The sequence below is a fragment of the Streptomyces polygonati genome (assembly GCF_042650325.1).
GTDB lineage: Bacteria > Actinomycetota > Actinomycetes > Streptomycetales > Streptomycetaceae > Actinacidiphila > Actinacidiphila polygonati.
In genome coordinates, this window is record NZ_JBHSBB010000005.1 from 227,956 (window position 1) to 343,298 (window position 115,343).

Sequence of the window (115,343 nt, forward strand, 5' to 3'; positions counted from 1 at the left end):
CCACACCCGAACATCGACCATCTCTCCCCCTCCAGGCCGCCCTCGGCCAGACCCAGTGATTCCACCACCTGCCTCTGACACACTGACCTCATGAGCCAGCGGCTACCGAGTCAAGGGACTGCAAAGCCCCTCCAAACCCGCAGGTCGTGAAGGGTTCTTCCCGCGCAGGCGGGGGTGGTCCGCAGTTCGCGGAGGCGGCCCGGTTCGGGTTCCGGTTCTTCCCGCGCAGGCGGGGGTGGTCCGCCACTTTGGCCGATTGATGTCCCAGGTCTGTAGTTCTTCCCGCGCAGGCGGGGGTGGTCCGGAGCGCACGTGATCGCCCGTATGACCTGGCAGGTTCTTCCCGCGCAGGCGGGGGTGGTCCCGCTCCCCGGCCAGTTCCTCGGCCGGCACCTGCGTTCTTCCCGCGCAGGCGGGGGTGGTCCGGCGTGCGATCGACGCCTCTTCCGGCGGTTTTGGTTCTTCCCGCGCAGGCGGGGGTGGTCCGCCGGCCAAACCGGCGCCGATGCCCCCGTCCGCGTTCTTCCCGCGCAGGCGGGGGTGGTCCGGCGGTCGGTGAAGCCGACCCGCAGCGGGTTGAGTTCTTCCCGCGCAGGCGGGGGTGATCCGCTGATCTCGGGGCGCATCACCTGGGTGGTACCGTTCTTCCCGCGCAGGCGGGGGTGATCCGGTCCCCTGGCTGCTGCACCACCACCACGGCATGTTATTCCCGCGCAGGCAGGGGTGGTCCGGGGAGTTCAGGCAGCGGCTGCGCCAGCTCGGTACCGACTACCAGCGGGGCGGGTCGTGCACCGACTCGCACGGCCCGGACCCGATGGGCCGCTGCGACTACTCGTCGCATTCGGCGTCGGTCAGGATGCGGTCGCCCGGGTCAGTGCGCACCGAGCAGTGCCACACATGCTGGGCCGGAGCTGCCGTGCCGGCCTGCGTGACGCGCAGGTCCAGCGCGGCGGCCAGCCGGGCGAGGGTGGCCTTCGGGTCGGGGTCGGGGCTGGTGTCGCGGCCGGGGTCGGGAGCGAAGCCGTCCCACGAGCCGACGAGGTGGGGGTCGGTGTGCTCGTCGCGCTTGCCGGGGCCAAAGAGGTAGACGAGCACGCCGTGGGTGCGCGAGCCGCGCCGGATCTTGGGGACCATCAGAGCCTCCTGCGCGCCAGGGTGTCGGCCGTGTCATCGACCCGGACGAAGATCCGGGTCAGCACGCCGAGTGCGTGGTCGAGTTCGCCGGGGCGGGACTGGCCGCCGGAGTTGTAGACGTACGCGATCTGGTTGATGTTATTGCCGACACGGGAGACGGCGGTGCGCAGGGCGGCCAGCTCGTCGATCGCCGCGTCGAGCTGCTCGTTGCTCTGCACGGGCAGCGAACCGCGGGCGGCCGTGAGGGCGGCGGCGGCGAGGAAGCGTGCGACGGTGACGGCGCGCAGCTGGGCGGTGGCGCCGATCTCGGTCTTCTCGGCGAAGGACAGGCGCGTGATCAGCTTGTGGGTGCGCTGGCTCGGGTCGCGGGCACGGCGGCGCGGAGCGCGGTCGGGAAACGCGGGCACTGGCGGGATGGGCTGCTCGCGCGGCGCGCGGTCGGCTGCTTGTCCCCCTGCGACCGGCGCCCCCTGGTGCCGGGAGTCCAGCTGGTCCCCGTGCGCCCTCGCGCGGGGACCAGCCGGGCCTCCCCCGCCCCCCTGGGCGGGGGCAAGTGCGATCGACGGGCCGTAGGACCGTCGACCGCGACAACTTGCTCCGCCAGGAGCCGAGTTGCCCTGTCGCTGCTGATCAGGGGCGGTGGCCACCGGGTCGTTGGCGGTCACCGATCCGACTCCGCGTCCTGCTGGTGGACCTCGTGCAGGAAGTCCTGTGTCCGGTCCATGGCCAGGACGGGGTGGTGCAGCGTCCAGGTGCGGTCGGGCCCGGGTTCGGCGTGGTAGAGGTGACCGCTGTGATACAGGACGGCTAGCCAGGTGTCCACTTCAGCCGGGGTGGGCGGACTGCTGCGCATGGCGGTGCTCTCAGGTCGGTTGGGAGGGAGGAGTCGGAAGGTGACGGTAGGGGGTGGTGGCCGGGTGGTTGTTCTGTTTGCGGATCTGGGCCATCAGGGCGGTCAGCGTGTCGCTGGACAGCGGAATCTTTTGACCGCGTATGGCCTGGGCGACGACCTGCCTGGTCAGCTTGTCCTCGGCTCTGACCGCCGACCGGGCAATCTCCAGCAGTTCCTCGGTGTCCGAGTAGACCGCCGGTCACCGGCCCGGCGGGGTTCGCGGTCACTGACCGGGTCGGCGGCGGCCGGTCGGTCACTGCCCGCCGGGTCACTGACCGGCTGACCTGGGCCTGCGGGTCCCCGGCCACCCGAGGCGGGCCGAGCGGCACGATGACCGGCTGACCGGCGCCGACCTGAACGGCCCGGGGTGACCGCTGACCGAACTGGTCAGCCCGAGTGACCGGATTCCCTCGGAGCGGTCGGACTGACCGTGACCGTGGCGGTCAGGTCGGTCAGGTCGGTTGTCGGGGCCTCGGGCGATCAGGATGTAGAGGTGGACGGCGCCGGCCAAGGCGAGCTGGGCGACGGTGGACAGGTAGGCGACCACGGTGTCGCCGAGCTGCAGGCGGCCAGTCGGGGCGGTCTGATCGAGGCGGAACGCGTGCAGCGCGTTCGCGTACACGCTGACCCCGGTGGCGGTGCCGACCAGCGTCCAAACGTAGAGGCGCGCCCGCAGTGGGACGGTGCGTAGGACCACCAGGGCGCGGATGCCGTAGGCGATGAACCCGTCCATGACCAGGGGCAGCAAAGGGGCGGGGCGCATCCGGCGCCGCCCAGGCCGATGACAGCCACGCGGTCCAAGCCGATGACCAACGCCGCCTCCGGCGCGCCGGGGGTGTTCACGCTGCCGTCCCGCAGCCCTCTGGGTCCAGGGGGCTGCCAGCCGTGACCGGGTGGTGGAGTGGAGTCTGTCGGGTGGTGTTCGGTGGGCTGGCAGACGACCTGGTTCTGCCAGGTCTGGTCCTCCAGCGGCCGGTGGTGGGCGGGGGTGGGCGTCGTGCTGGGCACGCGGGGTGTGCTCCGATCGCTCTCTTCGTGCGTAAGCGGCGTCGACGTAGGTGCCCGGTCGGGAAGTTCATTTGGGCGGCGTTGGGGGCGGACCCGGCGGGTGCGGCTTGACCTGGGGTCAGGCGGCGGTGCGGGTGCGTCTGCGGTCGACCGGTGCGAACTCGACCCTCTTGGTCATCTGCGCCAGGCGGGAGGCGACGCGGTCGCCGACGTGCGCCCGCAGGTCGCTGATCGCCAGGTTGGAGGTGATCAGGGTCGGCAGGCAGTGGTTGTAGCGGCGGTTGACCAGCCGGTACGTGATCTCCTCGACCCACTCGCTGGCCTTGGCCGCGCCGAGGTCGTCCAGGATCAGCAGCGGCACCCGGCTGATGGCCGCCAGCTCCCGCTCGCTGTCCGCCCCGGCCCTGGGGCGCAGTTCGGCGTACAGGTCGGCCGCCGTCGTCGCCCGCCACCGCACCCCGACACCCGCCCCGACCAGGGCTCGCACCGCCCCGTACGCCTGGTGTGTCTTGCCTGCCCCGACCACCCCGGCCATCAGCAGCGAAGGCCCCGTCGCGACCTGCCGCCGCGCGCCGGTGCCCGGCGCGACCGCCTGCGCGGCGACCTCTGCGACCCAGCCGAGAACCTGGGGGTGGTCGGCCACCGCGCTCCGGTAACGCGGCGGCATCCCGGCAGCGAGGGCGTCCAGCGGCGAGTACGCCCCGGACTCCTCCGCCACGGCGGTTGTCGGATCGATGTTCCGGGCGGCCAGGATCCGGGCGAGGCGGTCGAGGGTTCCGGCTCCGCCGAGGGTCTGCGGTTCGCGGGTTCGGGTGCGCATCACAGCTCCTCGGCATAGGCGGTGGCAGGGTCGGCGGGGTTGGTCCATGCCCTGTGAGCGGGCACGGTAGACCCGAATCCCGGACGGGCCAAACCAGCCCCCGATCCGCCGGGGGCGTTCATGGCGTCGTTGACCAGGCTCGGCAGCCGCGTCGGGTGGCCCTGGATCCCGGCGTACCGCCGCAGCCCGGCACGGACGTGCTCCGGGGTGATGCCCTCGTCCAGCAGCTTCCTGGTGATCCGCCCCAGGTGCCCGATCACGTCCTCGGGGGGCCGCCGGTCGCACGAGGCGACGTACTCGCCGATCAGCTCCTTCGCCGAGACGCCGCCCGCGCCGGGCGCATCGCGCCCCGTAGGAAAGAAAGATCCAGGATCCAAGATCCTAGATCCAGGCGCCGAGCCCTCGGAGAGTATTCGGGGAGTCTTCGGCGAGGGTTCGGAGAATGCCTTCTGACCTGGGGTTTTGCCAACGCCCTCGTGGGGTGTGGTCGCGGCGGCGCCGCAGGTGTCCAGGGCCGGGCCCGAGGTGGCCCGGGAGGGTGCGGGAGGGGTCGGAGCGGGCGGCGCGGGCCGATCGAGGGCTCGGGGAGGGTTCGGCGAGTCCTCCCCGAACCCTCCGGGAGCCTTCAGCGAGGGATCGGGGTGCTGGGTGCAGGGGCCCTTGCAGGGGCCGCACCGGTGGTCGGGGTGGTGACCGGTGCAGACCGGCATCCGGGACTGGCTCGGCTTGTCGATCTTCTGGTGCTCGAACCACCCGACGATGTGCAGGTACCGCTTGCCGTCGCACCCGGTGTACCGGCAGATCAGTCCGGCAATCGACAGCTGGATGAGGTCGTCTTCGACGTGTACGGCGGTGTGCTCTGCGCGCTGCGGCCAGATCACGCCGCCGATGATCGCCGCGTTGTCACGGTGCCGACCCCAGTCGTCGGCCTGCGGGAGCAGACCGATGAAGGTCAGCAGCGCGGTCACCGAGACCTCGTTGCACCGGTCGTTGATGAACAGTTCGGGCTTGATCGTGCGGATCCTCGGCACCTCAGGGGCCCTGCCCTGCCGCGATCAAGCTGCTGCGGATGAGGGTGGTGGTAGCCAGGTCGACGGTGGGCAGGCACGTCGCACCGGGGATCATGTCGGCGAGGCGGCGTGGACGGTCGGCATCCGGGCAGGCTGGACTTCCGCTGGGCGTGGCGGGCATGTGCTACTCCGTTGCTTGTAGGAGCGCGGTGCGGCGGTTCTCGTGTAAAGAAGGCGCTGCCGCCCGCGAGAGGTGAATCGGTGCCCTTCGGGGTGCCGGCCCGGCGCCCAGGAGTTGGTATCTCCCGGGCGCCGGTCGCATTTCCGACGGCTGTCCCGCGCCCTGCCTCATTGGATCCACGGCGATTCCCCCTTCCCTGCCGTGCATTCGGACGAGCGTGGACCAGCAACGTAGGCGGGGAAGCCTCTATCCATCCAGCGGATAGAGTCCCTTCGCCTGCCTTGACGCCAAAACGACATCTCCCTTTGGCGGTGCGGCTTTCGCACGACGTGATTTCGTGTGGTGACTCGACTCAGGGGATTCCACGAACCGCGATGAGTCCTGCGGCGTCCGGCAGTCGTACCGTCGAACCGGTTCCCGAGGAGGACTTCTGATGCGCAGCGTGACCTGTTCGATGAGCGTTTCACTGGACGGCTACATCGTCGGGCCGGACGGCAGTTTCGACTGGGCGCCGCCCGACGAGGAGGTCTTTCGCTTCGCCACCGACGAGGTGCGGGAGGCCGGTGTCCATCTGCTGGGACGGCGGCTGTACGAGTCGATGCTGTACTGGGAGACCGCCGGCCAGGATCCTGCGCTCGGTTTCTCGACGGGCGAGTTCGCCACGGTCTGGAAAGCGCTGCCCAAGGTGGTGTTCTCCAGCACGCTCATGGCGGTACAGGGCCGTACCCGGCTGGCTTCGAGCAGCCTGGCGGAGGAGATCGGGCGATTGCGGGCCGAACCAGGGGACGGCACCATCGCGATCGGCGGCGCGACCCTCGCCGCCGAGGCAGCCGCGTCGGACCAAATCGACGAGTACCGGGTCAGGGTCTACCCGGTGCTGGTCGGCGGCGGCATCCCGCTCTTCCCCCGGCGCGAGCGCCGGGTGGACCTCGAACTCGTCGAGACCCGCACCTTCCGCTCGGGAGTCGTCTATCTCCGCCACCGTGTAGTGCGATAGCCGCCGCGTCCGCCGATCCCTGGGAATGATCTGCCAGAGGCGGTGCCAATTACGTTTCGCTGAGAGCGAGTCGGACGGGCCGTACCCGAAGACGCAGCCGATAGTCTCCGGGTCGATACCCTGCGCGCGGGCGAGGGTGAACAGGACGTGTTCGATCCTGCCGAGCCGCTCTTCGATCGTGTCGAGGCGGCCGGAGATGGTGCACTCCCCTGGCGCGCCGGTGGCATCGCCGAGGGAGCCGGTGCGGCCGAACGTGGTGCGCTGTTCCTCGCATGCGGTCGCCAGTTGCTCGCTGTGCTCGGCGAGGGTATGGCCGGTGCGAAATGCTGCTGTCTCCAGGTCCCGGCAGCCGTCTGCCGTACGCCGTGCTCTCGTCCGCCGTGCCGTTCTCGTGCCGACCGGCCATCAGCGCTTCCGCGTTCGCGGAACTACGCGCATGCGACAACGGACCACCATGGTTTGGTGCGGGGATCCGTTGGTCTTCCCGGTGGGTGATGTCCGCTCGCCCATCAGCTGCTCACTGATCCCGACCAGGTCGGCCGGCGTCGCTTGGTCAACCCGGACCACTCCCGCGCCCAGGTGAACGCCTCCGGCTCCTGGTAAAGCCTGCTCGGTCGGAATGATCGTGGTTGGCGGACATGGTGATGCGGAAAGGCATGGCAGGACGGAACCGGAGTCGGTTGCCCGCTCTGCCGACCGCGCAGAGCGGGCGAGCGGTCAGTCCGCCTGGTGGGCGGCCCAGTCCTCGCGGGCCGCGATGAGCGTCGGCAGGACTTCGTCGTGAAGCCGATCGGCCTGAGCGCGTAACTGCACCGCGATCTCAGCGAGTTCCTCCGGATCCAGGCCGACAATCCGACGGCCCGTGCAGACCTGGATGTTCACCACCGGCACGCGCAGGCGAGGGTCCGCGTCATACGGGTTGCAGTCGATGCTCCCCTCGAAGACCGCGTCATCCTCCGCCTCGTCCCTTCTGTCCGTGCTGGTGAGGGGCATCATCGCGCCCTCGAAGGAGTTCCGGTGGTTGATGTCGACCAGCCAGACCGGCAACAGGTCCAGCGACACGCCGACCTCCGTCGGATCGTCCTCGGCCCACTCGGGCAGATAGCCGGACGCGGCAAAACCGGCTGTAGTGGTGATCGTCCACGAACCCGGTGTGCTCCACGGCCTCGGCTGCTCCAGCGGGACCGCAGGCTGGGGGTCCTGGGGTATGTGCTGCTCGTTGATCTCGATCTCCTTCTCCACAAGAAAACAGGTGTACTGCTGGTGCCGCGGCCGACCACACCTGGGGCGCTATCCCTCCTGCTCGGAAAGGAGCCACACCGCAGGTGCGCTTGGCGGATTGCCATAACCCAGGCCAGATCCGAAAGAGGCCGTTCAGGCGGTCACGGAGTTCGCCAACTCCGAGGTCACCGAGTCGAGACGAATGAGCAGAACACGTCGCTCTCCGCAGAGGGGATAGCGCAGCTCCAAGAGCGGCCCGCGGTGTCTCTTCTCGAACCCTCATCAACTCGCCTGTCCTGCCTGGGGGATCTTGACGAGGCACCAGGTGCACGTTCCGTCGGGGCTGACTCCCCACTCGTCCGCTACGACGGAGACCAGGAGCATGCCGCGTCCGCTCTCCTCGTCCGGCCCGGCCGCCCGGACCTGCGGCCGACCGGGCGATCCGTCGTCCACCTCGATCACGAAGGCGTCAGCGGCGCGGGCGAGCCTGAAAGCGATCGCGTCGTCCGCTCCGTACCGCAGGGCATTGGTGACCAGCTCGCTGATCAGCAACTCGGCGCTCTCGACGAGCCCGGGATATCCCCAGCGCGCCACCATGGCGGCCCCGATGCGGCGAAGACGTCCGACCCACAGTCCATCGTCCTCCGACACCCTGTCGCCATCGCGATGGAGTTCACGCTCGATGCGGAGGGCCAATTCGTCGAGTACGGGCTCCGCGTGCGCCGGGCTCTGGGCGAGACGTTCCGGGGAGTGGGCAGTCATTGAGGACCCGCTCCCCACGTACGGCTGCCGGGTCGGTCGGTTGGAGTGGTCCGGCTGACCTGTCCGTCGCGAGGGCTACTGCCGGGTTGAGAAGAGACAGTCTCTTCTTCACGCTCATCTGATCCTCCTTCCGGCTTGCCGGGAGTGACGCGCATGCTCTTCCCTCCCGGGACCGTGGTGTTGGCGGGTACGTTGAGTGTTCCGCCGATCACAGAGCCACGGAATGAGGTCAAGGCCCGTGAGCTGGTGAAGGTGGTGAAAGATCGCTCCGGCGCGGGAGGACACGAAGATGGCGCGTAGCCGTAATGAGAAGTTGGCGCAGGTCATCGCCCAAGCAGGGTGGTCGCACGCGCAGCTGGCGGCGGCCGTCGTGCGCGTCGCCACGGAGAACGGCATCAGCGCGTGCACGGCCGTCGGACGGTCGCATGTGACCTACTGGGTGGGAGGGACGGTGCCCTCCGGCGAGGCGCCGTTAGTGTTGCGCGAAGCGCTGTCCCGTCGCCTCGGCCGTCATCTCACGCTGGACGAGATCGGTCTCGCGGACTCCTCCGCGACGGCGGTCGGCGCTCTGGACTGGCGTACTGATGCCTTGGTGAGCTTGGCGGAGTTGGGGAGGGTGGAAGTGGACGAGGAGCGGCGTCGCCTGCTCAGCCGGTCGGCGTATTCGCTGGCGGCCCTGGCACTTCCTTCGCCGTCGCGGCCGGAGCCCGCCGCGCGGCCGGTCGCACGTGCTGGCGGTGGTCGCACGCTCACCGTGGGAGCGGCGGACGTCGAGGCCGTACGCGACATGGTGCGGTTCTTCTCGCAGATAGACCAGAAGCGGGGCGGCGGTCATGGACGTACCGCCGTGGTGGCATACCTGCGGACCGAGGCGCTGGGCTACCTCAACGGATCGTTCGCCGACGACCACGTCCGTCGGGCGATGTTCTCTGCCGCCGGGGAACTGGCCTACCTTGCCGCGTGGATGGCATTCGACAACGACGAACACGCTGTGGCACAGCCGTACTTCACCACGGCCGTGAAGCTTGCCGTCGAGGCCGAGGACGCCCCGCTGGCCGGCCACATCCTGCGGGCGATGGCCCATCAGGCTCTCGAACTCGGCCACGGCCCGGAAGCCGCGCGTATCGCCTCAGCCTCCGTGGAGGGCGACCGCTACCGGCTCGCCTCCCCACGCGAGCGGGCGCTTCTCGGGGTCGTTCACGCCCGGGCCCTGGCTCACATCGGCGACCAACGCGGCTCCGCCGCTGCCCTGCTGCGCGCCGAGGACGACCTTGCCTCGGCCGGCCCCGGTCGCGAGGAGCCAGGGCGGACGTTCTTCTTCGGCGAGGCCAGCCTCGCCCACGAGACCGCCCGCACACTCCAGGCATCCGGCGATACCGGAGGCGCCCTGCGCGAGTTCCGCCGCAGCGTCCGCACCCGAAACGCCACGAGCTTCTCTCGCACCCATGCGGTGACCCTTGGCTATCTGGGCTCCATTCAGGCAACGACCGGCCGGGTGGAAGAGGCGTGTGCGACCTGGAATCGCGCGCTCGACACCATGGCGGGCGTCACCTCGGGCCGCACCCGCCAGACCGTGGTGGACATGCGACGTACGCTGTCGCCCTTCCGGCGGCGCGGTATCGACGCGGTGGCCGAACTCGACATGCGGGCGGCCCAGTTCCTGGGGCGCCCGGTAGCCTGACCACCTTGGCACGCTGCCCGGCCACAGCGCCGGGAAAGGGGAAACGGTGAGCGAATCCTACGAGGTCACAGCGCTGGCCCACGTCGTCGGCGGCCGCAAGGAGCCCACGGACGACTACTGGGGCGGCACTCGGTCCATCATCCGGATCGACCCTTCCTTCCCGGCGGACTCCACGGCCGGACTCGCCGACTTCAGCCACCTCGAGATCGTCTTCCGCTTCCACCTCACCGACCCCGCCGACCTCCACCCCGGCGCCCGCCGGCCCCGCGACAACCCCGACTGGCCTCCGGTCGGCATCTTCGGCCATCGCAACATGCGCCGCCGCAACTGGCTCGGAGTCTCCCGCTGCCGCCTCCTCCACGTCGACGGACTCGACCTCCACGTCGAAGACCTCGACGCGGTCGACGGCACCCCGGTCCTGGACATCAAGCCGTGGTTTGCCACCATGGGCCCACGCGGCGAGATCCATGAGCCCGAGTGGCCCGGCGTCATGCTCGCCGACTACTTCGCCCCGCACCACGACTAAATTGTTGGCGCGACGCTGTATGTGAGCTGCGGAGCCGATCTTCCGGGCCCGCTGCCCGACAACGGCACCCGCACCGGCCTTCTGATCCGTGAACTGCACAGCGCCTGGCGCGGCCCGGGGGACGCGCGGTAAGGACAAGGCGTGGGTGGCCTTCTCGGTAAGGCGGGTGGCCACAGAAGCGATGAGATCTTGCTGGCCGCGCAGGACGACGTTCACGGCCTGCCGGGTGACGAAGGTACCTCGGGCCACTTGGGCGTTGGTGCTTGCAACCAGTGCTATTGACCCAACTGCACCGAGAAGCGACGTAGATGCCAGAGCCAGTTGTACTCTCTGTGAACGAAGGTTCCGCAGCGCAAGCAGGATGTGGGGGCATCTGACGGCTCGATGCGGTTGTGACCCGGGGGACGGGAGTAGCGCGCGTGGCCGCATTCGGCGGGCGTATGAAGATTGTGGCCTACCTCAACCACGAGAAGACGCTGTTCTATCGCTTGGTCCTGGGTGTGTTGCTGGACGAGGAGGCCCGTCTCGGCGTCCACCTCAGCACGGCGCAGATCAAGCAGCGGGTCCAGGAAGACCTTGCAAACGAACCGGACCTTTTGGAGGCCCTTCCGGCGGTCGAGGGCCTGCTCGAAGACCTGAACGGCTGGCGGAATGTGGACCGGATTCACAACACCCGGCACACCACCACGCCCGAGGAGTACCTACAACGGGACTACCTGTACCAGCTGACCTCGGCCGGCGCCCGGGTCCATCGCGAGATGACTCGAATCGACGAGGACATGTCAGATGCTGGATCACTGCAGGCATCGATGCTTCCGGAAATCCTCTCATCCCTTGCGGCACTGTTGCGTGCCATTCGCGAGGAGGACGGCGACCTCAGCGGCGACCTCGGCGCTTTCCGGCGCACGACGGAGGGATTCGTGCGGCTGTCGGAGGACGCGAAGCTCTTCGTCCAGGGCCTCAACGGCTCGCTGGCTTCGGAGGAGATCAGGGATCCGGAGGCGTTCATCGCTTACAAGAATGTCGTGGTGGGGTATCTGCAGACCTTCACGGTCGTCCTGCACCAGAGCGCTCCTCCGATTGCGAAGCTGATCACTCAGTTGGAACAGGCGGGGCTCCTGGCCCGGCTCACCGAGATGGCGGCGCTCGAGGCCGCGCCCGTCCTGGGTGTCAGCCACGAGGAGGTCGTCGTCCGTGAGGCGCAGCGGATGCGAGAGCTGTGGGAAGGACTGCGTCGCTGGTTCGTAGCCGCCGGAGATCGTCCGCCGGTCGCCGAGCTGCTGCTCGACCGGGCCTCCGATGCGATCGCCTTCATCATCATGACCGTCGGGCACATCAACGACCAGCGGTTCCGGCGGGCGAGTCGGACGGCTGACCTGGTGGCCCTGGCCGGCTGGTTCGACGGCTTCGACAGAACCGGCGGCGGGCGGGAGACCACCTCCTTGTGGCGTACGGCTTTCGGCTCCTACTCGTCCCGGCATCTGGGGAATCCCGGTGCATTCGAGGACGACTGCGATGTGCGACCCGAGGTCGGCTGGTGGCAGAGTGAGCCGGCTCCGGTGTCTGCAGAGTTGCGCTCGCGTGGGCCTCGGGCGCACGCGGGACCTCCGCCGAGGGTCCGCGACCCGCGGCGCGCCAAGAGCCTGTTGGCCGCCCGGCAGAAGCAGGAACATGCGACAACGGAAGGTGCGGAGTTGTCGCTGGCAGCCAGAGGCCCGGTGCGGCTGTCGGAACTCGGTCGGCTGAATTCTGCCGAGGCGGAGGTCTTCCTGAACTGTCTGGGGCTCGTCCTGTCGACGCGGCAGCGAAGCGGGGGCATCCGGCGTACGCGGACGCCCGACGGCCGCCTGTTGATCACGCTGAGACCCGCGGCGGAACGGGCGGCCGCCGCCGTGGAGCTGCGGGGCGGAGCGCTGAGCACGCAGGATTTCGAGTTGACGCTGTCGGTGGAGGAGCGTGGGCGCCGGTGAAAGGCTGGACCGGGCAGGAGGGACACGAACGCCGCGAGGTTGTTCGCACTCTGCTGCACACCCCCGTGCTTCGGCGCGAGGGCCGGCACAGGCGACTGGTCGATCAGGCCCGTCGGCACGAGAAGGAACTGCGTGCTTGGTTCGACCGCCAGTTGGGCTGGCCGCTGCTGGTCGAGCGCGACCTGATTCGGCTGCTCAAGATCCCCGAGGATCCCGGGCGCTATCCCGATCCGACCGTCCCCACCCCGAGGCAGTGCGCACTGTACTGCATGCTGTTGGCGGTCCTGGTCGACTGCGCTGGGCAGACCGTGATCAGTGAGCTTGCCGACCGCGTGACCGCTCTCACCACCGCGCACCGCGGTTTGCGCAGGTTTGACGCCACCTCGACACGGGAGCGCCGTGATCTGGTCGCAGCGCTCCGGCTCCTCGCGGAGGGCGGCATTCTGCGGTCTCCCCGGGAGGCAGGCGTCACGGTCGACTCGGAACAGGCATACGTCGCCGGCCACGGCAATGCCGTGTACGACGTCGACCACCGCTTGGCCGCCTCCGCCGTGGTCTGCCCGGTCCCTCCCAGTCAGGCCGCCGGCCCGGAAACGCTACTGCGCGTCACCGAAGGGGACCCCGGGCGGGGGGCCAGGACCGATACCGAGCTTCGGCAGGCGCTCATGCGCCGTCTGGTCGACGACCCGGTCGTCTACATGGAAGACCTGCCGTCGGACCAGCGGGAGTACCTGTCGGTTCACCGGGAGGAGTTGGCGGCGGAACTCGTCCTCGGGCTCGACACTCGGGTGGAGGTGCGGGCCGAGGGTCTCGCGATCGTCGACTCCCGCTTCTCTGACACGGAGTTCCCTGCGGCCAGCGCTGTCTCGGTGGCGGCGCTGGCACTCGCGGACCTGCTGGCCGCAGAGGCCGCCCCGGGGCAGACAGGCAGCTTCATAGTCGGGAACGACCGACTCTTCGAACTGGTGGGCCTGGTCGCGGAGCAGATCCGCCGCGTCGTTCCGAACATCGAGCGCAAGCCCGTGACCGGCTCCGTCGTGCTGAGGTATTCCGTGCCCGTGCTGATGCAGTTCGGGCTCGTCGACCCTCATGAGGACGCTGTACTCGTCCGTCCTGCCCTCGCCCGCTACCGCGACCCTTCGGGACGCGGCGCCCGTGTCACCGGGGAGAACTTGTTGCTCTTCGGCCAGGACCCCGACGTGCTCCGCCGGAGCAGGCCGCAGCCCTCTCGCCCCTCGCCCCCGGAAGGTCCGCCCGATGGCATCGCCGACTGACCGAACACCGTCGCCCGCGCTGCAGCGCATCCTCGACGGGGAGCTGCCGGTACCGGAACGGGAGCGGTTCCAGCAGCTGCGTCTGGGCCTCATCGGTATGTGGGAGTACGAGGAGCAGGAGTTCGTCTCCTACCGCAACGGGCTGATCCTGCGCGGGCGGAACGGGGCCGGGAAGACCAAGGTGATGGAGGTCACCAGCCCGCTGCTGCTGGACGCACTGCTCAGCGCTCGGCGGCTGGACCCGTTCGGCTCGACCGCACGCCCGATGCGGGACAACCTCCTGCATCGAGGGCGCGGCCATCGCGTCGGGTACAGCTGGTGCGAGTACGGGCGCGTCACCGAGGACGGCAGCTTTGAGTTCGTCACCATCGGTATCGGGATGAGGGGCAGCACGTCCGTCAAGGGAGGAGTCCACAAGCCCTGGTTCTTCGTCACCGCCAAGCGTATCGGCCAGGACTTCAGTCTGCTGAACGAGCAGAGACAGCCATACCTGCGCAAGCAGCTGGAGGTCCGGCTGGAGCCCGACGACGTCTTCGAGGAGCGGCGCGCGTACCGAACAGCCGTCGCCAAGCGCCTGTTCGGCTTCGGTGTCGGAAAGCTGGCTGCCCTGGTGGAACTCCTGCTGGTCCTGCGTAAGCCGAAGTTGAGCGAGAACTTCAACGGCGAGCGGCTCAGCCGGATGCTGAGCAACGGACTGCCACCGGTCAGTACGGCCTTGCTGGACGACCTAGCCGTCCGCTTCGATCAGTTGGCTCGAGACCGCGACGACCTGGAACAGCAGGAGCGGCATCAACTGGGCATGTCTTCCTTCCTGTCGGTGTATTCCCGCTACGCGCGCCGGTGGACCAGGAGCATCGCTGAACGGTTGGCCGAGGCGGATTCCCAGCTCACCGAGGCGCGACAGAGCAGTAAGAACGCTGCCGACAAGGTCGACCGGACCGGGAAAGCACTGAAGGATAGGCAGGAAGAGCGGCAGCGTTTCCTGGACGAGCGCGAGACGTTCCGGATCGCCGTCGAGGAACTGCGCACCGACCCGCTGATGGATCAGCACGAACTCCTCAGCCGGCTTCAGGAGCAGGCCGAGGAAGCGGAAGCCAAGCTCCCCGACCTCCGGCAGCGTCTGGAGGCGGCAGCGTCCGCCACGACTGCGGCGGAACGCGCAGCAGCCGAGCAGTCTCGGCTTCTCGAAGCAGTTGCCGCCGTGCTGCTGGACGCCGAGGGGCAGGCTCTGACACGGGCGGGCAGAACTCGCATCGGGGATGCCCACATCGAACTCGCCGCCGTTGTCCGCAAGGACCCCGCCCAGGCGGAGGCCGCGCTCCTGGGCCACGTCGAAGCCCGCGCGAACGTTCTTCGGCGTGCCGTCGCTCTGGCCCAGGCCACGCAGAACGCCAAGGCCGCACGCGATCAAGCAGACGAAGCCCTCCAGAAGACCTTGGCGATGCGCGGAACGGCCAAACGGACCGCGGACGAAGGCGAGAAGCACCTCGCCGAACGGATCGATGAGCTGCGGGTCAAGCTCGTCGACTGGAGTGAGCGGTGCCAGGAACTGCTCCTGAGCGACGTCGAACTGGGTGAGCTCCAGTCACTGGCGGCGACCTTCGGCCTTCCGGGCGCCACCATCCTCTCCCAGGAGGTCGCCCGCCTCGCCCGCCCCCGAGGGGATCTGCTCGCTCAACAGGCATCAGACCTGGTCGCCGAAATCCGTATCCTGCAGGAGGAGAGGGACCAGACTGCCGCCCGGCGGCTGCGCGTCGCCCAGGAGACGGATCCCTTGCCGACGGCCCCGACGCACGAGCGGCGGGATCGTAGCGTCGCCGCCGACGGCGCTCCGTTGTGGCGGCTGCTCGACTTCGCATCGGACGTCGACGACCGGGCCCGGGCGGGCCTGGAGGCCGCTCTGCTCGGTTCGGGGGTACTGGATGCATGGGTCACACCTGCGGGAGGGCTGCTGGACGGCAGCACTCTTGACAGTCTCCTGCCCACTGACCGGCAGCCTGTCCTCGGCCGTTCCCTCGCTGACGTCCTGCACGCCGTCGACCACGAGATCGTTCCGTCACGGGTGACCACGAGCGTTCTCGCCGCTATCGCGCTCGCCCCCGCAAACGCGGAGCACCCGCCGGGTGATTGGGTGTCGACCGACGGCTCCTGGCGGATCGGCCCGATCCACGGCCGTACCACGGCGACGCAGGCGGCTTACATCGGCGCCGCCGCCCGCCAGGCCGAGCGCCGCCGTCGGCTGCGGGCGCTGGACGATCAACTCTTCGAACTGGACGGCCAAATCGTACAGATCAACAAACGGCAGCAGCGCCTCAGCGAGCGGATGGACGACCTACGGGCCGAGTGCGACGAAGTCGCCGACTTCGACCTGCCGCTGCGAGACTGCCAGGTCGCCTTGTCGGCGGCAAGGCTCGTACTTGAAACGCACAGCGCACAAAGCCAAGTCGACAAGGCGGCGCTGGACGAGAACGAGACCACCTGGAAGGAGGCATGCGCGGAGCTTGAGTGCTACGCCAGGCAACGCTCAACCGACACGCGGCTGGAAGCACTGGCCACGGAGCAGCAGGCGCTCGCTGAATACAGGTCCAGCCTTGGCGACCTCTTTCGCCAACTGGCCGCCTGGTTTGCCCGGGCTGAGCAGTGCGCCAGCGCTGGCAAACTGCTGACCACCTGTCGAGCCCATCAGAAACTGGCGGGGACCGACCTGGGCGACGCCGAGCGCGATGCCAAGAGGAAGCGCCGACGGCATGATGTACGGCGCAGTGTTGTCGGGGCGGATGTCGACGATGTGCTGAAGAAACTCGCCATTGCCGAGGCGGGCCTCGCGAAGAACCTCGCCATGGAAAACGGGAGCCTGGCTGCTCTGGAGGCTGCAATCAAGCAGGACACGCTCGCCCAGGCGGCGCACGCCCAGGCCCACAGCATCGTCGAGCAGCGCGAGCAGGCTTTGGACGAGCGGGGTGGACACTACCGGGAGCTCGGCCGGCTCGGGCTCCTCGCGCTGGCCTCCGCAGAGGAGCCGAACGTGGACGCACTCGACGCTGTCGCAGCTGCACACGCTCTGATCCGGCAGCTCGTCGACGATCCCTCGGATCTGCGGGCCCTCGACCAGGCCCGCGACGATGTGGACCACGCCCGCCAAGATCTCGAGGTCGTGCTGGCGGGTCCGGACTGGAAGGTACGGGCTAGCAACGAGGACCGGCTCGTCTCCGTTCGCCTGTTCCACAACGGCCAGAACCTCACTGTCGCGGAAGGGCTCGCGATCGTCCAGCGGGAAGTCCGCGAGCGAAACCGCCTGCTCGACGCGACTGAACACGACCTATTCGCGGAGGTCCTGCTCGGGCAGGTGGGCGACCATCTGCGCCGTCGCCGTGCACGGGCCAAGGCGCTCATCGATGAGATGAACAGGCTTCTCGGATTGCGCCGCACGGCCTCGGGGCATGTCATGCGCTTGGTATGGGAGCCGGATCCCGACAGGGGCGACGAGACCCGTGAGGCACTGGCGACGCTGGACCTGCAGGCCAGCCGGTTCCTTCCCGACGAAGCCCGCGAACACTTGATCACTTTCCTCGGCCGACAGATTGCCGTGGCCAGGGAGGCAGAAGGCGGAGTGGACTGGAAGAGTCACCTGCGCATCGCCCTCGACTACCGCACCTGGAGCCGGATCCGCGTCCAGTACAAAACCGGCCTGCAACAGAGATGGACCGACATCGACGCCGGTATGCACGGCAAAGGATCGGGCGGGGAGAAGGCCGTCATGCTGCAGCTTCCCCTCTTCGCCGCCGCCGCGGCCCACTACGCCGGAGCTGCGCGGACCGCTCCGCGCCCGGTGTACCTGGACGAGGCGTTCGCCGGCATCGATGTCGAGATGCGGAGCGAGTGCATGGGACTGCTCATCCAACTCGACCTCGACTTCGTCATGGCGAGCCATGACGAATGGGGTTTCTACGAGGAAGTCCCAGGTGTGGCGACCTACCAGTTGTTTCGCGATCCGCAGACGGAGGGAGTCCTCACCACCCCCATCATTTGGGACGGGGCCCAGCGGCACCTCATGCTCGATCCGGCGCTGCTCGGCGGCAGCAGCCTCGACTTTGACGCTGACGACCAACTCGGCGACGACGAACAGGCTGACGACGACACCGACGAGGACGAAGATCTGGACGACGAGCCTGAGAGCGAGGAGGAGTTCGAGGACACGGACGAGGACGCCACCACCTACCGCCGGACCGGGGGGCTGCTGGATGACATGGACCTCGACTGACGTGGGAACCCGGGTCGCCCTCCACCCCGATCTCGCGCAGTGGGCGGCCAGCCCGGGCGGGGCCCTGTTCTGTGCCCGCGTGCGCCAGCACATCGCCAACGGTGGAAAGATGGACCGCCGCCTTAGCCTGCGGATGACAGACCGTGAACGCGCCGATCTCATCGACCTGTTCGGTAACGCCGTCAATGCGACAGGCGTTCAGCTTGCACGCGCCGACACAGTGCTGCGTGGCAGTCGGCACACCCTGCCGCTCCGGATGCTGATCATCGGTGCCGGCGGGCCGATCCGCACGAAGCGCGGCCAGGCCCGGTACCGAGCCATCATCAAACGTGATCGCCTGATGCGGGAACGTGCCGAGACTCTGGCAGCCATCGCCGACGTAGCGGAACTGGCCACAGAACATGAACTGCTCGCGTCACTGTTGGACGACAACAGACGTGTGCCCCCTGATGGCTCACGCGCCGCAACTCCTCACTGGGTGACGTACTGCGCCGCGTTGCGGGCAGCAGCCGAGTGGTTCCGCACCGAGAGTCGCGGCTGGAAGTGCAGCGAGCGTGAACTGGCATTGCTGGCACTCGGTGGAACTAAGACATGGACCAAAGCCTCCAAGGCTGCCTTCGCCAACCTGGTCGGCCTCCCGTTCACGGAGGCCGTCCACACCAGCGACACGGGCCTGAGGATGACCGGCCCGGCCGAATGGCACCGGCAGGGCCTTGTAGCGGACCTCACCCTCGCTGAGCCCTTCATCGAGCTCCCCGGCTGGGCGGTTACGAGAGACGGCCGGTTCGACCTCCAGGCTTGTGGCATCTTCCTCATCGAGAACCAGGAGACTTTCGAAGCGGTCGCCTCGCGCACCAGCGTCCCCAGAAACTGGCTCTGCATCTGGACCGAAGGATTCGCCTCCAGAGCACTGGTGCACTTCCTAAGTAGCTGCGTGCCCGAGTCGTTGCCGATCACGGCCTGGGGGGATCTCGACCCGCCGGGCATCGACATCATCCTCGACCTCGCGGACAGGAGCGGTCGCAGCATCCAGCCGATCGCGATGGACGCGGAGCTGTACCGTCGCGGGTGCAAACTCGTGGAGGAACCGTCTGAGCTCGAAAAGTGGCTGAACAGGGCAAAGCAGCAGGCCGACACCGTCCCGAGTCACTTCAAGGGTCTGGTGGCCGCCATGATCGAGCACGGAGGGCTCCGCTGCGAACAAGAGGGCCTGCACGAACAGGTTCTCCCGTATCTGTACAGTCGGCTGGCCGAGCTGAAACCGTTCTGAATCCGTTCGGGATCGCGGACAGCTCCGCCGGCGAAGTCGAGCATCGCCCTATCACCTCAATTTTTTAGAACCAAACACCCAGCAGCAGCCCCCATACGTAAATCTGCTTCCTGGCAGGTCGCGCTCACATGTGCCTGCAGTGAAGCGAAGCTGTGCTTCGTCAGCCCTTCGGGGCGCACGGGATCGTGTGCATTACGCAATGACGCCGCAGCCCGGATGGTTCCTCTTTGATCGGGCGCAAGCAAAGAGGAACGGTCCGCAACTGAAGGTCCGCCAGGCCGAATGCAGAACGGCGAGCAATTCTCACTCTGAGGTTACTCGAGCTGCGCCAGATGGACGTCGACCCGCTCCACTATCTGGCTCACTATCACGGATGCGCGGAACGTCCAAGCCCGGACGCTTCCCGCACTCTTGCGACGAGCTGATTCCCGCCCGCAGGAGGACCCCGTCATGGACAGCAGCAGCACGCACCGGCCCGAACCCGCGTTCCTCACCCTGCCGCGCGCTGCGGCCTACCTCGGCATCTCCGCCAACACCCTCTACGTGTGGCGGCATCGCCGCCAGGGGCCGCCCAGTTTCCGCATGGGCCGACGCGTCATGTACAGGGTCGCCGCACTCAACGAATGGGTTGATCAGCAGGAGAAGGCCGACTCTCGGTCCAATCCCGCCTTGAATCCGCTGAACCGGAAACCGCAGCGACGCACACCGTGAGGCCTTCGACTCCTCAGAGCAACGACACCCAAACGACACCGTATTCGCGTCCCACAGCGGGATCCGACCTGCCTCGAAGAAGCGTTCCCAACACCGTCGTGATCGGAAGGGCATATTCAAGCAGGCAGGGGAGCAATGATGGCAGGTTACATAGAAGACCGATGGCTCAAGAAGCGGCCGGACAAGGAAACCGGCAAACGCGAGCGCACCTCTTTGTGGGGGAAGGGAAAACGCTATCGGGTCAAAGGCATACCCGGAGTCCAGGACCGGTCCTTCGATTCCAGCGAGGACGCGAAGAAGTGGCTCGCCGTGGCCCAGGCGGACAGTTCGCGGCAGGAGTTCGTCGACCCGAGGAACGGCGACATCCTCCTCGCCGCCTACATCGAGGACTGCTGGTGGCCCAGCCGGACCGACGAACCCTCGACCGCCGCGCCCATGCGCAGCCGTGTCCGGAACCACATCATTCCGCTCCTCGGCGCGTATCCCCTGCGGGGGATCGACGCCTCAGCTCTCCGCACGTTCAAGGCGGGTCTGCTCGCACGTGTCGAGGAGTCGACCGCCGAGGTCATCTGGATCCACTTGACCACCATTCTCAACGCCGCAGTCGACGACAAGCGCCTGGCCAAGAGCCCGGTGGCAGCCAACCGCAGCGTGAAGCGGCCGAAGCCCGTCAAGAAGAAGGCGCAGGCATGGCCCCGGACGACCGCTGATTCCGTGCGGGCCGGTCTGCAGGAGCGTTATCAGCTCGCCGTGGACCTCGGGCTCGGCCTCGGACTTCGTCAGGGCGAGGCGTTCGGTCTCGGTGAAGAGGACTTCGACTTCCGGGCCATGGTCGTACGCGTCCGGCGGCAGCTCCGTTGGGACGCGAAGGGCCGACCGTATTTCTGCCTTCCCAAGGGCCGTAAGACCCGCGAGGTGCCCCTCTCCCCCAACCTCGCTCGAAGGGCGCGCCTCCACTTCCGGCGCTTCCCTCCGGTCGCGTGCACCCTGCCGTGGCGGAACCCCGAGGAGCCGACGACCGACCTCGAAGAGCGCCAGCGCAAGCCGATCACGGTGCGGCTCGTGCTCAGTTCCTCGCACGGACTGCGGATCAACTACAAGACCTGGAACGAACGGAGTTGGAAGCCGGCGCTCGCGCGCGCCGGTGTGCTCGACGAGGTCGGCCGGAAGGTGGAGCAGCACGGTGCGCGCACCCGTCGTCATCCCGTCTTCGAACGCTCGCGGCGCGACATGTTCCACGTTCTGCGGCACACCTACGCCAGCGTGCAGTTGGAGGCAGGCGAGTCCATCGTCAGCGTGTCGGCCTGGCTCGGGCACTCCTCGCCGAACATCACGCTTGCCCACTACGCCCACTTCATGCCCGGGGCTGGCCAGCGGGGTCTGGCCGTGATGGACACCTGGCTGGCGAGCGACCACCAGCGGAAAGTCCCTGAGAAGTCCCTGGTGCCGTCCTGGCTCAGCCCGGAGTCACTGAAACCGCAGGTCACGGCCATCGCATGGGGCACCGCTGACATGAAGGTCAAGTACAAGGAGACGGCCCGGGGCGGGCTCGCGGTGAACGTCATCGAGTGCTGACCGTATAGCGGCTGACCTGCGAGCCAGCGGTCAGGCGAAGTCCGCCTCAGCGAGGTCGACCACGACCGAGTTGCCGAGGTTGTTGGTGAACGTGGCCAGGGAACCGTCGACCGCCACCTTCATGAAGGGATTGGAGTCCCTCAACGACACCAGCCACACCAGGTTCCTGTCCCGATCCAAACGGGCGAAGAACCCCTCTGAGCCATGCGCGCCATCGCCGCAGCACACGTACCCGGAGCAGTCGGGAAGCTCCGCCTCCGCGCTCACGTCGATTTCGGTCACCTCGTCAGGAACTTCGGCGAGCAGCGCGTTCAGATCAAGCGGAATGCCCAGGTCGAACCAGGACAGCTTCGCACCATCGATCTCGACCACGCGGGCGGAGCCGTCCGCCCGGTACAGCCCGTCGCGGCCGGGTGCCTCACCTGCGAACCACAATTCGGAAATCCGGCTCACCACTACTTCCCCTCGACTTCGGGCCGCTCGCTGAGCCCTTGCCACGGAACACGGCACCCGTTCTCGTCCTGGTTACGCTTGGATCTCATCCTCTTCTCGAAACTCTGGTCCCAGGACATGCCGGACGACTTCTCCGGGTTCGCGCTCTCGGGGTCGACTCTTTCCACCTTGACTCTATAGTCGGGGTTCCGCGATCGGACATCCCGGGAAGCGTCCAGCCGTCGGTTGTCGTAGCTGACCAGCTGCCCGTCGCGTTCGATCACTCGCAGAGCAGTACCCGGCCGGTTCCAGTCCCAACCGCCATCGAGCATGGACTCCACGTAGTCATTGGGTGACACCGTGCGCTGGGAGAAGTTGATCAGGTTCGGGTCGACCCACTCTCCGTCGTCCGGCCCCGGGGTGCAACCGCCAGCAGCTGGCGGGCCGGTGGGACCTCCGCCGCCGCCTGTGCCGCCGCCGGTGGCGGTGTCGGGGGCGGCGTCGACCGGGACACGGGAGCCGATGCCGGTGAGGCATGTCGCGGCCGAGCCGCCGGCGCCGCACTGGCCATCCGGGTCGGCGATGCCGCCGGGACCCGGTGGGACGGGCTTGTTGACCCTGGGGGTGGGCGCCCGGAACGCATCCTCAGTCGGGATCAGTTCCTGGGCCACCGTCCGCCAGCTGTGCTCCAGCTGGGTGGACGAGCCGCTCCGGACCCCGTCGACATAGAAGGTGGTGACGGTCTGCACGTACGTGTCGGTGCGGGTGTAGAGGTACGTGTCGTCGTACCAGGAGGTGGTCACCGACCAGCTCGTGGTGTTGGTAGCCGACGTCAGGACGGGTTTCGGCGGTGTGACCGGGCCTGGCGGCGCGGGCTCCGGGTTGGGAGTCGCGGTCGTGGTGCCGACGCTGGTCGGGGTAGTCACCGGGGCCGTGGTCGGACCCTCGGTGTACAGCGTGCCGTCCACTCCGACGCTGAGCGTATAGCTGATCCCGGCGATCATCACCACGACGACTGCGCCGGCCACGAGCGCCTCGGCGCAGCCGATGACGCAGGTCGCACCCGCGGCGATGTCGATGCCGGCGTCCACCAGGGCGGTGCCGACCGCGTCGGCGATCTCCGGGGCCGCGTCGGCTATGGCGGCGCCGGCCCCCCTGATGATCGCATCGCCGGCTGCCTCCACGTCGCCCAGCCCGGCCGTGATGCCGTCGAACGTGTCGCTCGCGGCACCCTCCAGCACGCTGAGGAAAGAGTGTCCGGAGGGATCGTAGGCGCTGGCAGGGTTGCCTGCTCCATAGCCATAGAGGTTCGCCGAAGCGGCTCCCGAGATCGGCCCCGGTGCGCTGTCCTGGGAGAGGAATGTTCCTGATGACGGGTCGTACCAGCGCGCCCCGGCGTCGACCTTGCCGGAGCCGGCGGTCCAGTCGCCCTGGAAGCCGAGGGGACTGAGTGCACTTGAGTGCGCGGCCTGTTCCCCGAACGGCCCGAAGCTCTGTGCGGCCCGCAGACCGCCGCTAGCCGGGTCGGCGGCGCCGATCACATCGTGGTGGGTGTTGGTCAGCAGCGAGGAGGTCTGCCCCGCCGGGGATTTCGCACTGACCGCGTTGCCGGCGGCGTCTCGTGCGTAGAGCCACGCCCCGTCGGAGGAGGGATCGCTGTCCAGTCCGTCGTACTGGAAGGTCTGCCCGCCGCTGACCGCCAGCCGGCCGAGCGCGTCGTAGGAGTTGCGCGTACCGCCGTCGCTGACCTCCTGGTTGAACGCGTCCGAGAGGCTGGTGGTGGTGACGGGGCTGCCCCCGGTCGGGGTGGTGGTGGTCGAGTCCAGGGTGCCGCGTTTTCGCCACTGGTACGTGGTGACCGCCTGGGGACTGTCGGTACGGATCAGCCGGTCGCGCTCGTCGTACTGCGCCGTGGTGGTGACCGGGTTGAGTTTGGCGCCGCCGCTCAGCGTCGAGACGGTGGAGGAGAGCCGGTTGCCGGCCCCGTCCCAGCTGTAGTCGGTCTCGGTGCCCTGCTCGATGCTGCTGATCAGGCGGTTGTCGGCGTCGTAGCGGTTGGTCCGGTTCGATTCTCCGCCCAGGGTCCCGGTCCCGGTGGAGGCGGTGAGGTCGTCGTCGCCGTCCCAGGTGTAGGAGATCTGCCCGGTGCTGTTCTGCGCCGAGTCGTACGCCACTTCGGTGCTCGGCCGGCCGAGTCCGTCGTAGTCGAAGCTGTAGCTGTCGGCCACCGCTCCGCCACTCGTCTTGTCGGTCTGTCGGGTCAGCTGGCCGACCTCGTTGTAGCTGTACGTCCGGGTGTTGCCGGTGAGGGCGTCGACGGACCGTGACAGCTGTCCCGAGGCGTTCCACGAGAACAACGAGGTGCCCTCCGGCCCGCTGCGCTTGGACAGTTGGCCGCCGGGGCCGTAGTTGTAGGCGTAGGTGACGTTCCCGGTGCCGTCCGTCGCCGGGCGACTGTAGGAGTAGAGCTTGTCCTGGTCGTCCCAGACGAAGGTCTCGGCCCCGGCGGGTGCGCTGATGGAGGTCAGACGGCCTCCGAGGTCGTAGCCGAACTGCCTGCTCTGGGTGGCCCCCTCGGCTCCGCTGCCGCTCTGACTGGTCAGCCGGCCGAGCAGGTCGTAACCGGACGTGGTGGTCACGCCGCCGGGCTGGCTGCCGGCCACCGGCTCGCCCAGGGCGTTGTAGCTGGTCTGCCAGGTCCGGTCGGCGACCGCCGGCTGGGCGGCCGTGGCGGGAGCGGTCTGCACCGAGGGAAGGTTCCAGGCGTCGTACGTAGTGTAGGTGGCGTGATTGTCGCCGTCGGTGACACGGGTCTGGTTGCCGGCCGCGTCGTACCCGAAGGAGGTGGTCGGAGCGGGGAGCACTGTCCCGTTGGCGTCGGTGGGCGTCGGGTCGGTGAGTTGATCGAGCCGGTTGAGCGCGTCGTACGCGGACTGCCACGTCTGCTGGTCGGGGTCGGTGACAGCGGTGACGTTGCCCGCGGCGTCGTTGGTGAACGAGGTGGTGGAAAGGGTCTTCCCGCTCGCGTCCACCGTTGACTGCCGGACCGCTCGCCCGGCCAGGTCGTAGCTGACGTCGGTATGCCGCTTGAGGGAGTCGGTGGTGCGGACGAGGCGCCCGGAGACGTCGTAGTCGTAGGCCAGCGTGAGGTTGACCGTCCCCCCGATGATGTCGGCGGTCACCTCTCCGATCGCGTCGTAGGTGCGGTAGGCGGCGGGAGCGCCGGCGCCCGTCTTCCGCACCGGGTCGCCGTACTCGTCGTAGCCGTACTGGGTGACGTACGTGCTCGCCTCACCTGTGCCGTCGTCCACGAACCGCTCGGTGAGCTCGCTGAACGTCAGACGGCCCATCGCGTCGTAGTGGTACCAGTGGAGGGTGCCCGCCGGACTGGCCTCGTAGCCCAGATTGCCGTCGTCGTCCCACGTGAGCGTGGTGGTGCCGCGACTGCCACCGGCCGTGGCGGCCGGAGCGGTCACCTGGAGCGGCCGGTTGCGGTTGTCGTACGTGGTGTTGGTGGTCTGGCCGAGCCGGTCGACGTGTGTCAGCACGTTGCCGTTGCCGTCGTACGTCCACTTCTCCACGGGCGACACGACCGTCCCGTTCGGTTCGGTGGACGTCGGGTAGTCGACCTCCACCTTCCTGCTACGGGAGTCGTAGGCCGTGTGCGTGACCTTTCCGCGGGCATCGCGCACATCGCTGAGTTCACCGAAGGTGTTGTAGCCGCGTCCGACGCCCGGCGTAGCGGCGACGGCCGCGGCGCCGGTACCGTCCTCCACCTGAACCATGGGCGCCGTGGTGGTACTCAACCGTCCCAGGGCGTCGTAGGCGTTGGTCGTGGTGTACGCCGGGTCGGGGGTCGATGTCGGGGTCGGCACACCGCGCGGGTCGGTGGTGGTGAGCACCTGGCCGTTGCCGTCCCGGGTGTAGGCGGTGACCAGGTCCGGCGTTGCGTCGTTGTCCACGATGCTCCGGGTCACCCGGCCGGCCGGCTCGTACATGGAAGTGGTCTGTTCGGTGCGGGAACCGTCCGTCAGCGCGGTGGAGAGCACCAGACCCGCGTGGTCGTAGGTGTAGGTGGTCGTCCGGTTGAGGCCACCCGGGTCGACCGTGGACGACTTCACCAGGCCGGTCGGGTCATAGGTGGTCATGGTCCGGCGGGGGACGTTGTTCAGGTCGTCACCCGAGATGTCGTTGGTTACGTTCCCGTTGAGGTCGTAGGTGTAGCTGTGCAGCGGCAGCCTGCGCGGCTTCGACCCGCTCTCGGTGTAGTTCTCGAAGGACTCGGTCAGCCTCAGGTCGTCCGGAGTGTACGTGTACGTGACCACCCCGCTCCCCATGGAGTCGACGGTGGACGACAGCCGGCCGGCGTTGTCGTAGTAGTAGGTGGAGATCGGGACGGTGCGGGGGGTCGCTCCGGGGTAGTTGTCCGTCCAGTTGGGCAGGACTATCGCGGACAGCAGACCACGGGGGTCCTCGTAGCGGTAGTCGTAGACGACGCCGTCGCCGTCGGTACTGGTGACGACGTTCCCGTCGCCGTCGTAGGTCTTCGCCGATGTCTGGACCCCGTCGACCTTGACCGTGGACTGCCGACCCTGCACGTCGTAGCCGTACTGGGTGGTGCGGGCCTTGTCACCGCCACTCGCGGCCGGCGTGGTGTCCGAGACCGTGCTGGTCAGCAGGTTGCCGTCTTTGTCGTAGGTGTCGACGGTCTTCTTCTGGTGCACGACTCCGGTCACCGGGTTGGCCACGGCCGGATCGGTCTGGGTCGTGAGGTGGCCGGCGCCGTCGTAGACGTAATCCGTCGCGGCGGTCTGGCCGGCCGGTGTGGTCTCGACCTTGTGGGTCACGTGGCCGAGGCCGTCGTAGTACTGGTCGGTGGTCGCACCGGTCGGCGTGACGATCCTGGTCTGCTCGCCGTAGGCGTCGTAGCCGTAGCTGGTGGTCCGGTTGTCGGGGTCGGTGACCGAGGAGAGCAGTCCGCACGGCTGACGGGCGATACCCGTGTTGGCCGGGTCGTCGACCACCGGAGGACCGGAGCTCGGCGACCAATCGGCGGACTCGCAGGTGTAGTGGTAGTGCGTGACCCCGGCGGTGTGCTGGGCGTCACGGGGCGGATCCGTCCTCGTCGACAGCATGCCGCGGTTGTTGTAGGCCATGAATGTCGCATGGTGCTCCGCGTCGTGGGCTTCGGTGATCTTGCCCGCTCGCGGGTCCTGCGGATCGTAGGGCTGGCCGGCGTCCCCGGCGAAGAACTCGTAGTGGGTGTTGACCACCGTCGAGGCGTCCCGCATCCGGTTGGTGTCCTCGAGGTGGCCCCAGCCGTCGTAGTGGTATTCGACGGTGTTCTGGTTCTCGTCGATCGTCCCCGACAGACGCCCGGACAGATCGTAGGTCCAGATCTTGTTGTTGGAAGGCTGCGGTTTCTCGGTGCTGTACCAGCGGTTGAGGAGATCACCCAAGCTGTCGAACTGGTAGTACGTCACCTGCCCGGTGGGCTGCAGGACCGACAGCACGAAGGAGGCGTTGGCGTCGACGGCGGACAACCTGGTGTACGCCCAGTGGTCCCCGCCGTTACCGGGGTTGGGCAGCGTCACGTAACTGACGCGGCCGGAGGACGCGTAGTCGACCGCGACGGCTTCCCCGCTGCCGTTCGGCGGGGTGATCGCGCTCAGCCGTGAATTCGGGCCGTTGTACGCGTAGCCGGTGCACGCGGACACGTCCCAGCGCTGATTGCAGGTGAAGGTCAGCCGGTTGCTCGTGTAGGCGTACGTCCGGGTCTCGATACCCGGCCCTCGCTGGACGGGGACGGCGCCGTTGGTCGAGATCGCGCTGATCTGCCCGGTGCTGTTCCACTGGACGTAGAGCTGCCGGTAGGTCCCGAGGTCGATCCGGCTAAGCCGGCCGCCGGCCGCGCCGTAGGTGAAGTACGTCTGTACCTTGCCCGGCGAGGCGACGCTCTGCACCGTCCCGTCGGCATTGAAGTAGTAGTCGGTCCCGTCCGGCATCGAGACCAGTCCCGGTCCGACCGATGCGGCCTCGTCCGACTGACCGTAGGCCGGCACCCAGCTGTCGTCCGGATTCTGGCCGTAGTGGAGTTGGCGCCCGTCCGGGTAGGTCACCACCATGGTGCCGTCAGCGGACATGGTCTGATGGAAGTCCAGGACAGAGGACCAGCCGGGCCCGAAGGCACCGCTCGCCGGGTTCGAGCTGTTGTAGACCCGCGCGATGCTGAAGTTGCCGCCGTTGGCGGGCAGCGAGAAGTCCGTCTCCGTACGGCTGAAGTTGCCCTGGAACAGGTCGACGCCGGCCGGATCGGCCTGGCCGGGGCCGAAGTGCGCACCGGCCGCGGGGGTGACCACCGTGGTGAACGCAGAGAGGTCGGACCACGGGGTGGTGAAGCTGGCGTCCTTGACCCGGGCCCGCCAGTGGTACGTGTGGTTCCAGGAAAGGAATCCGGTCGGCGGGGGAAGATAGCTGGACGCGAAGAAATCGCTCATCGGAACGCTCCGCCAGCCGGAGTCCCAGCACGACGACGAGCTGGTGTCGCTTTCCGGGCAGAGCTGGAATTCCGAAGAGGTCGCCTGTGTGAAGTCCGCGTAGACGTACAGGTCGAGCAGCGGGCTCAGCGTGGCGACTGAGGCGTTCTGCAGCGGCCCGGCGAGCTCGGCGGTCGGCGCATAGTGCGGCACGACGATGGGAACCGCCGCAGAGGCCGGTATGCCCAGCGCTGTGTAGAACGTGTTGTCGGAGAGCCGGCGCAGATCCCAGTTGAGCTGGTAGGTGCCTTCCGGCAGTTCATCGATGTACACGTTCAGATCGATGTAATTCCCGGGAGGCACCGCCACCGTGAGCAGGGTGCCGATACCGCTGGATCTGGTGTATTCGACGCCGCCGCGCTTCAGGTGGTAGTCGAGCGACAGCGAATTGGCGGCCCAGGTCAAAGCCGAAGTATTGGTGACCCGGACCTTCTCCAGACCGAACGTGTCGTAGCGCGGCTGAACCGTCAGCGGCTGCGGCGCGTAGGAAACACCGTAAGTGGAGCCGGCGGGCACGGGGCCGGCCGGCGCGAGCGCCTCACGGCCCGCCCAGGGCGCGGCCGTCGGCGACTGGAAGGAGAACTGCGGCGCCTTCCGGGCCGCTGCGCGCGCGGCCGTTCCCCGCGCGGCACGCCGCTGGGGACGCGACGGCTTGGGCGCCTGCCGCGCCGCCACCTCTCCGCGGAGCCGCTCCAGCACATCGTGCCGCGGCCCTGACGCGGGGAGCACGGCCTGCGTGGGCCGAGTAGGACGACCCGGCTGCCGCCCCATCAGTTTCACCGGCGCGTGCGGTCCGACCGGCAGCGCGCCCCGCAGGGGACCCCGCTGCGAAGCAAGCGCCGGAGTCGCCTGCACCAGCCCGCAGAGCAGGGAGATCAGCACGCCCAGCACAAGAAGTGACTGCCTCAACACACGCACGTGTGCTCCCCGGATTCCATGGACGTCTCGCCGATAACCGCTGCTTTTCCGTGCTCGGCGGGACCGGCCTGGACGCAGTGCCGCCGGGTCCACCACAAACACCTGAGCCGACTGCGACCGCCGAACCCCGGACCTGAGTCGCACACCGGACGAAGACGCTGCCGGACGAACATTAGATCCAGCATTCAAACAAAAGAAGGTCTATAAAGCGGACAAAGATCATCAGACCTGGGTGATCGCTGTACGCCACCTGTGTGACGAGCGGTACGTTTAAAACGTCGAAGTCGCCATCGGTGACGGGTTCATGAAATTCAGGTGGACGGGCGGGGTGCCGCCGGCGGAGACCGGCAGAGACCGGCAGAGACCCTCCTCAGGAGGGAGCCGGACACGGGTGGTCGGTATGTTGGGGCGTCCTCGCCGGACGCGTGATGTCCGGGAAGCCCGACCAGGAGAACACCACATGCTGCTCGACGGTAAACGGCTCGTCATCTCGGGCGTCCTCACCGAGGATTCCATCGCCTTCGGGATCGCCCGCCAGGCGATGGAACACGGCGCCGACGTCATCCTGACGAACGCGCCGGGGCGGCCGTCCTCGATCATGGGGCGTATCGCCAAGCGCCTTCCCAAGGAACCGGTCGCCCTGCTGTCGGCGGATGTCACCCGGCCCGAGGAGCTGGAGCAGCTCGCGGTGGACACGGCCGCCGTGTGGGATCACGTCGACGGCATGCTGCACGCGATCGCGTACGCGCCCGCCGACGCGCTCGGCGGGAACTTCCTCAACACGCCCTGGGAATCGGTCAGTACGGCGATGCACGTGTCGGCGTACAGCCTCAAGGCGATGACAGTGGCGCTGCGACCGCTGCTGGAGAAGGCGCCGGCCGGCGCGTCGGTGATGTCGCTGGACTTCGACGCCCAGGTGGCCTGGCCGGTCTACGACTGGATGGGGCCGACGAAGGCGGCGCTGGAGGCGGTGACCCGCTATCTGGCCCGTGACCTGGGGCCGCTGGGCATCCGGGTCAACACGATCTCGGCCGGGCCCATCCGCAGCATGGCGGGCAAGTCCATCCCCGGCTTCGAGGTGCTGGCCGACAACTGGCACCAGCGGGCGCCGCTGGGATGGGACGTCAGGGACACCGATGTGGTCGCGGGCACGGCGACGTACCTGTTCAGCGATCTGTCCCGGGGCGTGACCGGCAGCATCCTCCATGTCGACGGCGGCTACCACGCGATGGGCGCCCCCACCCTCGCCCCCGCCCTGGCCCCCACCCCCGCGCAGGCGTAGCGCACCGGGTCCCGCCGGGTGCGCCCCTCCCCAGGAGCACACCCGGCCGGAGCGGCGGGGCTCAGTTGAGGGTGAACCAGGTGGTGCGGGACTTCTGCCACTCCGGGTGGTCGAGGTCCTTGGCCTGGGTGCCGTCGCCGTACAGGTCGGCGTCGCCGTCGTCGGTGATCAGCTGGACGCGGGCGCCGGGCTGGGTGAGGTCGGGGACGGAGACGACCGACTCCCAGCCGCCCGCGTCCGCCGTCGGCAGGTCCAGCTTCTTGACCGGGGCGTGGCCGGCGACGCCGTCCCACTGGTAGAGGGCGTAGGGGTCGCTGTTGTCGTCGGCGGCCCAGGAGCCGGCGATGATCAGGTACTGGTCGGCGGCGTTCTTGCGGATGTCGCGGATCGACAGGCCGCCGAGGTCCAGCTCGATCGGGGTGCCGAAGGCCGCCTTGGTGCCGGTGACGACCTTGTCCATGTTGGTGACCGGCACGATCAGCGCCTTGCCGCCGGGCACCGCGGGGGCCAGCGGGGCCCGGAAGCCGACATAGGCGGTGGTGGTGGAGCCGGGCGCGAACTCCAGGCCCTCGACGTTGAAGCCGTCGATCTCCTTGGGGATCTCGCCGTCCTTGGTGCCGGCCGCGAAGCCGTAGTGGTTGCCGTTGGCCTTGTCCCAGGCCAGCAGGTCGTCGCGGAGCTTGTGGTAGGCCTTGCCGAAGGTCAGCGAGGTGGACGCGCCGCTGCCGGACACCGTGGTGGTGAAGACGGTGTTGCGGTCGGCCTTGTACTCGCCGTCCTTGTTGTTGCCCAGTGAGCCGGTCCAGTAGATGGTGCTGCCCACCCGGGTGCCGGCTTCGATGTCCACCTCCTTGTCGGCGTCGAGCGCGGAGTCGAGGTCCCAGGTCTTGACCGGGGCGCCGGAGGCCGCGCCGTTGTAGAGGCGCAGCGTGTTGTCCTCGTCGTTGGCGACGACGACGTAGCCGCCGCCGACGTCCACCGCCGCGGAGGCGTCGCTCGCGCCGGTGAGATAGCGGGCGTCGGCGGAGAGCTGGACGGCGGGCGAGGCCGCGTAGTGCAGCGTCTTCGTGGCGGTCTTGCCGCCCAGTCCGGTGACCTTGAGGGTCAGGTCGGTGTAGCCCTGCGCGTGCGCGGTGACCGCGACCGTGCGGCTGCCGGCCGAGCCGGTCACGGCCACGTCGGTGGTGTTCGCCACCGAGGTCTTGCTGCTCTTGGACGCGGCCACGGTCAGCGCGGACGCGTCGGCGCCGCTCTGCGAGACGGTCACCGCCACGGTCGGGTCGCCGGTCGCGCCGACGGCGCCCGACAGATAGGACGCGGACAGCGAGATGCTCGGCGTGCCGTAGCTCGCGGCGTGCGCGGCGCCGGCCGTCCCGACCCCCGCCATCAGCAGTGCGGAGCCGGCGACCAGAGCGGTGAGACCCGTCCCGCGTACGGACGGAGCGACATGGACTCGCAACGTAGGTGCCTTTCGTCGGCGTGGCACGCCCAGCCGGAACAGCGGGACGCCGACGAGAAGGGTCGGGCCGCGGCACCAACACCGGACACACGGCGACCGTACGGGTGGCGAACAGCCGGCGGCCGCTGGCGGACCGCGACCGGGGGCGGACGTTCCGTATCCGGCGACCCGCCGCGTTCCGCCGCCGGACCGGGCGCCGCACGGCCGTCGCCGGGGCCGGCGGGACAAAGCCCGGGAAGCCGTTTTGTCCGTATATCCCGTAGCGTGGACTCTGCTCGTACGCGCTCCGTCGTCTGTGGGGAGTCCCTATGGATCTGCCGCACGGTGACCTCGGTGAGCAGGGCTTCGTCCTCGACTCGCTGGCCGTGGCCGTGGTGGACGGCCGGGGTGTCGTCACGGGCTGGTCGCCCCAGGCCGCCCGGCTGCTGGACCGGCCCGCCGCCGGGACCTGCGGCCGTCCCTTCCGTGAGCTGTACGCCTCGGCGCAGAGCCCGCGCGGCGCCGCCGCCCCGGCGGGGGCGGTACCGGCGCCGGGCCGGGTGGAGCTGCGCCGCGGGGCGCACGGAAGCGTCGAGGTGGACGTCTGGACGGTGCCGCTGGGGGACGACGGCGGCGCCTACGGGGTGCTGTTCGCCGAGATCACCCGGACGAGTGAGTGGGGGCACGGGGTGTCCCTGCTGCGGGCGATCTTCAGCCAGCGGCGCGTCGGTGTCGCGATCCACGGGATGGACCTCAGCCTCGTCTTCAGCAACACCGCGCCGGAGATGTTCGGCGCCCCGGCCGCGGCCGTCGGCAGCCGGCTGGACACGGTCCTGGCCCCGCAGGACGCGCGGGACGCCGACGAGACCCTGCGGCGGGTGCGGGACACCGGGGTTCCGGTGATCTCGGACATCCGGCAGGTGCGGTTCCGGCGGGTGCCGGGCCTGCGGCGCACCCTGTCCCTGACGGCGTACCGCCTGGAGGACGCCCGCGGTGACCCGAGCGGAGTAGTCGCGCTCGTCCACGACGTCACCGACCAGCAGCGGGTCGGCGCCCATCTCGACCTGCTGCACTACGCCGCGGAGCGCATCGGCTTCACCCTCGACATCGGCCCCACCGCGCAGGCGCTGGCGGATGTCGTGGTCACCGGGTTCGGTGACCTGAGCACCGTCGACCTGGCCCGCGGCGTGCTGGCGGGCAACGAGCCGCCCGTCCTGCGCGGCGGCGGCGACATGGCGCTGATACGGATGGCGACCGCCTCCTCGACGGGGGTGTGGCCCGAGGAACTGCTGGCGACCGGGGCGCAGTACCCGTCCCTCCCGGACAGCTCACCGCTCGGGCGGATCCAGCAGGGCGAGACCGTCATCATGGACCGCGAGGAGGTCCTCCAGGCGGTCGGCGGCGGCCCGAACGCGGCGAAGATGGTCCCGAAGGGCGCCCACTCGCTGGTCGTCACCCCGCTCTTCGCCCGGGGGCTGCTGCTGGGAACGGTGACCGTCTGGCGCGTGGGGGATCCGCGCCCCTTCGACCTGTCCGAGGCGGGACTGCTGACGGAGATCGGTTCGAGGGCCGCCCTGGGCATCGACAACGCCCGCCGCTACACCCGAGAGCGCAACGCGGTGCTCACCCTCCAGGAGCGCCTCCTGCCCCGGGCCGTCACCGAGACGCCCGCCGCGCGCACGGCCGGGGTCTACCGCCCCGCCGGAGGCCGCTCCGAGCCGAGCGGCGACTGGTTCGACGTCATCACGCTGCCGTCCCTCCGGGTCGCCTTCGTCGTCGGCGACGTGATCGGACACGGTCTGCGGGCGGCGGCCAACATGGGCCAGTTGCGGACGGCGGTGCAGACCTTCGCCAACCTCGAACTGGAGCCCGGCGAGGTGCTGGCCCATATGGAGGACCTCCTCCAGCGGCTCGTCGCGGAGGCCCCGGAGGGCCGGACGGACTCCATCGGGGCGACCTGCCTGTACGCCGTCTACGACCCGACCACCTGCCAGTGCGACTTCGCCAGCGCCGGGCATCCCGCGCCCGTCATCGTGAGTCCCGACGGCACCTCGCGGGTGGTGGACGTCTCTCCCGGACCACCGCTCGGGGTGGGCGGGGTGCCCTTCCAGTCGATGACCGTCGACGTGGAACCGGGCAGCCTGATCGCCATGTTCACCGACGGGGTGTTCGGGCTGCGGTCGTTGCGGGAGGACTCCGACGGCCTGGAGCGGCTGCAGGAGCGGCTGCGCGTGCTGTACGGCTCGCAGCGGCCCCTGGAGGAGATCGGCGACGCGCTGGTGGCCGAGGCGAACGAGCAGCCGCCGCGCGACGACATCGTGCTGCTGCTGACCAGAACCCGGTCCGTCCCCGCCCGCAACGTCGTGTCGTGGGAGTTCCCGGGCGATCTGTCGGCGGTGGGGCGGGCGAGGGCGACGGCCGCCCGCCAGCTCACCGCGTGGGGGCTGGACCATCTGGTGCCCACCACCGAACTGGTGGTCAGCGAGCTGGTCACCAACGCGGTGCGCTACGCGGGCGGACCCGTCCGGCTGCGCCTGATCCGGGACGGGGTGCTGATCTGCGAGGTGTCCGATCCCAGCAACACCCAGCCGCGGGTGCTCCGGGCCAGCTCCATGGACGAGGGCGGACGCGGTCTGTTCATCGTCGCCCACTCCACCACTCGCTGGGGCTGCCGCTACGGTCAGCAGGGCAAGACGATCTGGACCGAGCTGCCCCTCAACGGCGAGACGCCGCCCATCGCCCCGGTGTTCGGAACCGCGTGAACCCGGCCCGGGCGCCCCGGCCGCGGATCACGGACAGCCCGCCCGGGGTGCACCGGGCCCGCTGTGTGACTAATGTCGCCCTTATGGCCCCCAACAGCCGATCGGTCCCAGGGGCGCTCACCGGTCCGCAGGAGCGGGAGCCGCGGTCCCGGGGGCCGGCGAGAACGGTCACCCGCCGGAGCCGGCCCGGGATTCCCGCGGCGCGCGAGGCGACGTAGCGGTGGGCGAGCCCGGCTCCGGTCCTGCCGCCTCGGAGCGCGCCGCGGCCGGAGTGCACGAGACACTGGCACGGCTCACGGGCGCGACCGGTGCCCACGTCGGGGCGGTGTACCTGCCTGTCCCGGACGAGCAGGTGCTGCGGATGGTCGCGGTCTTCGGGGTGTCGGCGAGGATCGCGCGGCCGTGGGCCCGGGTGGCGATGGCCGCACCCGTGCCAGTGGCCGACGTGGCCCGCCGGGGGCGCGCGGTATGGCTCCCCACCCATGACGAGTTGGCCCGCCGCTACCCGCGGACCGGCCTCGCGCTGCCCTACCAGGTCGCCATGGGTGTGTCGCCGCTGCTCACGGACGATGCCGGAGGCGCCGCTGACGCCGGCGATCCCGGCGATGCCGGTAGTGCCGTGAAAGGCGTACTGCTCCTGCTGTGGCCCGGCACCCGGCCGCCCGAACTCTCCGCCCGGGAGATCCGGGACATCACCGAGGCGGGCCGCGAGATGAGCCGGTTCCTGGTCGCGGCCGAGGAGGCGGGTGACCCCCTGCGCCCCTCGGACGAACCGCACGCCGTGGAGGTGCTCCCGTCCAGCCGGTGGGAGGAAGGGGAGGCGCGATCGGGCGCCGACCTCGCGGAGCGCTTCGAGGAGGGGCACCTCGCGCTGGACCTGGACGGCCGGATCACCTTCCTCGGCACCAGGGCCGCCGCCCTGCTCGGAGCGGGCCGCCGGGAACTCCTGGGACTGCGGCCCTGGGAAGTCCTGCCGTGGCTGCGCGACCCCGCCTACGAGAACTCCTACCTGGCGGCGCTCTTCAGCCGGCTGCCGGCATCCTTCAACGTGCGCAGGCCGCCGGAGCGATGGCTGTCCTTCGCCCTCCACCCCGACAGCACCGGGGTCAGCGTGCGCGTGACCGCCCTGGACAGCCCGCCGACCGGGAACGAGCCGGCCACCCCCGTGCCCATCACGCCCCAGGCCAGCGCCGGCACCCTCTTCTATCTGATGCACCTGTCCTCCTCCCTGTCCGAGGCGGTCGGGGTCAAGGACGTGACGGCCGCCGTCACCGAGCAGATCATGCCGGTCATCAACGCCCAGGGCCTGGCGCTGGTCGTCGAGGACCGGGGCAGGCTGCGGGTGCTCGGCGTCGGCGGTTTCCCGCAGGAGGCGCGGAACCACTTCGACGGCCTCCCCATGTCCACCGACGCGCCGAGCATCCGGGCGCTGGTGACCGGCACGCCCGAATTCTTCGCCGACAGCGGGGAACTGCGGCAGGCCTTTCCGCGGCTGGCCGTCTACGCGCGATACGCCTCCTTCGCCTACCTGCCGCTGATCGCCGCCGGGCGCCCCATCGGCTGCTGTGTGCTGGGCTACGGCGAACCGCACCCGTTCCCCGCCGATGAGCGCACCGCGCTGACCACCCTCGCCGGGATGATCGCCCAGGCCCTGGAGCGGGCGAGCCTGTACGACACCAAGAACCAAGTGGCGCACGGGCTCCAGGCCGCGCTGCTCCCCCGCGTGCTGGCGGAGATCCCCGGCCTGGACACCGCGGCCCGCTATCTCCCGGCGAGTCAGGGCATGGACATCGGCGGGGACTTCTACGACCTGATCCGCCTCGACGACGCGTCCGCCGCCGCCGTGATCGGCGATGTCCAGGGACACAACGTCAACGCCGCCGCCCTCATGGGCCAGGTACGCACCGCCGTCCACACGCACGCCAACTCCGGCGCCGGCCCCGGTGAGGTGCTCGCGCGGACCAACCGGCTGCTCATGGACCTGCGGTCCCACCTGTTCGCCAGCTGCCTCTACGTCCAGCTGGACCTGCGGAACGGCAGGGCGCTGATGGCCACCGCCGGCCATCCGCCCCCGCTGCTGCGCCGCGCCGGCCACCGGGCGGAGGTGCTGGACGTGCCCCCCGGTCTGCTTCTGGGCGTCGAACCCGAGGCGGACTACCGGACCGTCGAGATCGCCCTTCCGCCGGGCGCCGTGCTGGCGCTCTACACCGACGGTCTGGTCGAGCGGCCCGGCGCCGATCTGGGCCTGGCCATCGACGAACTCGCCCGGCAGCTGGACGCCGCCGACCCGCGGTCCCTGAACGCGCTGGCCGAGACACTGGTCGAGCACGTCCGGCGGACCCGCGGCCTCAGCGACGACGTCGCCCTCCTGCTCCTGCGTCCGCACGAGCCCGCGGGCTGACCGTCCCAGGGGGCTCCGGCGGTACGCGGCCGGACGGCGTCAGCCCGCCCGCGTCCCCTGATCGAGGAGCGCCTGCTCGACGGCGTCCCGCACCCGGGCCTCCTCGCGGAGCCTGCGCCGCGCGCGGGTGCGGCGGGCCAGGAGGAAGGCCCCGGTGGCGACCGCGATCAGTACGGCGACCAGCAGCGCGAGCGTCCAGGGGACGGCCTGGCCCCGCGCGGTGGCCCGGATCGTCCGGAGCGAGGTGGTGGAGCCCGAGGCGTCGGTGAGCAGGGGGGTGACGGTCGCGGTGGCGGTGAGCCGGACGGCGGGCGCCACGCCGTGGACCGGCACCGTCACTTTCCAGCTCTCACCGGGGAGCAGGTCCGGCGGTGACGCGATCGTGCCCGCCTGGGTGCGCAGCCACCCGAACGGGCCGGAGACGGAGACCGTCTGGCGGGCCGACAGGATGGCGTTGCCGGTGTTGTGGATCCGGTAGCTGACGGTGGCGTCGCCCGTGGCGAAGGGATTGCCCGGGCCGTCGTAGTCGACGCTCAGGTTCTCGACCGCGAGGCCCGGCTTGAGTTCGCCGCTGACCCGCAGCTTGACGCGGATGCCCAGGCGCCGGTCCACGGTGATGCCCTCGGTGTCGTCCGGCTGGGTGAGGGAGGTGAGGATGCCGCCCACGTAGTCGCCGGGCGTGGCGTTGTCCGGGACGCTGACGGTGAAGGGGAGTTCGGCGGTCCGGCCGGGTTCGACGGTGACCCGGTCGTGGCCGACCCGCACCCAGGCGCCGATCCCGACCGACTTCCCGCCCTTGGGGAGCAGGTCGAGCTGGCCGGTGCCGGTGGTGAAGCCGTCGGCGGCGTAGACGGCGAGGTCGAGCGGGTCCTTGCCGCGGTTGGCGACGATCATGGTGTCCTCGACCTGTCCGCCCGGGTTGGCGGCGTAGCTGAAGCTGGACCGGTCGTCGCCGTAGCTGTTCGAGGCGGTCCTGACCGTCCAGGCGACGTCGCCGTCCTGCGCCCGGGCGGGGCCGGCGGACAGCCCGGCGACCGCGAGGGCGGCGAGCAGGGCCAGGGCGGCGGTACGGACGATGGCGGCGACGGTGTTCGGCCGGCGCGTCACGGGCGCGTGCATGTCGGGGTCCTCGGGCGATCTGTCGCTGGTACGGATGAGGGGCGGGGCGGGCACCCGGAGGTGCCTGCCCCGCCGTGGGAACGGGTCGGTCAGCTGCTCAGCGCGGTGATGGTGAGGGTGGCCCGGTAGCCGCCCTTCTCGACGCTGTCCGGGATCTTCAGAGCCAGGTCGGCGCCCAGTTTGGCGGCGCCGCGGGAGTGGCCCTGCGCGGCCGAACCGAGGCCGCGCGACAGGGACAGGCCCTTGCCGCCGTCGTCGTAGCCGGAGGCCACCGGCTTGCCGGCGGTGGCGCCGGCGCCGCCGTCGAGGACGTACGGCGTCCAGCCGAGGTAGGAGCCGGAGAAGGTCTTGCCGGCGTCCTGGAAGTCACCGACCGCCGCCGAGATCGACCACGGGGCGAGCGAGCGGCGGCTGTCCGACACGGTGATCGGGTTGATCTTGCCGGTCGCCTCGAAGTGGTCGCCGTCGCGCTCCTGGGCGGTGCCGAGGTCCACCAGGCCGTTGCGGCCGTCGATCGTCCAGCCGAATTCGCCCGGGGCGGGGTTCGGCACATTGACCTGGAGGTCCTGGCCGTCGCCGTGGAAGGGGTGCACGGTGACCTTGTCGACGAGGGAGCCGACGGGCTGGGCGGCGGTGGTGTTCTCGCACCAGTTGCCGTGCTCCACCGAGGAGTTCGGAGCGGCGCAGGTGCCGCTGCGGACGTTCTCGACGACCAGCTTGTCGTTGCGCACCTGCACCTTGACGTAGGTGCGGACGTGCTCCTGGTTCTGGACCGAGTTGTACCAGTAGTTCTTCGGGTTCAGCGGGTCGGCGCCGTTGCCCGCGCCGCTCGTGCCGCTGCTGTCCGGCGTGGTGATGTCGTAGTACTTCGAGCCCGAGGAGGAGTTGCCCGTCACGTACAGGACACCACCGGGACCGGGGTAGACATCGGCGTCGCCGGGCTGCTCGGCGGCGTTCGCCTTCGCGCCGTTCTTGATCAGGTAGCTGCGGGAGTAGCTGTGGTCGTGGCCCTGCAGGACCAGGTCGACGCCGAGCTTGGAGAAGGTGGTCGGGAAGTCGACCCGGCGCACCTTGTTGTCGCTGTCCTTGGCGTGGTCGGCCGGGGAGTAGATCGAGTGGTGGTAGACGAGCACCTTCCACTTGGCCTCGGTGCCGTGCTGGTTGATGACGTCGGTCACGTAGTTGATGTGCGCCGCGTCGCCGCCGCCGCCCTGGGAGGTGGCGTAGCTGTTGCTGTTGAGGTCGATGAACAGCACATCCTTGTAGATGTACCAGTAGTCACCGCCGGACGAGTTGGAGGCCGGGTTCCCGTTGGAGTACAGCGGGGCCGAGCGGTCGGTGTTCGGGGTGGAGAAGTGCTGCTCGTACGCCTTGCCGCCGACGTCGTGGTTGCCGATCGTCGCCGCCCAGGGGTACTGGCGCAGCTTGTCGGGCGCCAGGAAGGCGTCCCACTGGGCCTCGGTGTTGGCGGTCTCGACCTGGTCACCGCCCGACACGAGGAGTTCGGAGTCCGGGTTGGCCGTCAGGGCGACGTCCAGGGTGTCCTGCCAGCCGGCCTGGTCCTTCGGCAGGTCTCCGGACGAGCCGATCTGCGGGTCGCCGAAGAACAGGAAGTCGTAGTCGCCCTCGAAGTCCTGCGTCTTGAAGGAGTAGGCCGGCGACCAGTCGCCCTCGGAGCCGACCCGGTAGGAGTAGGCCGTGTGCTCCTTCAGGCCGGTGATCGTCGCGTGCCGGTTGAAGCCGCCGCTGGTGGCGATGTTCGCCGCGCCGGTGGCCTCGAAGGTGGCCGCGTCGGCGGGGAACTCACCGCCCGTGAGCCCGGCGCTCGGGGCGACCTGGAGCCGCTGCGCGGTGTCCGCGGAGGAGTACCACGTCACGGTGCGCTGGGACTCGTCGGCGCCCACACCGAGGATGATGCCGGTGATCGCGGCGGGCTCGGCGGCGGTGGCGGCGGACACCGCACCGCCGCCCAGGGCCAGGGTCAGGCCCAGGACTACCGCGGTGGCCCCGGTGGCCACCCGGCGCCGCACAGGCCCGGGGGCCTGTGAGGAGGTTCTCAGTATCATCGGTTTCGTTCCTTTTGCGCCCGGAGGCGTTGGGAGTTGAGGTCATCAAGTTCTCATCGTTCGGTAAACCGATGGCAAAACTGATCCGGGTACTGGCTGAACTTCCCCGCGTGACCGGGCTTCAGAACGCGAACACCCGTTGCGTGAACCACACCAGTCCCATCACGAACACCCCGGCGGAGATCAGGCCGGTCACCCAGAGGCCGGCCGCGGGGGAACGCCGGCGCAGCACGGTCAGCAGCGGGAAGACGAGCGCGATGATCGTCAACTGCACCACCTCGATGCCGACGTTGAACACCAGCAGTGACCCCAGCAGCGTCCACGACCACGCCTCGTCGATTCCCAGCGCGCCCGCGAAGCCGAGGCCGTGCACGAGGCCGAAGCAGAACACCACGCCGAGGCGGGTCCAGCCGGCCCGGTCCAGGCTGAAGTGGCCGCGGCCGGCCGTCTCCAGGTCGGCGGCGTGGCCGCCGCGTCGCCGGATCCGCCACAGGTACCAGCCGGCCACCACGGCGATCGACAGCGCGATGACGGGTTCGACGAACCGCGCGGAGACGTCGACCAGACCGAGGGCGGCGAGCATGAAGGTCACCGAGTGCGCCAGGGTGAAGCTGGTGGCCGCCAGCACGATCTCGCGCAGGCGCCGCGACCCGGCGATGAGCGCCAGCAGGAACAGGATGTGGTCGATCCCGGTCAGCAGGTGCTCGGCGCCCAGCCGGAAGAACTCCCAGAACCACTGGTACCACGACTGGCTGATCGAGAAGGAGGGATGGTCCGCGTCGAGCGCCGCACCGCCGGAGTCGCCGTCGATGTCGTAGGTGACGATCGTCTTCGTACCGGTCACGTAGTGCTCGGAGTCGGGGAGCAGTCCGCTGGTCACCCGGCGGTCCCCGCCGTGTCCGGCGCAGTCCCAGTCGAGCCGCAGATCGGCGTACGGCACGCCCTCCCGCCGGCCCATCGTGAAGTCGCCGACCCGGGCGGGAGCGCACGCCGTGCCGCCCGCGGCGACCGAGAAGCGCTCGGTGACATAGCGGACGGCGGCGTCGGCGTGCGTGTTCAGCGCCGCGGCCTGCGCCTCGGTGTCACCGGCCTGGAAGGCGGCGTCGCCGGCCCGGAAGAGGGGATCGTCGTCCTCGTAGTCGGCCGCCGATACGACGAAGAGGTCGTACTCCAGCTCCAGCGTGGTGCGTACCCGGCCCGCGTCGGCCGCGGTGACGTGGACGTACACGGTCGAGCTGAAACCGTGGGCGAACGCCGGCTGCCCGGCGGTCAGAAAACCGATCACCGCCGCGGCGATCCCGATGACGGTGCGGCGGACGCGCTGTGACATCTTGCTCCTTCACGTTGAAGGTGCACGCTCCACGTCACGGGTGAACACGGTTCGGCTCGTCGGCGAACTGTGGAAAAACAACGTCAAGAAAGACACCGGCAGGGGTAAAGCCGCGGCAACGGACCTACGAGGATGAGGGCGGACCATCCGCCACTCCTCGAAGGACGATCGCCTTGCGCCCCCCGCTCCCGGCCCTCGCCGCGGCCTTCCGCCCCGCGCTGCCGGCCGTCGCCGTCCTGGCCGCCGCCGTCACGCTGACCACCGCCTGCGGTTCCGCTGACGACTGGTCCCGGCCGCACCCCGCGCCGAGCGCCGTCGGCACGCTCGGCGCGGGCTTCACCGGCTCCGCCTCGCCCGCCCCGGAGGCGACCGTCACACCGCGGCCCGGTTCCTGGACCGGGGTCCATCCGTCCGCGGGCTACCGCGTGGTGCTGCTCACCGCGGGCGCCGACCGCCCGACCAGGGCGCTGGTCACGGCGGTCGAGGAGTGGGCCGACGACGAGCACGTCGACCTCAGGACGGTGTCCGCCAAGGACGCGTCGCAGCTCGTGCCCGCCATCACCAAGGCCATGGCGATGGGTCCCGACCTCGTCGTCAGCGCGGGCAACGACCTCGTCGACGCCCTCGCGACCGTCACCCCGAACCACCTGGAGCAGCAGTTCCTGGTCGTCGGCGCCGAACTGGCCGAGCCCACCCACAATGTGACCGCCGTCGACTGGTCCGGCGCGTCCTTCCGCGGCGAGGGCCTCGGCATGTCCTCGACCTACGACCCCGGCTCGTTCACCGCCGAACGCTGCGCGGCCGCCATCCGGGCGGGCGTCGCGGGGGTGCTCAACGACCTGACCGGGATCGTGGTCTGGCTCGACGAGATCTAGCTTTCGCCCTTCGCCGGGTCGTCCGGGGGGCCGGTCCTGGTGGCCCCCCGGCGGCGCAGGCCGATGGCGGAGGCGAGCAGGGAGAGGACGACACCGCCGATGGCGTAGGCACCGAGCAGCAGGAGCGGCACCGTGGTGGCGTTCCCGGCGAAGTACACGGTGTTCCGGATCGCGGTGGTGGCGGCGCCCGGCGGGAACCAGGGACCGATCGCCCGCCAGAAGGGCGGCAGCAGCGCGGCCGGATAGGGACCGCCGGCACTCGGATTGCCCAGGACGACGAACAGCAGGATCGTCAGTCCGATGCCCATGGGCCCCAGCAGGATCTGGAACAGCGCGGTGCTGGCGCCGGCCGCGAGCACCACGAGGGCGCCGATCCACCACAATGCGAAGAAATGGCCGGGAAGCGCGCCGAGGGCCGGATCGACGATGATGGCGCCGCCCAGTCCGGAAAGGATCGAATAAGCGGTCAGCACGCCCATCCGGATGAGCGTGCGATTGAAAGTGGCCGGACGGGCGCCGGCCGACATCCCCAGCAGGGCGGCGGCGAGATAGCCGCCGACCACCCAGCCGAGCGCGAGATAGAACGACGAGAGGCTGCGGCCGTCCTTGGGAGAGGGCGGGCGGATGTCCTGGACCGTCAGCCGCCGGTGCTGGACGGCCTCCACCCTGGCGGCGATCCGCGATGCCGTCTCCGAGACGGCCGGCCCTCCCGCCGAGGCCAGCAGCAGCCGGTCGGTGGTGCCACGAGGAGCGATGACGATCGCCGAGTCGACACTCCGGTGCAGGATCAGCCGCCGTGCCTGGCTCTCGTCCTTCGCGACGCGGGCGTGCAGCGGGTCCCCCGGGAGGGCATTGAGCATATCGGCGAACCGCTGCGCGCCCGGCGCCACCACCGCCACCGAGATACGGTGCGGGGTCGGTGAATGGAAGGCGCCGACATAGGAGAGGATGAAGCCGAGTTGCAGGGCGAGAACGGATACGACCAGCAGTACGCTCCGGACGCTGACGGCGTCGTTCAATTCCGCGCGGAATCTGCTGAAGGGCGTCGGCCCGGGTGTCGGGGAAGCGGAATTCATCGGGGGCATTCCCTTCGTATCCCATGCTCGGCACGGAGTGGTGATCGCTTTTCAGGCCCCGAGATACTTCGCGGCCCAGATGGTCTTGCCGGTGTGCGTGTACCGCGTGCCCCAGCGGTCCATGAGCTGCCCGACCAGATACAGGCCGCGCCCGCCCTCGTCCAGCGGGTCGGCGCGCCGGGGGTGCGGTGAGGTGTTGCTCGCGTCGGAGACCTCGCAGATCAGCGAGTCGTCCCGGATCAGCCGCAGGCCGACCGGCCCTTCGGCGTGCCGGACGGCGTTGGTGATCAGCTCGCAGACCACCATCTCCAGCGCGAAGGAGTGCTCGTCCAGCCCCCACTCGGTGAGCTGGCCGGTCACCGCCGCGCGGGCGGCCGGCACTTCCTCGACCGCGGCCGGGAACTCCCAGGTCCGCACCTTCCCGGGATCGAGCACCTTGGTCCGGGCCAGCAGCAGCGCGATGTCGTCCTCCCGCGACGCGGGGAGCCTGCGGAGCACCCGGTCGCAGATCTCCTGGAGCGGTCCGCTGCCCGGGCCGATCGCCGCGGCGAGTTCCCGCATCGCCTCGTCCACCTCGCGGTGGCGCAGCCCCAGCAGACCGTCGGTGTACAGCGTGATCAGCGAGCCCTCGGGAAGGTCGAGGCCGGTGAGTTCGAAGGGCACGTCGCCGAAGCCCAGCGGCGGGTTCCCGCTCTGCGCCTGCACGGACACCCGGCCGTCGGGCATCACGAAGATCGGCGGCGTGTGGCCGGCGCTGGCGAAGTCGCACCGCCGCGAGATCGGGTCGTAGACCAGGTAGAGGCAGCTCGCGACCAGTTCGGCCTGCGCGCGGTCATGGCTCATCCGCTGCACCAGGTCGTCCACCCTGGCCAGCAGTTCGTCCGGGTCGAGGTCCAGATTGGCCAGCGTGATCACGGCGGTACGCAGCCGGCCCATCGTCGCCACCGCCTCCGGACCGTGGCCGACGACGTCTCCCATCACCAGCGCGATCCGCGCGCCGGACAGCGGGATCATGTCGAACCAGTCACCGCCCACACCGGCCGGCGAGTCGGACGGCAGATAGCGGTGGCCGATCCCGACCGCGCTGCTGTCCGGGAAGAAGCGGGGCAGCAGGCGCTGCTGGAGGCGCATGGCGGTGTTCCGGACCCGGCGGACCTCCTCCTCCTTGGTCCGCACATGGCTGAGGATCGCGCTGAGCAGGCACACGACGATGACCAGGGCGAGCTTGATCCACCAGGTCGCGTTGGTGTCCTCGTTCAGCTGGAGCCGCAGCAGCATGAAGGTGACCACGGTCAGCACGCCGACCACGGCCGTCGTCCGGACGTCGTACAGCGAGGCGGCCAGCACCGGCGCCGCGATCACCAGCATGTCGTAGTGCACGCCCGGATTGATCAGCCCCACGGCCAGCCCGGTCCCCACCAGGAGCAGCAGCGGCCAGGCGCGGCGCAGCAACGGGGAGAGGCTCATCGCCCGGTGGTCCGTGGCGTGCTCCCCGGATCTTCGGCCGGTGCCAGCTGCATGGCGGTGCCGCTCCTGGTGGGCGATACGTGGACAGAGGATCTCTTTTCCCGGCACGTTACCGTCCGCACCTGATGCCACGGCCGCTCCGACACGTCCCCGGAAGGTGGGGCCGGCCAAACCGGCGCCGATGCCCCCGTCCGCCCGCGTCCTTTAGGGCAGCGACGAGCCGCGGGCGGTGGTCCACAGCTCGTACCACTCCTCGTGGCTGAGGTCGGGCTCGCGGCGGACGGCGTCGGCGCAGGCCCGGATGCGGTCGGGGCGGCTGGTCCCGACGACCGGGGCGATACGGGCCGGATGGCGCTGGAGCCACCACAGGACGACGGTCTCCGGGGTGGTGCCCTTGCGGGCCGCGAGGTCGGTGACGAGCCGGGCGATCGGCGTGTCCTGACCGCCGCTGAAACGGCCCTGGGCGAGCGGTCCCCAGGCCTGCAGCTGGATCTTGTTAGCGGCGCAGTACTCGATCGTGCCCAGCGGGAAGCCGCTCGCCGCCGCGCCCGGCGTGTTCACCAGGACCCCGGCCTCCACCCAGTCCCTGCGGTGCAGGCTCATCTCCAACTGGTTGGCGATCATCGGGAGGTCGAGGTGCGTCTGGAGGTGGGCGATCTGCGCCGCGCTCATGTTCGACACACCGAAGTGCCGTACCAGGCCCTGCCCGTGCAGCGAGGCGAACGCCTTGGCGATGTCCTCCGGGTCGGCCAGCGGGTCGGGCCGGTGCAGCAGCAGGACGTCGATCACATCGGTACGCAGCCGGGCCAGGCTCTCCTCGACGCGCCGGACGATGCTCGCCGCCCGCAGGTCGTACAGTCCGCGCCGGCCGCCCTCCGGCAGCCGGATACCGCACTTGGTCTGCAGCACGATGCGCTCGCGCAGCCCCGGCGCCCTGGCGAGCACCTCGCCGAAGACGGCTTCGGCCTTGCCGTGGCGGTAGATGTCGGCGTGGTCGAAGGCCGTGATGCCGGCGGCCAGCGCGGCCTCGACCGCGGCCTGGGCGTGGTCGATGTCCGCGGCGCCGTACGGCTCGGTGTCCCAGCCGCCGCCGAGTCCCATGCAGCCGTACAGCAGCCGGCTGCCCCGGACGTCCGTGTGCGCGGTCATGCCTGTCCCCTGATCGCTTCGGCCAGCATCTCGGCGGCGGCCAGCACCGGGAGCTGGGTGTTGGACGCGGGCACGGTCGGCAGGATGGAGGCGTCGACGACCCGCAGGTTCGAGGTGCCCCGCACCCGGCCGCCGCCGTCGACCACGGCCAGCGGATCGTCGGCCGTGCCCATCGCGCAGGTGCCCACCGGGTGCCAGTAGGTGCCGGCCCGGTCGCGCAGATCCTGGTCGGACAGCTCCCGTGCCGGGTGCCCCTCCAGCGGCCCGACCAGCGCCTTCAGCGACGCGGTCGCGGCCAGTTCCTCGACGATGCCCAGCCCCGAGCGGATCACCGCGACATCGTGGCCGGCCGGATCGGAGAAGAACGCGGGGTCGATCTCCAGGGCGTCGGCGGGGTCGGCCGACAGCAGCCGGACCCGGCCGCGCGAGGCCGGCTTCATCAGGAAGGCCGAGATTCCCGCCTCGTACTGCCCGGCCGGCAGCTTGCCGAACAGCGGCGGGCCGCCGGTCGGCAGGATGTGCAGGTCCCAGGAGCCCTCGGGACACAGCTCGCTGGCCGCCCTGATCAGCATCCGGCTGACGTACAGATCGCCCTCGGCCTCCTTGGCGGCCAGCGACGCGTTCAGCTCGGCGGTCGGCGCCAGCGGTACGAAGACGCCGGGCTGGTCGGTCAGATTCGCGCCGACGCCCGGCAGGTCGATCGCGGTACGGACACCGGCCTCCGCCAGCTGGGCGGCCGGCCCGATCCCGCTGCGCAGCAGTACGGCGGGCGAGCCGAAGGTGCCGCAGGACAGCAGATAGCTGTCGGCGACGAGGGTCTCCCGCCGCCCGTCCACGACGATGCCGACGCCCCGGACCCGGCCGTCCGCCACGGCCAGCCGGTCCACGGTCGCGCCGGCCAGGATGGTCAGATTCGGCCGGGACCGGGCGTCTTCCAGATAGCCGAAGGCCGCGTTCCGGCGGACGCCGTCCACCGCGTTGAGCAGCGGGCCGCCGTAGCCGGGGCCGCCCGGGGCGGCCATGTCGACCTCCTGGTAGCCGAGTTCGGCGGCTCCCTTCGAGGCGCCGCGGGTCCAGGCCGAGATCTCGCGCTCCGGTACCGTCCGCAGGCCCATCCGCTCGGCCGCCCTGCGGCGGAACGGCGCCATCCGGGCCGCCGACCACGCCGGGCCGCCCGCCCGCGACCACTCCGCGTGGTCCCCGGCCGAACCCCAGGTGTTCCAGCAGCCGTTGATCGACGACGAGCCGCCGAGGACGCGGCCGCGGATGCGGTGCACGGGGGCGCGGCGCTCCCATACGTCGTCGCGCGGCAGCGCCCGCGCGTTCAGCACCTTCTGCGGCCAGTCCTCCTGCCGCGGGCCGTAGTCCGGGCCCGCCTCCACCAGGCAGACGGACCGGCCGGGGTCCTCGCTGAGCCGGGCCGCCAGCACGCAGCCCGCCACGCCGCCGCCGAGGATGATGGTGTCGTAGCCGGCCGGGGCCGATACGTCGGTCATACGCGCTCTCCTTGGATGTCGTCGTCGAGGGGTGATCGGGCCGGCGCCGCGGGCCGCGCCCGCGCCGCCCGGGCGAGCAGTTCGTCCCGGCCGATGGCGTCGGTACTGGTGGCCAGCACGGTGCAGGCGTGGGCGCCGGCCACCGCCCCGTACAGGCCGCAGCGCAGCGGCGGCTCGCCGGCCAGCCAGCCGAAGAGGAAGCCCGCCGCGAAGGCGTCGCCCGCGCCGTTGGAGTCCACCACCGGGGCCGGGGGCGGCACGGCCGGGATGTGGGTCAGCTCGCCGTCGAGCAGCAGATACGCCCCTTCGGCGCCGGCCGTGGCGATCACCGCGCTGGCCCGGCCGCGCTCCGCGATCCGCCGCATGGTCCGCTCCGGGTCGGCCAGCGCGGTGGTCGACACGAAGACCAGGTCGGCCTGGTGGGCGAAGGCCTCGTGGTAGGGGTTGGCGCCGTCCCAGTTGTGGAGGTCGGTCGAGACGGTCACCCCCGCCGCGCGCAGCAGCGGAAGGGCGAAGGCACACGGATGGGTGATGGACACATGGGCGTGGCGGCTCACCTCGGCCAGCGCGGTCACCGTGGCCGGGGGCAGCCGGTCCGTCTCCCGGGAGCGGCTGGTGTCGTACAGCGACAGCCGCCGCCCGTCGGGGCCGACGAGATTGACCGCGCGCTTGGTGCCGGCCGGCTGCGGGACCTCGGTGAGCGGGATGCCCCGGTCGCGGTGCAGCTGGCGCACCAGGTCGCCGGGGTGGTCGTCGCCGATCATGTCGAGGTGGTGTGTGCGCAGGCCCAGCGCGTGCACGGCCAGCGAGACGAAGTCACCGGTCTGCCCGGCCCGCGTCTCGATGGCCGGCACCATATGGCTGTCGGCGAACGGGACGGGCAGTTCGGGGACGCGCACGATCGTGTCGACCCCGGCGCCTCCCAGCACGAGGACGTCGATCTCAGCGGTCACGGGCGGCTCCTTCGGTCGGTCGGGCGGGCGGGGCGGTCAGGTCGGGGACGTGACGCGGTCACCGCGGTCCTCCCCCGCTGCCGGGAGCTCTACCCGGGGCGTGTCCGGATGCGTACCCGCGGCGATGCCCGCGGCCGCGGCCGGAGCGGCGCCCGGCGGACCGTCCGCCGGCTCAGGAGCGGTGCGGGCGGCGGCGTGCAGGGCGCGCCCGGCGCCGATCAGTCCCGAATCGTCGTCACGGACGCCGAGCCGCACCATGCGGCGGGTCTCGCGCCGGTCGAGTCCGAAGCATCCGACCCGCTCCAGTTCGGTCGCCAGCAGTTCGGCGTAGGGGGGACCGATCGCCAGCGCGAAGCCGCCGATGACGATGTAGCGGCGCACCCCGATCGCGGTGAAGACGCCCGAGATCGCCCGGGCGAGGTGGTGCAGCCCGGGCTTCAGCGCGTTCACCGCGAAGGCGTCGCCCTCCCGGACGGCGGCGGCCAGCAGTTCGTTGGTGATGGCGGCGGCCTGCTCGCAGGTGGCCCCGGCCAGCGAGGAGGCGCGGAAGGCGCCGGGATAGTCGGTGGCGGCGCGCCGGGCCGCCGCCAGGGCGCCGCGGCCCGAGGCGATCGCCCCGAGGTGGCCGCGCCCGCCGCAGTCGCACAGCGGCGCCCAGGGGTCGAAGTCGCAGCGCCAGTGGCCGAGTTCGCCGCCGTGCCCGTCCCGGTCGAGCAGCACCCGCCCGTCGCGGAACACCTTGTTGCCGATGCCCGAGCTGACCGTGAGCAGGCAGAAGGGTGCGCTGTCCGGTGTGGCGTAGCGCCAGGTCGCCGCCGTCAGGTCGTTGACGACGAGGACGGGCAGGCCGTGGCGCGACTCCAGGAGTTCCCGCAGCGGCAGCGGCGCCGCCCGGCGGCCCCAGACGGTCGGGGCGGTGATCACCCGCCCGGTGATGTCCACCGGACCGGCGAAGGCGATGGCGATGCCCCGGGCCCGGCGCCCGGCGTCGGTGGCGAGCAACCGGTCGATCTCGGCGCCGAGTTGGGCGGTCACCAGGCGCTGGATCTCGGCCACCGGGGCGTCCGGCAGCGCGCCGATCCCCTGGGCCGGCTGCCGTCGGACGTGCGTGACGGCGCCGGACGCCGGATCGTACAGGCCAGCGCGCAGCGTCGTCCCGCCGATGTCCAGCACTACGTAGGGCGGTTCAGCGGCCATGGGCGGCGCTCACCTTCTCCCCGACCGTGCCCGGATCCACCTGCTCGACCGAGCCGTCCTCCAGGATCACCGCGCCGCTCACCCGCGCCCCGGCCGGGACGCGGGCGCCGGCCAGGATGACGCTCGCCCGGACCTCGGCGCCTTCGCCGATGACGGCCCCGGGGTGGACCACGCAGTCCTCCAGGGTGCCCGCGTTGGTCAGATCGGCCGGGACGAGGCAGTTGCGGACGCCGCCGGCCGCCGCCACGTAGCGGCGCGGCACGTGGGGGGCGATGGTGAGCGGCATGTCGGCCGCGGCCATGGTCGGTTCGGCGCCCAGCAGCCCCAGATGCGCCGTGTGGTAGCGCTCCACGGTGCCGATGTCGGCCCAGTAGCCGGTGACCGGATAGCCGCGGACGCGCTCGCCCGCCGCCAGCATCGCGGGGATGACGTCACGGCTGATGTCGTGCTGCCAGTCGGTGCCGTCGAGGCGCTCCAGCCAGCGGTGCAGCACGGCCGCGTCGAAGACGCAGAAGGCGGTGAAGACGAGGTCGCTGGTCGGCTCGGCCGGCTTCTCGGTGAAGGCGGTCAGCTCGCCCGCCGCGTCGAAGTCCACCATGCCGAACAGGTGCACATACCGGCGCTCGATGCGCTGGTAGCCGATGGTCAGGGCGGCGCCCGACTCCCGGTGGGCGGCGAGCATGTCGCGGTAGTCGAAGCCGTAGACGTGGTCGGCGTGCAGGATCAGCACCTCGGTGCGCCCGCCGCCGAAGATGTACGGCGCCTTGGCGATCAGCGCGTCCGCGGTGCCCCGCTCGGCGGGCCAGGTCCGCTCCGGCAGCCGGACCGGCGCGCCGGTGCGGTCGGCTTCGCGATATGCCGCGTCCCAGGGGCCGAAGTGCACGCGGAAACCGGGGCGGGTCCAGGTGCGCCGCAGGTCGTCCATCAGCTGCCGCTCCTCGTACTGCGACAGCAGCAGTACCTCCGCGAAGCCCGAGCGGCGGGCGTTGTCCAGGCTGAAGTCGATCAGCCGGCAGCTGCCGCCGAAGGGGACCAGCGGTTTGAGCCGGCCGGCCCCGAGCCGCCCCATCCGTACGCCCTCGCCGCCGGCCAGCAGCACCGCCCGCACCTCACGCATCGCGCCCCTCCTCCGCCAGGTCGATCCGGTCCCAGGTGACGCGTCCGGTGTTGAGGGTCAGCAGCAGATGCAGGGCCTCGTCCCGGACCGGCCGGCCGAGGCGGGCCCGGAAGGTCCGGGAGTCCCCGTCGCCGTGCGGGACGAGCGGGACGACCTCGGGTTCCAGCCGGACGGCCGCCGGGTCGGGGCCGCGCCGCGGCAGGACGAGGTCCACCCGCGCCGCCTGCGGCAGCCGGTACTCGACCCAGCGGCCGTCGGGTCCCTCGCCGGTACGGCAGCGCGCCCGCAGCAGATCGGCCTCGGGGCCCGTCCGGCCGGTTCTGCGCAGTACGGCGGCGCAGGCGGCGAAGTCCGCGCGGGCGTGGGCGGCCTCGAACAGCTGGCGCGCCGCCGTGTCGTCGACCGGGCGGACCCGGGCGAAGGCCTCGATGTCGCCGACGGCCAGGGCGCGTTCGGCGACACGGTCGGGCCAGCGGGTCCAGGCGCCGGGGCTGAGCCGGTCGAACCACCCGGCCTTCAGGGCCAGTTCGTCGGCCCGGTCGGCTGCGTCAGCCTTGTCGGCATCGTCGGCCGGTCCCCGGGTGCCCCACAGGCCTTCGAAGTGGTCCACGTGCTGCGCGGCGCAGCGGTCCCAGGTGAAGGCGCGGGCGTTCGCCGCGGCGTTGCGGGACAGCCGGGCGTAGCCCGCCGGGTCGTCGCGGTACAGCCGGACGGCCTCACGGATGCGCTCGGCGAGCGCGTCGGCCAGCTCGGGATCGTCCTCGCGGAAGGAGCGGTTGACGGCGAACCCGGTGGCCGTCGGCGCCTGCGGGCCGTCGATCGGGTCCGCCTGGTGGCCGAAGTGGGCCATACCGAGCTGGGCGGTGGCGATCGGCACCGAGCCGCAGGCCATGGCCTCGCCCTGGGCGATGAGGAAGGTGTCCATCTCGAACTTCGACGGGAAGAGGCAGAAGTCGGAGGAGACCGCGTAGTCGAACAGCAGGGTCTCGTCCACCGTCTCCCACTCCAGGTGCAGGCGGGCGCGGTGCCGCTCGGCCGCCTCGTGGAAGGCCGGGTCGCCGATGCCGGCCGGGGCGATGCAGCGCACCACGAAGTTCGCCGCCAGTCCCTCGGACAGCACCCGGTCGACGGCCCGCAGGAGTTCGACCTGGCCCTTGTGATGCGGTGCGTAGCGGGCGTTGTGGTAGAAGGTCGGCAGCGCCGGGTCGAGTCCGAGCTTGCCGAGCACGGTGTCCCGGTCCACCGCCCGGGTGTCGGCCGCCAGCCAGCTGTCCGAGATGGCGCAGCCGCCGACGAAGGACTTGTGCGCGTTGTCGCGCACGGTGCGGGCGGCCGGCAGGGTGGCGAAGAGGGCCTCGAACGGGGTGTCGTCGAATCCGGCGTAGAAGTCGCGCTGGCCGGGCGACAGGAAGTCGACCAGGTCGCTGTACCGCGCGACCAGCGGGAAGAGGGCGACGTGGTCGGCGGCGTACTGGTGGAACAGGTGGGTGCGCGGCATGTACTGGCGCATCGCCAGTTCCGCCTCGGTGCGCGGTCCCGGGTCGGTGAAGGCGTCCAGGTCGGCCTCGCACTCCAGCAGTTCCAGCAGGCGCTCCGTCTCGGGCCGGTAGACCATCTTGGCGATCGGCATGTTGCTCTGCACCGTGCTCACCACCCGCTTGGTCGGATCGGAGCGCAGGGCGGCGGGCACCAGGTAGTGGTAGAAGGGCTCGTGGAGGTGGACGACGGCCGGTTCGGCGGCGAAGTGGCGGCGGATGAAGCGCACGCTGTCCACCTGGAAGGCGACCGGCTTGAAGAAGGACAGGTCGCTGCCCTTCGCGTCGTACGGGGGGTAGAAGGTGTCGGGATACCGGTCGAGGTAGTCGTTGGACAGGACGTAGATGTCGATCCCCTCCAGGCTGATCCGCGCCGCGGTGGTGCGCAGCGGGGTCTCGACCGGACCGGGGAAGCCGGGCCAGATCTGCGGGTCCAGGACCAGCGGCAGGGTGTACTCGTCCTGGTAGTCGAGGAGTTCGGCGCCGTACCGCTCCCGCAGGTAGTCGAGCTGGCCGTGGGCGGGGGTGACGACGGACACCCGGTGGCCGCGGTCCCGGAAGGCCCGGGACAGGTTCCAGATGTAGACGGAGATCCCGCCCTTGATCAGCCGGTGGTCGTAACCGCCGCATTCGAAGTAGCTCTCGATGATGTGCGTGGTCCTCACCTCACTCGTGGGGGGCGCCGATCGCGAAGGCCAGGTCGATGTACTGGTAGTAGGTGCGCCGGTGGGCGCAGTTGTAGGCGGTCTCGCGCAGCAGCCGGTCCAGCCGCAGCAGTTGCCAGGCGCCGTGCGCCGAGGGGGCGGGCCGCCCGCCGAAGTAGCCGTCCAGCAGCAGCTGGTGGACCCGGGCCCGCCAGGCCGCCGCGGCCCGCTGGACGGTCCGCAGCGTGCGGAGGGCCGGCGGGGTCCACAGCGCGGCGTCCGGCCGCAGTCCCGCCGCGGACTCGGCGGCGGCGCGGACGACCTCGGGGCTGGGCAGGCCGAGCAGGGTCGCGGTGTGGTCGGCGGCCTCGTCGGCGGAGAAGTACTCCAGGGCGCGCCGCAGGGAGACCAGGTCCTGCCAGGGGCTCTGGACGCGGAAGCCGGGCGCCCGGGGGTCGGTGCAGGGCGTCGAGAGGTCGATGATGCGCATCCGGGGGGAGGAGCCGGCCGGGGCGGCCGGCGCGGCGGGCCGCGGGCCGAGCAGGAAGTGCGAGAGGTGCAGGTCGCCGTGGCAGGCGCCGGCGCCGAAGGGCGGCCGGTCCAGCTCGCCGGCCCGCGCCCGCAGCGCCCGCAGCTGCCGCGCCAGCGAGCCGAGGGCCGCCTCGCGCACCGGCACGGACAGCTCCGCGTCCTCCCGCACCACCGCCGCCAGTTCGCGCAACCGGAGGTCGGCCTGGTCCAGCAGGGCGGCGACGCGGAAGCCGGGGCCCGGCGCCCGCGGCGGCGCGCCGTGCAGCAGCGTGTCGAGCCGGGTGTGGAAGCCGCGCAGGAAGGCGCCGCCGGCCGGGAGCAGTTCCTCCAGCGGGCGCACATGCGCCAGGACGGCGGCCTCGGGCTCCGGGCACCCGGCCACCGCGTCCCACAGGCCCCGCAGACTGTCCCGCAGCGGCGCGTCCAGGCCGTGCCCGGGGAAGAAGCCGTAGACCAGGCCGAGCGGGTAACGGGTGCGGGCGGCGGTGTCGCAGTAGGTGTAGCCGCCCAGATAGGGGCAGGTGTAGCGGCTGTCCTCGGCGCCGAGCCGGCGCAGCAGTTCCGCCTCGTGGTTCTCCGGGTCGAGCCGCCGGTAGGTCTTGTGCACATACGGTGTGCCGTCCACGTCCAGCAGCGAGAGCGCGTTGGTGGACCAGCCCTGCTCGAACGGCAGGCCGCGGACCGCCGCCGTGGGGGAGGCGGCCGACCCGGCGTGGAAGCGGATCTCGTTGCCGCGTGCCGTCAACAGGATCGACCCGGCGGCGACATGACGGAGCATCAGCGCGTCGAACACCGCCTCCGTACGGGCTTCGGCCCACTTGCCCGACACCGGGTCCTGGGCGACCGGGACGAAGCAGCCGGCCCCGGTGGCGTCCTCGGGCGCCGTGATGAGCAGCCGGACGCGGGACGGCCCGCCCGCCGGGTCCGGCACGTCCACGTGGTCGCGGACTTCTTCGAGCGCCACCGTCAGCTCCCCGTGGTCTCGTAGCGGGCGACGCCGGCGCTCCACACCCGGTAGGACACCGCCACGGCGACCGCGGTGACCACCGGGGTCCACCACAGGTAGCGGGTCGAGCCGAAGAGCAGGTAGGAGGCCGGCACATAGGACGTGAAGGCGTAGGGCAGCGGCCAGGTCAGCAGCCAGCGCAGCGGGCCGTGGTAGATGTCCATCGGGTAGCGGGTGAAGTCCGCGATGTCGTTGGCGGCGGTCATCGCGGACAGGCTGGTGGTGGTCCAGAAGGACAGCGAGGCGAACAGCAGCTTGACCGAGCTGTGGATCAGCGCGCCGCACACGACCAGGCCGGCGGTCAGCGCGATCCGCAGCGGGGTGAGGTGCAGGCCGAGCCGGCTCGCCGCGAAGCCCGCGGTGAACAGGCCGGTGAGCAGCTCACCCAGCCCGTCGGGGTAGCAGAAGCGCTCGGAGAGCACCAGGTAGAGCGGGTTGACCGGTCTGATCAGGTAGCGGTAGAACTCGCCGCGCTGCACCAGCTTGCGGCCCACCTCCCACAGCTGGTCGGTGAAGAGGTGGTCCAGGCCGCGCGGCAGGAAGGAGTAGCCGAGCAGGAAGAGCACCTGGTAGTAGTCCCAGCCGCCGATGGTCGGCACATGCAGGAAGACGATGCCGACCACCACCGCCTGCAAGGTGAGCCGGACGGCGAAACTCCCGGCGCCGAGCAGGAAGTCGAGCCGGTATTCGGTCAGCCGGTGCAGGCTGACCCCGCTCAGATACCAGGTCAGCCGCAGCATCCGCAGCGGCCCGGACCGGCCGCCGGGCGGCTCGGTGGTCATCCGGCCCGCGTCCTGGGTGGTCATCCGCCGAGCACCTCCAGCCGGCCGACCGCCCGCCGCCACAGCAGCGCGCTCAGCGCCAGCAACGCGACCGCCCACAGGGCCTGTTGGCCGAGGATCCACAGCGCGTCCCGGCGGTCGTCGTACTGGCCGAGGAAGAGCCGGGCCGGCGCGCCGACCATGCTCTGGAAGGGCAGGGCGCGCGCCACCGCGGCCAGCCCGGCCGGCATCAGGGCGATCGGGACCACCTGACCGGAGAAGAAGGCCACCACGCTGCCCTTCACATAGCGGATGCCCCAGGTGTTGACGGTGACGAAACCGGTCATCCCGACCAGGAAGTTGACCGCGAATCCGATCAGCACCGAGAACACGGCGGCGGCCACGAACAGGGCCGCGTCCGCCGGTCCCGGCCCGGCCAGGCCCGGGACGGCGACCAGCAGCGCGGCCAGCGGCAGCCCGGCCAGCACCGCGTTGGTCCCCACCACCGGCAGGCAGGCGAAGAAGCGCAGCAGCGGATAGCTCAGCGGCCGGACCAGATTGACCGCGATGTCACCGCGGTAGATCTCGCCGGAGACCTCGTCCTCGACCCGGTTGGCCAGCAGCATCACCAGCAGATTGCTCACCAGGATGTAGGTGGCCATCTGGTCGCGGGTCATCCCGCCGAGCGTGCGGCCCGGCGCTCCGGCGTAGATGGCCCGCCACAGGAAGAGCTGGACGGTGGTGGACACCGCGGTGCTGCTGACGCCGGTCAGCAGCGAGATCCGGTATTGGAGCAGAGTGTGCAGGCTGGCGGAGGCCATCGGCAGATAGCGGCGGGTGCGCCGGAGGGCGGCGGCCAGCTCGCCGGCGGCCGTCACGCGGCCGCCGTGGGCCGCGAGGATCCCGCCCGGCGCGGCGGCGGCCCGGACGCGGCGGACGCGGCGTAGATCTCCCGGATCACCGATTCCAGACCGGGCTCGGGGGCGTAGAAGTCGCGCAGGTCGTAGTGGTGCAGCAGGAAGCCGAGCACCTGCCGCGAGGTGGTGGCCGCGGTCGCGAACTCGACCCGGACCCGGCCGCCTTCCAGCACCGAGGCCCGCGCGCCCGGCAGCCGCGCGGTGATCTCCGCGGCGATCTCGGCGGCGGGTCGCGGGCCGCCGGACTCGAAGACCACCGCGCGCCGCTCCGCGGTGTCCAGCAGGTCCCGCAGGCTGCCGCGGTGGATGAGCCGGCCCCGGTCGACCACCAGCACCCGGTCGCAGATCGCGGCGATGTCGCCCAGGTCGTGGCTGGTGAGCACGACGGTGGTGCCCAGCTCCCGGTTGACATGGCCGATCAGTTCCCGGACGGCCGTCTTGAGCACCAGGTCCAGGCCGATGGTCGGCTCGTCCAGATAGAGGACCTTGGGGTCGTGCAGCATGCTCGCCGCCACTTCGGCGCGCATCCGCTGGCCGAGGCTCAGTTTGCGGACCGGGGTGCTGCCCAGCGCGTCGATGTCGAGCAGCTCGCGGAAGAGCGCGAGATTGCGGCGGAAGACCGGCTCCGGGATGTCGTAGACATGCCGCAGGATCTGGAAGGAGTCCGGCACCGACAGGTCCCACCACAGCTGGCTGCGCTGCCCGAAGACGACACCGATGGAGCGGGCGTTGCGGCGCCGCTCCCGGTAGGGTTCGATGCCGTCGACCAGGCAGCGGCCCGCGGTGGGGCGCATGATCCCGGCCAGGATCTTGATGGTGGTGGACTTGCCGGCTCCGTTGACGCCGATGTAGGCGGTGCGCGCGCCCGCCGGGATCTCGAAGGAGATGTCGTCGACCGCCCGCACGGTGGTGTGCTCACGGGCGAAGAGGGTGCCCAGACTGCCCAGCAGCCCGTCCCGGCGCCGGTACACCTTGAACTCCTTGACCAGGCCCTCGACGGCGATCACGCGGCCGGTCCCGTGGTCCGGGCGGCGGAGGTACGGGGCGCGGGGGTACGCGGCGTCCCGCCGGTGGCGCGGACCGCCGTTTCCACCGCCTGTTCCAGCAGGGACAGCCCCTCGTCCAGCAGCGTCTCGTCGATGGTGAAGGGCGGCCCGATCCGCAGGATGTGACCGCCGAGGCAGGTCCGCAGGCCGAGGTCGAGCGCGGCCCGGTAGACGGCCGCGGCGAGTTCGGGCGCGGGTGCGCGGCCGGCCCGGTCCTGGACGAACTCCAGGCCGTGCAGCAGGCCGAGACCGCGTACGTCGCCGAGCTGGTCGAAGCGCGCGTGCAGTTCGGCGAGCCGCTCGCTCACCCGGGCACCGAGGACGCGGACCCGGTCGATCAGGTCGTCGCGGGCGACGACCTCCAGGGTGGCGCGGGCCGCGCTGATGCCCAGCGGATTGCCGCCGTTGGTGGTGGTGAAGGAGGCCTGGCCGGCGACCTCCTCCGTCATCAGGTCGCGGCGCCCGGCCAGTACCGAGACCGGGAAGCCGGAGCCCACCCCCTTGGCCAGCGTCACCAGGTCCGGGGTGATCCCGAACTGCGTGCTGGCCAGGAAGGAGCCGGTGCGCCCGCCACCGGTGAGCACCTCGTCGGCGACCAGCAGGACACCACCGCGGCGGCAGGCGTCGGCCACCAACTCCCAGTAGCCGGGCGGCGGGACGATCACGCCGGCGGCGCCGAGCACCGGCTCGAAGACCAGCGCGGAGACGTTCGGCTTGGCCGCGATGTGCTTCACCACGAGCTTGGCGCAGCTCAACTCGCAGGACGGGTAGGTGAGTTCCAGCGGGCAGCGGTAGCAGTAGGGCGAGTAGCCCAGGACGCTGTTGCCGGCGAAGGACTGGTGCCCGATGTCCCAGTGCACCAGCATCCGGGCGCCGGCCGTCTTGCCGTGGAAGCCGTGGCGCAGCGCGCCGACCCGGTTGCGGCCCGGTTCGGCGGCGGCCTGCACGACGCGCAGCGCCGCTTCGACCACCTCGGCGCCGGTGGAGAAGTAGGCGTAGGTGTCCAGTTGGGGCGGCAGGGCCCGGGCGAGCAGGTCGCCGAGGTCCGCGCGGTCGGGGGTGGCGGCGTCGTGGACGTTCCACAGCCGCGCGGCCTGCCGGGTGAGGGACGCGACCACCTCGGGATGGCAGTGCCCGAGGGACTGGGTCAAGGTGCCCGAGCCGAAGTCGATGTACTGGTGGCCGTCGAGGTCGGTGAGGATGGAGCCCTTGCCCTCGGCGAACACCCGGCGGCCGTGCACGGCCTCGTCCGAGCCGCCGGGGGCCAGGTGCTCGGCCTCGTGCGCCAGCAGCGCGGCCTGCCGGGGGCCGGCCGGACCGGCGGTCACCGGGGGTCCGTCCCGTCCTGCCGCGGCTGCCCGGCGGTGGCCGGGCCGGTCTGGAAGACGAGCAGCCGCAGGTCGTGGTCGGCGGCGTTGACCAGGCCGTGCCGCCCGAAGGCGCGGTTGACCACGACATCGCCCGCGCGGACGGTGAACTCCTCGTCGTCCAGGGTCATCGTGCCCGTCCCGGCGAGGATCACATAAGTCTCCTCGTCGTCCTTGTGCCGGTGCACGCCGATCGAGGTGCCGGGCGGCAGCACGGCCAGGTCGATGAAGTCGACGCCGGCCGGGGCGGGGAGCCGCTGGAGGATGCGGTGGGCGCGGATCACGCCCGTCCCGTCGTGGCAGTGCGCGACGTCGGCGAGCAGGTCCTGGTACAGGTTGGGGACGGTCCGGCTCACGGGGTGACCTCCCTTCCGCTCTCCTCGGGCGTCCGCCCGGACAACTCCCGGCCGCTCGGCCCGCCTGTCTCCCGGCCGGTCCCGTCCCGGTCCCGGAGCACCGCCCCGCCCCGGCGGATCAGCTGCGGGGTGCGCAGCTCATGGGCCAGCAGCCGGTCGGCGAGTCCGGCGCGGTCCGCCTCGGCGACGGAGGTCCGCAGCGAGGCCGCGAGCCGCTCGACGGCGGCCTGGCCGAGGTCGCCCTCGTGCGCGAGCAGGCGGGCCGCTTCGGCGCCGAGCCGGTCGGGACCGGCCGGGGCGGCGGGCGCCGGCCCGCTGTCCTGGGTGGCCCGCCGCAGCGGTTCGGCGGCCTCGGCCGGGAGCAGCGCGGCGTAGCGGGGCAGGTCGGCGTCGGACGCGATGAGCAGCAGGTGCTTGGCGATGAGTGCCGCCTCGGCGAAGGGCTCGGCGATCGCGAGCGGCGCCAGCGCCTCGGGGGCGAGGCCGAGCACGCAGCCCGCGTGCAGCAGGATCTGCCGGATGCGCGTGCTCTGCGGCGCGTCGGGCAGCAGCGCGGCCGTCCGCTCCAGGAAATCGGCCAGCACCGCGGCGGGCCGGGCCGGGTCCGCGGCCTGGCCACCGCGGAAGTAGCGCCCCATGTATCCCTGCCACCAGGCGAGTTGCACCCCGTACAACTGCGCGACGGTGCTCTCGTAGGCGGCGTCGGACACCAGCCCCAGCTCGGCGAGTTCGCGCAGCAGCGGCACCAGGTCGCGGTAGACCAGCCGCATCCAGGTGTGCGGCGAGCGCTGGATCCCCCAGCAGTTCTCGTGGACATGGTCGGCGAGCAGTTCCGCCAGGCTCATCTCGCCCGCGACGAGTTCGGAGCGGATGCCGGACGCGGTGACCTCGAAGCCGTAGAAGAGGTCGGGGGACACCGGCGGCCGGGGCAGCGGGAGTTCGCGGTCGATGAACCGCTCGATGTCCGCGTAGCCGCGGTGCAGTTCGTCGTAGGGGAGGGTGAGCCGGGGGTGGAGGGGGTTGGCGAAGCGGCTCTTGATCTTGGCGATCTCCTCCGAAAGGGCCTGGTAGAGGAAGACCTTGTCGAAGCGGTAGCTGAACGACAGCCCGATATAGGGGAAGACGGTGCAGCCGCGGCACTCCGGGCGCTGCCCCACCTCTTCGTCCCGCACCCGGATGAACTCCTCGTCCTGGACGAGTTCGGCCAGACTCCGGTCCCAGGCCAGGGAGTTGTCGAAGGCGTGGTAGCAGGGCAGCACCAGCCGCCCGTCCGGTCCGACGGTGAGGATCCGCTTGTTGGCGTAGCACTCGGTGGGCGCGACCGGGTCCAGCGCCTCCATGTACTTGCGGAAGTGCAGATTGATCAGCGTGAACGGCCGGTAGAGCAGCCGCAGCAGCTCCGCGTCGATGGCCGCCGGGGTCCAGCCCGCGTCGTCCGCCCCGGTGGCAGGCGGCGCCGGGCGGGTGAGCGGCTTGCCGTTCGACTCGATCAGTTTGAGCTTGCGCGCGGTCCGGTTGAAGTCCCGGACGGTGTCCTGCTCGTCGAAGTACTCGAACATCGTGGAGAAGTAGATGACGACCCGGCTGTCCTGCGCGAAGCGCAGCAGGTCGGCCACCTCGTCCACGTTCTCCCGGGTCACCACGCAGATCAGCTTGAGGTGCCCGGCGCCGGTGGCGGCGACCCGTTTGATCACGTCCAGCGCCCGGTCGAGGGTGGGCACCCCGCGGATGGCCTGGTAGCGCTCGGGCTTGAGGGTGTCCAGCGAGACGTTCATGGTGTCGACGTACGGCACGATCGCGTCGATGTGCTTGGCGAAGCGGATCCCGTTGCTGGTGATCTCCACCGCCATGCCGAGCGACTTGGCGTACTGGACGATCTCGTCGATGTGCGGGTGCAGTACGGGCTCGCCGCCGGTGAAGTCCACGTACCGCACACCGAGGGCGTACATCTCGTCCAGGATCCGGCGGGCCCGGTCCGGGGTGAGTTCCTCGTACCCCTTGAACTTGTCGTCCTGCCAGACGTTGCAGTAGCCGCAGAGCGAGTTGCACCGGAAGGTGATGTAGAAGCGGGCCGACTGCAAGGAGCCCGGCGGGGCGGTGATGGTCGCGAGTGCTGGATCGGCTGTCATGGCCGTCTCTCCGTCCATGCTGCGTGGTCGAGCGGGCGATCAGGCGATCGGGGTCGGCGCCGGGGCGGCGGCTCAGGCCAGGGACGCCCCGGACAGCGAGCCGGCCGCGTTACCGGAGCGGGCGGCCAGTTCGGCCAGTGCGGTGGCGACCATGGAGTCCGGCACCTCGTCGTAGTCGTGCAGGAAGCCGGCCGCGCCGATGGCGGTGGGGACCACCAGGTTCAGCCGCCGGCCCCGGTGCAGCCAGGCCCGCTCCAGGGCCTGCCGCAGCAGCGGTCCGGTGCAGACCTCGGGGTCGAAGACCGGCAGTCCGAGCCGCTGGACGGTGTCGACCAGCCGGTCGCGCCGCTCCGGGGTGAGCCGCCCGGCGAGGGTGGCGATGTGGCTGGAGACCGCCATGTCGATGGCGACCGCCTCGCCGTGTCCGATCCGGTAGCCGCTGGCCACCTCGATGACCGGGCTGAAGGTGTGGCCGAAGTCGACCAGCCGGGCCAGGTCGTGCTCCCGGAGATTGGAGCAGAGCTCCTGCATCATCAGGCGCATGGCGTCCTCGACGACCCGCCGCTCGGTCTCCGGGCGGGCCGAGCCCGGCTGGAAGAGCCGCGGATGTCTCTCCAGGGTCGCGAAGAGCTCGGCGTCGCGGATCACGGCCACTTTGAGGATCTCGGCGAGACCGCAGCGGATCTCCCGGGCCGGGAGGGTCCGCAGGAAGGCCGGGTCGTTGAGCGAGGCGACCGCCGGGTGGTAGGCGCCGAGCAGGTTCTTGGAGCCGTGGCCGTTGACGCCCGTCTTCACCCCCACCCCGACGTCGACCTGCCCGATCAGGGTGGTGTTGACCTTGATGTGTGCGATGCCCCGGTTGTACATGGAGGCGGCGAAGCCCACGATGTCGGCGGTGATGCCGCCGCCGACCGCGAGCATCAGGCCGCGGCGGTCGACGGCCGCCGCCTTGGCGTAGCCGCAGACCAGATCGGCGGTGGCCAGCGTCTTGTTGTCCTCCCCGGTCGGGATGACCTGGACCGACCAGCGGTCCGCGGGCAGCCAGTGGCCGAGATAGCCGCGCAGGTCGGCGCCGTAGAGCCGGTCGACGGTCGGGCTCACCAGGGCCAGTACGGTCCGGCCCCGGCAGTGCCTGGCCAGGGCCGGGTTGTCGGGGCGGAAGACCCCGTCGACGAGGTCGACGCCGTACACCGTGCCGTCACCGGAGCGGAGTTCGAAGCCCTCGGGCGTCCGCCGGACACCGCGCCCGTCACCGGGCTCCGTCAGCACGCTCCCCCTCACGTGCGACCTGTTCACAGTCACCCTCGTCCCCTTGTGGTCGGTGCGGGTCGGTACGGGTCGGTGCGCGCGCGGCGGGAGAGACATGCTCATCCGGACTGCTCGCGTGCGCTGATCGTCTGCCGGAGGACCTGGTCACGAACGCCGTGCGGACGGCGGGAGAGCCGGTGGTACGGGCGCTATCCGGCCACCGGCCGGAGCAATCAACGTACGGCAGGGTGTGAGGTGCACGGGTGGGGCAGGAGGGATTCCTGGCCACTGTGCGCGGATGTGACATACCGCGAATATGTGATGCCCATGACACGGAACGTGGGCGAGGAGCCGCGCCCGATGACTCGCCGTAGGGCCCACATGAAGCGTTTCCGACCATAAGCAACCGAGGGGCCGGCGCGGGCCGGGCAGTTTCATATCGATGAGATGGCGCAAAATCGGCGCAGAGATGAGAAACTTCCCTACAAAGATGACAGCCAAAGGCTCAACTACCCCGCCAAACCAGTGCAGTTCGCCTCCTTGGCCGCATCGGCCGGTCGGGACCGGCCGGTCAGCGCGGGGTCCCGTCGGCGGCCGGCCGTCCCTCCGGCAGCAGCAGCCGGACGCCTTCCCGGACGCCGCGCACCCGGATGCCCCGGGTCGCGGGCGTGCTGTCCAGCAGCACACTGGACAGGCAGGCGTTCTCGGGCCGCGAAGCGTAGCGGCTTCGGGCCCGGGGCGTGGGCACGACCAGTCCGGCCGGTAGGCCGAGCCGCTCCGCGATCAGCCGCGCCCACGCGTCCCGGGTCAGCCGGTCGGGACCGCCCAGGTGCAGCAGTGGCGGGGTGCTGCCGCCGGCGAGCACCGCCCGGGTGACCGCCGCCACGTCGTCCACCAGGACCGGCGTCGTCCAGTGGTCGTCGGGCGCGGCCACCGGCTCGTGGCGGCGCAGCTGCCGTACGCACGCCTCGAAGAAGTTGAGCCACTGCCCCGTACGGGACGGGTCCGCGCCGTAGACCAGGCTCACCCGCAGGACCGTCGAGGTGTCCGACAGCGCCAGCAGCGCCTCCTCCGCCCGGAGCTTGGCCGCCCCGTAGGCGTTGGCGGGCCGGGGCACCGCGCGTTCGTCGTTGGACGGCGCAGCTCCGTCGAAGACGTTGTCGGTGGAGATCAGCACGATCCTCCTGCCCTGCGCCGCCTCGGCCAGCGCCCGGGTCGCCCCGGCGTGCCCCCGGGACGCCTCCTCCGGGTGCGCCTCGCACCATGTGACGTCGGAGGGTCCGTGCACCAGCACGAGCCGGTCCGGCGCGGCGTCGGCGACGGCGCGCCGGCAGGCCGCGGCGTCGGTGGCGTCCAGCGGTAACCAGGGATGCACGCAGTCGCGCGGCCGGCGCCGTGAGGCGACGACGGCCTCGTCGCCCGAGCGCACCAGCTCCGCGGCGACGGCGCGCCCGACGAATCCGCTGCCGACGATCAGGACTCGCATACGTTTCCTCTCCGAGAGGGTGCGAGGGGGCCGGCGGGGGTGGCCGGCTTTGGGTCGGGGGCGCGGCTACCGGGCGTGCTCCGCGCGATGGCGCTGGAAGAGGGCCAGCGCGGCCAGGGAGGAGGCGTCCTTGAACCGCCCCTCGGCGATCAGCTGCCACAGCTCCGCCTCGGAGAACCAGCGGCTGACCAGGCCCGCTTCCTCCTCGTCCAGATCCGGTTCGCCGGCGGTGAGTTCGGTGGCGAGCAGGACGTGGAAGCCCTGGCCGCTGTAGCCGTAAGCGGTGAACAGATGGCCGAGCGGTGTCATCGACCCCGCCGACAGCCCGGTCTCCTCGGCGAGTTCACCGCGGGCCAGGGCGAGCGGATCGGCGTCGGGCCGGTCCTCCCACGAGCCCTGCGGGAACTCCCAGTACCGCCCCCCGACCGGATACCGGTACTGCTCGACACAGTGGAAACCGCCGTCCGCGTACGGGACGACGAGGGCGAAGTCCGGCTTCTCGACCACACCGTAGAGACCCGCGGCCCCGTCGTGCCGCAGCGTCTCGTCCTCCCGGACGGTCATCCACCGGTTCGCGTAGACGACGGTGCTGCTGGTGGCCACCAGCTCGTGCCGCGGCGGGTCCGGTCGCTGGGCGGAGGAGTCCATACGCAGACGCTAGCGGAGCGCCCGCGCCGCCGGGACCGGGCGGCGGCGGTCGCCGCCGTCCGGGACCGGCGCCAGGAGGACCGGCCGGCGGCCGGTCGGGCGCCGGCGGAGAGCCGGCCGGTCAGGCCGCCTCGCGCAGGCCCAACTCGATCTGTTCCAGGCTGCGTCCGCTGGTCTCGGGGACGAGCCACTTGGTGAGACCGAACAGCAGCACGTTGATTCCGGCGAAGACGTACATGGACTTCCCGATGCCCAGGTGGTTGTTGTCGGACATGATCGGGAAGACCGCGGTGATGATGCCGGTCGAGGCCCAGAGCACCACCGCGCCCACGCCCATACCGGCGCTGCGCGCCTTGAGCGGGAAGACCTCCGCCATCATCACCCAGACCACGGCTCCCCAGCCCAGCTCGTATCCGGCCAGGTAGAGCACCAGCAGGATCACCGACAAGGCGCCCAGAGTGCCCTTGTCGTGGACGTTGAGGACGACCCAGCCGGTCGCCGCCAGCGTCACCGCCATGACGGCGTTGCCGATCAGCAGCAGGGGCTTGCGGCCCCAGCGGTCCACCACGAACACCACCCAGGCGGTGAAGGCCAGCTTTGTGACGCCCAGCACGATCGCGGACAGCAGCGCGGTGCTCGCGGTGAAGCCGAGCGCGATGAGCATCGTCGGGAAGTAGGCGTTGATCGCGTTCACTCCGCTGAACTGCTGGCCGACGGCGAGCAGCAGCGCCACGAAGAGCATCGGGCGGACCCACTTGCGGCCCAGGTCGCGCAGCCGGTAGGTCTGCTCGGCGTCCAGCCGGATGACCTCCCTGATCGCGGCGACCTCGGCCTCGATGTCGTCGTCCGCGCCGGAGTGGGTGCTGGCCAGGACGGCGCGGGCCTGCTCCTCCTGACCGGCGTTGAGCAGCCAGCGCGGGGTCTCGGGCAGGAAGGTCAGGCCGGCGATCAGGATCGCCGCGGGGACGACGGCCCCGGCGAACATCCAGCGCCACAGGTGGTCGGGCTGGAGCCAGTAGCTGACCAGGAAGGCGATGAGGATGCCGCTGACGATGAAGATCTGGTTCAGGGCGCCCATCGCGCCGCGGATACGGCTGGGGGCCAGCTCGGATATGTAGGTCGGCACGGTGGCCGACGACAGGCCGATACCGAGGCCGAGCACGGTCCGGCAGGCGACCAGGGCCCCGAAGCCGGGTGACAGCGCGCAGGCCAGCGTGGCCACGATGACCACCGCGCCGGCCGTCATGATGGTGCGGCGGCGCCCGATCCCGGCGGTCAGCCGGGCGGCCAGCCCCGCGCCGATCATCGCGCCGGCCGACAGGCTGGCGGTCAGCACGCCCTTGGCGAATCCACCGAGGTCCCAGAGCTTGGAGACGACGACCAGGACGCCGCTGATGATGCCCAGGTCGTAGCCGAAGAGGATGCCGCCCAGTGCTCCGAAGAAGTACAGGACGACGGGATTGATCCTGCGTACAGCCGCCAGTGGTGCTGTTGCCGCGTTCTGCGTCATGCCGAATCGCCTTGTCTCGTGGACGTCCAGGGATGGTCGGTAGCGCGCTTCGCAGGGCCGAACCGGTCCATGGGGCCAGAGAGAGGTCGAACTTCGTCGGACAACTTAACCAGACGGTCACTCCTCCCGGCAATCGATCGGCGCGCAATCGGCGGGTAATTCGCCCTGAGAGCTGGCCTGTTGAACAACGAGGCGCCCGGCGTCGCCGTTATGAGACGGTCTGCGCGTTTTCTTGTCCACACTTATGAACGAGCGTCTTCATGCTGAACGATTTTACCTTCTCTTGGGTTACCGGCCCATTGTTCACCCCTCCGGCCGGTCCCCACCATGAGCACACGCTTCGCAAGGGCCGGCCCGGTCCGGGACCGCCGGACGGTACTACCGACGCACGTCTCGGAAGTGGGCGTAGAAGTGGGCACGTACCGCGCGCAGCCAGGCCTCCACGGACGCCTCGTCCGGACGGTCGGGCAGCACACTGCGGGTGGTCTCGAACAGGCCCTGGAACCGCTGGAGCATCGGGAGCGCCACCATGGCGTCCGCGGCCACCTCCGCGCCGAAGCGGTGGTACTCCTCCGGGTCCTCGACCCGGATGCTCAGCCGGCCGGTGGCGTACAGCTCGTACCCCTGGTGGCACAGCCTGCGCAGATGGCGGGCGTGCTTGGCCGTGCGGTCGCGGGCGTCCGCGCCGGACGCGGCGGCGCCCTCGGAGCGGTCGTACAGCCGCTTGAACTGCCGGGTGGCGTAGCCGAGGTAGGCGTCGCGGACCCGCCCGGCGGACAGCAGCGAGGACCGCAGGGCGATCAGCTCCTCACCGAGCGGGGTCCGCACCTCGTACAGCTCGTCGGGCAGCCAGACCAGCTCCGTCACGGTGGGGTTGCCGCCGAGGGCGAGCCGGCAGAACTTCGCCGCCTCGTGGAAGGCGCGGTCCGGGTCGGTGGTGACATACGAGTCCCTGGGCGCGTGCAGGCCGTGCAGTTCCTCGGTGGGGGCGGCGAACACGCCGAGCCGGTCCACGTCCGAGCCCTCGCGGGCCAGCCCGTAGGCGGTGGAGCCGACGACGCCGGACAACAGGACGTTCACAACAGGCTCCTCCGCTGGTCGGTCCGGGCATCATGCGGGACGCGGACGGCGGAGGGCGAACGGGTTTTCGGCGGGCCGGGGCTCAGGCGCCCGGGGGCTCGTACAAGGCGTTGAGCAGCCGGTCCAGGGCGGCGAGGTCCGGGTGGTGGGCGGTCATCCGCAGACCGCGGGTGTGGTCCCGCAGTCCCTCGCGGGTACGGACCGGCCTCGGGGTTCCCGTGGCGGGACCGGACGCGACAGCCGCCTCGTACGCCCGCCGGAGGGCCGCGCCGAACGCCCGGTAGGCCGCCTTGACCGGCCTCCTGGCCTCCTCGACCATCGCGGAGACCTCGGCGCGGACCACGAGCAGATGCTCGCCCCGCTGCACGAGCGCCTCGTCGACGGCCAGCCGCGCGGCGTCGAGATCGAGGCCGGTCCGGGCGGCGACGCGGACGGCCAGTCTTTCCAACAGAGCCTGCTGCGAGTCGGCCATACTCCATCATGCCCCACCCGGCAACGCCCCGCCCTCCGAGGAGAGCGGGGCGGTTCTACCGGGCGGCTCGACGGGGCGCGGTCAGCACCACCGGTAGGCGAACCGGGTGGTGTTGTAGGAGCAGGTGTCGACCGTGGCGCCGTTGGACTTCCGCAGCGTGGCGGTGTCCTTGTCGTTGTTCCACACGTACGCGGCGCGGCCCTGGTAGCGGTTGACCGTGGTGTTCGCGCCCTTGCCGGTGTGCACCGCCACGGTCCGGCCCGCCGCGAGCGAGGCGGTCGGGAAGGTGTAGACGTGCCGGCTGGCGTCCGTCAGGGTCCATCCGGTGAGGGTGACCGCCTTCGACGTCGAGTTGGTTATCTTCACCCACTCGGCGTTCAGGCTGGCGGTGGAGCCGGTGTCGCTGCCCGGGCTGTTGTAGTAGATCTCGTACAGGTGCACGGAGCCGGTGGCGGCACCGGCCGGGGTCGGAGCGACGGCCAGGCCGGCGGCGGCAGCCGCTACGGCCGCGGTGGCGAAGACACGGGAACGCAGCATGGGACATCCCTGGACACAGGGCCGGGCACCCCCCTGATCGGGCCCGGCGGAGCCCTCAGACTAGGGACGAACTCCGCACGGCGGGACGGCTGTTACACAACCCGGACACATCCTGGCGGCGGCTGCGGCCCGCCTACCGCTCGCCGTCCAGCTCGGCCCCGAGCAGTTGGCGCAGCAGTCCCTCGTCCGCGTCGGACAGGTTGTCGACGAAGCGGGTCAGCACCGCCTCGCGGTCGGGGAGTTCGTCCAGGACGCGCTGCATACGGCGGGCGGCCAGGCCGGGCTCGTCGGCGACCGGGGTGTAGGCGTAGGCGCGCCCGCGGGGGGCGCGGCTGAGCAGCTGCTTGGTGTGCAGCCGGCCCAGCACGGTCACCACCGTGCTGTAGGAGAGGCGGCTGCTGAGGTGTTCCACCAGCTCACCGGCGGTCAGCGCGGTCCCGGCCCGGTGAAGGGCCGCGAGTATGTCCGCTTCCAGTTCGCCATTGGGCCGCTTGCTGGCCGACCCGCCCGATTCTTCCGGCATGGGTTTGCTATTCCCTCCACTCGTCTTCTACATTCGCGGGGAGCTTCTACACCGGTGTAAAAGTATGCGTGCTCTGCCAGTTTGCCACGCGGCCGGGCCGCGGCCGGTGTCGGGCCGGACTGTCTCCTACGTCCACAAGGGATCTCCGTGTCGGATCTGTCCTATCTCCAGGCCGTGGTCATCGGCGGCCTCCAAGGGGTGACCGAGCTCTTCCCGGTCTCCAGCCTCGGCCACTCGGTGCTCGTCCCGGCGCTGATCGGCGGCTCCTGGCAGCACCTGGTCACCGAGAACACCAGCGGCGACTCCGCCGGCTCCCCCTACCTGGCCTTCATCGTCGCGCTGCACGTGGCCACCGCGATCGCGCTGCTGGTCTTCTTCCGCCGGGACTGGGCCGGGATCATCCGGGCCTTCGGCACCAGCCTGCGCACCCGCAGCGTCACGACGTCCACCGAACGGCTCGCCTGGCTGATCGTGGTGGCGACCGTCCCGGTCGGGCTGACCGGGCTCCTGCTGGAGCGCAGTTTCCGCACGCTGTTCGCCAAGCCGCTGGCCGCCGCGGTCTTCCTCGCCGTCAATGGGGTGATCCTGCTGGTCGGAGAGCGCCTGCGCCGTAGGTCCGAGTCCCGGATGGCGCGGGCCGCCGCCGCTCCGCCCGCCGCTGGCACGCCCGCCGCCGACGCGCCCGGCGCCCGGACGGCGGTGCCCTTCGGTGAGGCTCCGGTCCCGGTCGGCGCCGCGGGGCGGCAGCAGGCGGCGACCGGGCAGGCGGTGCTGCCGTCCGCCCCGGCCGGCACCGCGGTGCTGCCCGCGGTGGCGTCCCGGAAGCTGGAGACGCTCAGTTACCGGGAGGCGGGCATCATCGGCCTGTTCCAGACGCTGGCGCTGCTGGCCGGTATCAGCCGCTCGGGCATCACCATGGTCGGCGGGCTGCTGCGCGGCCTGGACCACGAGGACGCCGCCAAGTTCTCGTTCCTGCTCGCCACTCCGGTGATCCTGGCGGCCGGCCTGCTGAAGCTGCCCAGCCTCACCGGCCCGGCCGCGGCCCACATCCACGGCCAGGTGCTCGCCGGATTCCTGGTGGCCGGCCTGGCCGCGTACGCCGCCGTCCGTTTCCTGTCCCGCTGGTTCACCACCCGCACACTGACCCCGTTCGCCGTCTACTGCCTGGTGGCCGGTGTCGGCAGCATCATCCGCTTCGCCTGAGCGGTGCGGCGCCACCGCCGTGGAGGCCCGCCCGGCCGGGAACTGCACGCCGCAGCCGCCGGGGACGGGTGGCGGCTACGGCGACAGGGTCCGGCGCGCGGCGCCGGCCGTCAGGCCTCGCTGCGGACCAGCAGCACGGAGACCGGCGCGGTCTTCGCCACACCGCGGCTCACACTCGAGTGCAGCAGCGCGGCGATCCCGCTGTAGTGGCCGGGGCCGACCGCGATGAGGTCGCTGCCGAGCTCCGCCGCCCGCTCCACCAGAATCGCGGCCAGCTCCTCCCGCAGTCCCTCGTCCACCTCGCCGTCGGCGGTGATGCCGTCCTCCCGCAGGCGGGCGAGCGCCTCGTCGACGACCCGCCGGCCCTCCGCGCTCTCCTCGGCGGTGACGACGGCGCCGCCGGTGAGCCCGCCGCCAATGACCTGGGAGGAGCGGATGTGTATGACGTGGACCTGCCCCCCGGTCAGCTTGGCGAGGCCCGCCACCGCGTCCAGCACGGCCGCGCCGTGGGCCGAACCGTCAACGGCGGTGAGGATGTTCTTGTACATACGATCAACTTCCTTGGTCCAAGGGGGTCTCACGGGTGGGCGACCCTGCCGTACCAGATCAGCGGCCCGGAATCGGACTCCATTCCCCGATCGGGTGTGAAGACGGCCACTTCACCGGCCCCTGCACCGCTCGGGCGAACCGCCTCCGGGCTCCCGCTACTTGCCGACCGCCTCCTCGGACCTGGCCTCCGGCCGCGCCGCCGCGGGGATCGCCGGCCGCTGTCCGGCCGGGGGCCGCAGCCGGCGCAGCCACACCGGCAGCAGCGCCAGGGCCAGCACGGCCGGCACCAGATTGCCGGTCAGCGTCTCCAGGAGGTCGCCGGGCACGGTCCACTGGTACGCCGTGTGCCCGGACGGACGCTGGCCGAGCACCCAGACCGGCACCAGATACCAGACCGTGGCGAGGCCGAGCACCACCCGGGGCAGCACCGTCCCCTCGCGCCAGGTCGCCCGGCCGAGCCAGATCAGGGCGGGCACCACCCACACGCCGTGGTGCATCCAGGTGATCGGCGAGACCAGTTGGGCGGCGAAGGCGATCACCAGCATGCCGACCATGTCCTGCCCGAGCCGGTGCGCCCGGACCGCGGCGGCCAGGCACAGCAGCCCGACCACGGCGGAGACCGCCAGCGTCCAGCCGGGCGGCGTGGTGGTGTGCTCCAGCCGGGCGAAGAAGCCGGGCAGCGAGTGGTTGACGAGGATGTTTCCCGGCACCATGCGGCTGGACCTGTAGAAGATCCCGTGCAGCCAGTAGGCCCGGGAGTCGGTCGGTACGACCGCCCAGCCGACCAGGATCGTGGCGGCGAACGCGGCCAGCGCCCGCAGGGCGTCGCGCCGGCGGCCGGTCAGCAGCAGGTAGCCGACGAACAGCAGCGGGGTGAGCTTGAGTCCGGCCGCGATCCCGATGCCGACGCCGCGCCACTTCCCTGATCCGCCGGGCAGGAAGTCCACCAGCACCAGCGCCATGACGAACAGATTGATCTGCCCGAGCAGCATGTTGTACTCGACCGGCGAGAGAAAGCTCGCCACCAGCATGCCGCCGGCCATCAGCAGTGTCAGCCGGGTGCGCGAGGACTCCCCCACCATCCGCAGCGACGCCCACAGTCCGCCGGCCAGGGCCAGGAAGCTCGCGAAGGTCCACACCGCCTCCGACGCGCTCAGGCCCAGCGCCGCGACGGGCGCGAGGAGCACCGCGGCGAACGGGGTGTAGATGAAGTGCAGCCCGGCGAAGGTCGGCGTATCGACCCCGACGTCGTAGATCCGCAGCTGGTGCAGGACCGCGTGGCCGCCGCCCCGGTAGGCGAGGAAGTCGGTCATCCAGAAGGAGATGCCGCTCATCACGAGCATGGCCTGCGCGGTGAGCAGCGCCGACACCAGGACGGCGACCGCGAGGGGTGCGTACCGGGGCAGCGGTGCGGGCGCGCCGGGTGGACTCTCCACGGGAACGGCGGTCTGCGACATGAGCGGGTTCCTTTCTCGGCCGGGTGCTGCGGGGCGGTCTGTCGGCGATCCGGGCTGTCCGGCCGGGTGAGCCGCGTGGTCGGGGGCAGCGGTCAGCGCCCGGCGCCGGCTCCGCCGGCCAGCCCGGCCCGCATCGGGGCGGGCCCGCCCGGGGAGGGCGAACCGCGCCGGCGGGTGCGCAGATACAGCGCCAGCGCGGCGAGGCTCACCGGAGCCGAGGCCAGCGCCCACCGCCTGGTCCGGGCCGGCCGCCCGGGGGCGAGCACCGCGTCCGGATGGACGGCCCTGGGCGCCGGGCGCGGCGGCAGCCCGTGCACCGTCGCCGCGCCGGACAGCCTGGCCCGCGCCAGCCGCAGCACCCCGCGGAGATTGCCGGCCGCCACGCTGCGTACGACCACCCGGCTGTCGGTGTCCTCGATCCAGTCCACCGCGACCTCGTGCAGCCGCAGCTTGTTGTGCTGGGCCAGCAGCAGCATCTCGGTGTCGAAGAACCACGCGTCGTCCGCCACCGATCGCAGCAGCGGCCGGATCACCTCGGCTCGCGCCGCCTTGAACCCGCACTGCGCGTCGGTGAAGCGGACCCGGTGCGTCCAGCGCAGCAGGGCGTTGTAACCGCGCGAGACGAGTGCGCGCTTCGTACCGCGTACCACCCGGGCGCCCGGTGCGTACCGCGAGCCGATCGCGATGTCCGAGTGGCCGCCGGCCAGCGCGGCGACCAGCGGCAGCAGCGCGTCGAGGCCGGTGGAGAGGTCCACGTCCATGTAGACCACGACATCGGCCTCGCTGCGCAGCCAGGCGGTCCGCACCGCGAAGCCCTTGCCCTTGCGGTCCTGGTGCAGCACCCGCACCCGGGGCCGGACCAGGGCGAGTTCCTCGGCGACCCGCCGGGTGTCGTCGGTGCTCCCGCTGTCGACGAGGGTGATCGTCCAGGGGAAGGGGAAGCCGTCGTGCAGGAAGTCGTGCAGCGCGCTGACGCAACCCGGCAGCGCCTTCTGCTCGTTGTGCACCGGGATGGCGATGTCGACGGTGACCAGGCCGACCGCGGCCGTGTGCCGCTCGGCCTCCCCCGGCCGGGGGACCACCACCGTCCCAGTGGGTGGCACCGCCGGGCAGGGGTCGTCCTGGCCGGTTTCGCAGCGTGCGTCGATGCTCATCGGTGCCTCCTCAGGAGGGACAGCACCAGGGTGGGGCCGGCGGCGGGCCCGCGTATCTTCCAGAATGCGTAATTCCGGATCACCTGGCGGGGCGGCGGGGGCGGGTCTGCGGGGTGGGGCGGCTCGGCGGGTCCGCGCGGTGGGGCAGCAGGCGGCGGGGCGGCGGGGCGGTCAGGAAGCCTCGGGGCCGTCCGGGACGCGTACGGCCAGGACCGCGATGTCGTCGCGGCCGTCTCCCGGGTGATGGTCGGCCAGGATCTCGCACAACCGCTCCGGCGGCAGCGCCGTGTGGATGGCGGCGAGTTCGGCCAGCGAGCGCAGGCCCGTCTCGATGGGCCGCTGATGGTGCTCGATCAGGCCGTCGGTGAACAGCAGGACCGTGGAGCCGGGCGGGAGGCCGTAAGCGCTGTCGTAGCGGGGGAGGTTGAGGTCCACGCCCAGCGGAAGGCAGGGGTCCTCGTCCAGATAGCAGGGCGGGCTGCCGGGGGCCAGCAGCAGTGGCGGGGGATGCCCGGCGTTGCTCCACCGCAGCACCCACTGGTCTTCCCGGCGGTCGATCCGGGCCACCAGCGCGGTGGTGACGAGGCCGGAGGGCAGGGCGTGCAGGGCCAGGTCGAGCTGGGTCAGCACCCGACTGGGCAGATGGAGCCGGGTGTAGAGCAGCGCCCGGAGCATGCTGCGGGTCTGGGACATGGCGGCGGCCGCGGTCAGGTCGTGACCGCAGACGTCGCCGATGGCCAGGCAGCAGGTGCCGTCGGGCAGGGTCAGCGCGTCGTACCAGTCCCCGCCGAGCTGGTCGGGTTCGGTGGCCGGCCGGTAGACCGCGGCCGCCTCGAACGGGTGGAGGTCGGACAACTGCGGCAGCAGCAGCCGCTGGAACTTCTCGGAGTCCACCCGGACCTGCTCGTACAGCCGGGCGTTCTCGATGGCCACGGCGGCGGCCCCGGCGAGCGCCACGACGACTTCCTCGTCCTGCTCGTCGAAGGGGCGCCCGTCCGCCCGCTCCGAGAGGTAGAGGTTCCCGTAGACCCGGCCCTGGACGGTGATGGCCACCCCCAGCAGGGTGCCCATCGGCGGGTGGCCGGGCGGGAATCCGGCGGAGGCCGGGTGCGCGCCGATGTCGTCCACCCGCAGCGGGACGGGGTGGCGGATCAGGTGGCCGAGCAGGCCCCGGCCGCGTGGGAGCTCCACGCCCTCCAGACCGGCGACCTCCTCGTCGGACAGGCCCTCGGGAATGAACACCGACAGCCCCTCGCCGTCCTCGGCGAGCACGCCCATGGCGCCGTACCGGGCCCGGACCAGGCCCATCGCGCTGGTGACGATCCGCCGCAGCACCCGGGGCAGGTCGAGGTCGCGGCTGACCGAGAGCATCGCCGACAGCAGCGTGTGCAGCTTCTCCTGGGTCCTGCCGAGATCCTTGAGCTGCTCGGCGATCCGCAGCAGGTCGTCGTAGGGCGGCATGGGCGCGGGCTGGCTGGGATCGCCGTCCCCCGTCCCGCTTACGTCCCGGTCGTCGCCCCGGTCGTCGTCGCCGTTCCGGTGTCGGCCGATGTCGGTCATGAGGCCCTGGGCGGCTTCCTGCGGCGGCGGGTGAGCAGCAGGAAGGTCATCACGACGATGGTGACGGCCTGCGAGATCGCGCTGATCTTCTTGTCCGTGGTCCAGATCGGCTCGTACATGTCGGGCAGCGGGCCGATGGCGCCGATGTCGTCGTAGCGGTAGAGCAGCACCGCGAAGAGGCCGGCCGCGGCCACCAGCCAGGCGTAGGCGTCACCGATCGGATGGCGCCAGAACAGCACGACGATCACGCCCAGGCTGGCCAGCCCCGCTTCGAGCCGGAACAGGTCGCCTTCGCTGATGCTCGCGCTGACCACGTCGTACTGGTCGGCGAGATGCGCGTGGATACCGGCGTTCACCGCCAGCCCGGCGGCCGCGATCAGCCGGGCGACGAGCTGGGTGATCCTGCCTCCGGTGGATCGGTGCCTGGCCTGGGCCATGCCGTCTCCCTTCGGGGTGGGGGCCTCGGTCTCCGCGTCTCGCGGTACGGACTCGGTACGGACGGGATATGGACGGGGTATGGACGGGCTACGGACGGGAATCGGGCAGGGCGGCGGGGTGACGGCGGGGGGCGGCCCGCCGCACGGGCGGGTCGCGCCCCGTCCGGGAGGGTCAGACCGTCAGGAGCGTCGGGCTGGCGGCCTTGTCGGTCGGCAGGAAGGTGTCCGGCACCGGGAACTGGCCGAGGACGAAGTGCAGGATCGCCGCGTGCATCGCCTCGACCGGCGCGATGGTGGCCGCGGTCCGGATCGCGCCGGGACTCTTGACGTGGAAGGTCGCGGACAGATACGTCTGCGCGGCCTGGTCCTCCAGCCCCAGCGCGACTCTGGCGACGGCGGCGGCATTGGTGGCCTTGCCGAGGGCGGCGGTGACCCGCGCCTGGTCGGACAGCGGCACATTGGTGATCGCGGGCTTGCCGGCCCCGGTCAGCACCGCGTTCCAGGTCCTGGCGTGCTCGGAGTGCTGGGCCATCGCGGTGGTCATGAAGGTGGTGACCGCCGCCGGCACCGTGCCGAGCTTGCCGGCCTTGGCCGCGGTCAGGGCGGTCTGGTAGGCGCCGACGGCCTGGTTCTCCAGGGCCACCGCCAGGGCGACGGTCCTCAGGTCCCCGGTGAAGGTCCCGGAGGAGGGGGAGGCGGAAGCGGAGGAGGACGCCGAGGAGGAGGCGGTGGCCGAGGCGGGGCCGGACGGATCGCTCCCGAGGCCCTTGACCGAGGTCGACGAGCCGCCCGAGCAGGCCGCCAGCGCCAGGCCGGCCGCGGCGCCGCCGGCGCCGAGCAGGAAGCGGCGGCGGCCCGGGGCGCGGGGCTCCTCACCAAGGGCGGTGCCGGCGGCGGCGCGGTCGCGGAGCTCGGCGCCGAGCTGCACCGCGCTCGCCCGCATGGCCGGCAGCGTCTCCTGGTGCGCGGTCTCCATGTCCCGGGTGAGGCGGGCGAGCTGCTCCTCGCTGATCGGCAGTTCCCAGCCGTCGCGTGTCGTGGTCACTTCACGGCCCCCTCGGTGATCGGCGCGGCGTTCCGGGTCGGGTAGAAGGTGTCGGGGATCCCGGCGCTGCCGGCCGCGGCGGGCAGCTTGGCGACATCGGTGGGGATGGCGATCAGTTCGGCCATGTTCCCGGCGAGCAGCGCCTGCACGGTGAGCAGCGTGGCCCGGTGCTGGGCCTCGACCGGGGCCACCGAGGCGAAGAGCTTGCGCAGTTGGGCGCTGCTCACCTGCCCGACGTTCTTGGTGTACGTCTGCGCCGCCGCGTCCTCCAGCGTGATCGCCACCCGCACCACGTCGGCGGGGCCCTTGATCGACGGCAGCGCCTGCCGCACCATCGCCGCGAGCTTGGGGTCGGGCGCGCTCTGCGGCTTGCCGCCGGCCGCGGTGGCCGCGGCGTTGAAGGCCGCCCCGTGCGCCTGGTGCTGCGCCGCCGTCCTGTTGACGAAGGTCGACACCGTCTTGTTGCCGTTCTTGACGAACGACAGCCCGGCGGCCGTGCGGTAGACGGTGACCGCCAGGCTCTCGATCGAAGCGGCGGTCTGCAGCGCCTTGATGTCGTCGCTGGTCGTGGCCGCGACCGCGCGCGTCCCGGTCAGCAGCGAGGCGGCCCCGGCCGCCCCGGCCACCGCCCCGCCGCGCCGCCACCAGCGGCGGGACAGCCGCTGCTCACGGTGCTCACGGCTGGCGTCGGTGAAGTCGCCGAGCGCCTCGGCCGTGATGCGCACCGCGTCGCTGTTCAAGTCCTGTGACTGCTCGGTCAGTTCTTCCAGCAGTCGGGTGTCGATGCGCTCTGCGCCCATCACGCCCCATCTCTCCGCGCGCCCGCCCGGTAGACAAGCGCTCCGGTTCACGCTCGTGCCTGGGCGGCGGGCGGATGCGGCGCGTCCCCGGGACACCCCGCAGGTCCACCCGGCTGGGTGATTACGCGACCGGGAACGGTCGGACCCGTGCCCGAAGGGCGTGCCGGGCGGGCGGGTCCGCGGGCGGCGGCGCGGCCGCCACCTGCCCTTTTACGGCAGGGTCAGGATGCGCGGACCGTCCTGGGTCACGGCGATGGTGTGTTCGATGTGGGCGGCGCGGGTGCCGTCGCTGGTGCGGAGGGTCCAGCCGTCGGGGGCGGTGACATAGGCGTCGCGGCCACCGGCCATCAGCATGGGTTCGATGGCCAGCGTGAGACCGGGCCGCAGCGGGAACCCGCGCCCGGGGCGGCCGTGGTTGGGGACGTGCGGGTCCTCGTGCATCCGCCGGCCGATGCCGTGGCCGCCGAAGTCGGCCGGCATCCCGCAGGCCGCCTCGCGCACCACCCCGCCGACCGCGTGCGAGATGTCGCCGATCCGGTTGCCGACCGTGGCCGCGGCGATGCCGGCGTCCAGGGCCCGCTGGGTGGCTTCGATCAGCCGCAGGTCGTCGGGCCGCGCGGTTCCGACGGTGAAGCTGATGGCCGCGTCGCCGGTCCAGCCGTCGAGTTCGGCGCCGCAGTCGATGCTGACCAGGTCGCCGTCGCGCAGCTTGTACTCGTCGGGGATGCCGTGCACCAGCGCGTCGTTGACCGAGGCGCAGATGACGGCCGGGAAGGGGGTGGGGGCGAAGGACGGCCGGTAGCCGAGGAAGGGCGAGCGGGCACCGGCCTCGGCCAGTACGGTCCTGGCCACCTCGTCCAGCGTCCGCAGCCGCACCCCGACCGCGGCGGCCTCCCGTACGGCGCCCAGCGCGCGGGCCACCACCCGGCCGGCCTCGCGCATCGCGTCCAGCGCGGTGTCCGACTTGATCTCCACCATGGGTGCCTCCGAAGGGTTGCGGTCAACAGGTTCCAATTCTTATACCGGTATAAGTATCACGCCGCCCGCCGGAGAAGCGAGCTAGGATGGCGCCCATGGTGAGAACCCCGCTGACACCCGAGGAGCGGCGCCGCGGTGAGCGGCTGGGCGCGCTGCTGCGTCATGCGCGCGGGGATCGCAGCATGGTGGAGGTGGCCGCGGCGGCCGGGCTGTCCGCCGAGACACTGCGCAAGATCGAGACCGGGCGGGCCCCGACCCCGGCGTTCTTCACCGTCGCCGCGCTGGCCGGCGCCCTCGGGCTGTCCATGGACGAGCTGGTCGCCACCTGCGCGCCGGACCCGGAGTACCGCGAACCGCTGTCCGCCTGATCGCGGGCCGGCGACTCAGCGGGTGTAGAGGTCCAGCAGTCGGCGCGCCTCGACGCACTGCTGGTGGCCGGGGCCCAGCGCGCGGGTGGCGTCCGGGATGAGGTCGCGCAGCAGGCCGATCGCGCGGACGTGGTGGCCGGACTTCTCCGTGTTCCAGGCGAGCATCCGGCGGGCTTCCAGGGTGTGCTCGTGGTCGGCGCCGAGCGCTTCGCCGAGATCGGGGACGAGCTTGCTCAGCAGGCGCACCGCCCGGGCGTGACGGCCGAGGGCTCCTATGTTCCACACCAGGAAGCGGCGGGCCTCCAGCACGTCGGGGTGGCGGCGGCCGAGCAGCCGGGTGGCGTCCGGGATCAGCTCCAGCAGCAGACGTACGGCTTCGGCCGGGCGGTCGGCCGCGCCGATGTGCCAGGCGAGGAGGCGCTGGGCGGTGAAGGTGGTGCGGTGGAAATGGCCCAGGGTGAATTGGAGGTCGGGGATCAGCTCCTGCCAGAGGCTTATGGCCAGGGCGTGGTCACCGGCCGCGCCGATGTGCCGGGCCAGGGCGCGCCGGGCGGTGAGGGTCTCCTCGTGGAGCGGGCCGAGGTGATCGGAGAGGTCAGCGGCGGCGGCCCACCATAATCGGACCTCCTCGGCCGGCCGGTGCTCCGCCCCGGGGTCCTCGAAACCGCCGTAGCGCCGGAGCAGCTCGCCGTATCCTGGGTCGTCGGCGGAGGACGGCGGCCGCGGGCTCGGGATGGGCCGGGGCGCCAGGGATCCGGCCGACGCGGCCCCGTGCAGTTCGGTGGCGATGGCGCCGAGCCGCCGGTAGACGACCGCGGCGTCGGCCGGCCGCGCGGCGGGGTCCTTGGCCAGCAGATCGAGGATGAGGGAGTCGAGTTCGGCCGACACCGTGTCGTTGCGGCTGCGCGGGGTGGGCGGGGAGTCGTGGACATGGGCCACCGCGACGGCCAGCGGGGAGCCGTCGTCGAAGGGCGGCGCGCCGGTGACCATCTCGTAGAGCAGGCAGCCGAGGGCGTAGAGGTCGGTGCGGTGGTCGACCGCTTTCGACAGGCACTGTTCCGGGGCCATATAGGCGGGAGTCCCGCTCAGCCTTTCCAGACCGGCCAGGCCGGCGTAGGCGTCGAGTTCGGTGTATTCGCGGGGTTCTCCGGGTTCCCCGAGTTCTCCGGGTTCTCCGGGTGCCCCGTGTTCCTCCTGTCCCTTCGGCCGCTCCGCTTCCCCCGGCCCGGCCCGGCCGCTCGCGTCGGCCGCTTCCGCCCCCTTGGCTTGATAGGCGCGGTCGGCCCCTTCGTCGTACTCGGCGGGTCGTGCCGCGGCGGGGGCCGGCCCGCCCGAGCCGCCCGGCCCGGCGGGATCGCCGCCGTCCTCCTGCTGTTCGTCCTGCTGTTCGTCGATGAAGCGGGCGATTCCGAAGTCCACCAGTTTCACCAGGCCGTCCCCGGTGATCAGCACGTTGTCCGGCTTGAGATCGCGGTGGACGACGCCGACCCCCGGCGCGTGCGCCGCGCCCAGCGCCAGCGCGATCTGCCGGGCCCAGTCCAGGGCCACGGATAGTTGCGGCATTCCCTCGGCGAGCACTCCGGTAAGCGGGCGGCCGTCCACCAATTCCATGACGATATAGGCGACCGTCACACCGCCATATGCGGCCTGTCCGTAATCGTGCACAGTGACGATATGGGGATGGGATAAACGCCCGGCGGCGGTGGCCTCGCGTCCCATCCGCTCGACGAGAACCGGGTCGTTGTGGTCCAGCACGACCTTGACCGCCACCGAGCGGTGGAGCTTGAGGTCGTTGCCCTGCCAGACCGCGCCCATGGAGCCTTTGCCCAGCAGTCTGACCATCTGATAACGGCCGTCGAGGACCACTCCGGACTTCATCGGCGTCCTTCCCTCTGAGCCGAACGTGTGACTCCGCAAGCGGTGAAGGGGGTGCGCGCACGACTCAGCCGCGGGAGGTCGGCGATACGGTCGTGCCCCGCTGACTAAACGATAGGCCCAACGCCCGCTTTTCGTGGATAGGACGGAAGAAGAAGGAAGAAGACAGCAGCCAAAGAGCGGTAACGGCTGTACACGGCGGCGTTCTCGCGGTAAGGCTCAACACCGCTCGAAGGCGTTTACGATCCCGTTCGCGCGAGTCGTAGATATCTGCGCGAACGCCATCCGGACCGGAAGCGCCGCGAGTGCCGCCTCCACCGCCCCAGGGGCATGCCACACACCAAGGACCCCACGAGCGGTCCCCCTCCTCACCGGGTCCGCTACGCCACCGGCCGCCGTCGAACCAGGCCGGTTCCGGACAACGGCGGCCGGGCCGAACCCCGAGGAGCCCAGGTCAGCCCAAGTGCCCCGATGAACACCCAGATTTAATCTGGAAACCCCTTCGGAGGCATCATCTACGCGCGTATCTTGGGCCGGATCGCGCGTCTCCACCTGGCTGACGTGCCGTCATTCCGGCGGTTCCGCAAGGCCGTTGCGCTTTTCGGCCACCGCACCGCCGCCACGTACTGTCGTCACGCAGAAGGAGAACTCCTCCGGTGTCGCACCCTTCCGAGGCCACGCCTCGCCCCGCGAGACCCGGCATGTCCCGGGCCCGCAAGCGCGTCCTGCCGATCGGTATCGCAGGCGCCGTCGTCCTGGCCGCGGCCGGCCTGAGCGTCAATGCCGCGATGGCCTCACCCTCCGCCGACGCGCTGATCGCCGAGGTCTACGGCGGCGGCGGCAACTCCGGCGCCACGTACACCAATGACTTCATCGAGCTGGCCAACGCCGGTGCCGCGCCGGTGGATCTGGGCGGCTACAGCGTCCAGTACCTGCCGGGCGCGCCGAGCGGCACCTCCAAGTGGCAGGCCACCGCGCTGACCGGCTCGCTGGCCGGCGGCAGCCGGTACCTGGTGCAGGAAGCGGCCGGCACCGGTGGCACCACCGCGCTGCCGACCCCGGACGCGACCGGCGCCATCAACATGTCGGGCACCACCGGGACCGTCGCACTGGTCTCCGGCAGCGACCCGCTGACCTGCCTCAACGCCGCGGACTGCCTGGCCGATTCACGGATCAAGGACCTGGTGGGCTTCGGGACCGCGCTGGTGCATGAGGGCAGCGGCCCGGCCGCCGGGGCGAGCAACACCGCCTCCGTGTCCCGTAACGCCGCGCTGACCGACACCGACGACAACGCCGCCGACCTCACCGCCGGCGTCCCCACCCCGCAGAACTCCGGCGACGCCCCGACCGGGCCGCCCACCACCCCGCCCAGCACACCCCCGACGACGCCGCCGACGACTCCGCCCACCACGCCGCCCACGGCTCCGGTGGCGAAGATCCACGACATCCAGGGCGACACCCGGGTCTCCCCGCTGGCCGGCAAGGCCATCAGCGGCGCGACCGGCATCGTCACCGGGGTACGGGCGTACGGCTCCTCGCAGGGCTTCTGGGTGCAGGACCCGAACGCGGACACCGACCCCCGCACCAGCGAGGGCATCTTCGTCTTCACCAGTTCCACCCCGACCGTCGCCGTCGGCGACAGCGTCTCGGTGGACGGCACCGTCTCGGAGTACTACCCGGGCGGCGCGACCACCGGGGTGCAGTCCACCACCGAGCTGACCAAGCCCAAGGTGACGGTGATCTCCAGCGGCAACGCGCTGCCGGCACCGGTGGTCCTCGACAAGAACAGCGTGCCGGACGCGTTCGTGCCGAGCGCGGGCGGCGGCACCATCGAGAACCTGCCGCTGCGGCCGGCCGACTACGCGCTGGACCTCTACGCCTCGCTGGAAGGCATGAACGTCCGGATCGGCGACAGCCGGGTGGTCGGCGCCACCGACACCTACGGCGAGCTGTGGGTGACGGTCAAGCCGGACGAGAACCCCACCAAGCGCGGCGGGACCCTCTACACCGGCTACGACGACCCCAACTCCGGCCGTCTGATGGTGCAGTCGCTGATCCCGACCGCCACCGAGGCGTTCCCGGTGGCCAACGTCGGCGACACGCTGAAGGGCAGCACCTCCGGCCCGCTGGACTACAACCAGTTCGCGGGTACGTACAGCATCGCGGCGCGGACCATCGGCACGGTCAAGAGCGGCGGCATCAAGCCCGAGGTGACCGACAAGGCCTCCTCGGACCAGGCGACGGTGGCCACGTACAACGTGGAGAACCTGGCGCCGGCCAATCCGCAGTCCAAGTTCGACGCGCTGGCCCAGGGCCTGGTCAAGAACCTGCGCTCACCCGACATCGTGGCGCTGGAGGAGATCCAGGACAACAACGGCGCCACCGACGACGGCACGGTGGCCGCGGACCAGACGCTGCAGAAGCTCACCGACGCGATCGTGGCGGCCGGCGGCCCGCGCTACTCGTGGCGCGAGATCGACCCGGTGAACGACAAGGACGGCGGCCAGCCGGGCGGCAACATCCGGCAGGCGTTCCTCTTCAACCCGCTGCGGGTCGGCTTCACCGACCGCCCGGGCGGCGACTCCACCACCGCGGTCGGTGTCACCGGCACCGGCAGCAAGACCGCGCTGACCTTCTCGCCCGGCCGGATCGCGCCCAGCGACCCGGCGTGGAGCGACAGCCGCAAGCCGCTGGCCGGTGAGTTCACCTTCCGCGGCAAGACGCTCTTCGTGATCGCCAACCACTTCATCAGCAAGGGCGGCGACCAGGCGATCGACAGCCGCTTCCAGCCGCCGGTGCGCAGCTCGGAGTCGCAGCGCGTCCGCCAGGCGATCGTCGAGCACGACTTCGTGCAGCAGCTCGAACAGGCCGACCCGCACGCGGACGTCGTCGTGCTGGGCGACCTGAACGACTACCAGTTCTCGCCCGCGGCCACCAGCCTGACCGGCGACGGCCAGGTCCTCACCGACCTGGTCAACACCCTGCCGGCGAAGGAGCGTTACTCCTACGTCTTCGAGGGCAACTCCCAGGTGCTGGACCACATCCTGGTCAGCCCGAACCTGAAGCACGTCGACTACGACGTGGTGCACATCAACTCCGAGTTCGCCAACCAGACCAGCGACCACGACCCGCAGGTCATCCGGGTCAAGCCGTAACGGCCGGCCGACCCCGCCGGGCGGGGCGGGCCTCCTGCCCGGGAGGCCCGCCCCGCCTTTTCGCGCGCCGGGTCCGTTGGCGCCCTCCGCAGCCGCCGCCCGGCCACGAGGCACGGCACCTCGGCGGCGCGGCGATCACCGGGGGCCGGACGGCGACTTCCGGCCATTCCTACCGCCGCGGCGGCCGACCGGGTCCGCCGACCGCGTCCGCCGGGTTCGGGGCGCCGGGCCGGGGAAGCGCTTTCCCCCGGGCGCCGCCCCCTCTGACATGGGTCTTCCGCCCGACTCCTTGACTCCGCGTGGTGAGGGTTATAGACAACTCCCTGACCGAGAGAGCGCTCTCAGCCCTACCCCCACCCTGCACACGGTCCCCACCCGGTCAGGAGAACACCATGCCAGGCTGCTTTTCCACCCGGGCGCCGGCCCGTGCCACAGGCGCACCACCATGCTCTCCGCTCACTCCAGCCAGCACGTCGTCCCCCGGAAACGGCGCATCCCGCGTCATTCCGGCGCGGGCCGCCGTCGGCGACGCGGCTGGCTCCGAGCACCGCCTCCCATCGCCCTGAGCTGCCGGAAACGGCCGTACGACCGGTCGGGCCGCCCGTGGGAGCGCTCTCCAAGCGCTCCCACGCATCCGCCGCCCACCGGGCCCCGGCCAACTTCCGTACAGGGCGCACCCCCACATCAGGTTCTTCGGGACAGGAGACCACGCATGTCCACAGGACAGGCACCAGAGCAGGACCAGGACCGGCACGACCCAGGCAGCGGGGGCCCGCGCCCCCACCGCCGGCGTTCCCGGATGCGGTTGACGCTCGCCGCCTTCACCGTGACCGCGCTGAGCCTGGCGGGCCTGACGGCCCTGACGGGCACCGGCGGCGCGGCCACCCCGGCGGCTTCGGCCGGCGGGCTGGCCCCCGCGGCGGTCGCGGCCCCCAACGCGATCCCCGCCCCGCCGGCCGGCTTCACCACCACCTGGAGCGACGACTTCAGCGGCGGCGCCAACACCGGTGTCAACGGCGCCGACTGGAAGTACGACACCGGTCCGGGCAGCAGCTTCGGCACCGGTGAGATCGAGACGATGACCAACAGCACCGCCAACGTCTACCAGGACGGCAACGGCCACCTGGTGCTCAAGGCGCTGCACTCGGGCACCGATCCCCGCGCGGGCTGGACCTCGGGCCGCATCGAGACGCAGGCGGCCACCTTCGGGGCGCCGGCCGGCGGCGTGGTGATGATGCAGTCCTCGATCCAGCAGCCGAACCTGACCACCGCCAACGGCGCGGGCTACTGGCCGGCCTTCTGGATGCTCGGTTCGACGCTGCGCTCGGGCGTGGGCTGGCCGGGCTCGGGCGAGGTCGACATCCTGGAGGACATCAACTCCCGCAGCTCGGTGTTCGGCACGCTGCACTGCGGCGTGGGCCAGGGCGGTCCCTGCAACGAGACCACCGGCATCGGCTCCGGCGAGCGCGCCTGCGGCGGCTGCCAGACCGGCTACCACACCTACGCGGTGCAGATCGACCGCTCGGTGTCGCCCGAGCAGATCCGCTGGTACCTGGACGGGGCCAACTACTTCACCGTCAACGCCAACCAGGTGGACGCCACGACGTGGGCGAACGCGGTGGACCACCCGTTCTTCATCATCTACGACCTGGCGATGGGCGGCGGCTTCCCCGACGCCTTCGGCGGCGGCCCCAACTCGGCCACCGTCAGCGGCGGTCAGATGAACATCGACTACGTCGCGGTCTACAACAAGGGCCCGGGCAGCGGTACGACCACTCCCCCGCCCAGCGGTGGCAACCTCACCCAGGGCAAGACCACGACCGCCTCCTCGACCGAGAACGCCGGCACCCCGGCCTCGGCGGCCACCGACGGCAACACCGGCACCCGCTGGTCCAGCGCGTTCAGCGACCCGCAGTGGCTCCGGGTGGACCTCGGCGCGACGCACTCCATCAGCCAGGTGAAGCTGAACTGGGAGGCGGCCTACGCCAAGGCCTTCCAGGTCCAGACCTCGAATGACGGCACCAACTGGACGACGATCTACAGCACGACCACCGGGACGGGGGGCAATCAGACGCTCAACGTCAGCGGCTCCGGGCGCTACATCCGGGTGTACGGAACGCAGCGCGCGACGCAATACGGCTACTCGCTCTACGAGTTCCAGGCGTTCGGCAGCTGACGGTACGTCATGAGAACGGGGCGGGTCGGGCCTTCGGGCCCGGCCCGCCCCTTCGTCGCGGCCGGTCGTACCGCGCGCCGCCCGCCACCGCGCCGCCGCCCCGCCACCACGCCGCCGCCTCGGCCCGCGCCGCCCTCTCAGACGGTGAGCACGATCTTCCCGGTCAGGTGGCCCGCCTCGCTGGCCCGCTGCGCGTCCGCCGCCCGCGCCAGCGGATAGGCGGCGTGGATCGGAAGCTCCAGCTTCCCGGCCGCGAACAGCGCGAGCACCTCCTCGTAGGCGGCCTCGCCCTGATACTCACCCGGGCCGCCGGTGGAGAAACGCACCCCGAACTCCCCCGCGGCCATGGGGTTGCCGATCTCCACCACCCGCTCCGTACCACCGGTCAGCTCGATGGACGCGGCCAGCGCCGCGGGCTGTCCCGAGGTGTCCAGTGCCGCGTCCACCCCGTCGGGGGCCACCGCCCGGACCCGCTCGGCCAGCCCGTCGCCGTAGCTGACCGGGACGGCGCCGAGGTCGCGCAGATGCTGGTGGTTGCCTTCGCTCGCGGTGCCGATGACCTTCACACCGCGGGCGACGGCCAGCTGGACGGTGACCGTGCCGACGCCGCCGGCCGCGCCGTGGATCAGCAGCGTCTCGCCGGTCCGTACGCCGAGCAGTCCGAGGGTCCGGTAGGAGGTCTCGGCGGCGACCGGGATGGCCGCGGCCTGCTCCCAGCCGAGGGTGTCCGGCTTCAGGGTCAGCATCGAGGCGTCGGCCACGGCCTGCTCGGCGTAGGCGCCGGTGACCGTACGGCCGAAGACCTCGTCGCCGACGACGAGACCGGCGACGTCCTCCCCCACCGCCTCGATCACCCCGGAGGCCTCGGCGCCGGGGACGTGCGGAAGCTCGACGGGGAAGGCGTCCTTCATGAGACCCGCCCGCATCTTGTGGTCGAGCGGGTTGACACCTGCCGCGCGCACGGCGATCCGCACCTGGCCGGGGCCCGGCTGCGGCAGTTCGGTGTCCTGGAGGCGCAGTACGTCGGCTGAGCCGTACTCGGCGAAGGCGATGGACTTGGTCATGGGCTTCTCACGATCTTCGAGGAAGGGGCTGGGCATCCTGAACATTCTGAAAGGTACGAAAAGTCCGGAGGATCCGAACGGTGGAGCGGTCCGGACGGGCGTACGTCTTCCAGCATGTCCGGACCGGCCCCGCTACCCGGCCCGCCCTTCGGACGGTTCCGCCCGCCCGATCGGACAGTCCACTCACCTCCTGGCCGCCGTACGGTGGGGGCATGCCGATGAATCCGCCGCCGAACGGGTGGGACCGCCCCGAGCAGGCCCTGTCCCGGGCCATGGAAGTGCTGTCCGCGCCGCTGGGCGACACCATGGGGCGGCTGTCCGCCGCGCTGGCCGAGCTGGTGCCGCATCTGGCGCTGGCCCGGATGAGCGCCGTGTGCGCCTTCACCCCGACCCAGTTCGCCGGGGACGAGTCGGTCACGGCCCGGATCGCCGGTACGGAACTGGGCTCGGTGGCCGTGCGGGTGGAGGCGGGCCGCCCCTGGCAGGGCGAGGCGGAGCTGGGCGGCGTGCCGTACCCGGTGCTGGCGGTGGCCTCGGCGCCGGACGGACTGCCGGAGGCGGGCGCGCTGCTGGTGGTGGTCCGCACCTCCGGCGAGCCGCTGCCGGAGCCGGTCGCCGGGGTGGTCCAGGGGCTGTGGGACCTGGTGACCGTGCACACCGCGCGCCGAACCTCCGACGCGGAGCCGGCGCAGGCCGCGGTCTCCCGGGCGGCGGCCAGTGCCAGGGCGCGGGCCATCGCCGAGCTGACCGACGCCCACTCCACCGCGCTGTTCTCGATCCTGGGCACCTTGCGGGCGGTCGCGCTGGACGACGCGGCGGCCCGGCGCGGCGCGGTGGACCTCGCGGTCACCGCCCTGGTCCGGCTGCGGGCGGGGGTGGAGCTGGACCGGGAGCTGAGCGAGGAGCCGGCCGACGCGGCCTTCGGGCGGCTGACCGACGAGTTGCGCCCCCTGCTGCGGCACAGCCCGGTGACGCTGGATCTGCGGCCGCCCGATTCGCGCCGCACGCTGCCCGCCGACGTGGCGCACGCCGCCCGGGCCGCGGTGCGCGTCGCGGTACTGGCCATGCTCGAACAGGGCGCGGAGCTGCGGCGGTTGCACATCGGCTGGCAGGTCGCCGAGGACGCCGGGGACATCGGCGCGCTGCGGGTCGTGGTGCGTGACGACGGCCCCGGGCGGCTCACCCCGGAGGCCCTGTCGGCGCACCGGATCACCGACCGGCTGGCCGCGCTCGACGGCCACCTCGTGCTGGACGCGCTGGACGGCTGGGGCACCACCGTCACCGTCACCCTCCCGCTCGACACGCCGGAGGCCGCCCGGCCCGCCGCCGCCGACCCGCTGGAGACCCTCCACCCGCGCGAGCGCGAGGTGCTCCAGCAGCTCACCCTGGGCCGACGCAACCGGGAGATCGCCCAGGCCCTGCACATCAGCGAGTCCACGGTGAAGTTCCATGTGGCCAACATCCTGGGCAAGTTGGGCGCCGGGTCGCGCGGCGAGGCGGTGGCCCTGGCGCACCGGGCGGGCCCGGCCCCGGTCCGGCCGGTACGCGCGGTGACCGGCTGACCGGCTGACCGGGGCAGGTTACGCGGCCATCGCCTCGTGACCCCGGGCCCGGACGGCTTGAGCGGCCTGGACAGCCTGGACGCCCTGGACGGGGTGCAGGCTCTGGACGGTGGCGGCGACCGGGCCGCCGGCGCCGGCGCCTGACCCGGCACCGGACCTGGCACCGGCGAAGACCACCAGCCGCAGCAGCAGGAAGCGGCCCACACCGGCCAGGCCGGACGCGGCGAGATAGACGCCCTGCCGCAGCAGCGCCCCCGAGTGCGGGTGGAGCGTGTCGAAGGCGAGCAGCGCGCCGGTGGTGAAGAGGTACGAGATCAGCACGGTGAGCCCGCTGGCGCCGTGGTCGCTCCAGCCGGCCGCGCCCCGGTGGAAGGTGAAGCGGCAGTGCAGCTCGGTGGCGAGCAGGGTGGTCGCGACGGTGACCCCCGCGTTGCCGGCGGCCAGCGGTATTCGGTCGCCGATCAGCAGCAGGGCGCCGCTTCCGAGCAGCGTCACCCCGCCGCCGAAGACGACGAAGCGGGCGAACGCCAGGACCGCGGCCGTGGACCCGTGCTGTGATCCGCTGCCCGCGATCGTGACGGCCATCGTCGACTCCTCTGTCAGGGCTGGTCGTTGGGCGGCCGTCGGCCGGCCGCCCGGTGTACGACCGACTCTTCCGTATCGCCTTCGGCCGTCCCATCCGGGGTGTCCCCCATCGCGGGTGGGGGTACCCCCACCCGCGATGGGGGACACCCCTGGGGGACCGAGGTGCGGAGTTCCGACCCTTTCGATGAGCCGACCGCATGACCATACGATGTATGAGAAGGCCATACGGACACGAAGCCATTGTTTATAAGGCGGTGGCGCACATCACCCTTGCTTTGCGCCAGCTTTTGTCCGTTTAGCACCTATGTTCCCGCTAAGCGGATTTGCACCCGACCCGCCCGTCGTGCGACAGTCGGTGTCAACGGCCGCCACGACCCGGGCTCGGCCGTTCCGCAGACGCCGCGGCACACCCCCTGCTTCGCGGCGGTTCCGAAGAGGCCCTTCCGCTGTCACCCCCCGGACGCGGAGGGCCTCTTCTGTGTCCGCGACGTCCCTCGCGGGGCGTCCGGCGGGGGACTAGCGGTCCACGACCCGCAATTCGAACCAGGTCGTCTTGCCGCGGGCCTGGAGATCGACGCCCCAGCGGTCCGCCAGCTTGTCCACCAGGAAGAGCCCGCGGCCGCTGGTGTCCATCGGGCGCACCGGCATCAGGCACGGTAACGACCTGGACGGATCGCGTACTTCCACCCGGACCCAGCCGCGCCGCCGGTGCATCCGCAGCCCGAAGGTCCGCGCGCCGGTGTGCCGGACCGCGTTGCCCACCAGCTCCGACACCAGCAGCTCGACAGTGTCGGCGAGCTGCGGAAGGCCCCACAGCCGGACCACGGACAGCGACAACCGCCGTGCGGTGGAGGCCGATTCGGGGCGCGAGGTCAGATGGACCTCGCGGACCGACGGGTCGCCCAGCAGATCCAGGGCCTTGGCGGCCACATCGTCGGTGAGCACCGGCGATCGGTCCGCCGCGGCGTCCGCTGCTTGCGGCTGTTCGGCTCCACCCCGTCCCGGCATTCCTTCATGATGGCCGCAACGGAGCGCGTACGGAGGGCAACCCACGGAATTCATCACCTGGAATCATCCGTTCCGTCCCCGGGGCGCGGCCCCGCCGGGCTCAGCGGAACTCGGCCTTCCCCGGTCCGTCCTCGACGAAGCTGCGCATCCCGATCTCCCGGTCGGCGGTGGCGAACAGCCCTGCGAACAGGCCCCGTTCGATCGCCAGCCCGGTGTCCAGGTCCGTCTCCAGGCCGGCGTCCACCGCCTCCTTGGCGGCCCGCAGCGCGTACGCGGGACCCCGGGCCAGCCGCTCGGCCCAGGCGCGCGCCTGCCCGTAGACCTCCTCGGCCGGGACCACCCGGTCCACCAGCCCGATGTCCAGTGCCTCCGGGGCCTTCACCATCCGCCCGGTGAAGATCAGGTCCTTGGCCCGGGCCGGGCCGACCAGCCGGGCCAGCCGCTGGGTGCCGCCCGCGCCCGGGATCAGGCCGAGCAGGATCTCCGGCTGGCCCAAGGTGGCGTCCTGCGCCGCGATCCTGATGTCCGCGCAGAGCGCCAGCTCGCAACCCCCGCCCAGCGCGTAGCCGTTGACCGCCGCCACCACCGGCTTGGGGATGCGGGCCACCGCGGTGAAGGCGTCCTGGAGGCCGCGCGAGCGGTCCACCATGTCCTCGTAGGACATGGCCCGCATCTCCTTGATGTCCGCGCCCGCCGCGAACACCTTCGCACCGCCCCACACCACCACGGCCCGTACGTCGGCCCGCCGGCCCGCCTCCTCGGCGAGTTCCTTCAGCCGGTCCTGGGTGGCGGCGTCCAGGGCGTTCATCGGTGGCCGGTCCAGCCGGATGGTGCCGACGGCGGCGTCGACTTCGAGGGTCACAGTCATGAACCGGAGCGTACGACGAACGGCCCGCGCCCTGCGAGCAGGGCACGGGCCGTCAGGTGTCGGCCACGCGGTCGGTCGCGCGGTCGGCGGTGAGCCCGGCTACGCGTTCCACTGGCTCCAGGAGAGGTTCCAGCCGTTGAGCCCGTTGTACCACTGGACCGTCTGGTCATGGGAGTTGACGACCTGCACCACATCACCGAGCAGCGAGTGGTCGTAGAACCAGGCGGCCGGCGTGGCCGGGTTGCCCGCGCCGCGCACATCGTGCAGTCCGACGCAGCCGTGGCTGGTGTTGCTGTTGCCGAACACCGAGGGCGCGGCCCAGTAGTTGCCGTGGATGAAGGTGCCGGAGTTGGTCAGCCGCATCGCGTGCGGCACGTCCGGGATGTCGTACTCACCGCCGAAGCCGACGGTGTCTCCGTTCATCCGGGTCTTGATGTACTTCTCGGAGATCACCATCTTGCCGTTGTACGTGGTGTGGTCCGGCGCGCCCGAGGAGATCGGGATGGTCTTGATCGCCTGGTTGTCCTTGTACACCGTCATCGAGTGCTTGGCCGCGTCCACGACGCTGACCTGGCGGCGGCCGATGGTGAAGTGCACCGACTTGTGCTGCTTGCCGTAGACGCCCGGGGCGCCTTCGACACCGTTGAGGTTCAGGTTCAAGGTGACCTTGGTACCGGCCGCCCAGTAGTCCTGCGGGCGGATGTAGACGTCCTGGTCGCCGTTCCACTTCGCGGCGACCGGCACGGACGGCGAGGCGGTGACGGTCAGTCCGCCCTCGACCGCCTTCTTGTCGGTGATCGGCCGGTTGAAGTGGAGGTAGACCTCCATGCCGACACCGACGGTGGAGCCGTCCTCCGGGGTGAAGAAGCCGACGAAGGTGTCCTTGGGGACGACCGTGGAGAACGTCGCGTGCTTGTCGGACTCGCGGCCGGACGGGTCCTTGGCCACCGCGTCCACCGTGTACTCGGTGGAGGTGTTCAGATGGTCGGACGGTGCCCAGCCCAGTCCGTCGGCGGATATGTTCCCCGGCACCGGCGTGCCCTTGTCGTCCTTGACGACGACGGACGAGAGCTTGCCGCCCGCCGCGGAGACCTTCAGCGTTCCCGTGGTGGCGACATCGCTCGCGCCGTCCTTGGGAAATATCGAGACGACCGCGGTCGACACCTTGGTGTCGGTGGTGCTGGTCGTCCCCCCGGCCGGCTTGCCGTCGACGCTCGCGCTGTCGGCCTTGCCGCCCGAGTCGGGACCGCACGCGGTCGCCAGCAGCATCACCGCACCGAGCGCCAGTGCCGCCAGGCTCGTCCTGGTACCCGGCGCCCCACCTATCGGCTTCACTTCTCGACTCCCCTGGTCCTTCGGCTGGTCCCTGAGCGCCCGAAACGCCCGGACTTCCCCCACGAGCGAAAGATAACCACACCCACCCCATCGTCCGTGCCCGCGGATTGTCACCGTTCCGTCCCAGTTGCTCGGGCGTCATCTCCTGGTCGGCGTCCGCGGACCGGCCGGACCCGGGCAGGCCGGGCGGGTCGTGCCGCTCAGCCCCGGCGCCCCGCTCACCGCAGCGCCGATCCCGAACGCCAGGCGCTCCAGCCCAGATTCCAGCCGCCCATCCCGTTCCCGGCGGCGACCGTGCGGTCGTCGGAGCCGGTCACCGTGATCACGTCCCCGACCATCGACCGGTCGAAGAACCAGCCCGCCGGGGTCCGCCCGCCGAACACCCGGTCCGGATCGTCCGGGTCGTCCTGCCCGGCCGCCTCCCCCGGGTCCCGGACGTCGCGCAGCCCGATGCAGCCGTGGCTGACGTTGTCGGTGCCGAAGACGTCGGGCGGGGACCAGTAGTTGCCGTGCACGAAGGTGCCGGAGTCGGTCAGCCGCATCGCGTGCGGCACGTCCGGGATGTCGTACTCACCGCCGAAGCCGACCGTCCGGCCGTTCATCCGGGTCCTGGCGTACTTCTCGGAGATGACCATGATCCCGTTGTACGTGGTGTGGTCCGGCGCGCCCGCGGTCATCGGGAGTGTCCGCAGCAGCTGGCCGTCGCGGCGGACGGTCAGCGTGTGGCTGGCCGCGTCGGCGGTGCTGCGCTGGTCGCGGCCGATGGTGAAGGTGACGTCCTTGGACTGACCGCCGTAGGTGTTGGGGGCTCCCCGGACGCCCCGCAGCCGCAGATGGAGGGTGACGCGGCTGCCCGGCCGCCAGTAGTCGGCCGGGCGCAGGTCGAGCCGCCGGGAGCCGAACCAGTGCCCGGCGACCGTGACTGCGGGGCGCGCGGTGACCGTGATGCGCCGCTCCACCGCGGCCCGGTCGGTGATGGTCCGGTTGAAGCGCAGGGACAGGATCATCCCGGTGCCGACGACCGAGCCGGCCTCCGGGGTGAAGAAGCCGATGAAGCCGTCGCGCGGCGGCGCGGTCCCGCGCGCCACCCGGTCGTCCTTGGCGTCGTGGCCGCCGAGGCCCACCCCGCATCCGACCAGCAGCGACGCGGCCGCCGCGAGCGCCATGAGCCGCCGCGCGGCGGCGCCGAGCGCCCGCCGCCCCGCGTCCGCCGTCCTGTCTGCCACCACTGTCGTCACGCCCGGTCAACGAGGCAGCGCCCACCGGGAAACGCGCAGCTCCGACCGGCTCGCGGGGTGACACTCAACCCCCAGGTGGGAATGATGACGGCAGGGACACGGTCGACCGCCGGGCACGGGACGCCTGGACGGACGCACGGCCGTGTCTGAGCCGTGGGAGGAAACACGTGTCCGAGACACGCGCGTTCGGCCTGGCCGGTCCGGAGCGGGACATCGCCGGACCGGCCGGGACCGTCTTCCGGCCCGCCCCGGTCCCGCCGCCGCGCCCCTGCGGCACCCTTGAGCCCGAAGCCGCCGCGGAGTCGTCCGCGGGCACCGCCGGGAGCGCGGCACCCGCCCCGATGACCGTGTGGCCCGGCACCCCGGAGCCGCTCGGCGCCCGTTTCCGTACCGGCTCCGCGCAGGGCACCGGCACCAACTTCGCGCTGTGGGCGCGCGGCGCCGAATCCGTCGAGCTGTGCCTGTTCGACGCGGACGGCACCGAGACCCGGGCGCCGCTGGCCGAGCTGACGCACGAGGTCTGGCACGGCTTCGTCCCCGGCGTGCTGCCGGGGCAGCGCTACGGCTTCCGGGTCGGCGGCCGCTGGGACCCGTGGACCGGCGCCCGCTGGAATCCGGCGAAGCTGCTGCTGGACCCCTACGCGCGGGCGGTGGACGGCGACTTCACCCTCGCCCCGGAGCTGTACGGACATGTGCACGACTGGCCGGAGCGCGAGGTCTCCGACACCGTGCGCGACAACCGGGACTCCGCGCCGCACGTCCCCAAGGGCGTGGTCGTCGACGATGACGACGACTGGGAGGACGACCGGCGGCCCAAGACGCCGTGGTCGGACTCGGTGATCTACGAACTGCACGTACGCGGCTTCACCAAGACCCACCCCGGGGTGCCGCCCGAGCTGCGCGGTACGTACGCCGGGCTCGCCCATCCGGCGGCGATCGAGCATCTGACCCGGCTCGGGGTGACCGCGGTCGAGCTGCTGCCGGTGCACCACTTCGCGCACGAGGAGCATCTGGAGCGGCGCGGCCTGCGCAACTACTGGGGCTACAACTCGATCGGCTACTTCGCGCCGCACTCGGCCTACAGCGCCAGCGGCAGCCGCGGCGAGCAGGTCGGCGAGTTCAAGCGGATGGTGCGGGCGCTGCACGCGGCCGGCATCGAGGTGATCCTCGACGTGGTCTACAACCACACCGCGGAGGGCGGCCAGCACGGCCCCACCCTGTCGCTGCGCGGCATCGACAACCGCGGCTACTACCGGCTGGGCGACGACCCGCGCGGCTACACCGACTACACCGGGTGCGGCAACACCCTCAACGTCGTCCAGCCGCACGTGCTGCGGCTGATCACCGACTCGCTGCGCTACTGGGTGACCGAGATGGGCGTGGACGGCTTCCGCTTCGACCTGGCGTCGGCGCTGGCCCGCGCGATGCACGACGTGGACATGCTGTCCCCCTTCCTCGCGGTGATCGCCCAGGACCCGGTGCTGCGCCGGGTCAAGCTGATCGCCGAGCCGTGGGACGTCGGCACCGGCGGCTATCAGGTCGGCGCCTTCCCGCCGCTGTGGGCGGAGTGGAACGACCGCTTCCGCGACACCGTGCGCGACTTCTGGCGCGGCGCGGCGGCCGATGTGCGCGACCTCGGCTACCGGCTGTCCGGCTCCAGCGACCTGTACGACTGGGGCGGGCGGCGGCCGTACGCCTCGGTGAACTTCGTCACCGCGCACGACGGTTTCACCCTGCGCGACCTGGTCTCGTACAACAGCAAGCACAACGAGGCCAACGGCGAGGACGGGCGGGACGGCACCGACGACAACCGGTCCTGGAACTGCGGCGAGGAGGGCCCGTCGAGCGATCCGGCGATCCTGGCGCTGCGCCGCCGCCAGATACGCAACCTGCTGGTGACGCTGCTGCTGTCCACCGGGGTGCCGATGCTGGTGGCCGGCGACGAGATGGGCCGCACCCAGGGCGGCAACAACAACGCGTACTGCCAGGACAATCCGGTCAGCTGGGTGGACTGGTCGCTGCTGGACGATCCCGGCTGGCGTTCGATCCGGGACACCGCGGCCCGGCTGATCGCGCTGCGCCACGCCCATCCGGTGCTGCGGCGCGGCGGCTTCTTCTCCGGCCTGGCCAGCATCCCCGAGGGGCTGCGCGATGTGGCGTGGTTCCAGTCCGGCGGCGCGGAGATGACCGAGCAGGACTGGTACGCGCCCTCCTCGACGCTCGGCATGTATCTGTCCGGCCAGGACATCCCCCAACGCGGCTCGCGGGGTGAGCCGTTGGTGGACGACAGCTTTCTGCTGATCGTGCACGCGGACCACCGGCCGGTGGACTTCCGGCTGCCGGCGGAGCCCTGGGCGCGGTCGTACGAACTGGTGCTGGACACCGCCGAGGAGGACGCGGTGCCGGACCCGGCCGCCGGAGAGGCGGCCGTGACCGCCGGCGGGTCAGCCGCCGACCGCACCGCCGAACCCGTCGCCGCGGGGACGCTGATACGGGTGGGCGCGCGGTCGGTGCGGCTGTACCGGGCGCTGCGGATGTGACGGCGCGGCCCCGCTCGGCGCCGTGGCGCGCTCAGCGCGGCCGTCCGCTGTGACCTGGCTGGACTCCGCCGAGTGGTCCAGTCCATTCTGGTCCGGTGACCTCTTCAGCGCCCCGCTCCGACCGTCCGGCCGACCCCGCCGCCGAGGTCGCCCCAGGGCTCGGCGGCGGGTTCGGCCCGGGGCAGGGCCCGCACCCGGTCTCCCCGCTCGGGGACCGGCTGTGGTCCGCTGACTTCCGGCTCTATTTCACCGCCCGCTCGGTGGCCATGCTCGGCGACACGATGCTGCCGGTGGCGCTGTCCGCCGGTCTGCTCTCCTACGGCTACTCCGTCGGCGACATCGGCCTGGTGATGGCCGCCACCACCGCCTGCTTCGCCGGCCTGGTCATCCTGGGCGGGGTGCTGGCCGACCGCTTCAACGTCCGGGCGCAGATGATCACCGCCGATCTGGTCCGGGTCTGCTCGCAGTCGACCGCCGCCTTCCTCTTCCTCACCCACCGGGTGCGGCTGTGGGAAGTGGTGGTGATCGCGGTGGTCAACGGCACCGCGGCGGCGATGTTCCAGCCGGGCGTGGCCAGTACGCTCGTCCGGGTCGCCGCCGATGTGCAGGGCGCGAACGCGGTGACGCGCACCGCGGAGTCGGTGGCGAGCCTGGCCGGCCCGGCCCTCGCCGGTGTGCTGGTCGGCTTCGCCTCCCCCGGCGTGGTGTTCGCCGTCCACGCCTCCACGTATCTGACCAGCGCGGTGTGCCTGATCCTGCTGCGGCTGCGCCCGGTCCCGCCCCGGCTGTCCTCGGCGGCCGTCTCCTTCCGGGCCGATCTCGCCGAGGGCTGGCGGGAGTTCAGGTCCCGGACCTGGATGTGGTCGGTGATCGTGGTGTGGATGGTCTTCATGGTCTGCGTGATCGGCCCGTACACCCCGCTGGCCGCCGGCCGGATCATCCCCGAGCACGGCGCGGGCGCCTACGGCCTGGTGAACTCCGCGCTCGGCGGCGGCACCGCCGTGGGCGCGCTGTTCGCCCTGCGGATACGCGCCGCCCACCCGCTGCGCGCCGGGTCGCTGGCACTGTTCGTCACCGCGCTGATGCCGGCCTCGGTGGGCCTGGACCTGCCGGTCGCCGCGATCTGCGGCTGCGTCTTCGTGGCCGGCATGGGCACCGCCTACTGGGGCGTCAACTGGGCCACCAGCGTCCAGACCCAGGTGCCGAACGACATCCTCAACCGCATCCACGCCTACGAGGTGGCCGGTTCGGTGGCCATGGTCCCCGTCGGCCAAGCCCTGGCCGGCCCGGCCGCCTCCCTCTTCGGCGCGGGCCACGTCCTCCAGGCGGGCGGCGCGGTGGCGGTCTGCGTAGCGGTGGCACTGCTGGCGGTCCCAGCGGTACGCAATCTCCGCCGGGCCCCTGCCTAGGCCCGCGGACCGGGTGCGGTTGGGCGAGCTTGCGCGGGGTCAGGACTCGGCGAGTCGTTCCAGGAGGGTCATCGCCTCGATGACGGTTCGGCGCTCGGCTTCGGTGTAGCGGTCGTGCAGGGCGCGGGCCAGCCACTCCTCGCGGGCCTGGCGGGTGCCCTCGGCGCGTTCGCGGCCCAGGGTGGTCAGGGTGACGAGTTGGCGGCGGCCGTCGCCGGGGTCGGGGTGACGCTCGATCAGGCCGTGCTGGTCGAGGGCGGTGAGGGAGGCGGCCATCGACTGCGGGCGCACTCCTTCGGCCGCCGCCAGATCGCTGGTGGACACCGCCCCCTGGCGGCCCAGCCGGGTCAGCGCGGCCACCTGGGACGGCGTCAGTTCATCGGTGTCGGCGACCTCCCGCAGCCGGCGGCGGAGCCGGCTGAACACCACCCGTACGTCACGCGCGGCGCGAGTGGCCGACTCGGAGATGAACTCGGGGTTGTCTGCCATAATCATGACGGTAAAGCTTTCAGGCCAAACTGTCCAGCCTGGACTGTTCAGTCTGAGCTGTATATTGTTCGGCCCGGCTCGCCCGCCCGGCCCCCGTCAGACCAGGCTGTCCCGCCAGGCCTGGTGGAGCCCGGCGAAGTGGCCGTCGTCCGAGATGAGGCGGTCCGGTGTGCCGTCCTCCACGATCCGGCCGTCCCGCATCACCAGCACCCGGTCGGCGATCTCCACCGTCGACAGCCGGTGCGCGACGATCACAGCCGTACGGCCGTTGAGCACCGTCCGCATCGCGTGCTGCACGGCCCGCTCGCCGGGGACGTCCAGGGACGAGGTCGCCTCGTCCAGGATCAGCACCGCCGGGTCGGCCAGCAACGCCCGGGCGAAGGCGACGAGTTGGCGCTGCCCGGCCGAGATGCGGCCGCCGCGCTTGCGGACGTCGGTGTCGTAGCCGTCGGGCAGCGCCAGGATGAACTCGTGGGCGCCGATGGCCTTGGCGGCCTCCTCCACCTCCTCCCGGGTGGCGTCGGGCTTGCCGATGGTGATGTTGTCGGCGACGGTGCCGGAGAAGAGGAACGCCTCCTGGGTGACCATCACGACGCCCCGGCGCAGATCGGTGAGCGACAGATCGCGCAGCGGCACCCCGTCGAGCAGCACCCGGCCGTCGGTCGGGTCGTAGAAGCGGGCCAGCAGCTTGGCGAGGGTCGACTTGCCCGCCCCGGTGGCGCCGACCACCGCGACCGTCTGCCCGGCGGGCAGCCGCAGGCCGAAGGTGGGCAGCACCTCGCCGCCGGTCCGGTAGGCGAAGCGCACCGCGTCGAAGACGACCTCGCGCCCGGGCCGGCCGGCCGCGCGTTCGGGCAGCGGCACCGGGTGCTCCGGCTCCGGCACGGTCGGGCGCTGGGCGAGCAGCCCGGCGATCTTCTCCAGCGAGGCGGCGGCCGACTGGTAGGAGTTGAGGAACATGCCGAGCCGGTCGATCGGGTCGTACAGCCGGCGCAGATACAGCACGCACGCGGCCAGCACACCGAGCGCGAGTCCGCCGCCGGCCACCCGGTAGGCACCCCAGAGCACGATCGCGGCGATGGTGACGTTGGCGATCAGCCGGGACCCGACGACATAGCGGGCCATCTCCAGGATCGCGTCGCCGTTGGCCCGCTCGTGCCGGCGGTTCAGCTCCTGGAAGGCCGCGTCGTTGGGCTCCTCGCGGCGGAAGGCCTTGACCGGGCGGATGCCGTTCATCGTCTCGGTGAACTTCACGATGACGGCCGCGACCGCGGTGGAGCGCTTGCGGTAGGCCACCATCGAGCGGCGCTGGTAGACCCGGATGGCGACGTGGAGCGGGAGGTAGGAGACCACGGTGGCCAGGCCGAGGCGCCAGTCCAGGAAGAGCAGCAGCGCGGTGATGTAGACCGCCGAGAGGACCACGCCGATCAGCTCTTCGAGGCCGTCGGTGAGCAGTTCGCGGATCGACTCCACGTCGGAGGTGGCGCGGGCGATCAGCCGTCCCGAGGTGTAGCGCTCGTGGAAGTCCAGGCTGAGCGACTGGGCGTGCCGGAAGATCCGGCCGCGCAGGTCGATCAGCACGTCCTGGCTGATGACGGCGGCCACCCGGATGAACCAGCGCTGCAGTATCCCGGACAGCAGCCCGCAGCCGAGATAGCCGGCCGCGACGGCGATCAGCGCGCCGTGCCGGCCCTCGCGCACCTGCGGGATGGCGTGGTCGATGGCGTACGCGACGAGCAGCGGTCCGGCCTGCACGGCGGCCTGCTGGATCAGCAGCAGTACGGCGGCGAGCCACAGCCGCCGGGTGTGCGCGTGCAGCAGGGAGCGCAGCAGGGCGCGCTGGGCGTTCTTCGGGGCGGGCAGGACGTCCTTGTCGAAGGGGTCGGCCGGGGCGAGGGCGCCGGCGCCGCCGGGCTGTCCTTCGGGGCCCGCGCCCCGGGCCGCCGGGTCCTCCGGTTCGGTGGCGGTGGATGGTGCCGCGGACGTCATCGGGCGTCGCTCCTCTGCAGCGCTGGGGCGGTGTCGGTGTCGGCGGCCGGGAGGCCGGCGGCGTCCCGGCCGGGGGCCTCGCCTGCGGCTTCGGCAGGGGCGCCGTGCGGGGAGCGCGGGGCGGACGGCGGGGCGGCGCCGGTCGCCTCCTCCTCGCCGGACATCAGGTGGCGGTACTCCGCGTTGTCCCGCAGCAGTTCCGGATGGGTGCCGACCGCGGCGATCCGGCCGCCGGTCAGCAGGGCCACCCGGTCGGCGAGCAGCACGGTCGAGGGCCGGTGGGCGACGACCAGCGCGGTGGTCTCCCGCAGCACGTCCCGCAGCGCCGCCTCGACCAGGGCCTCGGTGTGCACGTCGAGCGCGGACAGCGGGTCGTCCAGCACCAGGAACCGCGGCTTTCCGACCACCGCGCGGGCCAGCGCGAGGCGCTGCCGCTGCCCGCCGGACAGGCTCAGCCCCTGCTCGCCGACCTGGGTGTCCAGGCCCTCGGGCAGTCCCGCCACGAAGTCGCACTGGGCGACGGCCAGCGCCCGCCGTACGTCCTGCTCGCTGGCGCCGTCCGGCCCGGCGCCCATCTCCACGTTCTCCCGCACGGTCGCGGAGAACAGCGTCGGCTCCTCGAAGGCGACGGCGACCAGTTCGCGCAGCCGGGCGACCGGCAGTTCAGCGATGTCGGCGCCGTCCAGGGTGATCCGGCCGCCGGTGGCCCGGTGCAGCCGGGGCAGCAGCGCGGTGAGCGTGGTCTTGCCGCTGCCGGTGGCGCCGACCAGGGCCATCGTCTCGCCGGGGCGGATGTGCAGATCGACGCCGGCCAGCAGCTCCGGGCTGTCGTCGGGGGCGTCGGGATAGCGGAAGCGGACGCCCTCCAGCCGTACGCCGTCGGCGACCGGCGGGGTGTCCTGTCCCGAGGTCTCCGCCTCGGGCGCGTCCATCGCCTCGAAGTAGCGGTCGGCGGCGGTGGCCGCCTCGTTGCTCATCGCCAGCAGGAAGCCGATGGACTCCACCGGCCAGCGCAGCGCCAGCGCGGTGGACAGGAAGGCCACCAGGGTGCCGGCCGACAGCTTGCCGTCGGAGACCTGGAGCACCCCGACCAGCAGGGAGGCGCCGATCGCCAGTTCGGGCAGCGTCATGATGACCGCCCAGAGGTCGGACAGCAGCCGGGCCTTGCGCATCTCGGTGTGCCACAGGTCCCTGGTCTTGCCGCGGAAGGCCCTGGCCTGGCTGCGGTGCCGCCCGAAGGCCTTGACGATCCGGATGCCCAGCACCGATTCCTCGACCAGGGTGGCCAGGTCGCCGGCCTGGTCCTGGGATCTGCGGGAGGCCAGCGCGTAACGCGACTCGAAGTACGAGCAGAGGACCACCAGCGGCACGGCGGGGGTGAGCAGCACCAGGCCGAGCAGCCAGGACTGGGCGAACAGGATCGCGAACCCGATGACGACGGTGGCGGTGTTGACCACCAGGAAGACCAGCGGGAAGGCCAGGAACATCCGCAGGATCTGCAGGTCCATGGTGGCCCGGGACAGCAGCTGGCCCGACGCCCAGCGGTCGTGGAAGTCCACCGGGAGCCGTTGCAGATGCCGGTAGAGGTCGGCCCGCATCCGCGCCTCGACCCCGGCCAGCGGCCGGGCCACCAGCCAGCGCCGCACTCCGAAGAGCACCGCCTCCAGCAGCCCGAGCAGCAGCACCAGGCCGCCGCCGAGCCACACCCCGCCCGGGTCGTGGTGCTGGACCGGCCCGTCGACCATCCACTTGAGCACCAGCGGGATCAGCAGCGACATCAACGACGCCACCACGGCGACCACGGCCGACACCGCCAGCAGCACCCGCAGCGGTCTCACGTACGGCCACAGCCGCAGCAGTGAGCGCAGCGAGGAGTGCGGAGGGACATCGGGCGCGGCGTCGGGTGTCGTTGCAGGCATCACCTTGTGACCCTAGGGCCCACCGGTGACAGCCCTCACCTGGTTTTCGGCCCTTTGGGTCAGCGGCTGAATCCAGCCAACCGTCCCACGTGGCGAGTTGACAGTGCCGCGGCGGCCGACCGCCGCCCCATATCGATTCGCTACCGAAAGTACCGTTTGGCGGCCTCAAAGCTTTGCCCGCGCGCAACACAGCGATCACACCCGACCGCTATGCGAACCTCACCACCCGCCCATCGAACGAGTTTCAGCCAAATCCGAGTCATGGCAATGACATGGACAGGTAAAGGATGCCACTCTTTGCCCCGTTCCCCAGCAACCCCCGGCGCACAGCGCCAGCACAGCAGTAACACAGCTCTACCCGGGTAGACCCCACCATCCCCATCTACCCGGACTGTCCCGGCCGCCACCCGCGGCCGCCGCAGAAGGAGTGTCACGAGTGCGCAGATCCCCCCGCACAGCAGCCGCGGCCGGCGTCCTGATCGCCGGAGCCGCCATGGTCGCTGTGAGCCTGCCCGCCGGAACGGCCTCGGCCCAGTCCGGCACCGCCGCCCAGGCCGCGTCGGCCCTGTCGGCCGCCAGCCACGTAGCCCCCCGGTCCGGCGCCCTGCCGGCCAGTCTGTCCCCGGCGCAGCAGTCGGCGCTGATCGCCCAGAAGCAGTCCCAGTCCTCGGTCACCGCTTCGTCGCTGCACCTGGGCGCGAACGAGAAGCTGGTCGTCAAGAACGTCCAGAAGGACGCGGACGGCAGCACCCACACCCGCTACGAGCGCACCTACCTCGGGCTCCCCGTGCTCGGCGGCGACCTGGTCGTCGCCCAGGACGCGGCCGGCGCCACCACCGGGGTGGACCAGGCGACCACCGCCACCATCGCGGTCAGCAGCATCACCCCGGCCAAGACCGCCGACTCCGCGAAGTCCTACGCGCTGACCGCCGCCAAGGCGGAGGGCGCCGCCAACGCGTCGGCGGCCGCCGCCCCCCGCAAGGTGATCTGGGCCGCCAGCGGCACCCCCACGCTCGCCTGGGAATCGGTGATCGGCGGCTTCCAGGACGACGGGACGCCGAACCAGCTGCACGTGATCACCGACGCCACCACCGGTGCCAAGCTGTTCCAGTACCAGGGCATCGAGAACAGCGTCGGCAACAGCGAGTACAGCGGACAGGTGAGCATCACCACCACCAAGTCCGGCTCCACGTACAACCTGACCGACGGCTCCCGCGGCGGCCACAGCACGTACAACCTGAACCACGGCACCTCGGGCAAGGGCACCCTGTTCACCGACGCCGACGACGTGTGGGGCGACGGCAACGGGGCCACCGCGCAGACCGCCGGTGTGGACGCCGCCTTCGGCGCCCAGGAGACCTGGGACTACTACAAGAACACCTTCGGCCGCAGCGGCATCCGCGGCGACGGTGTGGCGGCGTACTCCAGCACCCACTACGGCAACAACTATGTGAACGCCTTCTGGGACGACGGCTGCTTCTGCATGACCTACGGCGACGGCAGCGGCAACACCCACCCGCTGACCGCGCTGGACGTGGCCGGCCACGAGATGAGCCACGGCGTCACCGCGAACACCGCGGGCCTGAACTACTCCGGTGAGTCCGGCGGCCTGAACGAGGCCACCTCCGACATCATGGGCACCGGCGTGGAGTTCTACGCCAACACCGCCGCCGACCCGGGTGACTACCTGATCGGCGAGAAGATCAACATCAACGGCGACGGCTCGCCGCTGCGCTACATGGACAAGCCGAGCAAGGACGGCGGCTCGAAGGACTACTGGTCCTCCAGCCTGGGCGGCCTGGACGTGCACTACTCCTCCGGCCCGGCCAACCACTTCTTCTACCTGCTGTCCGAGGGCAGCGGCGCCAAGGTCATCGGCGGGGTCAGCTACAACAGCCCGACCTCCGACGGCCTGTCGGTGCCCGGCATCGGCCGGGACAACGCCCTCAAGCTCTGGTACAAGTCGCTCACCGAGCGCTTCACCTCCACCACCAACTACGCCGCGGCGCGCACCCAGTCGCTGCAGGCCGCGGCCGACCTGTGGGGCTCCGGCAGCGCCACGTACAACACGGTCGCCAACACCTGGGCCGCGATAGGCGTCGGCAGCCGCGTCAGCACCCCGACCGGCGTGACCGTCACCAACCCGGGCGCCCGGTCCTCCGTGGTGAACACGGCGACCAGCCTGCAGATCTCGGCCAGCAGCACCAACGGCGGCGCCCTGACCTACTCCGCCACCGGCCTGCCGACCGGCCTGTCGATCAACGCCTCCACCGGTCTGATCTCCGGCACCCCGACCGCGACCGGCACCTTCAACGTCACGGTCACGGCGAAGGACTCCACCAACGCCAGCGGGACCGCGTCCTTCACCTGGACGATCACCCCGACCGGCGGCGGCACCGGCGGCCAGCTGCTGCTCAACCCCGGCTTCGAGAGCGGCGCCGTCTCGTGGACCCAGTCCTCGGGCGTGATCGACAACAGCACCGGCGCCCCGGCCCACGCCGGCTCGTACAAGGCCTGGCTGGACGGCTACGGCACCACCCACACCGACACGCTGTCGCAGTCGGTGACCATCCCGGCCAACGCCACCACGGCCACCTTCTCGTACTACCTGTACATCACCACGGCGGAGACGACCAGCACGGCCTACGACAAGCTCACCGTCACGGCCGGCTCCACCACCCTGGCCAGCTACTCCAACATCGACAAGGGCACCGGCTACGTCCTGCGCTCGGTCAACCTGGCCTCGTTCAAGGGCCAGACCATCACCCTGAAGTTCACCGGCACCGAGGACTCCTCGCTGCAGACCTCGTTCCTGGTGGACGACACCGCGGTGAACGTCAGCTGATCACCTGATCGGCGGTACGCCGCCGAACACGCGGTAACCAGGACCCGGGCCGGCGCCCCCACCGCCGGCCCGGGTCTTCCGATTTTTACCTTTTATCTACGGTGTGGGGTGGTCATCCTGGGCGATTCCGGTCCGTACAGTGCGGTTTTGGACACACCTGCCCCACCAGTAGGAGATGGATATGGCAACCGGAACCGTGAAGTGGTTCAACTCGGAAAAAGGCTTCGGCTTCATCGAGCAGGACGGCGGCGGCTCCGACGTCTTCGCGCACTACTCCAACATCCTGTCGCAGGGTTACCGCGAGCTGCTCGAAGGCCAGAAGGTCGAGTTCGACGTCGCCCAGGGCCAGAAGGGTCCGCAGGCGGAGAACATCCGCCAGATGGGCTGAACCGCAACACGCCCGAAAAAGAAGGCCCGCACCGTCAGGTGCGGGCCTTCCGCGGTTACGCCCGGGCCGGGCGGCGGAGCGGCTAGCGCAGCACCCCCGCCGTCATCCCCTCCGTCTCCGGCGGCACCGCCATCAGGCCCAGCTCCGCCGGGGTCGCCAGCAGACGGTGGGACGGCAGCACCCGCACGGTGTAGCCGAAGGCGCCGGTGCGGTCCAGGGTCAGCTGGCCCTCGTACTGGTGGCGCCCGGTGTCGTCGGGCCGGCCGGCCGGCTTGAGCGACACCACGGACGGGGTGGTCAGCCGGTCGGCCGCGTCCACCCGCCCGGACAGCAGCTGGACGTCGACGTCCGCCGGGTCCAGGCCGCCCAGCGAGACCTGCGCCCGCAGGCTGAGGGTGGAGCCCAGCTCGGGGGTGCCGCCCTCGTCCACCGGGCCGGTCTCGACATGGTCGACCGCGACCTGCGGCCACTGCTGCCGCACCCGGCCCTTCCAGTCGGCCAGCTCGGCCGCCGCCGCGCCCTGGACGGCGCGGTGCGAACGGGCGGCGGGGGCGTACAGCTCATTGACGTAGTCGCGGACCATCCGGCCGGCCAGCACCTTGGGGCCGAGCGTGGTGAGGGTGTGCCGCACCATCTCGATCCAGCGCTGGGGGACGCCCTGCGGTCCGTGGTCGTAGAACCGCGGCGCGACCTGGTTCTCCAGCAGCTCGTAGAGGGCCGCGGCCTCCAGCTGGTCGCGGCGGTCCTCGTCGCTGAGGCCGTCGGCGGTGGGGATGGCCCAGCCGTTGTCGCCGTCGAACCACTCGTCCCACCAGCCGTCGAGCACCGACAGGTTGAGGCAGCCGTTGAGCGCGGCCTTCATTCCCGAGGTGCCGCAGGCCTCCAGCGGGCGCAGCGGGTTGTTCAGCCAGACGTCGCACCCGGGGTAGAGCCGGCGCGCCATCCGCATGTCGTAGTCCGGCAGGAAGACGATGCGGTGCCGGACCCGGGGGTCGTCGGTGAACCGGACCAGCTCCTGGACCAGCCGCTTTCCGCCGTCGTCGGCCGGGTGGGCCTTGCCGGCCACCACGATCTGGATCGGCCGCTCGGGGTGCAGCAGCATGCTCCTGAGCCGGTCCTGGTCGCGCAGCATCAAGGTGAGCCGCTTGTACGACGGGACCCGGCGGGCGAAGCCGATGGTGAGCACGTCCGGGTCGAGCACCTGGTCGGTCCAGCCGAGCTCCGCGTCGCCCGCGCCGCGCTGCCGCCAGGAGGCGCGCAGCCGGCGGCGGACGTCCTCCACCAGCTGCTCGCGCAGCTCGCGCCGCAGTTCCCAGATCGCGGTGTCGGGAGCGCCGTCGACCGCGTCCCAGCGGTCCTCGCCGCCGATGGTCACCGCGTCCTCGGCGGCCTGCGTGCCCGAGTGCCGCGCGGCGAGCGCCTGGACCTCCGGCGCCACCCAGGTGGGGGCGTGCACGCCGTTGGTGATCGAGGTGATCGGCACGTCCACCGGGTCGAAGCCGGGCCACAGGCCGGCGAACATCTCCCGGCTGACCGCGCCGTGCAGGGTGGACACGCCGTTGGCCCGCTGGGCCAGCCGCAGGCCCATGACGGCCATGTTGAACAGGTTGGGGTCACCGCCGGGATAGGTCTCCCGGCCGAGTTCGAGGATCCGGCCGATGTCCACGCCGGGCAGCTCGCCGCCGTCGCCGAGGTGGCGGCCGACCAGCTCCCGGTCGAAGCGGTCGATACCGGCCGGGACCGGGGTGTGGGTGGTGAAAAGGGTGCCGGCCCGTACCGCTTCCAGGGCCGCGTCGAAGCCGAGCCCTTCGAGCGAGAGCTCCCTTATGCGCTCCAGGCCGAGGAAGCCGGCGTGGCCCTCGTTGGTGTGGAAGACCTCGGGGTCGGGGTGGCCGGTGATCCGGCAGTAGGCGCGGACCGCCCGGACGCCGCCGATGCCGAGCAGCATCTCCTGGAGCAGCCGGTGCTCGCTGCCGCCGCCGTAGAGCCGGTCGGTGACATCGCGTTCCGCGAGCTGATTGCCCTCGACGTCGGAGTCGAGCAGCAGCAGCGGAACCCGCCCGACCTGGGCCTTCCAGATCCGGGCGCGCAGGGTGCGGCCGTCGGTGAGGGTCAGCGCGACCTCGGCGGGGGTGCCGTCGGCCTCGCGCAGCGGACCGACCGGCAGCGAATTGGGGTCGAGTACGGGATAGGTCTCCTGCTGCCAGCCCTCGCGGGACAGGCTCTGGCGGAAGTAGCCGTGCCGGTAGAGCAGGCCGACGCCGATCAGCGGTACGCCGAGGTCGCTGGCGGCCTTGAGGTGGTCCCCGGCGAGGATGCCGAGGCCGCCGCTGTACTGCGGCAGGGCGGAGGTGATGCCGAATTCGGGTGAGAAGTAGGCGATGGCGGCGGGCAGGTCACTCTGTTGCTGATACCAGCGGGGGTTGGTGGTGTAGTCGGCGAGATCCTCGGCCACGGCGGCGAGCCGGCGCAGAAAGCGCCGGTCGGCGGCGAGACCGGAGAGCCGCTCCTTGGACACGGCACCGAGCAGCCGCACCGGGTCTCCCTGGGCGGCCCGCCAGCCTTCCGGATCGACGTCCCGGAAGAGCTCTCTGGTCTCCTGATGCCATGACCAGCGTAGGTTTTGGGCCAGTTCCCCCAGCGGGCGCAGAGGTTCCGGCAGGACGGTGCGCACGGTGAATCGACGGATTGCCTTCACACCCCCGACCGTAGCTCCGTCGGTGGGGGAGCCGACAGTGATCTCCGGTATCCAGTGGTTCAAACGCTCCAACGGCGGCTCACGGAGGCGACCCGCGGCGGATTGGAGCACCTGCGTCGCGCTCCCGAAACGCGGGCATCCGGTGCGTTCACCCGGCGAGTGCGGGGCAGGCTGCACTGCGTGGCCCGGACTCACCGTTCAAGGTGACCCCGCTCACAGCTCCACCGGAGTGAACACGCAGAATGACGGTCCTGCGGGCAGTCTGGTCAGCAGAGCCCCTAGCACCAAGAACAGTTAAAAAGAGCAAGGATCCTCGTCCTCGTCCCGTTCCCCCACATGTACGAGTCTCCTGTACAAGTCTCCTGGACGGGTCAAGCTACGACACAGGTACGTGTCACCGGTTTGAGCCACCGCTACGAGCGTCACCCGGGCGTCGGCGCGAGCCCGGGCCGCGAACCACCGAGTGTCCCCATGCCCCGAATATCCCGAATATCCCGAGCTGTACAGGTGAGGCAATGATCGGTCGTATTCCCGTTGTCGATGTCCGCCCCGTCGTGGACTGCGGCCGCCGCCCGGCGAAGGCGGTGGCCGGAGAGACCTTCGAGGTGACGGCGATCGTGTTCCGGGAGGGGCACGACGCGGTGGCCGCCAATGTGGTGCTGCGCGATCCGGCCGGCCGGCCCGGACCGTACACGCCGATGCGCCCCCTGGAGCCGGGCACCGACCGCTGGGGGGCCCGGATCACCCCGGCCGCCGAGGGCCGCTGGACGTATGCCGTGGAGGGCTGGTCCGACCCGGTGGCGACCTGGCGGCACACGGCCGGCATCAAGATCCCGGCCGGTATCGACACCGAGCTGGTGCTCGCCGAGGGCGCCCTGCTGCACGAGCGGGCGGCGGCCGGGGTGCCCAAGGGGGACGACCGGACCGTGGTGCGGGCCGCGGTGGACGCGCTGCGCGACGAGAGCCGGCCGGCCTCGGCCCGGCACGCGGCGGCGCTGGCCCCGGCCGTGGTGGCCGTCCTGGACCGCTTCCCGCTGCGGGACCTGGTCAGCGCCTCCCGTCCGCTGCCGTTGCAGGTGGAGCGGGAGCGGGCGCTGTTCGGGTCCTGGTACGAGCTGTTCCCCCGCTCCGAGGGCGCGGTGGTCGAGCCCGGCCGGCCGCCGCGCTCGGGCACCTTCCGCACCGCGGCCGCGCGGCTGCCCGCGGTGGCCGCGATGGGGTTCGACGTGGTGTACCTGCCGCCGATCCACCCGATCGGCACGGCCTTCCGCAAGGGTCCCAACAACAGCCTCTCGGCGGCGCCGGAGGATGTCGGTTCGCCGTGGGCGATCGGCTCGCCGGAGGGCGGGCACGACGCGGTGCACCCGGATCTGGGCACGATCGAGGACTTCGACCGCTTCGTGGCCCGCGCCCGCGAGCTGGGGATGGAGGTGGCGCTGGACTTCGCCCTCCAGTGCTCCCCCGACCACCCCTGGGTGGGCAAGCACCCGGAGTGGTTCGTCCACCGCGCGGACGGCACCGTCGCCTACGCGGAGAACCCGCCGAAGAAGTACCAGGACATCTATCCGATCGCCTTCGACCAGGACTTCGCCGGGCTGGTCCGCGAGACGCTGCGGGTGCTGCGGCACTGGATGGCGCACGGCGTACGGATCTTCCGGGTCGACAACCCGCACACCAAGCCGGTCGTGTTCTGGGAGAAGGTGATCGGCGACATCAACCGGACCGACCCGGATGTGATCTTTCTCGCCGAGGCGTTCACCCGGCCTGCCATGATGAGCACGCTGGCGCAGATCGGCTTCCAGCAGTCGTACACCTATTTCACCTGGCGCAATGACAAGGCAGAACTGACCGACTACATGCTGGAGTTGAGCCGGGAGACGGCTGCCTGGATGCGGCCGAACTTCTTCGTCAACACCCCCGACATCCTGCATGCCTATCTGCAGGACGGCGGCCGTCCCGCGTTCGAGACCCGGGCCGTGCTCGCCGCCACCCTCTCCCCCAGCTGGGGGGTGTACGCGGGGTTCGAGCTGTGCGAGGCGACCCCCGCGAAACCGGGCAGTGAGGAGTATCTCGACTCGGAGAAGTACCAGCTGCGGCCGCGCGACTGGGCCGCGGCCGAAGCGGAGGGCCGCTCACTGGCCCCTCTGCTCACCACGCTCAACCGGCTGCGCCGCGGTCACCCGGCTCTGCGGCAGTTGCGGGACATCACCTTCCACCACGTCGACAACGACGCGTTGCTGGCCTACTCCAAACGGCGGGACGACGACGTCGTACTGGTGGTCGTCAACCTGGACCCGTTCCACACCCAGGAGGCGACCTTGTCGTTGAACATGCCAGAACTCGGCCTCTCCTGGCACGAGTCGTTCCCGGTGCGCGACGAGCTCACCGGCGAGACCTACCACTGGGGCAGGGACAACTATGTGCGCCTTGAGCCGGGCCGCGCGCCCGCGCACGTGCTGTCACTGCGACCGTCTCCATCGATCGGAGGGTCACTCAGTTGATCGTCAACGAACCCGTACCTGACACCTTCGAGGACACACCGGCCAAGGACCGAGATCCCGAATGGTTCAAACGGGCGGTGTTCTACGAAGTCCTCGTCCGTTCCTTCCAGGACAGCAACGGCGACGGCGTCGGTGACCTGAAGGGAATCACCGCCAAACTCGACTATCTGCAATGGCTGGGCGTCGACTGCCTGTGGCTGCCGCCGTTCTTCGCGTCCCCCCTGCGGGACGGCGGCTACGACGTGTCCGACTACACGGCGGTGCTGCCGGAGTTCGGCGACCTGGCCGACTTCGTCGAATTCGTGGACGCCGCCCACCAGCGCGGCATGCGCGTGATCATCGACTTCGTCATGAACCACACCAGTGACCAGCACGAGTGGTTCCAGCAGTCCCGCAGCGACCCCACCGGGCCGTACGGCGACTACTACACCTGGGCGGACGACGACAAGCAGTTCCCGGACGCCCGGATCATCTTCGTCGACACCGAAACGTCCAACTGGACGTTCGACCCGGTGCGCAAGCAGTACTTCTGGCACCGGTTCTTCTCCCACCAGCCGGACCTCAACTACGAGAACCCGCAGGTGCAGGAGGAGATCCTCGCCGCGCTGCGGTTCTGGCTGGACCTCGGCATCGACGGTTTCCGCCTGGACGCGGTGCCGTACCTCTACCAGCAGGAGGGCACCAACTGCGAGAACCTGCCGCAGACCCACAACTTCCTCAAGCGGGTCCGGGAGGAGATCGACGCGCACTACCCCGACACGGTGGTGCTCGCCGAGGCCAACCAGTGGCCCGAGGACGTCGTGGACTACTTCGGCGACTTCGAGAAGGGCGGCGACGAATGCCATATGGCGTTCCACTTCCCGGTGATGCCGCGCATCTTCATGGCGGTGCGCCGCGAGTCGCGCTACCCGGTCTCCGAAGTGCTGGCCAAGACCCCGGCGATCCCGGAGGGCTGCCAGTGGGGCATCTTCCTGCGGAACCACGACGAGCTGACCCTCGAAATGGTCACCGACGAGGAACGCGACTACATGTACGCGGAGTACGCCAAGGACCCGCGGATGCGGGCCAACATCGGGATCCGCCGCCGGCTGGCCCCGCTGCTGGACAACGACCGCAACCAGATCGAACTGTTCACCGCGCTGCTGCTGTCGCTGCCCGGCTCGCCGATCCTCTACTACGGCGACGAGATCGGGATGGGCGACAACATCTGGCTCGGTGACCGGGACGGTGTGCGTACTCCCATGCAGTGGACGCCGGACCGCAACGCCGGCTTCTCCTCCAGTGATCCCGGCCGGCTCTTCCTGCCGACGATCATGGACCCGGTCTACGGCTACCAGGTCACCAATGTCGAGGCGCAGATGAGCTCTCCCAGCTCGCTGCTGCACTGGACCCGGAGGATGATCGAGATCCGCAAGCAGAACCGGGCGTTCGGCCAGGGCTCCTACACCGAGCTGCCGTCCAGCAACCCGGCCGTGCTGGCCTTCCTGCGGGAGGACGGCGACGACCTGGTGCTGTGCGTGAACAACTTCTCCCGGTTCGCCCAGCCCACCGAGCTGGACCTGCGGCAGTTCGCGGGCCGCCATCCGGTGGAGCTGATCGGTGGGGTACGCTTCCCCGCGATCGGCCAACTGCCGTACCTGCTGACCTTGGCGGGACACGGTTTCTACTGGTTCCGGCTGCGCCGCGACCAGGTCTGACGAGGGGGGGCCGGGTCGCCCGGCCCCCCGTGCGCCCGACATGCGGGTGCGATCGACCTTTGGCAAGATCCAGAGATGTCCAGAGGTATCCATACGTACCCCCCAGCAGCCCGTACGGCGGTTTCCTGTCACCCGCCCGGGGCAGGCTCCCCCGTGTCGCCGGACAGCCCGCACCCGCCATCCGGGAGGCTGGCGCCCCCGCCGCTCGCAGCAGCGGCAGGGAGCGCGATTCCCCGGGGAAAGGACGTCATGTCGGACAGCTCCTGGACCCGCGTACCTCCTGTGCCGCCAGCACCTTCGGCGGCGGCTTCCGAGCCGCCTTCGGAGCCGACTTCTGAGCAGGCTTCTGAGCAGGCTCCGAAGCAGATTGCGGAGCAGACCTCGGGGCCGGCATCCCAGCCCGCGCCTGACCGGACTCCGGGGCCGGCCGCCGGGCCGCTCCCGGTGCCGCCGCCCGCCCGCCGCGACCTGGAGCCGGGGCTGCTGAACTCGCTCGACCCGCTGCTGCGCGGCTGGCTGCCGCGCCAGCGCTGGTTCGCCGGCAAGGGCCTGCCGATCGGCCGCCTCCGGCTGGCCCAGGCGACCGAGCTGGTGCCGCCCGGCGGCCGGCTCGGCCCGCTGGGACTGCTGCATGTGCTGATCGACGTGGAGCAGCCGGGACGGCCCGCGGACTGCTACCAACTGCTGCTGGGCGCTCACCCTCTGCTGCCGTCGTCGCTGGTCCGCGCGGCCCTCGGCCCCGCGGTCGGCGGCCCCTACGACGGGCTGACGCTGTACGACGCCCCGCACGACCCGCAGCTGACCGCCGTGCTGCTGGACCGGCTGCGGCTGCCGGGACGCACCGGCCGGCTGCGCTTCACCGCCGAGCCGACCGCCGCCTTCCCGCCGGGGCTGACGCCGCGGCTGTCCACCGCCGAGCAGTCCAACACCTCGGTGGTGTACGGCGACGCGTACATCCTCAAGCTGTTCCGCCGGGTCTCCCCCGGCACCAATCCGGACCTGGAGCTGTCGCTGGCGCTGGCCAGGGCGGGCTCGCGGCGGGTGGCGGAGCCGGTGGCCTGGTTCGAGGCGGTGGACGAGCCGTCGCAGGGCTCGGCGCCGGCCGGTGAGCCGGTCACCCTCGGGGTGCTGCAGCGGTTCCTGCCGGGGTCCTCCGACGGCTGGACGCTGGCCACCGCCTCGGTCGCCGGGGACGGCGACTTCCGGGCGGACGCGGCCGCGCTCGGCCGGGCCACCGCCGAGGTGCACGCCGCACTGGCCGAGGCGCTGCCCGCGCACCGGCTGGACGGCGCGGCGCTGGAACGTATCGCCTCGGGCATGGCACGGCGCCTGGAGGAGACGGCCGCCGAGGTGCCCTCGATACGACCGTATGCCGCGGCGCTGCGCTCCGCCTACGACGACCTGGCCAAGCTGGGCGCGAGCGGTGGGGCCGGCGGGGCGGCGGGCGGGGTGACCGCCCAGCGGGTGCACGGCGATCTGCACCTCGGGCAGGCGCTGCGCGGCCCGGACGGCGTCTGGGTGCTGATCGACTTCGAGGGCGAGCCGGCCCGGCCGCTCGCCGAACGCCGCCGGCCGGCGCCGCCGGTCCAGGACGTGGCCGGCATGCTGCGCTCCTTCGACTACGCCGCCCACCACGGCGGCAACGGCCCGTGGGCCGCCCGCCACCGCGACGCCTACCTCGCCGGATACGCCGAGGTGTCCGGTGTGGATCCACGCGAACAACCGGTACTCATACGGGCCTTCGAGACGGACAAGGCGGTCTACGAAGCCCGGTACGAGGCCCGGCACCGCCCCGACTGGCTGCCCATACCGCTGTCCGCGCTGGCCCGCCTGGCCGGCGGGACGGCGTGAGGAACTGTGAAGAACCGCGAGGACCGTGGGGAACGGTGAAGAACCGTGAGGAACAACGCCGCGGTCCGCACCCGCCCCACCCGCCCCAGCTGCCCGATCCGTCTGAGGAGACCCCGCCCGTGACCGCCCGCACTCCCGACTCACCGCAGGACCGCTCCGGCGACTGGCCGGCCGCCTCCGAGACGCGCGACAGCCGCGACGACCACGACGCCCGCGACGCGCGTGACGAACCCCGCGCCCCCGGCGGCCTGGCCGAGAGCGACCGCCGGCGGCTGCTGGACGGCGCCCACCACGACCCGCACGGGCTGCTCGGCGCGCACCCGGTGCCCGGCGGAGTGCTGCTGCGGGCGCTGCGGCCCTACGCCCGGGGTGTGGCGGTGGTGGCCGACGGGCTGCGCGCCGAACTCGCCCCGGAGGGCGAGGGGCTGTTCGCCGCGGTGCTGCCGCTGACCGAGGTGCCGGCCGACTACCGGCTGGCGGTGACCTACGACGACGGCGAGCAGCTGCTGGACGATCCGTACCGCTTCCTGCCCGCGCTCGGCGAGCTGGACCTGCACCTGATCGGCGAGGGCCGGCACGAGCAGCTGTGGCGGGCGCTGGGTTCGCAGCCGATGACGCACGGCGGGGTGGCGGGCACCCGGTTCGCGGTGTGGGCGCCGAACGCCCGCGGGGTGCGGCTGGCCGCCGACTTCAACTTCTGGGACGGCGTGGCCTTCCCGATGCGCTCGCTGGGCGGCACCGGGGTGTGGGAGCTGTTCGTGCCCGGCGTCGGCGCCGGCACCGCGTACAAGTACGAGATCACCCGTCCCGACGGCTCCCGCGGTATGAAGGCCGACCCGATGGCCCGCGCCACCGAGCAGCCGCCGGCCACCGCCTCGCTGGTCACCGAGTCCTCCTACAGCTGGCAGGACCGGGACTGGATGGCCCGCCGCGCGGACACCCCGGCGCACTTGGCGCCGCTCTCGGTCTACGAGGTACACCTGGGGTCCTGGCGCCCGGGGCTGAGCTATCGCGAGCTGGCCGAGCAGCTGCCCGCCTATGTCTCCGAACTCGGCTTCACGCACGTGGAGTTGATGCCCGTCGCCGAACACCCCTTCGGCGGCTCGTGGGGCTACCAGGTGACGTCGTACTACGCGCCGACCTCGCGGCTCGGCTCGCCGGACGACTTCCGCTTCCTGGTGGACGCGCTGCACCGGGCCGGGATCGGCGTGATCATGGACTGGGTGCCGGCCCACTTCCCCAAGGACGAGTGGGCGCTGGCCCGCTTCGACGGGCTGCCGCTGTACGAGCCGGCCGACCCGCGCCGGGCCGAGCACCCGGACTGGGGCACCCTGGAGTTCGACTTCGGCCGGACCGAGGTGCGCAACTTCCTGGTGGCCAACGCGGTGTACTGGTGCGAGGAGTTCCATATCGACGGGCTGCGGGTGGACGCGGTGGCCTCGATGCTCTACCTCGACTACTCCCGTGAGGGCGGCGACTGGCTGCCCAACGAGTTCGGCGGCCGGGAGAATCTGGACGCGGTGGCGTTCCTCCAGGAGATGAACGCGACCGTCTACCGGCGCTGCCCGGGCGCGGTCACCATCGCCGAGGAGTCCACCGCCTGGGACGGCGTGACCCGCGCCACCCACCACATCGGCCCGACCGGCTTCGGCGGTCTCGGCTTCGGCCTGAAGTGGAACATGGGCTGGATGCACGACTCGCTGGACTACATGGCGCACGAGCCGGTGTACCGCAGATACCACCACAACGAGATGACGTTCTCGATGGTGTACGCGTACAGCGAGAACTACGTACTGCCCATCTCGCACGACGAGGTGGTGCACGGCAAGGGCTCGCTGGTGAACAAGATGCCGGGCGACTGGTGGCAGCGGCGGGCCAGTGTGCGGGCCTATCTGGC

82 protein-coding genes, 1 pseudogene and 1 CRISPR repeat array (2 of these 84 only partly in view) are annotated in these 115,343 nt (G+C 71.3%); of the genes and pseudogenes, 26 read left to right on the top strand and 57 right to left on the bottom strand.

From position 1 onward, the window contains the following. The 7 genes and pseudogenes from ACFO3J_RS04550 to ACFO3J_RS04580 form a co-directional block, all read right to left on the bottom strand. Nucleotides 1–21, bottom strand: the 5' portion of a protein-coding gene (locus tag ACFO3J_RS04550; protein WP_386426327.1) for a CRISPR-associated endonuclease Cas3''. The gene continues 2,931 nt to the left of window position 1, outside the view; only the first 21 of its 2,952 coding nucleotides appear in the window; its start codon is at nucleotides 19–21; its stop codon lies beyond the left edge, outside the window. A 132-nt stretch (nucleotides 22–153) separates the two neighbouring features. Next, nucleotides 154–731: direct repeats of the CRISPR family, unit length 29 nt; unit sequence GTTCTTCCCGCGCAGGCGGGGGTGGTCCG. 109 nt (nucleotides 732–840) lie between these two features. Beyond that, nucleotides 841–1,134 (bottom strand): annotated as a pseudogene (locus ACFO3J_RS04555) (mobilization protein); the annotation flags it as partial. After that, nucleotides 1,134–1,541: a plasmid mobilization relaxosome protein MobC gene (gene mobC, locus ACFO3J_RS04560; RefSeq protein ID WP_386426329.1), complete on the bottom strand. Its 408-nt coding sequence runs from the start codon at nucleotides 1,539–1,541 to the stop codon at nucleotides 1,134–1,136. The gene mobC and the pseudogene ACFO3J_RS04555, both read right to left, overlap by 1 nt. 254 nt (nucleotides 1,542–1,795) lie before the next feature. Then, nucleotides 1,796–1,987: a hypothetical protein gene (locus tag ACFO3J_RS04565; protein WP_386426330.1), complete on the bottom strand. Its 192-nt coding sequence runs from the start codon at nucleotides 1,985–1,987 to the stop codon at nucleotides 1,796–1,798. Nucleotides 1,988–2,294: 307 nt separating this feature from the next. Beyond that, entirely contained in the window at nucleotides 2,295–2,759 is a 465-nt protein-coding gene (locus ACFO3J_RS04570) for a hypothetical protein (RefSeq protein WP_386426332.1), read from the bottom strand. Between the two features lie 393 nt (nucleotides 2,760–3,152). After that, a complete protein-coding gene (locus ACFO3J_RS04575) occupies nucleotides 3,153–3,854 on the bottom strand; it encodes an ATP-binding protein (RefSeq protein ID WP_386426334.1) in 702 nt (233 codons plus the stop codon). Continuing rightward, complete coding sequence (locus ACFO3J_RS04580) at nucleotides 3,854–4,885, bottom strand: hypothetical protein (RefSeq protein ID WP_386426335.1); 1,032 nt, start codon at nucleotides 4,883–4,885, stop codon at nucleotides 3,854–3,856. The genes ACFO3J_RS04575 and ACFO3J_RS04580 overlap by 1 nt, the downstream gene beginning before the upstream one ends. 593 nt (nucleotides 4,886–5,478) lie before the next feature. On the opposite strand from ACFO3J_RS04580, the gene ACFO3J_RS04585 reads away from it, so the two are divergent. Continuing rightward, on the top strand, nucleotides 5,479–6,042 hold the full coding sequence (locus ACFO3J_RS04585) for a dihydrofolate reductase family protein (protein ID WP_386426336.1): 564 nt from the start codon (nucleotides 5,479–5,481) through the stop codon (nucleotides 6,040–6,042). Nucleotides 6,043–6,759: 717 nt separating this feature from the next. On the opposite strand, the gene ACFO3J_RS04590 is transcribed toward ACFO3J_RS04585, so the two are convergent. Further along, nucleotides 6,760–7,284 carry a DUF6907 domain-containing protein gene (locus ACFO3J_RS04590; protein WP_386426338.1) on the bottom strand — a complete coding sequence of 175 codons (525 nt, stop codon included), beginning with the start codon at nucleotides 7,282–7,284 and terminating at the stop codon, nucleotides 6,760–6,762. 261 nt (nucleotides 7,285–7,545) lie between these two features. Continuing rightward, on the bottom strand, nucleotides 7,546–8,025 hold the full coding sequence (locus ACFO3J_RS04595; protein ID WP_386426340.1) for an ATP-binding protein: 480 nt from the start codon (nucleotides 8,023–8,025) through the stop codon (nucleotides 7,546–7,548). Nucleotides 8,026–8,314: 289 nt separating this feature from the next. Here ACFO3J_RS04595 and ACFO3J_RS04600 point away from each other — a divergent pair, with 289 nt between their 5' ends. The 8 genes from ACFO3J_RS04600 (at nucleotide 8,315) to ACFO3J_RS04635 (ending at nucleotide 21,293) form a co-directional block, all read left to right on the top strand. Next, nucleotides 8,315–9,706, top strand: a complete 1,392-nt coding sequence (locus tag ACFO3J_RS04600) for a Tat pathway signal protein (RefSeq protein WP_386426341.1) — start codon at nucleotides 8,315–8,317, stop codon at nucleotides 9,704–9,706. Nucleotides 9,707–9,752: 46 nt separating this feature from the next. Next, on the top strand, nucleotides 9,753–10,232 hold the full coding sequence (locus ACFO3J_RS04605; protein ID WP_386426342.1) for an SAM-dependent methyltransferase: 480 nt from the start codon (nucleotides 9,753–9,755) through the stop codon (nucleotides 10,230–10,232). Nucleotides 10,233–10,651: 419 nt separating this feature from the next. Further along, complete coding sequence (locus ACFO3J_RS04610) at nucleotides 10,652–12,202, top strand: TIGR02677 family protein (protein ID WP_386426344.1); 1,551 nt, start codon at nucleotides 10,652–10,654, stop codon at nucleotides 12,200–12,202. After that, nucleotides 12,199–13,476, top strand: a complete 1,278-nt coding sequence (locus ACFO3J_RS04615; RefSeq protein WP_386426346.1) for a TIGR02678 family protein — start codon at nucleotides 12,199–12,201, stop codon at nucleotides 13,474–13,476. Before ACFO3J_RS04610 ends, ACFO3J_RS04615 begins: the two co-directional genes overlap by 4 nt. Further along, nucleotides 13,460–17,737 carry a TIGR02680 family protein gene (locus ACFO3J_RS04620; protein ID WP_386426348.1) on the top strand — a complete coding sequence of 1,426 codons (4,278 nt, stop codon included), beginning with the start codon at nucleotides 13,460–13,462 and terminating at the stop codon, nucleotides 17,735–17,737. The genes ACFO3J_RS04615 and ACFO3J_RS04620 overlap by 17 nt, the downstream gene beginning before the upstream one ends. 79 nt (nucleotides 17,738–17,816) lie before the next feature. After that, complete coding sequence (locus tag ACFO3J_RS04625; RefSeq protein ID WP_386426350.1) at nucleotides 17,817–19,007, top strand: Wadjet anti-phage system protein JetD domain-containing protein; 1,191 nt, start codon at nucleotides 17,817–17,819, stop codon at nucleotides 19,005–19,007. 450 nt (nucleotides 19,008–19,457) lie between these two features. Next, entirely contained in the window at nucleotides 19,458–19,718 is a 261-nt protein-coding gene (locus ACFO3J_RS04630) for a helix-turn-helix transcriptional regulator (protein WP_386426351.1), read from the top strand. A gap of 138 nt (nucleotides 19,719–19,856) precedes the next feature. After that, a complete protein-coding gene (locus ACFO3J_RS04635; protein ID WP_386426353.1) occupies nucleotides 19,857–21,293 on the top strand; it encodes a tyrosine-type recombinase/integrase in 1,437 nt (478 codons plus the stop codon). 30 nt (nucleotides 21,294–21,323) lie between these two features. On the opposite strand, the gene ACFO3J_RS04640 is transcribed toward ACFO3J_RS04635, so the two are convergent. Continuing rightward, nucleotides 21,324–21,746, bottom strand: coding sequence for a hypothetical protein (locus tag ACFO3J_RS04640; RefSeq protein WP_386426354.1), 423 nt, complete (start codon nucleotides 21,744–21,746; stop codon nucleotides 21,324–21,326). A 2-nt stretch (nucleotides 21,747–21,748) separates the two neighbouring features. Then, nucleotides 21,749–29,179 carry a DUF6531 domain-containing protein gene (locus tag ACFO3J_RS04645; RefSeq protein ID WP_386426356.1) on the bottom strand — a complete coding sequence of 2,477 codons (7,431 nt, stop codon included), beginning with the start codon at nucleotides 29,177–29,179 and terminating at the stop codon, nucleotides 21,749–21,751. 460 nt (nucleotides 29,180–29,639) lie between these two features. On the opposite strand from ACFO3J_RS04645, the gene fabI reads away from it, so the two are divergent. Beyond that, the gene (fabI, locus tag ACFO3J_RS04650; protein WP_386426357.1) at nucleotides 29,640–30,461 is read left to right on the top strand and encodes an enoyl-ACP reductase FabI; all 822 of its coding nucleotides are present in this window, start codon (nucleotides 29,640–29,642) and stop codon (nucleotides 30,459–30,461) included. Between the two features lie 61 nt (nucleotides 30,462–30,522). On the opposite strand, the gene ACFO3J_RS04655 is transcribed toward fabI, so the two are convergent. After that, nucleotides 30,523–31,848 carry a DUF3616 domain-containing protein gene (locus ACFO3J_RS04655; RefSeq protein WP_386426605.1) on the bottom strand — a complete coding sequence of 442 codons (1,326 nt, stop codon included), beginning with the start codon at nucleotides 31,846–31,848 and terminating at the stop codon, nucleotides 30,523–30,525. Between the two features lie 380 nt (nucleotides 31,849–32,228). Here ACFO3J_RS04655 and ACFO3J_RS04660 point away from each other — a divergent pair, with 380 nt between their 5' ends. Together ACFO3J_RS04660 and ACFO3J_RS04665 are read left to right on the top strand one after the other, a co-directional pair. Continuing rightward, the gene (locus tag ACFO3J_RS04660) at nucleotides 32,229–34,661 is read left to right on the top strand and encodes an ATP-binding SpoIIE family protein phosphatase (protein ID WP_386426359.1); all 2,433 of its coding nucleotides are present in this window, start codon (nucleotides 32,229–32,231) and stop codon (nucleotides 34,659–34,661) included. A 220-nt stretch (nucleotides 34,662–34,881) separates the two neighbouring features. Then, nucleotides 34,882–37,062 (top strand): SpoIIE family protein phosphatase, encoded by a 2,181-nt coding sequence (locus ACFO3J_RS04665; protein ID WP_386426361.1) that lies wholly within the window; start codon nucleotides 34,882–34,884, stop codon nucleotides 37,060–37,062. 39 nt (nucleotides 37,063–37,101) lie between these two features. Here ACFO3J_RS04665 and ACFO3J_RS04670 read toward each other — a convergent pair whose 3' ends face one another. The 3 genes from ACFO3J_RS04670 to ACFO3J_RS04680 form a co-directional block, all read right to left on the bottom strand. Then, nucleotides 37,102–38,181, bottom strand: coding sequence for a WxL protein peptidoglycan domain-containing protein (locus ACFO3J_RS04670; protein WP_386426363.1), 1,080 nt, complete (start codon nucleotides 38,179–38,181; stop codon nucleotides 37,102–37,104). 89 nt (nucleotides 38,182–38,270) lie between these two features. Further along, a complete protein-coding gene (locus ACFO3J_RS04675; protein ID WP_386426364.1) occupies nucleotides 38,271–40,247 on the bottom strand; it encodes a fibronectin type III domain-containing protein in 1,977 nt (658 codons plus the stop codon). Between the two features lie 121 nt (nucleotides 40,248–40,368). Further along, complete coding sequence (locus ACFO3J_RS04680) at nucleotides 40,369–41,577, bottom strand: HupE/UreJ family protein (RefSeq protein WP_386426365.1); 1,209 nt, start codon at nucleotides 41,575–41,577, stop codon at nucleotides 40,369–40,371. 173 nt (nucleotides 41,578–41,750) lie between these two features. Here ACFO3J_RS04680 and ACFO3J_RS04685 point away from each other — a divergent pair, with 173 nt between their 5' ends. After that, the gene (locus ACFO3J_RS04685) at nucleotides 41,751–42,452 is read left to right on the top strand and encodes a hypothetical protein (RefSeq protein ID WP_386426367.1); all 702 of its coding nucleotides are present in this window, start codon (nucleotides 41,751–41,753) and stop codon (nucleotides 42,450–42,452) included. On the opposite strand, the gene ACFO3J_RS04690 is transcribed toward ACFO3J_RS04685, so the two are convergent. From ACFO3J_RS04690 to ACFO3J_RS04800, 23 genes are all read right to left on the bottom strand, one after another. Continuing rightward, on the bottom strand, nucleotides 42,449–43,528 hold the full coding sequence (locus tag ACFO3J_RS04690; protein WP_386426369.1) for an ABC transporter permease: 1,080 nt from the start codon (nucleotides 43,526–43,528) through the stop codon (nucleotides 42,449–42,451). The genes ACFO3J_RS04685 and ACFO3J_RS04690 overlap by 4 nt on opposite strands. 51 nt (nucleotides 43,529–43,579) lie before the next feature. Continuing rightward, nucleotides 43,580–44,995 carry an ATP-binding SpoIIE family protein phosphatase gene (locus ACFO3J_RS04695; protein WP_386426370.1) on the bottom strand — a complete coding sequence of 472 codons (1,416 nt, stop codon included), beginning with the start codon at nucleotides 44,993–44,995 and terminating at the stop codon, nucleotides 43,580–43,582. Nucleotides 44,996–45,199: 204 nt separating this feature from the next. Next, nucleotides 45,200–46,144, bottom strand: a complete 945-nt coding sequence (locus ACFO3J_RS04700) for an aldo/keto reductase (RefSeq protein WP_386426371.1) — start codon at nucleotides 46,142–46,144, stop codon at nucleotides 45,200–45,202. Beyond that, nucleotides 46,141–47,640: a GMC family oxidoreductase gene (locus tag ACFO3J_RS04705; protein ID WP_386426372.1), complete on the bottom strand. Its 1,500-nt coding sequence runs from the start codon at nucleotides 47,638–47,640 to the stop codon at nucleotides 46,141–46,143. The genes ACFO3J_RS04700 and ACFO3J_RS04705 overlap by 4 nt, the downstream gene beginning before the upstream one ends. Further along, the gene (locus ACFO3J_RS04710) at nucleotides 47,637–48,593 is read right to left on the bottom strand and encodes an adenosine kinase (RefSeq protein WP_386426373.1); all 957 of its coding nucleotides are present in this window, start codon (nucleotides 48,591–48,593) and stop codon (nucleotides 47,637–47,639) included. The genes ACFO3J_RS04705 and ACFO3J_RS04710 overlap by 4 nt, the downstream gene beginning before the upstream one ends. A 36-nt stretch (nucleotides 48,594–48,629) precedes the next feature. After that, complete coding sequence (locus ACFO3J_RS04715; RefSeq protein ID WP_386426375.1) at nucleotides 48,630–49,790, bottom strand: ROK family protein; 1,161 nt, start codon at nucleotides 49,788–49,790, stop codon at nucleotides 48,630–48,632. After that, entirely contained in the window at nucleotides 49,780–50,907 is a 1,128-nt protein-coding gene (locus ACFO3J_RS04720; protein ID WP_386426376.1) for a sugar phosphate nucleotidyltransferase, read from the bottom strand. The genes ACFO3J_RS04715 and ACFO3J_RS04720 overlap by 11 nt, the downstream gene beginning before the upstream one ends. Continuing rightward, a complete protein-coding gene (locus ACFO3J_RS04725) occupies nucleotides 50,900–53,107 on the bottom strand; it encodes a glycogen/starch synthase (RefSeq protein WP_386426378.1) in 2,208 nt (735 codons plus the stop codon). Before ACFO3J_RS04725 ends, ACFO3J_RS04720 begins: the two co-directional genes overlap by 8 nt. Nucleotide 53,108: 1 nt before the next feature. Continuing rightward, nucleotides 53,109–54,581, bottom strand: a complete 1,473-nt coding sequence (locus ACFO3J_RS04730) for a hypothetical protein (RefSeq protein WP_386426380.1) — start codon at nucleotides 54,579–54,581, stop codon at nucleotides 53,109–53,111. Nucleotides 54,582–54,583: 2 nt separating this feature from the next. Then, a complete protein-coding gene (locus ACFO3J_RS04735; protein ID WP_386426382.1) occupies nucleotides 54,584–55,429 on the bottom strand; it encodes an ABC transporter permease in 846 nt (281 codons plus the stop codon). Beyond that, the gene (locus tag ACFO3J_RS04740) at nucleotides 55,426–56,262 is read right to left on the bottom strand and encodes an ABC transporter permease (RefSeq protein ID WP_386426383.1); all 837 of its coding nucleotides are present in this window, start codon (nucleotides 56,260–56,262) and stop codon (nucleotides 55,426–55,428) included. Before ACFO3J_RS04740 ends, ACFO3J_RS04735 begins: the two co-directional genes overlap by 4 nt. Next, complete coding sequence (locus ACFO3J_RS04745; protein ID WP_386426385.1) at nucleotides 56,259–57,308, bottom strand: ABC transporter ATP-binding protein; 1,050 nt, start codon at nucleotides 57,306–57,308, stop codon at nucleotides 56,259–56,261. The genes ACFO3J_RS04740 and ACFO3J_RS04745 overlap by 4 nt, the downstream gene beginning before the upstream one ends. Next, the gene (locus ACFO3J_RS04750) at nucleotides 57,305–58,675 is read right to left on the bottom strand and encodes an aspartate aminotransferase family protein (RefSeq protein ID WP_386426386.1); all 1,371 of its coding nucleotides are present in this window, start codon (nucleotides 58,673–58,675) and stop codon (nucleotides 57,305–57,307) included. Before ACFO3J_RS04750 ends, ACFO3J_RS04745 begins: the two co-directional genes overlap by 4 nt. Continuing rightward, nucleotides 58,672–59,070 carry a cupin domain-containing protein gene (locus ACFO3J_RS04755; protein WP_386426388.1) on the bottom strand — a complete coding sequence of 133 codons (399 nt, stop codon included), beginning with the start codon at nucleotides 59,068–59,070 and terminating at the stop codon, nucleotides 58,672–58,674. Before ACFO3J_RS04755 ends, ACFO3J_RS04750 begins: the two co-directional genes overlap by 4 nt. Further along, the gene (locus ACFO3J_RS04760; protein WP_386426390.1) at nucleotides 59,067–61,199 is read right to left on the bottom strand and encodes a radical SAM protein; all 2,133 of its coding nucleotides are present in this window, start codon (nucleotides 61,197–61,199) and stop codon (nucleotides 59,067–59,069) included. The genes ACFO3J_RS04755 and ACFO3J_RS04760 overlap by 4 nt, the downstream gene beginning before the upstream one ends. 72 nt (nucleotides 61,200–61,271) lie before the next feature. Beyond that, on the bottom strand, nucleotides 61,272–62,468 hold the full coding sequence (locus tag ACFO3J_RS04765) for a sedoheptulose 7-phosphate cyclase (protein ID WP_386426392.1): 1,197 nt from the start codon (nucleotides 62,466–62,468) through the stop codon (nucleotides 61,272–61,274). Nucleotides 62,469–63,018: 550 nt separating this feature from the next. Continuing rightward, entirely contained in the window at nucleotides 63,019–63,933 is a 915-nt protein-coding gene (locus ACFO3J_RS04770) for an SDR family oxidoreductase (RefSeq protein WP_386426394.1), read from the bottom strand. 66 nt (nucleotides 63,934–63,999) lie between these two features. Further along, a complete protein-coding gene (locus tag ACFO3J_RS04775) occupies nucleotides 64,000–64,581 on the bottom strand; it encodes an NUDIX domain-containing protein (RefSeq protein WP_386426396.1) in 582 nt (193 codons plus the stop codon). Nucleotides 64,582–64,702: 121 nt separating this feature from the next. Next, nucleotides 64,703–66,091 carry a sugar porter family MFS transporter gene (locus ACFO3J_RS04780; protein WP_386426398.1) on the bottom strand — a complete coding sequence of 463 codons (1,389 nt, stop codon included), beginning with the start codon at nucleotides 66,089–66,091 and terminating at the stop codon, nucleotides 64,703–64,705. A 378-nt stretch (nucleotides 66,092–66,469) separates the two neighbouring features. Further along, nucleotides 66,470–67,171, bottom strand: coding sequence for a nucleotidyltransferase domain-containing protein (locus ACFO3J_RS04785; protein ID WP_386426399.1), 702 nt, complete (start codon nucleotides 67,169–67,171; stop codon nucleotides 66,470–66,472). 82 nt (nucleotides 67,172–67,253) lie between these two features. Next, complete coding sequence (locus tag ACFO3J_RS04790; protein WP_386426400.1) at nucleotides 67,254–67,643, bottom strand: hypothetical protein; 390 nt, start codon at nucleotides 67,641–67,643, stop codon at nucleotides 67,254–67,256. 81 nt (nucleotides 67,644–67,724) lie between these two features. Beyond that, a complete protein-coding gene (locus tag ACFO3J_RS04795) occupies nucleotides 67,725–68,180 on the bottom strand; it encodes a lamin tail domain-containing protein (protein ID WP_386426402.1) in 456 nt (151 codons plus the stop codon). A 133-nt stretch (nucleotides 68,181–68,313) separates the two neighbouring features. Then, nucleotides 68,314–68,703, bottom strand: coding sequence for a BlaI/MecI/CopY family transcriptional regulator (locus ACFO3J_RS04800; RefSeq protein WP_386426404.1), 390 nt, complete (start codon nucleotides 68,701–68,703; stop codon nucleotides 68,314–68,316). A 147-nt stretch (nucleotides 68,704–68,850) separates the two neighbouring features. Here ACFO3J_RS04800 and ACFO3J_RS04805 point away from each other — a divergent pair, with 147 nt between their 5' ends. Continuing rightward, the gene (locus tag ACFO3J_RS04805; protein ID WP_386426406.1) at nucleotides 68,851–69,906 is read left to right on the top strand and encodes an undecaprenyl-diphosphate phosphatase; all 1,056 of its coding nucleotides are present in this window, start codon (nucleotides 68,851–68,853) and stop codon (nucleotides 69,904–69,906) included. 110 nt (nucleotides 69,907–70,016) lie between these two features. On the opposite strand, the gene ACFO3J_RS04810 is transcribed toward ACFO3J_RS04805, so the two are convergent. The 8 genes from ACFO3J_RS04810 to map all read right to left on the bottom strand — a co-directional run bounded on the left by ACFO3J_RS04810 (nucleotide 70,017) and on the right by map (nucleotide 77,886). After that, complete coding sequence (locus tag ACFO3J_RS04810; RefSeq protein ID WP_386426408.1) at nucleotides 70,017–70,454, bottom strand: universal stress protein; 438 nt, start codon at nucleotides 70,452–70,454, stop codon at nucleotides 70,017–70,019. A gap of 156 nt (nucleotides 70,455–70,610) precedes the next feature. Next, nucleotides 70,611–71,912, bottom strand: a complete 1,302-nt coding sequence (locus ACFO3J_RS04815; RefSeq protein ID WP_386426410.1) for a glycosyltransferase 87 family protein — start codon at nucleotides 71,910–71,912, stop codon at nucleotides 70,611–70,613. 92 nt (nucleotides 71,913–72,004) lie between these two features. Beyond that, nucleotides 72,005–73,066 (bottom strand): glycosyltransferase, encoded by a 1,062-nt coding sequence (locus tag ACFO3J_RS04820; protein ID WP_386426412.1) that lies wholly within the window; start codon nucleotides 73,064–73,066, stop codon nucleotides 72,005–72,007. Between the two features lie 171 nt (nucleotides 73,067–73,237). Beyond that, nucleotides 73,238–74,626 (bottom strand): PP2C family protein-serine/threonine phosphatase, encoded by a 1,389-nt coding sequence (locus ACFO3J_RS04825; protein ID WP_386426414.1) that lies wholly within the window; start codon nucleotides 74,624–74,626, stop codon nucleotides 73,238–73,240. Beyond that, the gene (locus ACFO3J_RS04830; RefSeq protein ID WP_386426416.1) at nucleotides 74,623–75,063 is read right to left on the bottom strand and encodes a hypothetical protein; all 441 of its coding nucleotides are present in this window, start codon (nucleotides 75,061–75,063) and stop codon (nucleotides 74,623–74,625) included. The genes ACFO3J_RS04825 and ACFO3J_RS04830 overlap by 4 nt, the downstream gene beginning before the upstream one ends. 172 nt (nucleotides 75,064–75,235) lie before the next feature. Beyond that, nucleotides 75,236–76,108 (bottom strand): ferritin-like domain-containing protein, encoded by an 873-nt coding sequence (locus ACFO3J_RS04835; protein ID WP_386426418.1) that lies wholly within the window; start codon nucleotides 76,106–76,108, stop codon nucleotides 75,236–75,238. Next, the gene (locus ACFO3J_RS04840) at nucleotides 76,105–76,908 is read right to left on the bottom strand and encodes a ferritin-like domain-containing protein (RefSeq protein ID WP_386426420.1); all 804 of its coding nucleotides are present in this window, start codon (nucleotides 76,906–76,908) and stop codon (nucleotides 76,105–76,107) included. Before ACFO3J_RS04840 ends, ACFO3J_RS04835 begins: the two co-directional genes overlap by 4 nt. A gap of 210 nt (nucleotides 76,909–77,118) precedes the next feature. Beyond that, entirely contained in the window at nucleotides 77,119–77,886 is a 768-nt protein-coding gene (map, locus tag ACFO3J_RS04845; RefSeq protein WP_386426422.1) for a type I methionyl aminopeptidase, read from the bottom strand. Nucleotides 77,887–77,981: 95 nt separating this feature from the next. Here map and ACFO3J_RS04850 point away from each other — a divergent pair, with 95 nt between their 5' ends. After that, entirely contained in the window at nucleotides 77,982–78,254 is a 273-nt protein-coding gene (locus ACFO3J_RS04850; protein WP_386426424.1) for a helix-turn-helix domain-containing protein, read from the top strand. Nucleotides 78,255–78,269: 15 nt separating this feature from the next. Here the strand turns inward: ACFO3J_RS04850 and ACFO3J_RS04855 are convergent, their stop codons facing one another. Next, nucleotides 78,270–80,132, bottom strand: a complete 1,863-nt coding sequence (locus tag ACFO3J_RS04855) for a serine/threonine-protein kinase (protein ID WP_386426426.1) — start codon at nucleotides 80,130–80,132, stop codon at nucleotides 78,270–78,272. Between the two features lie 698 nt (nucleotides 80,133–80,830). Between ACFO3J_RS04855 and ACFO3J_RS04860 the strand changes: the two genes are divergently transcribed. Both ACFO3J_RS04860 and ACFO3J_RS04865 read left to right on the top strand, forming a co-directional pair. Beyond that, nucleotides 80,831–83,284: an endonuclease/exonuclease/phosphatase family protein gene (locus tag ACFO3J_RS04860; protein ID WP_386426607.1), complete on the top strand. Its 2,454-nt coding sequence runs from the start codon at nucleotides 80,831–80,833 to the stop codon at nucleotides 83,282–83,284. A 712-nt stretch (nucleotides 83,285–83,996) separates the two neighbouring features. After that, nucleotides 83,997–85,460 carry a discoidin domain-containing protein gene (locus tag ACFO3J_RS04865; protein ID WP_386426428.1) on the top strand — a complete coding sequence of 488 codons (1,464 nt, stop codon included), beginning with the start codon at nucleotides 83,997–83,999 and terminating at the stop codon, nucleotides 85,458–85,460. A 137-nt stretch (nucleotides 85,461–85,597) separates the two neighbouring features. On the opposite strand, the gene ACFO3J_RS04870 is transcribed toward ACFO3J_RS04865, so the two are convergent. Beyond that, nucleotides 85,598–86,524, bottom strand: a complete 927-nt coding sequence (locus ACFO3J_RS04870; RefSeq protein WP_386426608.1) for an NADP-dependent oxidoreductase — start codon at nucleotides 86,522–86,524, stop codon at nucleotides 85,598–85,600. A 212-nt stretch (nucleotides 86,525–86,736) separates the two neighbouring features. Here ACFO3J_RS04870 and ACFO3J_RS04875 point away from each other — a divergent pair, with 212 nt between their 5' ends. Next, on the top strand, nucleotides 86,737–88,086 hold the full coding sequence (locus ACFO3J_RS04875) for a LuxR C-terminal-related transcriptional regulator (protein WP_386426430.1): 1,350 nt from the start codon (nucleotides 86,737–86,739) through the stop codon (nucleotides 88,084–88,086). Between the two features lie 18 nt (nucleotides 88,087–88,104). Here the strand turns inward: ACFO3J_RS04875 and ACFO3J_RS04880 are convergent, their stop codons facing one another. From ACFO3J_RS04880 to ACFO3J_RS04900, 5 genes are all read right to left on the bottom strand, one after another. Next, on the bottom strand, nucleotides 88,105–88,671 hold the full coding sequence (locus tag ACFO3J_RS04880; protein WP_386426431.1) for a hypothetical protein: 567 nt from the start codon (nucleotides 88,669–88,671) through the stop codon (nucleotides 88,105–88,107). A gap of 516 nt (nucleotides 88,672–89,187) precedes the next feature. Continuing rightward, nucleotides 89,188–89,679, bottom strand: coding sequence for an ATP-binding protein (locus ACFO3J_RS04885; protein ID WP_386426433.1), 492 nt, complete (start codon nucleotides 89,677–89,679; stop codon nucleotides 89,188–89,190). A 100-nt stretch (nucleotides 89,680–89,779) separates the two neighbouring features. Further along, nucleotides 89,780–90,547 carry an enoyl-CoA hydratase/isomerase family protein gene (locus tag ACFO3J_RS04890; protein WP_386426435.1) on the bottom strand — a complete coding sequence of 256 codons (768 nt, stop codon included), beginning with the start codon at nucleotides 90,545–90,547 and terminating at the stop codon, nucleotides 89,780–89,782. A 99-nt stretch (nucleotides 90,548–90,646) separates the two neighbouring features. After that, complete coding sequence (locus tag ACFO3J_RS04895) at nucleotides 90,647–91,816, bottom strand: L,D-transpeptidase (RefSeq protein WP_386426609.1); 1,170 nt, start codon at nucleotides 91,814–91,816, stop codon at nucleotides 90,647–90,649. Nucleotides 91,817–92,100: 284 nt separating this feature from the next. Next, entirely contained in the window at nucleotides 92,101–93,108 is a 1,008-nt protein-coding gene (locus ACFO3J_RS04900; protein WP_386426436.1) for a L,D-transpeptidase, read from the bottom strand. A 179-nt stretch (nucleotides 93,109–93,287) separates the two neighbouring features. Between ACFO3J_RS04900 and glgX the strand changes: the two genes are divergently transcribed. Next, nucleotides 93,288–95,660, top strand: a complete 2,373-nt coding sequence (glgX, locus tag ACFO3J_RS04905) for a glycogen debranching protein GlgX (RefSeq protein ID WP_386426438.1) — start codon at nucleotides 93,288–93,290, stop codon at nucleotides 95,658–95,660. Between the two features lie 95 nt (nucleotides 95,661–95,755). Beyond that, on the top strand, nucleotides 95,756–97,069 hold the full coding sequence (locus tag ACFO3J_RS04910; protein ID WP_386426440.1) for an MFS transporter: 1,314 nt from the start codon (nucleotides 95,756–95,758) through the stop codon (nucleotides 97,067–97,069). Nucleotides 97,070–97,108: 39 nt separating this feature from the next. Here the strand turns inward: ACFO3J_RS04910 and ACFO3J_RS04915 are convergent, their stop codons facing one another. The 3 genes from ACFO3J_RS04915 to ACFO3J_RS04925 all read right to left on the bottom strand — a co-directional run bounded on the left by ACFO3J_RS04915 (nucleotide 97,109) and on the right by ACFO3J_RS04925 (nucleotide 101,466). Further along, nucleotides 97,109–97,558, bottom strand: a complete 450-nt coding sequence (locus ACFO3J_RS04915; RefSeq protein WP_386426442.1) for a MarR family winged helix-turn-helix transcriptional regulator — start codon at nucleotides 97,556–97,558, stop codon at nucleotides 97,109–97,111. A gap of 96 nt (nucleotides 97,559–97,654) precedes the next feature. Beyond that, nucleotides 97,655–99,547: an ABC transporter ATP-binding protein gene (locus ACFO3J_RS04920; RefSeq protein ID WP_386426443.1), complete on the bottom strand. Its 1,893-nt coding sequence runs from the start codon at nucleotides 99,545–99,547 to the stop codon at nucleotides 97,655–97,657. Further along, on the bottom strand, nucleotides 99,544–101,466 hold the full coding sequence (locus tag ACFO3J_RS04925) for an ABC transporter ATP-binding protein (protein ID WP_386426445.1): 1,923 nt from the start codon (nucleotides 101,464–101,466) through the stop codon (nucleotides 99,544–99,546). The genes ACFO3J_RS04920 and ACFO3J_RS04925 overlap by 4 nt, the downstream gene beginning before the upstream one ends. A gap of 436 nt (nucleotides 101,467–101,902) precedes the next feature. Between ACFO3J_RS04925 and ACFO3J_RS04930 the strand changes: the two genes are divergently transcribed. Then, complete coding sequence (locus ACFO3J_RS04930; protein WP_386426446.1) at nucleotides 101,903–104,311, top strand: M4 family metallopeptidase; 2,409 nt, start codon at nucleotides 101,903–101,905, stop codon at nucleotides 104,309–104,311. Nucleotides 104,312–104,492: 181 nt separating this feature from the next. Next, nucleotides 104,493–104,699: a cold-shock protein gene (locus tag ACFO3J_RS04935; protein WP_386426448.1), complete on the top strand. Its 207-nt coding sequence runs from the start codon at nucleotides 104,493–104,495 to the stop codon at nucleotides 104,697–104,699. Between the two features lie 82 nt (nucleotides 104,700–104,781). Here ACFO3J_RS04935 and ACFO3J_RS04940 read toward each other — a convergent pair whose 3' ends face one another. Then, on the bottom strand, nucleotides 104,782–107,397 hold the full coding sequence (locus ACFO3J_RS04940) for a glycosyltransferase family 1 protein (protein WP_386426449.1): 2,616 nt from the start codon (nucleotides 107,395–107,397) through the stop codon (nucleotides 104,782–104,784). Between the two features lie 515 nt (nucleotides 107,398–107,912). Here ACFO3J_RS04940 and ACFO3J_RS04945 point away from each other — a divergent pair. The 4 genes from ACFO3J_RS04945 to glgB form a co-directional block, all read left to right on the top strand. Then, complete coding sequence (locus ACFO3J_RS04945; RefSeq protein WP_386426451.1) at nucleotides 107,913–109,898, top strand: alpha-1,4-glucan--maltose-1-phosphate maltosyltransferase; 1,986 nt, start codon at nucleotides 107,913–107,915, stop codon at nucleotides 109,896–109,898. Further along, a complete protein-coding gene (gene treS, locus ACFO3J_RS04950) occupies nucleotides 109,895–111,595 on the top strand; it encodes a maltose alpha-D-glucosyltransferase (RefSeq protein ID WP_386426453.1) in 1,701 nt (566 codons plus the stop codon). Before ACFO3J_RS04945 ends, treS begins: the two co-directional genes overlap by 4 nt. 444 nt (nucleotides 111,596–112,039) lie before the next feature. Then, complete coding sequence (locus ACFO3J_RS04955) at nucleotides 112,040–113,446, top strand: maltokinase N-terminal cap-like domain-containing protein (RefSeq protein WP_386426455.1); 1,407 nt, start codon at nucleotides 112,040–112,042, stop codon at nucleotides 113,444–113,446. A gap of 119 nt (nucleotides 113,447–113,565) precedes the next feature. Continuing rightward, nucleotides 113,566–115,343, top strand: partial view of a 1,4-alpha-glucan branching enzyme gene (gene glgB / locus ACFO3J_RS04960; protein ID WP_386426457.1) — the 5' portion only. Its footprint extends 526 nt past the window's final position; the window shows 1,778 of its 2,304 coding nt (coding positions 1–1,778); it begins with the start codon at nucleotides 113,566–113,568; the stop codon falls past the right edge of the window.

Excerpts from the sequence above, each read along its gene's own strand:
- ACFO3J_RS04890 (WP_386426435.1), bottom strand. The coding sequence starts at position 90,547 with ATGACTGTGACCCTCGAAGTCGACGCCGCCGTCGGCACCATCCGGCTG.
- ACFO3J_RS04855 (WP_386426426.1), bottom strand. The coding sequence starts at position 80,132 with ATGAAGTCCGGAGTGGTCCTCGACGGCCGTTATCAGATGGTCAGACTG.
- ACFO3J_RS04700 (WP_386426371.1), bottom strand. The coding sequence starts at position 46,144 with ATGACCGCGCACACGGACGTCCGGGGCAGCCGGCTGCTGTACGGCTGC.
- ACFO3J_RS04850 (WP_386426424.1), top strand. The coding sequence starts at position 77,982 with ATGGTGAGAACCCCGCTGACACCCGAGGAGCGGCGCCGCGGTGAGCGG.
- ACFO3J_RS04635 (WP_386426353.1), top strand. The coding sequence starts at position 19,857 with ATGGCAGGTTACATAGAAGACCGATGGCTCAAGAAGCGGCCGGACAAG.
- ACFO3J_RS04915 (WP_386426442.1), bottom strand. The coding sequence starts at position 97,558 with ATGGCAGACAACCCCGAGTTCATCTCCGAGTCGGCCACTCGCGCCGCG.
- ACFO3J_RS04735 (WP_386426382.1), bottom strand. The coding sequence starts at position 55,429 with ATGACCACCCAGGACGCGGGCCGGATGACCACCGAGCCGCCCGGCGGC.
- ACFO3J_RS04600 (WP_386426341.1), top strand. The coding sequence starts at position 8,315 with ATGGCGCGTAGCCGTAATGAGAAGTTGGCGCAGGTCATCGCCCAAGCA.
- ACFO3J_RS04660 (WP_386426359.1), top strand. The coding sequence starts at position 32,229 with ATGGATCTGCCGCACGGTGACCTCGGTGAGCAGGGCTTCGTCCTCGAC.
- ACFO3J_RS04865 (WP_386426428.1), top strand. The coding sequence starts at position 83,997 with ATGTCCACAGGACAGGCACCAGAGCAGGACCAGGACCGGCACGACCCA.
- ACFO3J_RS04680 (WP_386426365.1), bottom strand. The coding sequence starts at position 41,577 with ATGTCACAGCGCGTCCGCCGCACCGTCATCGGGATCGCCGCGGCGGTG.
- ACFO3J_RS04795 (WP_386426402.1), bottom strand. The coding sequence starts at position 68,180 with ATGCTGCGTTCCCGTGTCTTCGCCACCGCGGCCGTAGCGGCTGCCGCC.
- ACFO3J_RS04935 (WP_386426448.1), top strand. The coding sequence starts at position 104,493 with ATGGCAACCGGAACCGTGAAGTGGTTCAACTCGGAAAAAGGCTTCGGC.
- ACFO3J_RS04840 (WP_386426420.1), bottom strand. The coding sequence starts at position 76,908 with ATGGGCGCAGAGCGCATCGACACCCGACTGCTGGAAGAACTGACCGAG.
- ACFO3J_RS04920 (WP_386426443.1), bottom strand. The coding sequence starts at position 99,547 with ATGACGTCCGCGGCACCATCCACCGCCACCGAACCGGAGGACCCGGCG.
- ACFO3J_RS04575 (WP_386426334.1), bottom strand. The coding sequence starts at position 3,854 with ATGCGCACCCGAACCCGCGAACCGCAGACCCTCGGCGGAGCCGGAACC.
- ACFO3J_RS04895 (WP_386426609.1), bottom strand. The coding sequence starts at position 91,816 with ATGCTGCTGGCGACCGCGTGCGGTCCCGACTCGGGCGGCAAGGCCGAC.
- ACFO3J_RS04570 (WP_386426332.1), bottom strand. The coding sequence starts at position 2,759 with ATGGACGGGTTCATCGCCTACGGCATCCGCGCCCTGGTGGTCCTACGC.
- ACFO3J_RS04870 (WP_386426608.1), bottom strand. The coding sequence starts at position 86,524 with ATGACCAAGTCCATCGCCTTCGCCGAGTACGGCTCAGCCGACGTACTG.
- ACFO3J_RS04830 (WP_386426416.1), bottom strand. The coding sequence starts at position 75,063 with ATGGCCCAGGCCAGGCACCGATCCACCGGAGGCAGGATCACCCAGCTC.
- ACFO3J_RS04875 (WP_386426430.1), top strand. The coding sequence starts at position 86,737 with ATGCCGATGAATCCGCCGCCGAACGGGTGGGACCGCCCCGAGCAGGCC.
- ACFO3J_RS04720 (WP_386426376.1), bottom strand. The coding sequence starts at position 50,907 with ATGCGTGAGGTGCGGGCGGTGCTGCTGGCCGGCGGCGAGGGCGTACGG.
- ACFO3J_RS04880 (WP_386426431.1), bottom strand. The coding sequence starts at position 88,671 with ATGGCCGTCACGATCGCGGGCAGCGGATCACAGCACGGGTCCACGGCC.
- ACFO3J_RS04780 (WP_386426398.1), bottom strand. The coding sequence starts at position 66,091 with ATGACGCAGAACGCGGCAACAGCACCACTGGCGGCTGTACGCAGGATC.
- ACFO3J_RS04770 (WP_386426394.1), bottom strand. The coding sequence starts at position 63,933 with ATGCGAGTCCTGATCGTCGGCAGCGGATTCGTCGGGCGCGCCGTCGCC.
- ACFO3J_RS04925 (WP_386426445.1), bottom strand. The coding sequence starts at position 101,466 with ATGCCTGCAACGACACCCGACGCCGCGCCCGATGTCCCTCCGCACTCC.
- ACFO3J_RS04705 (WP_386426372.1), bottom strand. The coding sequence starts at position 47,640 with ATGACCGACGTATCGGCCCCGGCCGGCTACGACACCATCATCCTCGGC.
- ACFO3J_RS04885 (WP_386426433.1), bottom strand. The coding sequence starts at position 89,679 with ATGCCGGGACGGGGTGGAGCCGAACAGCCGCAAGCAGCGGACGCCGCG.
- ACFO3J_RS04775 (WP_386426396.1), bottom strand. The coding sequence starts at position 64,581 with ATGGACTCCTCCGCCCAGCGACCGGACCCGCCGCGGCACGAGCTGGTG.
- ACFO3J_RS04675 (WP_386426364.1), bottom strand. The coding sequence starts at position 40,247 with ATGATACTGAGAACCTCCTCACAGGCCCCCGGGCCTGTGCGGCGCCGG.
- ACFO3J_RS04565 (WP_386426330.1), bottom strand. The coding sequence starts at position 1,987 with ATGCGCAGCAGTCCGCCCACCCCGGCTGAAGTGGACACCTGGCTAGCC.
- ACFO3J_RS04690 (WP_386426369.1), bottom strand. The coding sequence starts at position 43,528 with ATGAATTCCGCTTCCCCGACACCCGGGCCGACGCCCTTCAGCAGATTC.
- ACFO3J_RS04760 (WP_386426390.1), bottom strand. The coding sequence starts at position 61,199 with ATGACAGCCGATCCAGCACTCGCGACCATCACCGCCCCGCCGGGCTCC.
- ACFO3J_RS04790 (WP_386426400.1), bottom strand. The coding sequence starts at position 67,643 with ATGGCCGACTCGCAGCAGGCTCTGTTGGAAAGACTGGCCGTCCGCGTC.
- ACFO3J_RS04825 (WP_386426414.1), bottom strand. The coding sequence starts at position 74,626 with ATGACCGACATCGGCCGACACCGGAACGGCGACGACGACCGGGGCGAC.
- ACFO3J_RS04810 (WP_386426408.1), bottom strand. The coding sequence starts at position 70,454 with ATGTACAAGAACATCCTCACCGCCGTTGACGGTTCGGCCCACGGCGCG.
- ACFO3J_RS04655 (WP_386426605.1), bottom strand. The coding sequence starts at position 31,848 with ATGGCGGGGGTCGGGACGGCCGGCGCCGCGCACGCCGCGAGCTACGGC.
- ACFO3J_RS04670 (WP_386426363.1), bottom strand. The coding sequence starts at position 38,181 with ATGCACGCGCCCGTGACGCGCCGGCCGAACACCGTCGCCGCCATCGTC.
- ACFO3J_RS04695 (WP_386426370.1), bottom strand. The coding sequence starts at position 44,995 with ATGAGCCTCTCCCCGTTGCTGCGCCGCGCCTGGCCGCTGCTGCTCCTG.
- ACFO3J_RS04630 (WP_386426351.1), top strand. The coding sequence starts at position 19,458 with ATGGACAGCAGCAGCACGCACCGGCCCGAACCCGCGTTCCTCACCCTG.
- ACFO3J_RS04585 (WP_386426336.1), top strand. The coding sequence starts at position 5,479 with ATGCGCAGCGTGACCTGTTCGATGAGCGTTTCACTGGACGGCTACATC.
- ACFO3J_RS04620 (WP_386426348.1), top strand. The coding sequence starts at position 13,460 with ATGGCATCGCCGACTGACCGAACACCGTCGCCCGCGCTGCAGCGCATC.
- ACFO3J_RS04800 (WP_386426404.1), bottom strand. The coding sequence starts at position 68,703 with ATGCCGGAAGAATCGGGCGGGTCGGCCAGCAAGCGGCCCAATGGCGAA.
- ACFO3J_RS04860 (WP_386426607.1), top strand. The coding sequence starts at position 80,831 with ATGTCCCGGGCCCGCAAGCGCGTCCTGCCGATCGGTATCGCAGGCGCC.
- ACFO3J_RS04820 (WP_386426412.1), bottom strand. The coding sequence starts at position 73,066 with ATGAGCATCGACGCACGCTGCGAAACCGGCCAGGACGACCCCTGCCCG.
- ACFO3J_RS04715 (WP_386426375.1), bottom strand. The coding sequence starts at position 49,790 with ATGGCCGCTGAACCGCCCTACGTAGTGCTGGACATCGGCGGGACGACG.
- fabI (WP_386426357.1), top strand. The coding sequence starts at position 29,640 with ATGCTGCTCGACGGTAAACGGCTCGTCATCTCGGGCGTCCTCACCGAG.
- ACFO3J_RS04815 (WP_386426410.1), bottom strand. The coding sequence starts at position 71,912 with ATGTCGCAGACCGCCGTTCCCGTGGAGAGTCCACCCGGCGCGCCCGCA.
- ACFO3J_RS04945 (WP_386426451.1), top strand. The coding sequence starts at position 107,913 with ATGATCGGTCGTATTCCCGTTGTCGATGTCCGCCCCGTCGTGGACTGC.
- map (WP_386426422.1), bottom strand. The coding sequence starts at position 77,886 with ATGGTGGAGATCAAGTCGGACACCGCGCTGGACGCGATGCGCGAGGCC.
- ACFO3J_RS04595 (WP_386426340.1), bottom strand. The coding sequence starts at position 8,025 with ATGACTGCCCACTCCCCGGAACGTCTCGCCCAGAGCCCGGCGCACGCG.